At 65.0% G+C, this 105,751-nt stretch carries 87 protein-coding genes, 2 tRNA genes and 1 riboswitch (1 of these 90 only partly in view); of the genes, 43 read left to right on the forward strand and 46 right to left on the reverse strand.

Annotation, left to right across the window (positions count from 1 at the left end):
* Window positions 1-861, reverse strand: the 5' portion of a protein-coding gene (locus E3T39_RS12100; protein ID WP_134515601.1) for a type II secretion system F family protein. It extends 213 nt beyond the left edge of the window; 861 of the gene's 1,074 nt are visible here — the first part of the coding sequence; it begins with the start codon at window positions 859-861; the stop codon falls past the left edge of the window.
* Between the two features lie 42 nt (window positions 862-903).
* Window positions 904-2,070 (reverse strand): TadA family conjugal transfer-associated ATPase, encoded by a 1,167-nt coding sequence (locus E3T39_RS12105; protein WP_134515603.1) that lies wholly within the window; start codon window positions 2,068-2,070, stop codon window positions 904-906.
* Between the two features lie 440 nt (window positions 2,071-2,510).
* Here E3T39_RS12105 and acs point away from each other — a divergent pair, with 440 nt between their 5' ends.
* Both acs and E3T39_RS12115 read left to right on the forward strand, forming a co-directional pair.
* Window positions 2,511-4,484 (forward strand): acetate--CoA ligase, encoded by a 1,974-nt coding sequence (gene acs, locus E3T39_RS12110; RefSeq protein WP_134515605.1) that lies wholly within the window; start codon window positions 2,511-2,513, stop codon window positions 4,482-4,484.
* A gap of 206 nt (window positions 4,485-4,690) precedes the next feature.
* Entirely contained in the window at window positions 4,691-5,911 is a 1,221-nt protein-coding gene (locus tag E3T39_RS12115) for an acyltransferase family protein (protein WP_166784115.1), read from the forward strand.
* 10 nt (window positions 5,912-5,921) lie between these two features.
* On the opposite strand, the gene E3T39_RS12120 is transcribed toward E3T39_RS12115, so the two are convergent.
* Window positions 5,922-6,392, reverse strand: coding sequence for a RidA family protein (locus E3T39_RS12120; RefSeq protein WP_134515609.1), 471 nt, complete (start codon window positions 6,390-6,392; stop codon window positions 5,922-5,924).
* A gap of 2 nt (window positions 6,393-6,394) precedes the next feature.
* Window positions 6,395-6,562, reverse strand: coding sequence for a Sp36 family protein (locus E3T39_RS16175; protein WP_166784116.1), 168 nt, complete (start codon window positions 6,560-6,562; stop codon window positions 6,395-6,397).
* Between the two features lie 71 nt (window positions 6,563-6,633).
* On the opposite strand from E3T39_RS16175, the gene E3T39_RS12125 reads away from it, so the two are divergent.
* From E3T39_RS12125 to E3T39_RS12150, 6 genes are all read left to right on the forward strand, one after another.
* Entirely contained in the window at window positions 6,634-9,240 is a 2,607-nt protein-coding gene (locus E3T39_RS12125) for a transglycosylase domain-containing protein (RefSeq protein WP_241979673.1), read from the forward strand.
* Complete coding sequence (locus E3T39_RS12130) at window positions 9,237-10,229, forward strand: metallophosphoesterase (protein WP_134515613.1); 993 nt, start codon at window positions 9,237-9,239, stop codon at window positions 10,227-10,229. Before E3T39_RS12125 ends, E3T39_RS12130 begins: the two co-directional genes overlap by 4 nt.
* A 63-nt stretch (window positions 10,230-10,292) precedes the next feature.
* A tRNA-Pro gene (locus E3T39_RS12135) sits at window positions 10,293-10,366 on the forward strand.
* Window positions 10,367-10,652: 286 nt separating this feature from the next.
* Window positions 10,653-11,531 (forward strand): hypothetical protein, encoded by an 879-nt coding sequence (locus E3T39_RS12140; protein WP_134515615.1) that lies wholly within the window; start codon window positions 10,653-10,655, stop codon window positions 11,529-11,531.
* Window positions 11,532-11,544: 13 nt separating this feature from the next.
* The gene (locus tag E3T39_RS12145; protein WP_134515617.1) at window positions 11,545-12,672 is read left to right on the forward strand and encodes an acyltransferase family protein; all 1,128 of its coding nucleotides are present in this window, start codon (window positions 11,545-11,547) and stop codon (window positions 12,670-12,672) included.
* A gap of 47 nt (window positions 12,673-12,719) precedes the next feature.
* A complete protein-coding gene (locus tag E3T39_RS12150) occupies window positions 12,720-13,238 on the forward strand; it encodes a YdcF family protein (RefSeq protein WP_134515619.1) in 519 nt (172 codons plus the stop codon).
* On the opposite strand, the gene E3T39_RS16605 is transcribed toward E3T39_RS12150, so the two are convergent.
* Window positions 13,222-13,746, reverse strand: a complete 525-nt coding sequence (locus tag E3T39_RS16605; protein ID WP_134515620.1) for an acyltransferase — start codon at window positions 13,744-13,746, stop codon at window positions 13,222-13,224. The two genes, E3T39_RS12150 and E3T39_RS16605, sit on opposite strands and share 17 nt — an antisense overlap.
* A 212-nt stretch (window positions 13,747-13,958) precedes the next feature.
* Here E3T39_RS16605 and E3T39_RS12160 point away from each other — a divergent pair, with 212 nt between their 5' ends.
* From E3T39_RS12160 to E3T39_RS12195, 8 genes are all read left to right on the forward strand, one after another.
* Window positions 13,959-15,386, forward strand: a complete 1,428-nt coding sequence (locus E3T39_RS12160; protein WP_134515622.1) for a hypothetical protein — start codon at window positions 13,959-13,961, stop codon at window positions 15,384-15,386.
* Between the two features lie 84 nt (window positions 15,387-15,470).
* Window positions 15,471-16,490, forward strand: coding sequence for a glycosyltransferase family protein (locus E3T39_RS12165; protein ID WP_166784117.1), 1,020 nt, complete (start codon window positions 15,471-15,473; stop codon window positions 16,488-16,490).
* Window positions 16,487-19,438: an oligosaccharide flippase family protein gene (locus E3T39_RS16180; RefSeq protein WP_166784118.1), complete on the forward strand. Its 2,952-nt coding sequence runs from the start codon at window positions 16,487-16,489 to the stop codon at window positions 19,436-19,438. The genes E3T39_RS12165 and E3T39_RS16180 overlap by 4 nt, the downstream gene beginning before the upstream one ends.
* A complete protein-coding gene (locus E3T39_RS12175) occupies window positions 19,435-20,667 on the forward strand; it encodes a glycosyltransferase (RefSeq protein WP_134515626.1) in 1,233 nt (410 codons plus the stop codon). The genes E3T39_RS16180 and E3T39_RS12175 overlap by 4 nt, the downstream gene beginning before the upstream one ends.
* The gene (locus E3T39_RS12180; protein WP_134515628.1) at window positions 20,664-21,713 is read left to right on the forward strand and encodes a polysaccharide pyruvyl transferase family protein; all 1,050 of its coding nucleotides are present in this window, start codon (window positions 20,664-20,666) and stop codon (window positions 21,711-21,713) included. The genes E3T39_RS12175 and E3T39_RS12180 overlap by 4 nt, the downstream gene beginning before the upstream one ends.
* A complete protein-coding gene (locus E3T39_RS12185) occupies window positions 21,710-22,714 on the forward strand; it encodes a glycosyltransferase family 2 protein (RefSeq protein ID WP_134515630.1) in 1,005 nt (334 codons plus the stop codon). Before E3T39_RS12180 ends, E3T39_RS12185 begins: the two co-directional genes overlap by 4 nt.
* A 69-nt stretch (window positions 22,715-22,783) precedes the next feature.
* Window positions 22,784-24,289, forward strand: coding sequence for a right-handed parallel beta-helix repeat-containing protein (locus E3T39_RS12190; RefSeq protein ID WP_134515632.1), 1,506 nt, complete (start codon window positions 22,784-22,786; stop codon window positions 24,287-24,289).
* Between the two features lie 56 nt (window positions 24,290-24,345).
* Window positions 24,346-24,762 (forward strand): hypothetical protein, encoded by a 417-nt coding sequence (locus E3T39_RS12195; protein WP_134515634.1) that lies wholly within the window; start codon window positions 24,346-24,348, stop codon window positions 24,760-24,762.
* Here E3T39_RS12195 and E3T39_RS12200 read toward each other — a convergent pair.
* The 7 genes from E3T39_RS12200 to E3T39_RS12230 form a co-directional block, all read right to left on the reverse strand.
* A complete protein-coding gene (locus tag E3T39_RS12200) occupies window positions 24,740-25,921 on the reverse strand; it encodes a glycosyltransferase family 4 protein (protein ID WP_134515636.1) in 1,182 nt (393 codons plus the stop codon). The two genes, E3T39_RS12195 and E3T39_RS12200, sit on opposite strands and share 23 nt — an antisense overlap.
* Window positions 25,918-27,018: a polysaccharide pyruvyl transferase family protein gene (locus tag E3T39_RS12205; RefSeq protein WP_134515638.1), complete on the reverse strand. Its 1,101-nt coding sequence runs from the start codon at window positions 27,016-27,018 to the stop codon at window positions 25,918-25,920. Before E3T39_RS12205 ends, E3T39_RS12200 begins: the two co-directional genes overlap by 4 nt.
* Entirely contained in the window at window positions 27,015-28,001 is a 987-nt protein-coding gene (locus E3T39_RS12210; protein WP_198416123.1) for a glycosyltransferase, read from the reverse strand. Before E3T39_RS12210 ends, E3T39_RS12205 begins: the two co-directional genes overlap by 4 nt.
* Before the next feature lie 70 nt (window positions 28,002-28,071).
* On the reverse strand, window positions 28,072-29,547 hold the full coding sequence (locus tag E3T39_RS12215; RefSeq protein WP_166784119.1) for a tyrosine-protein kinase domain-containing protein: 1,476 nt from the start codon (window positions 29,545-29,547) through the stop codon (window positions 28,072-28,074).
* A 105-nt stretch (window positions 29,548-29,652) separates the two neighbouring features.
* Window positions 29,653-30,570, reverse strand: coding sequence for an alpha/beta hydrolase (locus E3T39_RS12220; RefSeq protein WP_166784120.1), 918 nt, complete (start codon window positions 30,568-30,570; stop codon window positions 29,653-29,655).
* Window positions 30,567-31,613 (reverse strand): acyltransferase family protein, encoded by a 1,047-nt coding sequence (locus tag E3T39_RS12225; protein WP_241979692.1) that lies wholly within the window; start codon window positions 31,611-31,613, stop codon window positions 30,567-30,569. The genes E3T39_RS12220 and E3T39_RS12225 overlap by 4 nt, the downstream gene beginning before the upstream one ends.
* Window positions 31,614-31,845: 232 nt before the next feature.
* The gene (locus E3T39_RS12230; RefSeq protein WP_134515648.1) at window positions 31,846-32,613 is read right to left on the reverse strand and encodes an HAD-IIB family hydrolase; all 768 of its coding nucleotides are present in this window, start codon (window positions 32,611-32,613) and stop codon (window positions 31,846-31,848) included.
* 156 nt (window positions 32,614-32,769) lie between these two features.
* Here E3T39_RS12230 and E3T39_RS12235 point away from each other — a divergent pair, with 156 nt between their 5' ends.
* Window positions 32,770-33,393 carry a flavin reductase family protein gene (locus tag E3T39_RS12235; protein ID WP_134515650.1) on the forward strand — a complete coding sequence of 208 codons (624 nt, stop codon included), beginning with the start codon at window positions 32,770-32,772 and terminating at the stop codon, window positions 33,391-33,393.
* 127 nt (window positions 33,394-33,520) lie between these two features.
* Here the strand turns inward: E3T39_RS12235 and E3T39_RS12240 are convergent, their stop codons facing one another.
* On the reverse strand, window positions 33,521-35,734 hold the full coding sequence (locus tag E3T39_RS12240; RefSeq protein WP_134515652.1) for an acyltransferase family protein: 2,214 nt from the start codon (window positions 35,732-35,734) through the stop codon (window positions 33,521-33,523).
* Window positions 35,735-36,023: 289 nt separating this feature from the next.
* Here E3T39_RS12240 and E3T39_RS12245 point away from each other — a divergent pair, with 289 nt between their 5' ends.
* Window positions 36,024-36,380, forward strand: coding sequence for a TFIIB-type zinc ribbon-containing protein (locus E3T39_RS12245; RefSeq protein WP_134515654.1), 357 nt, complete (start codon window positions 36,024-36,026; stop codon window positions 36,378-36,380).
* An 85-nt stretch (window positions 36,381-36,465) separates the two neighbouring features.
* A complete protein-coding gene (locus tag E3T39_RS12250) occupies window positions 36,466-36,939 on the forward strand; it encodes a hypothetical protein (RefSeq protein WP_134515656.1) in 474 nt (157 codons plus the stop codon).
* 27 nt (window positions 36,940-36,966) lie between these two features.
* Here the strand turns inward: E3T39_RS12250 and E3T39_RS12255 are convergent, their stop codons facing one another.
* The 6 genes from E3T39_RS12255 to E3T39_RS12280 form a co-directional block, all read right to left on the reverse strand.
* A complete protein-coding gene (locus tag E3T39_RS12255; protein WP_134515658.1) occupies window positions 36,967-37,983 on the reverse strand; it encodes a YeiH family protein in 1,017 nt (338 codons plus the stop codon).
* Window positions 37,984-38,193: 210 nt separating this feature from the next.
* Window positions 38,194-39,504: a UDP-glucose dehydrogenase family protein gene (locus E3T39_RS12260; protein ID WP_134515660.1), complete on the reverse strand. Its 1,311-nt coding sequence runs from the start codon at window positions 39,502-39,504 to the stop codon at window positions 38,194-38,196.
* A gap of 158 nt (window positions 39,505-39,662) precedes the next feature.
* The gene (locus tag E3T39_RS12265) at window positions 39,663-40,550 is read right to left on the reverse strand and encodes an aminodeoxychorismate lyase (protein WP_134515662.1); all 888 of its coding nucleotides are present in this window, start codon (window positions 40,548-40,550) and stop codon (window positions 39,663-39,665) included.
* Window positions 40,551-40,608: 58 nt separating this feature from the next.
* Window positions 40,609-41,532 (reverse strand): anti-sigma factor, encoded by a 924-nt coding sequence (locus tag E3T39_RS12270; RefSeq protein ID WP_134515664.1) that lies wholly within the window; start codon window positions 41,530-41,532, stop codon window positions 40,609-40,611.
* Window positions 41,529-42,113 (reverse strand): sigma-70 family RNA polymerase sigma factor, encoded by a 585-nt coding sequence (locus E3T39_RS12275; RefSeq protein WP_241979674.1) that lies wholly within the window; start codon window positions 42,111-42,113, stop codon window positions 41,529-41,531. The genes E3T39_RS12270 and E3T39_RS12275 overlap by 4 nt, the downstream gene beginning before the upstream one ends.
* A gap of 300 nt (window positions 42,114-42,413) precedes the next feature.
* Window positions 42,414-43,043 (reverse strand): DNA-directed RNA polymerase subunit beta, encoded by a 630-nt coding sequence (locus tag E3T39_RS12280; RefSeq protein ID WP_134515668.1) that lies wholly within the window; start codon window positions 43,041-43,043, stop codon window positions 42,414-42,416.
* 102 nt (window positions 43,044-43,145) lie between these two features.
* Between E3T39_RS12280 and E3T39_RS12285 the strand changes: the two genes are divergently transcribed.
* Window positions 43,146-43,218, forward strand: a tRNA-Lys gene (locus E3T39_RS12285).
* Window positions 43,219-43,283: 65 nt separating this feature from the next.
* On the opposite strand, the gene E3T39_RS12290 is transcribed toward E3T39_RS12285, so the two are convergent.
* Window positions 43,284-43,793: a MarR family winged helix-turn-helix transcriptional regulator gene (locus tag E3T39_RS12290; protein WP_166784121.1), complete on the reverse strand. Its 510-nt coding sequence runs from the start codon at window positions 43,791-43,793 to the stop codon at window positions 43,284-43,286.
* 61 nt (window positions 43,794-43,854) lie between these two features.
* On the opposite strand from E3T39_RS12290, the gene E3T39_RS12295 reads away from it, so the two are divergent.
* The 3 genes from E3T39_RS12295 to E3T39_RS12305 are packed head-to-tail and all read left to right on the forward strand — an operon-like array spanning window position 43,855 to window position 47,457.
* Window positions 43,855-44,964: an ABC transporter substrate-binding protein gene (locus E3T39_RS12295; RefSeq protein ID WP_255455929.1), complete on the forward strand. Its 1,110-nt coding sequence runs from the start codon at window positions 43,855-43,857 to the stop codon at window positions 44,962-44,964.
* Between the two features lie 58 nt (window positions 44,965-45,022).
* Window positions 45,023-46,441 carry an APC family permease gene (locus E3T39_RS12300; RefSeq protein WP_241979675.1) on the forward strand — a complete coding sequence of 473 codons (1,419 nt, stop codon included), beginning with the start codon at window positions 45,023-45,025 and terminating at the stop codon, window positions 46,439-46,441.
* 5 nt (window positions 46,442-46,446) lie between these two features.
* Window positions 46,447-47,457 (forward strand): acetamidase/formamidase family protein, encoded by a 1,011-nt coding sequence (locus E3T39_RS12305; protein ID WP_134515674.1) that lies wholly within the window; start codon window positions 46,447-46,449, stop codon window positions 47,455-47,457.
* An 85-nt stretch (window positions 47,458-47,542) separates the two neighbouring features.
* Here the strand turns inward: E3T39_RS12305 and E3T39_RS12310 are convergent, their stop codons facing one another.
* Window positions 47,543-48,139, reverse strand: coding sequence for a pyridoxamine 5'-phosphate oxidase family protein (locus E3T39_RS12310; protein WP_134515676.1), 597 nt, complete (start codon window positions 48,137-48,139; stop codon window positions 47,543-47,545).
* 200 nt (window positions 48,140-48,339) lie between these two features.
* Window positions 48,340-49,626 (reverse strand): DUF445 domain-containing protein, encoded by a 1,287-nt coding sequence (locus E3T39_RS12315; protein WP_134515678.1) that lies wholly within the window; start codon window positions 49,624-49,626, stop codon window positions 48,340-48,342.
* A gap of 215 nt (window positions 49,627-49,841) precedes the next feature.
* Here E3T39_RS12315 and E3T39_RS12320 point away from each other — a divergent pair, with 215 nt between their 5' ends.
* Entirely contained in the window at window positions 49,842-52,061 is a 2,220-nt protein-coding gene (locus E3T39_RS12320) for an HAD-IC family P-type ATPase (RefSeq protein WP_134515680.1), read from the forward strand.
* Between the two features lie 296 nt (window positions 52,062-52,357).
* Here the strand turns inward: E3T39_RS12320 and E3T39_RS12325 are convergent, their stop codons facing one another.
* Complete coding sequence (locus tag E3T39_RS12325) at window positions 52,358-54,268, reverse strand: primary-amine oxidase (protein ID WP_134515682.1); 1,911 nt, start codon at window positions 54,266-54,268, stop codon at window positions 52,358-52,360.
* A 154-nt stretch (window positions 54,269-54,422) separates the two neighbouring features.
* Here E3T39_RS12325 and E3T39_RS12330 point away from each other — a divergent pair, with 154 nt between their 5' ends.
* The 3 genes from E3T39_RS12330 (at window position 54,423) to E3T39_RS12340 (ending at window position 58,131) form a co-directional block, all read left to right on the forward strand.
* Window positions 54,423-55,019 carry a TetR/AcrR family transcriptional regulator gene (locus tag E3T39_RS12330; RefSeq protein WP_134515684.1) on the forward strand — a complete coding sequence of 199 codons (597 nt, stop codon included), beginning with the start codon at window positions 54,423-54,425 and terminating at the stop codon, window positions 55,017-55,019.
* A gap of 269 nt (window positions 55,020-55,288) precedes the next feature.
* Window positions 55,289-56,269, forward strand: coding sequence for an AraC-like ligand-binding domain-containing protein (locus tag E3T39_RS12335; protein WP_134515818.1), 981 nt, complete (start codon window positions 55,289-55,291; stop codon window positions 56,267-56,269).
* 356 nt (window positions 56,270-56,625) lie between these two features.
* Window positions 56,626-58,131, forward strand: a complete 1,506-nt coding sequence (locus E3T39_RS12340; RefSeq protein WP_134515686.1) for an APC family permease — start codon at window positions 56,626-56,628, stop codon at window positions 58,129-58,131.
* Between the two features lie 140 nt (window positions 58,132-58,271).
* On the opposite strand, the gene E3T39_RS12345 is transcribed toward E3T39_RS12340, so the two are convergent.
* Genes E3T39_RS12345 through E3T39_RS12355 form a run of 3 tightly spaced genes read right to left on the reverse strand, consistent with a single transcriptional unit; the run spans window position 58,272 to window position 61,044 of the window.
* On the reverse strand, window positions 58,272-59,192 hold the full coding sequence (locus E3T39_RS12345) for a DMT family transporter (protein WP_134515688.1): 921 nt from the start codon (window positions 59,190-59,192) through the stop codon (window positions 58,272-58,274).
* Window position 59,193: 1 nt separating this feature from the next.
* Window positions 59,194-60,165: an aldose 1-epimerase family protein gene (locus E3T39_RS12350; protein WP_134515690.1), complete on the reverse strand. Its 972-nt coding sequence runs from the start codon at window positions 60,163-60,165 to the stop codon at window positions 59,194-59,196.
* A 9-nt stretch (window positions 60,166-60,174) separates the two neighbouring features.
* Window positions 60,175-61,044 carry a DeoR/GlpR family DNA-binding transcription regulator gene (locus tag E3T39_RS12355; RefSeq protein WP_174845120.1) on the reverse strand — a complete coding sequence of 290 codons (870 nt, stop codon included), beginning with the start codon at window positions 61,042-61,044 and terminating at the stop codon, window positions 60,175-60,177.
* 85 nt (window positions 61,045-61,129) lie between these two features.
* On the opposite strand from E3T39_RS12355, the gene galT reads away from it, so the two are divergent.
* The 3 genes from galT (at window position 61,130) to E3T39_RS12370 (ending at window position 64,272) form a co-directional block, all read left to right on the forward strand.
* Window positions 61,130-62,314, forward strand: coding sequence for a galactose-1-phosphate uridylyltransferase (gene galT, locus E3T39_RS12360; protein WP_134515692.1), 1,185 nt, complete (start codon window positions 61,130-61,132; stop codon window positions 62,312-62,314).
* 38 nt (window positions 62,315-62,352) lie between these two features.
* Window positions 62,353-63,516, forward strand: a complete 1,164-nt coding sequence (gene galK, locus E3T39_RS12365; RefSeq protein ID WP_241979694.1) for a galactokinase — start codon at window positions 62,353-62,355, stop codon at window positions 63,514-63,516.
* Between the two features lie 213 nt (window positions 63,517-63,729).
* Window positions 63,730-64,272 (forward strand): gamma carbonic anhydrase family protein, encoded by a 543-nt coding sequence (locus E3T39_RS12370; protein WP_134515696.1) that lies wholly within the window; start codon window positions 63,730-63,732, stop codon window positions 64,270-64,272.
* Window positions 64,273-64,402: 130 nt separating this feature from the next.
* On the opposite strand, the gene E3T39_RS12375 is transcribed toward E3T39_RS12370, so the two are convergent.
* On the reverse strand, window positions 64,403-65,287 hold the full coding sequence (locus E3T39_RS12375; protein ID WP_134515821.1) for a bifunctional methylenetetrahydrofolate dehydrogenase/methenyltetrahydrofolate cyclohydrolase: 885 nt from the start codon (window positions 65,285-65,287) through the stop codon (window positions 64,403-64,405).
* A gap of 201 nt (window positions 65,288-65,488) precedes the next feature.
* On the reverse strand, window positions 65,489-66,781 hold the full coding sequence (glyA, locus tag E3T39_RS12380) for a serine hydroxymethyltransferase (RefSeq protein ID WP_206751157.1): 1,293 nt from the start codon (window positions 66,779-66,781) through the stop codon (window positions 65,489-65,491).
* Window positions 66,782-66,804: 23 nt separating this feature from the next.
* Window positions 66,805-66,893, reverse strand: a riboswitch (ZMP/ZTP riboswitch).
* 193 nt (window positions 66,894-67,086) lie between these two features.
* Between glyA and E3T39_RS12385 the strand changes: the two genes are divergently transcribed.
* On the forward strand, window positions 67,087-68,259 hold the full coding sequence (locus E3T39_RS12385) for an LLM class flavin-dependent oxidoreductase (RefSeq protein WP_134515698.1): 1,173 nt from the start codon (window positions 67,087-67,089) through the stop codon (window positions 68,257-68,259).
* A 1-nt stretch (window position 68,260) separates the two neighbouring features.
* Window positions 68,261-68,917 carry an FMN reductase gene (locus E3T39_RS12390; protein ID WP_134515700.1) on the forward strand — a complete coding sequence of 219 codons (657 nt, stop codon included), beginning with the start codon at window positions 68,261-68,263 and terminating at the stop codon, window positions 68,915-68,917.
* 84 nt (window positions 68,918-69,001) lie between these two features.
* Here E3T39_RS12390 and mnhG read toward each other — a convergent pair whose 3' ends face one another.
* The 6 genes from mnhG to E3T39_RS12420 are packed head-to-tail and all read right to left on the reverse strand — an operon-like array spanning window position 69,002 to window position 75,337.
* Window positions 69,002-69,334 carry a monovalent cation/H(+) antiporter subunit G gene (gene mnhG / locus E3T39_RS12395; RefSeq protein ID WP_134515702.1) on the reverse strand — a complete coding sequence of 111 codons (333 nt, stop codon included), beginning with the start codon at window positions 69,332-69,334 and terminating at the stop codon, window positions 69,002-69,004.
* Window positions 69,335-69,371: 37 nt separating this feature from the next.
* Complete coding sequence (locus E3T39_RS12400) at window positions 69,372-69,641, reverse strand: MrpF/PhaF family protein (protein ID WP_241979677.1); 270 nt, start codon at window positions 69,639-69,641, stop codon at window positions 69,372-69,374.
* Window positions 69,638-70,261 carry a Na+/H+ antiporter subunit E gene (locus tag E3T39_RS12405; RefSeq protein ID WP_134515704.1) on the reverse strand — a complete coding sequence of 208 codons (624 nt, stop codon included), beginning with the start codon at window positions 70,259-70,261 and terminating at the stop codon, window positions 69,638-69,640. Before E3T39_RS12405 ends, E3T39_RS12400 begins: the two co-directional genes overlap by 4 nt.
* Entirely contained in the window at window positions 70,258-71,865 is a 1,608-nt protein-coding gene (locus E3T39_RS12410) for a Na+/H+ antiporter subunit D (protein ID WP_134515706.1), read from the reverse strand. The genes E3T39_RS12405 and E3T39_RS12410 overlap by 4 nt, the downstream gene beginning before the upstream one ends.
* Window positions 71,862-72,392, reverse strand: a complete 531-nt coding sequence (locus E3T39_RS12415; protein WP_134515708.1) for a sodium:proton antiporter — start codon at window positions 72,390-72,392, stop codon at window positions 71,862-71,864. The genes E3T39_RS12410 and E3T39_RS12415 overlap by 4 nt, the downstream gene beginning before the upstream one ends.
* Window positions 72,389-75,337, reverse strand: coding sequence for a Na+/H+ antiporter subunit A (locus tag E3T39_RS12420; RefSeq protein WP_134515710.1), 2,949 nt, complete (start codon window positions 75,335-75,337; stop codon window positions 72,389-72,391). Before E3T39_RS12420 ends, E3T39_RS12415 begins: the two co-directional genes overlap by 4 nt.
* A gap of 398 nt (window positions 75,338-75,735) precedes the next feature.
* Between E3T39_RS12420 and E3T39_RS12425 the strand changes: the two genes are divergently transcribed.
* Window positions 75,736-77,211 (forward strand): amino acid permease, encoded by a 1,476-nt coding sequence (locus E3T39_RS12425; RefSeq protein ID WP_241979695.1) that lies wholly within the window; start codon window positions 75,736-75,738, stop codon window positions 77,209-77,211.
* Here the strand turns inward: E3T39_RS12425 and E3T39_RS12430 are convergent.
* Entirely contained in the window at window positions 77,208-78,512 is a 1,305-nt protein-coding gene (locus E3T39_RS12430) for an MFS transporter (RefSeq protein WP_134515712.1), read from the reverse strand. The two genes, E3T39_RS12425 and E3T39_RS12430, sit on opposite strands and share 4 nt — an antisense overlap.
* Before the next feature lie 196 nt (window positions 78,513-78,708).
* Between E3T39_RS12430 and purU the strand changes: the two genes are divergently transcribed.
* Window positions 78,709-79,569, forward strand: a complete 861-nt coding sequence (gene purU, locus E3T39_RS12435) for a formyltetrahydrofolate deformylase (protein WP_134515714.1) — start codon at window positions 78,709-78,711, stop codon at window positions 79,567-79,569.
* A gap of 45 nt (window positions 79,570-79,614) precedes the next feature.
* Complete coding sequence (locus E3T39_RS12440) at window positions 79,615-79,971, forward strand: YrdB family protein (RefSeq protein WP_241979678.1); 357 nt, start codon at window positions 79,615-79,617, stop codon at window positions 79,969-79,971.
* 18 nt (window positions 79,972-79,989) lie between these two features.
* On the opposite strand, the gene E3T39_RS12445 is transcribed toward E3T39_RS12440, so the two are convergent.
* The 5 genes from E3T39_RS12445 to E3T39_RS12465 form a co-directional block, all read right to left on the reverse strand.
* Entirely contained in the window at window positions 79,990-81,243 is a 1,254-nt protein-coding gene (locus tag E3T39_RS12445; RefSeq protein ID WP_241979679.1) for an MFS transporter, read from the reverse strand.
* Between the two features lie 132 nt (window positions 81,244-81,375).
* Window positions 81,376-85,074, reverse strand: coding sequence for a S8 family peptidase (locus tag E3T39_RS12450; RefSeq protein WP_241979680.1), 3,699 nt, complete (start codon window positions 85,072-85,074; stop codon window positions 81,376-81,378).
* Window positions 85,075-85,306: 232 nt separating this feature from the next.
* Window positions 85,307-88,987, reverse strand: a complete 3,681-nt coding sequence (locus tag E3T39_RS12455) for a S8 family serine peptidase (RefSeq protein WP_241979681.1) — start codon at window positions 88,985-88,987, stop codon at window positions 85,307-85,309.
* Window positions 88,988-89,156: 169 nt separating this feature from the next.
* The gene (locus E3T39_RS12460) at window positions 89,157-91,106 is read right to left on the reverse strand and encodes a heavy metal translocating P-type ATPase (protein WP_134515716.1); all 1,950 of its coding nucleotides are present in this window, start codon (window positions 91,104-91,106) and stop codon (window positions 89,157-89,159) included.
* Window positions 91,107-91,202: 96 nt separating this feature from the next.
* Entirely contained in the window at window positions 91,203-92,417 is a 1,215-nt protein-coding gene (locus E3T39_RS12465) for an NADP-dependent isocitrate dehydrogenase (protein ID WP_134515718.1), read from the reverse strand.
* Between the two features lie 158 nt (window positions 92,418-92,575).
* Here E3T39_RS12465 and E3T39_RS12470 point away from each other — a divergent pair, with 158 nt between their 5' ends.
* On the forward strand, window positions 92,576-93,028 hold the full coding sequence (locus tag E3T39_RS12470; protein ID WP_134515720.1) for a GNAT family N-acetyltransferase: 453 nt from the start codon (window positions 92,576-92,578) through the stop codon (window positions 93,026-93,028).
* An 18-nt stretch (window positions 93,029-93,046) separates the two neighbouring features.
* Entirely contained in the window at window positions 93,047-93,385 is a 339-nt protein-coding gene (locus E3T39_RS12475) for an MGMT family protein (protein WP_134515722.1), read from the forward strand.
* A gap of 70 nt (window positions 93,386-93,455) precedes the next feature.
* Here the strand turns inward: E3T39_RS12475 and E3T39_RS12480 are convergent, their stop codons facing one another.
* Entirely contained in the window at window positions 93,456-94,472 is a 1,017-nt protein-coding gene (locus E3T39_RS12480) for a LacI family DNA-binding transcriptional regulator (protein WP_134515724.1), read from the reverse strand.
* Window positions 94,473-94,724: 252 nt separating this feature from the next.
* Here E3T39_RS12480 and E3T39_RS12485 point away from each other — a divergent pair, with 252 nt between their 5' ends.
* The 3 genes from E3T39_RS12485 (at window position 94,725) to E3T39_RS12495 (ending at window position 98,565) form a co-directional block, all read left to right on the forward strand.
* Window positions 94,725-95,960, forward strand: a complete 1,236-nt coding sequence (locus E3T39_RS12485; protein WP_134515726.1) for a sugar ABC transporter substrate-binding protein — start codon at window positions 94,725-94,727, stop codon at window positions 95,958-95,960.
* A gap of 92 nt (window positions 95,961-96,052) precedes the next feature.
* On the forward strand, window positions 96,053-97,666 hold the full coding sequence (locus E3T39_RS12490) for an ABC transporter permease subunit (protein WP_134515728.1): 1,614 nt from the start codon (window positions 96,053-96,055) through the stop codon (window positions 97,664-97,666).
* Entirely contained in the window at window positions 97,663-98,565 is a 903-nt protein-coding gene (locus E3T39_RS12495; protein ID WP_134515730.1) for a sugar ABC transporter permease, read from the forward strand. Before E3T39_RS12490 ends, E3T39_RS12495 begins: the two co-directional genes overlap by 4 nt.
* A gap of 45 nt (window positions 98,566-98,610) precedes the next feature.
* On the opposite strand, the gene E3T39_RS12500 is transcribed toward E3T39_RS12495, so the two are convergent.
* Window positions 98,611-100,134: a DUF4389 domain-containing protein gene (locus tag E3T39_RS12500; protein WP_241979682.1), complete on the reverse strand. Its 1,524-nt coding sequence runs from the start codon at window positions 100,132-100,134 to the stop codon at window positions 98,611-98,613.
* 249 nt (window positions 100,135-100,383) lie between these two features.
* Here E3T39_RS12500 and E3T39_RS12505 point away from each other — a divergent pair, with 249 nt between their 5' ends.
* Window positions 100,384-100,746 carry a cupin domain-containing protein gene (locus E3T39_RS12505; RefSeq protein WP_134515732.1) on the forward strand — a complete coding sequence of 121 codons (363 nt, stop codon included), beginning with the start codon at window positions 100,384-100,386 and terminating at the stop codon, window positions 100,744-100,746.
* A 94-nt stretch (window positions 100,747-100,840) separates the two neighbouring features.
* On the opposite strand, the gene E3T39_RS12510 is transcribed toward E3T39_RS12505, so the two are convergent.
* Genes E3T39_RS12510 through E3T39_RS12520 form a run of 3 tightly spaced genes read right to left on the reverse strand, consistent with a single transcriptional unit; the run spans window position 100,841 to window position 103,186 of the window.
* Window positions 100,841-101,161, reverse strand: a complete 321-nt coding sequence (locus E3T39_RS12510; RefSeq protein WP_134515734.1) for a PadR family transcriptional regulator — start codon at window positions 101,159-101,161, stop codon at window positions 100,841-100,843.
* On the reverse strand, window positions 101,158-102,162 hold the full coding sequence (locus tag E3T39_RS12515; RefSeq protein ID WP_241979683.1) for a hypothetical protein: 1,005 nt from the start codon (window positions 102,160-102,162) through the stop codon (window positions 101,158-101,160). Before E3T39_RS12515 ends, E3T39_RS12510 begins: the two co-directional genes overlap by 4 nt.
* A 34-nt stretch (window positions 102,163-102,196) precedes the next feature.
* Window positions 102,197-103,186, reverse strand: a complete 990-nt coding sequence (locus tag E3T39_RS12520; protein ID WP_166784123.1) for a DMT family transporter — start codon at window positions 103,184-103,186, stop codon at window positions 102,197-102,199.
* Between the two features lie 109 nt (window positions 103,187-103,295).
* Between E3T39_RS12520 and E3T39_RS12525 the strand changes: the two genes are divergently transcribed.
* Window positions 103,296-104,186 carry a LysR family transcriptional regulator gene (locus E3T39_RS12525; RefSeq protein ID WP_134515738.1) on the forward strand — a complete coding sequence of 297 codons (891 nt, stop codon included), beginning with the start codon at window positions 103,296-103,298 and terminating at the stop codon, window positions 104,184-104,186.
* A gap of 93 nt (window positions 104,187-104,279) precedes the next feature.
* On the opposite strand, the gene E3T39_RS12530 is transcribed toward E3T39_RS12525, so the two are convergent.
* Entirely contained in the window at window positions 104,280-104,693 is a 414-nt protein-coding gene (locus E3T39_RS12530) for a winged helix-turn-helix transcriptional regulator (RefSeq protein ID WP_134515740.1), read from the reverse strand.
* Between the two features lie 81 nt (window positions 104,694-104,774).
* Between E3T39_RS12530 and E3T39_RS12535 the strand changes: the two genes are divergently transcribed.
* Window positions 104,775-105,593, forward strand: coding sequence for an NAD(P)H-binding protein (locus tag E3T39_RS12535; protein WP_134515742.1), 819 nt, complete (start codon window positions 104,775-104,777; stop codon window positions 105,591-105,593).
* Window positions 105,594-105,751: the final 158 nt, after the last annotated feature.

The following is a 105,751-nucleotide window of genomic DNA, read 5'->3' on the forward strand; positions in this document are numbered from 1 at the left end:
CAAGCCAAGTATCCGGTCGACGGAACCACCATCAGTGCCGGGCGCAATGCCGTACCGCTCGGCGGCCGCGTGCACCAACGCCCGCGAACGGTCGATCGACCCGCCACCGGACATGGCAATTGCCATAAGTTCCAGTCGCAGCCCTGGTGTCAGGTCGGTCGGGCCCGCCCGGCGCACCAGCGCACGGTTCCAGCCTGCTGCGGCGAGCATCAGGAGAGCGCCGCCACCGAGACAGACCAGCCCTGGCACGGTCAAAAACAGGGTGTGCAGGGAATCGAAACCCATCAGGCTGCCGAAGACGACGCCGATCACCGGCAGCACCATCACCAGTCGTGCCGTGGCCCGCGGCGCGGCCAGCGCCACCTCCAGATCGCGCTGTACCTGGGCGAGTTCGCGCAGCGACGCGGCGAGCTCACGCAGGCACCCGGCCAGCGGAGCACCAGCTTGAGTGGCCACCTGCCAGGCCGCGGCGAGTCCGAGCCAGGCGCGCTCGGCTTGTCCCGCCGCGTCGTCGCGGCGCCGCGCAGGCCGCCCAGCGGGCTTCCGCGCGTCGACGATCCCCTGCGGAATCTTCCGGGGCTGCCGGCGCGCCTCAACGGCGATCGCATCGGCCACGCTGTCGCCCCGAGCCGCAGCGCGCGCTGCAGCACGCAGGATAGGCGCTGTGGCCGTGCCAGCGTGATTCGAGTCGGCCGCCCGGAACTTGATCGGTACGGCAACCGGAGCCGCCGCCGCACCGTGCTCCGGCAACAGGTAGCCCCAGGCCGACACCGGGGAAACACCGGCCGACAGCAGCACGGCCAGCCGTTGCGTGACCGACGCGACCTCCTCGATCGGCGGTACCGTGTCAGCCCGGCGCATCGTTGCACGTTCTGCGAATCGTGGATGATCGATCTCGGAGCATCAGATCGCTTCGATCGAGAGACGGTCACGGCCGTCGAGGGTGAATCGGCCGACCGCGTCAAGCCTGCGCACCCCGTCGGTACGTTCCAGGTGCAGCACCAGCCCGATGGCGCTCACCGTCTGCCGAGCCACGGCCGAAGCGCTCATTCCGGCGAGAGAACCGAGCGCCTCCAGTCGAGCCGGAACGTCTTCGAGCGAATTCGCGTGCAGCGTGCCCGCTCCCCCGTCGTGCCCGGTGTTGAGCGCGGCAAGCAGCTCCCGAATCTCCGACCCCCGGCACTCGCCGAGCACGAGGCGATCCGGCCGCATGCGCAGCGCCTCCCGCAGCAACGCCTCCAGGCCGATACGCCCGGCCCCCTCCAGATTGGCCTGCCTGGCCTCGAGGGCCACCACGTGCGGATGCCGAATGCGCAGCTCCGCAACGTCTTCGATCGCGACGATGCGCTCGTCGGCTGGCGCTTCGCCCAAAAGGGCCGCCAACAGCGTCGTCTTTCCACTCCCCGCGGCACCGGTAATGAGCAGGTTTTGGCGGCCGTGCACCGCAGCACGCAGCCGATTTAGCCGGGCAGCGCATGCCTCCCCCGTGCCAAACAGGCCGGCGTCAGCGAGTGCACCGAGGCTCCGGTCGGCAGCGTGCGGCAGCCGAATTGACAGCAATGTTCCCGTGCTCGATACCGGCGGAAGCACGGCGTGCACCCGAATCCCGTCGGCCAACCGTACGTCGACGCACGGGCTCGCCTCATCGATGTGTCGCCCGCCAAGTGCGATCAGGCGCACAGCCAACTCACGCACCTCGGCCTCGCCGAGGTGCCAGGCTGGCACGAAGGCGAGGCCATGTCCGGCGTCGATCCAGAGCCCGGAATCCCCGTTGACAAACAGGTCCGTGGTGTCCGGGGCTGAGGCATAGCTAGCCAGCGGACCCAGCGCGCGCACGTTCAGGCGCTCACTGCCGCCCCCTGCCGAGACTGCTACTGCTGCGCCGGCCTCCGGTCTGGTGCCAGCGACATCCGTTGTCGCCGTGCGATGCCGAGCGGAATTCGCCGGCGGTGCACCTGTCGAACGTGAAGTGTCCGACCGCGCGGCCCAGGGATCGTCCACGGCTGTCGAGGCCGGCACGGCAGCGACCACCACGGCGTAGGACGGAACGGCAACGAAAGGCTGGCCCATGCCTCGACGGTACGGTGAGGCGGCCCCGTGATAGCTCCCCCGGCACATTCCGTGGACAGCCGGTCGGTCGAGGCCGTTGGGGAGGAGCCGCCCCAGCAGATTTTCGCGATCAGGAGCCGTGAATCGCTTAAAAAGAAGGGGCGGCACCTATTGGGGGGAACAGGTGCCGCCTAGCACCGCGCAGATTGGGGGGAACCGTACGCGATGCTGGTCAAAACTTTCGTTCAGACGTGTTTCAGTTTACGCAGACGTGCTCAGATTGCAAGTCCAATGTCCTCTTTTGTGAGGACACTCGGCCGGGGGGTGCAAAATCACCCCGAAACGAGGGTTCATTTCTCAGTTTTTCGTTTGTGTATACAGAGATTGGCCGAGAACCGGTAGGGTTCAGTTGAGCTGGCAATGTCCTGCATGCACGTACCGCAAAGGAGCGAATTACACATATGACGGTTAAAATTGACACCCTCCTGCACGAATCGCGTCGATTCGCGCCCACTGCTGAGTTCGCCGCACAGACGATAGCGACACAAGACCTGTACGCAGTCTCGCAGAAGGATCCGGCAATGTTTTGGGCTGATCAGGCCCGTAATCTGCTGCACTGGCACAAGCCATTCACTAAGACTCTCGACTGGACCAACCCGCCATTCGCGAAGTGGTTCGAAGACGGCGAACTCAACGTCGCGTATAACTGCCTCGACCGTCACGTTCTCGCCGGCAACGGCGACCGCGTCGCTCTGTACTTTGAGGGCGAGCCCGGCGATTCCCGCAGCTACACCTACTCCGAACTGACTACCGAGGTCAAAAAAGCCGCCAACGTACTGCTCGGGCTCGGCGTCACCGCCGGCGACCGTGTGGCCGTCTACCTGCCGATGATCCCAGAGGCCGTCATCTCCATGCTCGCCGTCGCCCGCATCGGCGCCGTGCACTCGGTCATTTTCGGCGGATTCAGCGCCGAGAGCCTGCGCTCCCGCATCGACGACGCCAACGCCGTGCTCGTCATCACGGCCGACGGCGGCTACCGCAAGGGCAAGATCAGCGCCCTCAAGCCGGCCGTCGACGCCGCCCTGCAGACCAACGATTCCTCGGTGAAGAACGTGCTCGTGGTCAAGCGCACCGGCCAAGACGTGCAGTGGAACGATCGCGACATCTGGTGGTCCGATGCCATGGAAACAGCCTCTCCCGAGCACGAGGCGGAGGCCTTCCCGGCCGAGAACCCGCTGTTCATTCTGTATACATCGGGCACGACCGGCGCGCCAAAGGGCATCCTGCACACCAGCGGCGGCTACCTGACCCAGAATGCATTCACCCACCAGAACGTGTTCGACCTCAAGCCCGAAACGGACGTCTACTGGTGCACCGCCGACGTCGGCTGGATCACCGGACACAGCTACGTGGTCTACGGCCCCCTCGCCAACGGCGCGACCCAGGTGCTCTACGAAGGTACCCCCGATTCTCCACACACCGGTCGCTGGTGGGAAATCATCGAGAAGTACAAGGTCTCGATTCTGTATACAGCGCCGACCGCCATTCGTACGTTTATGAAGCTCGGCCGCCAGATTCCTCAAAAGTTCGACCTGTCGAGCCTGCGTGTGCTCGGCTCGGTGGGCGAGCCCATCAACCCGGAAGCGTGGATGTGGTACCGCGAGGTCATCGGCAGCAGCCTGACCCCAATCGTCGACACCTGGTGGCAGACCGAGACCGGATCGATCATGGTTTCGGCCCTCGCGGGGCTCACCGAGACAAAGCCGGGCGCCGCGCAGGTGCCAGTGCCCGGAATCACCATCGACGTACTCGACGACGACGGCGTGCACGTTGGCCATGGAAACGGCGGACTCCTCGTGGTCACCCAGCCCTGGCCGGCGATGCTTCGCGGCATCTGGGGCGACCCGGAGCGCTTCAAGGAGACCTACTGGGACAAGTTCGAGGGCACCATCGGCGCGAAGGACGGACCGCTGTACTTCGCCGGCGACGGCGCTCGGCTCGACCACGACGGTGACATTTGGTTGCTGGGCCGGGTCGACGACGTGATGAACGTTTCGGGCCACCGCCTCTCCACCGCCGAAATCGAGTCATCCCTCGTGGCGCATTCGCTCACGGCTGAAGCTGCCGTGGTTGGTGCCGCCGATGAGACCACCGGTCAGGCGGTCGTCGCGTTCGTGGTGATCAAGTTCAGCCAGGCCGAGATCGCATCGCACGAGGACATCGTCAGTATTCTGCGGGCCCACGTGGCCCAGCAGATCGGTGCGATTGCCCGCCCGCGTGACATCTACATCGTCGACGAGCTGCCGAAGACCCGCTCCGGCAAGATCATGCGCCGCCTGCTGCGCGACGCGGCCGAAGGGCGTGACGTCGGCGACGTGACGACCCTCGCCGACACCATGGTAATGAACACCATCACCGCGCAAATGAAAAAGTAGTCAACCGCTACCTGCACAATCAACGACGGCCGTTTTCCACTCGGGAGGCGGCCGTCGTTCGTCCCCCGGCACCATAACTCCTGTAATGTGACGCCGCGGCAGGTCTGGCCCCTGATTTCAAACGGATGTTCCGAGCGGCCCCCACAAATTGCAGGAATTATGTACGTTCCCGCCCTGAAACCAGCAAGGCGTCCTACTGTGTGGGCATGACCGAAGCAGCGGCACCCCTGCGCGGTCGCCTGGGCCGGCTCGATGCACTGCGCGGGGTGGCCGCCCTCGTCGTTCTGGCGCACCATGTGTCCATGTCCATGCCGGAGATCGCCGCCGCCTACGACTCGAGCGACGGCGTCACGCTGTTTTCCGCCGGATGGTGGGCCACGCTGTCCCCGCTGAAGGTTTTTCTCGCCGGGCCCGAGTTCGTATTGGTGTTCTTTGTGCTGAGCGGCTTCGTGCTCGTGCGTTCCCCTCTGGCCGCCCGCGAGGCCGGGCCACGCTACGACTGGAGCGCCTATTACGTGCGCCGCGTCATCCGTTTGGCGGCACCCGTCGTGGTGTCGGTGGGCCTGGCTGTCGTCTGGATCGTTTTGGTGCCGCGCACGGTTGGCGCAGCGGGCGGGCCGTGGCTGGCCCGGCAGGACACGCCAGACCTGGGCCTCGGCAACCTGCTTCGCGAAGCCAGCATCATCGGCGTAACCCGGCGGCCCGACATCAATCCGCCGTTGTGGTCCTTGGTCTGGGAAATGTGGTTCTCCCTGCTGCTTCCGGTGTTCGTCGCCGTCGCAGCGTTCACCCGCAAACCGGTCAGCGTTCGGATTCGCCGCATTCTGCTCTGGGTCGTACTACTGTGCGCGCTCGCCGGCATCGGCTATGTCACGACGACCCAACCGTTCATGTACCTGCCGCCGTTCGCTCTCGGCGCCCTTCTGGCTGCCAACTATGACGAACTGCAACGCTGCAGCGACCGGCTGGTCGAGAGCGTCAACGGCCGGGCGCTCGGGTGGACGCTGGCCGCGCTCGGCCCATTTCTGCTCGTGGCCTATTGGCTGCTGCGTCCGTTGACCGGCGAAGGGTGGAGTGACTCCACGCTCTCGCTGCGGGTGGCCGGCGCATTTGTGATCGTGGCTACGGTGGCTTTCTGGCCCGCCTCGACGTCGGAACGGGGCCGGGCGCCGCGGACGCGCCGAGCACTGGGCTGGCTCGGGTCCATCAGCTTTAGCCTCTACCTCGTGCACTTTCCCATCGTGGTGGCCTTCGCAGTGCTCGCCGGCCCCGGCCACTGGTGGCTGGGCGCCCTCGTTTCGGTGCCGCTCAGCCTGGTGGTAGCCCAGCTGATGACCCGGTTTGTCGAGCAACCGGCGCAGGTTTATGGCACGCGAGCCGGGGCATCCGTTTCACAGCGGATGTCCCGGCTCGCGAGCCGCCCGTAGTGCGGGTCAGCTACGCGAACGCAACGATGAGCTCGACCTCGACCGGGGCGTCGAGCGGCAGCACCGCAACGCCGACGGCAGAACGGGCGTGGCGGCCGATGTCGCCGAAGATCTCCACGAGCACGTCGGAAGCACCGTTGACGACGGCCGGCTGACCGGTGAACGCGGGGTCGGAGGCGACAAAGCCGGTGACCTTGACTACCTGGGTGATGCGGTCGAGCGACCCGATCACGCTCTTGATGGCGGCGAGGCCGTTGAGCGCGCAGGTGCGGGCATACTCCTGGGCGTCAGCAGCCGGAATGAGGCCGTGGCCGTCGCCGACCTTGCCGGTGGCGGGCAGCGCGCCAGAGACCATGGGCAACTGGCCGGCAGTGTAGACGAAACCGTTGCTGATCACGGCGGGTAGGTACGCGGCGACCGGCGGCACGACGCTCGGCAGGACCAGGCCCAGCTCGGCCAGGCGGGCTTCGATGTGTGACACGATTATGCCTCTTCCTTGGGGGCGAGCGGGCGTTTCAGGTAAGCAACCAGGCCGCCTTCGGGGCCGGTTACGACCTGCACGAGTTCCCACCCGTCAGAGCCCCAGTTGTTCAAAATGGCGGCCGTGTTGTGGATCATCAACGGCGTTGTGAGGTACTCCCAGGCGGGCATGTGACTCCTATTGAGGCGGGCATTCAGATTTGTCGCTTACGCTCAAGTGTATGTCCGCCAAAAATCGAACCGTGAGCGGGGCTCTGGGGGGTTTCCTGGGTCTCGTTGGGATGAGTGTCGTTGCCGGCATTCTCGTGACCGCCGCCGTCGCCCCCGCCGTTGCCCTGTCCGGCATAGCCGCTACGAACACCATCAACGTGTTCGACAGCCTGCCGGAGTACCTTTCCATCGATCGGCTCGCCCAGAAGAGCAACATCTACGCGTCGACCAACAGCGAAGATCCGGTGGGCACCCGCGTGCTTATGGCCTCGTTCTACGAGCAGAACCGGGTCGACGTCGCCTCCGACGCGATCAGCCAGTTCGCCAAGGATGCCGCGATCGCCGGTGAAGACCCGCGCTTCATGGAGCACGGCGGCGTAGACATTCAGTCCAGCTTCAACGGTGCCGTGCAGACCCTCGCGGGCGGTGAAACCCGCGGTGGCTCCTCGATCACCCAGCAGTACGTCAAGAACGTGCTCATTCAAAAGTGCGAGGTGATGACCGACGAAGAGGAAGCCGACGCCTGCTACGACGATGCCACCAAGCCGACCGCCGACCGCAAGCTGCGCGAGATGCGCCTGGCCATCGGCATCGAGAAGAAGTACGAAAAAGAAGACATTCTTCGTGGCTACCTCAACATCGCCGGCTATGGCGGAACGGTCTATGGCATCGAAGCCGCCGCGAGCTACTACTTCAACACCACCGCGCTGGCCTTGACGCTGCCGCAGGCGGCGAGCCTCGTAGCGATTGTGAACAACCCGGTTAAATTTCAGCTCGACCGCCCCGACAGCGAGACCAACGGTGCAGCCAACGGCTACGCCGACAACAAATTTCGGCGCGATTACATTCTTAACGAAATGCTCAAGTACGACAAAATCGCCCAGGCCGACTACGACGCGGCCGTCGCGACGCCGATTGAGCCCGTCATCACCGTTCCGAGCACCGGCTGCCAGACCGCCGGTGATAACGCGTTTTTCTGCGATTATGTGACCAAGATTCTCAAGAACGACGTGACCTTCGGTGCCACCGAAGAGGAACGCATCGACAACTTCACCCGCGGCGGGTTCGACGTTTACACGACGCTCGACCTCGACCTCCAGGCGACCGCGGTTGCCGCCCTGAACGCGAACGTTCCCAAGGTCGTCGACGATTGGAACGTCGGCGGCGTCGTGTCGAGCGTCAAGGTCGGCACCGGAGCCGTTCTCGTGATGACCCAAAACAAGGACTACAGCCAGGATCCAGACGTTACGGCCACGGGTGCCAACTACACGAGCCTCAACTACAACACCGACCACGCCCACGGGGGATCGAACGGGTTCCAACCCGGATCAACCTACAAGGTATTCACGCTGGCCGAGTGGCTCAAGGAAGGCCACGCGCTCACCGAGCGCGTCGACTCCCGCCGCAAGTCCAACTGGGGCAACTTTCAGGACAGCTGCCTCGGCGTGCAAAATTATGATTCCGACACGCCGCCCTTCAACCCCCGAAACGACGGCGGCAGCAGCGAATCGAACCCCAATTATTCCGCCCTCCAATCGACGACCAACTCCATCAACACCGGCTTCATCGGAATGGCCAAGAAGCTCGACCTCTGCGGCATCCGCAAGACCGCGGAGAACTTCGGCGTGCACCGCGCCGACGGCGGCGACCTCGGCCAGAACGCCGCATCGGTGATCGGCACCAACGAGATCGCACCGCTCACGATGGCGGCGGCCTTCGCCGGAATCGCCAACAACGGCATGACCTGCACCCCCATCGCCATCTCCAAGATGATCAGCTCCGATGGTACCGAATTGCCGATTCCGAAGTCGACCTGTACCCAGTCGGTCGAACCCGCAGTGGCTGCTGGCATGCAGTACGCCATGCAAACAGTAATGACTGGCGGAACGGCCCGCCTTTCCAACCGCGATACCTCACCCCGGCTGCCGATGATCGGCAAGACCGGAACCACCGACCTCGCCAAAGACACCTGGATGAGCGGCGCCACAACCCAGGTCGCCACCGTCGTCGGCGTGGTCAACGTCGGCGGCTTGAACTGGAAGAACCAACGCACCCGCAGCGGTCGGTTGTTCGGCAATGATGGCTCCACGGCGCGCCACCGCATTTGGCCGATCGTCATGTCGGCCGCCAACGCGAAGTACGGCGGAGCCGAATTTCCCGAGGCCTCGTCGAGCGTGATCAACGCGGTCGCCGTTCCGGTTCCCGACGTGCGCGGCAAGTCCATGGCCGAAGCCAGGACCACGATCCAGGCAGCCGGCTTCCTGTTTGTTGACGGCGGCGTGACCAGCTCCGAGTTGCCTGCCGGCACCGTGGCCAGCACGGATCCGGCTGGTGGCGCGGCATCCACTCGCGGTGCCACCGTCACGGCCTTCTCGAGTGACGGCACCGGGGTCGTCATTCCCGCCGTGATCGGCAAAAGCGAATCGGATGCCCGCAGCACCCTCACCGGCGCCCCCTACGCTTTCACCGTGGCCAAGACTGAACAGCCAACCACGGACAAGGCGCAGGACGGTAAAGTCCTGGCCATCCAGCCCGGCGAGGGAACGGCCGGCCGGCCCGGCGACGCCGTGACCATCGTCATCGGCAAGTACACGGCACCGACGCCCGCGACCGTGCCCGAAACGAAACCCAAAGAATGACGGCGCTTCGCCGCCTCGGCGACGGCGGCCGACTCGTCGGCACGTCGCTCGCGGCAGCCGGCGCGGTCGGCCTGGCCGCCTTCGCCTGGGGCGCGCTCGTGGAGCGCAACCGATTCACGCTTCGTGAGGTGAGCGTTCCGGTGCTCGCGCCGGGGTCGACATCCATCCGGGTGCTGCACCTGTCCGACCTGCACATGGCTCCCTGGCAGAAGAACAAACAGGAGTGGGTGCGCAGCCTCGCTTCCCTGAAACCCGACCTTGTCGTCGATACCGGCGACAACCTCGGACATGAAGACGGCGTCAGTGGCATCGAGTACGCCCTCGCACCGTTCCGGGGCATTCCCGGTGTGTTCGTCAACGGCTCCAACGACTACATCGGGCCGCAGGTGAAGAACCCGTTCACCTACTTCGGCGGGCCGTCGAGCCGGCGCACCATTCGCCGGGAAGAGCTCGACACCGATGCGCTGCGCCGGGTGTTTGCCGATCTCGGTTGGACCGACATCAACAATGCGGCTGAGGCTCTCGATCTGAATGACACCCACGTGGAGTTCTTCGGTGTCGACGACCCGCACATCGGGCGGGACCGGCTCGACCTGATCACGCGGGCGATCGACGACCTGCGGGCCAACGATCCGCTCGGCGACGACGTTTGGCCCGACCCTGAAGAAGCGGCGGCCCCGCGGTCCACACTCACCGTCGGTGTTGCTCACGCGCCCTACCAGCGGGTGCTGAACTCCTTTGTGAACCATGGCGCCCAACTGATTTTGGCCGGCCACACCCACGGCGGCCAGGTCTGCGTGCCGGGTTTCGGCGCGCTCGTAACCAACTGCGATATTCCACGGCGCCAGGTCAAGGGCTTGAGCCTCTGGAACCATGGCTTGCGCACAGCATTCCTTAACGTTTCGGCCGGTCTCGGAACCTCCATTTACGCGCCCGTACGCTTCGCCTGCCCGCCCGAGGCGACCCTGCTCACCCTCACCTCCGCCTAACTGCCGACTCAATTCGTCGCGGGAGGGTGTGAGCGCCTATACTGATTGAGGCCCACGGGCCATCGGGGTATGGCGCAGCTTGGTAGCGCGCGTCGTTCGGGACGACGAGGTCGCAGGTTCAAATCCTGTTACCCCGACAGTAGCAAGTACAACAAAATCCCCACTCCAATCGAGTGGGGATTTTGTTGTGTAATCGCCTTTCGGCAACGGCGCCCCTCGTTCAACGTCAGGCCCGGTAGGCCACCCGAGCGGTTCGCGACCGTCAACGACGTCGTAGCCAACAGTCTTGGGGCGGTATTCGGCACCGTTCTGGCGCTGATCGTGCTTCGTCTCATTCTGGGGCCGAGCCCCGCACCCCGCCCAACCCAACCTCGATAACTTTCGGGTTGGACCTCGTCGATACTCTCTGCTATCTTCGGCAGCATGGATCGTCGAGGGTTTCTCACTTTGTCAACTGCCGGCGCAGCAACGCTCAGCTTCGGTGCGCTCGGCGCACCCGCCGCGTTCGCTGCCACCGCCCCGAAACTACCGGGAGAGGTGTCGCGTCTCTCCAACGTGCTCACCCAGAAGGGTAGAAAACTCTACGACAACATCGAAGTGGACATCGGCGGCGATCGGGCCCGACTGTTCATTCCGCAGACGATCTCGATGAACTCGGCGACCGGTGTCGGTGCCGTCTGGTTTTACCACGCAGCATCCAGCTCACACAACGCGCTCAACGGCGGCTACAAGTATCCCGGCGAGCTCGTTGTCGATCAGAACAGCATTGCCATCTGCATCAACGCCGGCGGCACCCAGTACACCAACTCCATTGCCACGACGGCCCAGAAGAACGCCTGGACCTACCTAAAAGCGCTATACACCGTGCGCCGCAATTTTCTGCGCGCCACCTCCTTTGGCGGATCGCTCGGCTGTTACACCTACGGCAAGAAGCTCATCCCGTACATTCGCGGCCTGTACATGGTCAACGGTCTCTATGACAACGAGTGGCTCTACGCCTACGACACCAAAAACCAGGCGCACGTCGGAGATGCCTACGGCAACGACCTCACCCTGATCAAGGGAACCAACCCCGCACGCATCAGCGCAACCCCGTGGACCAACAGCCGGGTCAAGGTGCTCGTCTCCGATAATGCCCACCCCGATAACATTGTCGTGCCGAGCAGGAACGGCCTCGCCCTGATCAATAAGATCAAGCCGGTCGCCGCCGATGCCCAAGTGATGTACCACACGCTCGGCCACGAGACGCCGGGCTTTGCCCATACCGACATGATCAAAACCTTCGCCCAGTGGTCGGTCTGATCAGGAGGTACTAGTGGGCAGCGAGATCGACCGCACCAGGGTTGACTGGGTCGACGGTGCGAAGGGTATTGCGATTTTGCTCGTCGCCCTGGCGCACGCGGTGCAGTGGACGGTTCTTTCCGGCCTGGCACCCGAACTGTGGAACAAGATCAACCTCGTCTTCATCGTATTTCGCATGCCGCTGTTCTTCCTCGCCTCCGGCCTGTTCGCCGCGTCGATCATCACACGCACTTGGCCCACTCTCTGGCGCACCCGGCTGAGCCTGCTGGTCTGGGCTCTGCTGCTGTGGACAGTCATCCGCTTTGGGTATTTTTCCCTGCTGCCAAACCCCGCGGGCTTCGACGAGACCAACCCGGTCGATCTGCTGCTCGCCCCGTTGCGGCCCAGCAACGGCCTCTGGTTTCTTTACGCCCTCGCCCTGTTCTTCATTGGCTCAAAACTCATGCGAAAGCACATCGACTGGCGGCTACAAATCGGAGTCGCGACGGTGCTGTCGGTGTTGTTCTTCGCGCGCGCCGACACCGGCAACATCGCCTGGAACGGCATCGGCCGCTACTTCGTGTTCTTTCTGCTCGGCTGCTACCTGCGCGAGTGGATCCTGGCCTTCGTCAACCGGCCCAGCCGCTTCGGCGCCCTCTGGCTCGGCCTCGGTTTCGGCGCGGGCTTCCTCGTGCTGGCCGGCATGATTCTCACCGTCGACGCCCGCGTGCCGTTCATCACCGGCACTCTCGTCGTGGTGAGCCTGTTGGCCCTCGGCGCCGGCCTCCTTGTGGCCCGGTTTCTGGTGGGCTCCCGGGCGTTCAACTGGCTGACCAATGTCGGCCGCAACACCCTGCCGATCTACGTCGTGCACGTTTTGTTTGTGTCCGCCCTGACCAGCCTGCTGCTGCTCGCCCGCGGCCAGACCTGGCTCGACCGCCTTGGCCCGGTACTGCCCATGCTCGTCGCGGGTGGCGCGGTCGCCGCCTCTCTGCTGTTGTGGCGCCTAGTGCGCGACCTGCCGGTGCTTCGCTATGGTTTCGCTGTGCCGGCCTGGTTCTCCGGTCGCGCTTCCGCGGGGGACGTAACGGCAAATGCAGCGGCATCCGTTTCGGCTGAATCGGCAGAATCCCCAGAGCGGATGCTGCCACGCAGCGATTAAGACGAGCGCGCCGGCGACACCGCGCGCTGGTCGTACTCTCCGGCCTGGTGCTGTTGATCGTGGGGCTCCTGGCCATCACTACTCGAACCGTCATGTTTCCCCGCGAGGACCCAGTAGCCTCGGCCGACGCCATCGTCGTTCTCGGAGGACTCGGCAGCGCAGCCGTGGTTGCGAAGGCCGTGGACCTCGCCGAAACCGGATACAGCGAGAGGATCTTCATCTCAGACGCGTTCGGCGGTGACACTCGCCCGGCAAATCTGTGTGCTCGCGCCGTTCCCGTACCTGGCACGACGATTACGGTGGAGTGCTTCGACGCGCACCCGGCGACGACCCGCGGTGAAGCCGAAGCCATTGCTGCGTTCGCGACCGCCCAGGGATGGAATCGGGTGATCGTGGTCACCTCGAGCTACCACGTGAGCCGAGCCCGGGTGCAGATCAGCCGGTGCTACGCCGGTTCCCTCGCCGTGGTCGGCGCCCGGCAGCCGATGGATCCGCTGAAGTGGGCCTACCAATACCTCTACCAGAGCGCCGGTTTCGTCAAGGCATCGATTACGCCGGCTTGTTGACCTGGAACCCCTCGGCGATCGAGTCGACCCGCTGGCGGTACGTCTGGCCGACCATATCAGTCTCGGCCGGCCACGTGGCCAGCCCCGCGTGGAACTCGGGCCAGCCCTTGATCGGCCGGGCCGGAACGCCGGCCACGATGGTGCCGTCCGGCACCGATGCGGTGACCACCGACCCTGCTCCGACCACGCACCGGTCCCCGATTCGAACGCCCGGCAGCACGGTGACGCCGGCGCCGATGAAGACGTCGGAGCCTACCCGAATCGGAGCAAACCGGTAGCGGCGGCCGCGCTCATCCCGGTAGAGCCAGCCGGATCCGTCATGGGTGATGAACGTCACGCCGGAGCTGATCGTCACTCGGTCACCGACCGAGATGAGCCACGGCTCCGTCGTGATGATGTCGGAGAGGATGCGGCATCCGGCACCGATCTGCACGCCCAAGGCACGCATTGCGTAAACCCGGCCCCGGGTGCTTCGTCGAAATCTGTAGGTCAGGCGGGAAAATTTCACCGGAAACTCCACTTCCTTGATGGTTCAGGCTTTCAGCGATCCGCCTAAAGTAGCGGTTTTCGAGCGAACGTGCTGGCGCTGAGGAAAAATCACGTGTTATTGTTGCGCCTGATCGCAAATCAAAGCTGCGGCCAGATCTTGTTTACCCACTGCACGACCACCATTTCCTGCACCACCACCATTCCCTGCACGACCTCCCCCGAAGGCGGCCGATGTTCGATTCCACCATGCTGCGCCTGCGCCGCACGCCGATCATTCTCGTCGCGTTTGCTGCGCTGTTCGTGATCGTGGCCAGTCTGGTGCTGCCACGCTTCGTCACCGAGCTTGGCATTATCGTGCTTCCGCTGACCCTGCTGGCTTTCGTCGCCGTGGTGACGCTGTTCCTGCTGCCGGCGCACATCCTGCCGGCCGTTGCGCTGGCAACTTTTGCGCTCATTCCGGCCCGAATTCTTCCACAGGACGGACCGATCGGCGCCCTGCCACTGACCACCATGATCATCGTGGTCTGGGCCGTGCGTCGACTACTCACCGGCACAGCAGACCGGCAGTCCACCGCTGCACCGGCCCCTTTTCGTTCAGCCACCCGCTACTTCGCCCTGCTGTTCCTGGCCTGGTCACTGTTCGCGCTCGTGCGCAGCACCGACGTGCAGGCGAGCCTCGGGTGGATCATCAGCTTCAGCGCCGGAGCATTGCTCCCGCTCGCCATCGCCACCGCCACCCGGGAAGCCCACTGGATTCGACAGGTCTGGCTCGTCCTTGGTGCCACGCTCGGGGCATACGCGCTGATCGAGGGCGCACTGCGCGCCAATCCGGTCTGGGGCACCCTGTTCAGCGCGCTCGGCCTCAGCGACAGCCAGCACTGGTCGGTGTATCGCGCGACCGCGTCGTTCGGGCATCCGCTCTTCGCCGGCTTGTTCCTTGCTGTGGCCTGCGCCCTCGCCATCGGCGTGTGGCTGCGGGAGAATTCGAAGCCGGCCCTCCTCGCCGCCGTGTTCAGCGGGCTCGGGCTCGTCGCCACCGTCTCGCGCGGCGCCATCCTCTCTGCGGCCATCGCCATCGCCTTCGCCTACGCGGTGTCGCTCGTGCTGCGCGGCGACAAACGATGGGGCAAGCTCACCCTGCTCGCGGTGCTGATGGTCGTCGCGGTGGTCGGGCTGTTCCAGTTCGACGCTTTCACTGCGCGCAACAACTCGCTCGAAGCCGAGCTGTCTTCGCAGGCTCGTGACCTCGGCGTCTGGGTGTCGATCCAGGCGGCGAACTTCACCGGCTGGATCGGGTCGGGTCCGGGCACCTCTGGCATCACCGGGCGCCTGTTCGACGACGTGACCATCGAGAACTCGCTACTGCAACTGCTCATCAGCATCGGCCTGCCCGGAGTGGCGCTGTTCCTTCTCACGATCGGTTCGGCCATCGCTCACGCGCTATCCCGCCGGGCGGTCGGCGCTGCGGCCGCCCTGGTGGCCTACACGGTGTGCATCGCCGGTTTCAACGCGATCGACGCCCTGCGCCCGATGCACCTACTGCTGGGATGCCTCCTTCTTCTGGCCTTGAATCCGACGCGAGCGGACGCCGCTCCCCCGCTTGAGCCCCGCAGAGGCCGGGAGTCGCTCCGCCCCAAACGGGGGTATGCGCGGCTCTAACGCGTTCGCAACTCGCACGCTACGCTAAACCGACAGATTCTCAGTTTCGCCGGTCGTTTTCACCGGCCCGTGAGGGATATGGGCGTGATGAATACAGGCACGACACGCATCACCGTGTTGCAATCCTTGAGCCCGCCCGACGGCACCACGCGGTACGTCAACCAGGTGGTCGAGGGCGCGCCCGACGCGGTGACCATGCGCTTCTTCACCTGGCGCACCGCGCTGCTCGGTCGCTACGACGTTCTGCACGTGCACTGGCCCGAGCTACTCATTCGCGCGCCGCGCCCTTTAAAGGCACGGCTGCGGCGCGGCGCGCTGTACGCTCTGCTGCTGCGAGCCCGGCTGCAGCACATTCCCATTGTGCGAACCATGCACAACCTGGCCCCGCACGAAGCAGGCGCGGGTGCCGAAACCCGCGCCCTCGACGCACTCGACGCTCGTACGGCCCTGGTCATCCGCCTGAACCCGACCACGCCGGTGGAGCCCGAATCCCGGGCGGTCACCATTCTGCACGGCCACTATCGTGACCGCTTCAACGACATGCCGCGGCCCGATTCGGTCAGCGGGCGCATCCTCTATTTTGGGCTCATACGCCCGTACAAGGGCATCGAGACCCTTCTGCAGGTGTTTCGGGCGCTGCCGGGACCGGACCTGACGCTCCGCGTTGTGGGGCGGCCGTCGAGCGGGCTCGGCGAGATCATCACGGCCGAAACCGCGCAGGATGCGCGCATCAGCTCGGTGCTGCGCTTCGTCTCCGACGAAGAACTGGTGGTCGAAGTCGGCGGGTGCGAGCTGGTCGTGCTGCCCTACCGTGAAATGCATAATTCGGGGGTACTGCTCGTGACCCTGTCACTCGATCGACCGGTGCTCGTGCCGTCGACGCCGTCGAACCAGGCCCTGGCCGACGAGGTCGGGCCCGACTGGATCTACCTCTACGACGGCGAGCTCACTCCGGAGATTTTGCGCGGCACCCTCGAGCGGATGCGAGCCGCCGGCTCCCGCCCGCGCCCGCGGCTCGACGATCGGGACTGGAACACGCTCGGCCTGCAGAGTTATAGAACTTACCTGCGGGCCCTGGAGCTGGCCGGGCGGGGCATCCGGTGACCGCGACGCTACCGCCCGATGCTCCCGAAACGCCTGAATTACCCGACAAGCCACGGTCCACGGCCGGCCTGGGCCGCACCGCCGGGCGCGGCGCGTCGACAACCCTGGTCGGCCAGCTCATCCGCATCGGCGTGCAGCTCGGCGGCATCGTCGTGCTTGGCCGGCTGCTCGACCCGAGCGACTACGGGCTGGTCGCCTCGGTCGCCGCGATCATCGGCGTCGGCGAGGTGCTGCGTAACTTCGGGCTGTCGTCGGCCGCCATTCAGGCGCGCGACCTGAGCCGGCACCAAAAAGACAACCTGTTCTGGATTAACAGCCTGATCGGGCTCGCGCTCATGCTGCTTGCGATGCTGTGCAGCCCGCTCATCGCTACCCTGTACGGCGACGACCGGCTCGTGCTGCTCACCCAGGTGCTCGCGGCCACCTTTCTACTCAACGGCCTCGCCACCCAGTTTCGTGCAGACCTGAACCGCAATTTTCACTTCAAGGCCCTCGCCGGGTCGGAGATCGGAGCCCAGATCGGCGGCCTCGCCATCGGCATCGTGATGGCGCTGAACGGTTTCGGCTATTGGGCCCTCGCTGGGCAGCAGATCAGCCAGGGCATTCTGACCATCATCATCCTCGTTCCGATCACCCGCTGGTTTCCCGGCTGGTACCATCGCGCCGCGCCCATCCGGCACCTGATCATGTTCGGGTCGAACCTGGCCGGCACCCAGCTGCTCGGCTACGCCAGCCGCAACACGGACTCGATCGTAATCGGCGCGACCCTCGGTGCTGGGCCGCTCGGTCTGTACAACCGGGCCTTCCAGCTGCTGCTGCTGCCGCTCAACCAGATCAACGGTCCGTCCACCCGGGTGGCCCTGCCGGTGCTGGCTCGATTGCAGGATGACCCGCCCAAGTATGACCGGTTCATTCTGCTGGGGCAGACCATCATGCTGCACGCGGTCACAATCGTTCTCGCTTTTTCCTGCGCCCAGGCCCTGCCGATCATCAGCATCGCGCTCGGCAGCAATTGGCTCGACTCCGCCCCGATTTTTCAGATTCTCGCCATTGCCGGGTTTTTCGAGGCGGCCGCCTACGCGACCTACTGGGTGTTCCTGTCGAAGGGCGTCACCAAGCAGAACCTGTATTTCGCCCTCTCCACCCGGCCGCTGCTGGTGGTGTTCGTGCTGGTCGGCTCACTCTGGGGTGTTTACGGCGTCGCCGCCGGGTATTCGATCGGCGTCGCGCTGATCTGGCCGATCGGTCTGTTGTGGATCAGCCGGGTCACGACTGCGCCGGCGCGCGCCATGTTCCTGGCCGGCGTACGCGCCATTCTCGGCTATGGCTTCGCGACCGGTATCAGCTGGTCCGCCGTGCAGTGGATTCCGATCGACCTGCCATTGGCTCGCGTCGCCCTCGGCGGGGTCGCTCTGCTCGCTGCGATCGGCCTGGTCATGCTGGTCTGGCCGACCTTTCGCCAGGATGTGCGCTCGATCGCCCAGGCCCGCAACTTTCTGTGCGCAGCGAAGTCGTCGAAAGAGAGCAATGTCGGCGCGACCTTTGACACCGACCAGCTGACGCCCACCCACACCCCCGCCCGTACCCGAAAAGCGGGGCGCACACGCTTGCGCATCACCCGCCGGCTGGACCGGGTGTTGCACGGCCTGGCCGCGGCATCCACTATGCCCTTCCTGGGCGATCGTGCTGCTCTGAAACGTGCGACCAACCGGCTGCGCCCGTTCGATGCGCGAAGTGAGCGCGCTCACGTGCTCGTCGCCCCGCCCGGCGAGGGCAATATCGGCGACCAGGCCATGGTCGAAGCCTTTCTCGAAAACGTGGAGGGACCGGTGCAGGTACTCGTACGGCGGTCGACCGACGTGCAGATTCCGTCGCAGCACGCCTGGCGGGCGCAACTCCTGCCGATTCCGCACCTGATCTACGGAAAGGGGCGGGTGCACCGGCAGGCCATGGCAATGCTGGCTCCCGTGCTCGCCGGCGCCCGGTCACTGAGCGTGATCGGCGCGGATATTATGGACGGCGCGTACAGCGTGCGTGCCTCCGCCCGGCGAGCGGATGTTGCGAGCCTGGCGCGCAGCGTCGGCGTCGAAGCGCGCATCCTCGGCTTCAGCTGGAACGGCCACGCCAACGTGGGGGTGCGCCGGTCGCTTGCCCGGGCTGGCCGAATGGGAACGCGGTTACAACTTCGTGACCCCGTCTCCAGCGAGCGCGCCCGCGCCGATCGATTCGATACCGTGATCGACGTCGCCGATGCCGTCTTCGCAGCCCGCACCAGCTCCGACCTCGCCGTAACGGAATATCTCGGAGCCACGCCCGCCCGCTATGCCGTCGTAAACGCTAGCGCGCTGGTCGGCCGCAGTTTCGACCAGACCAGGGAGTACGCCCGGATCGTGACGGCGCTGCTGGAGGCGGGGCTTCAGGTGGTACTTCTGCCGCACGTCGTGCGCACCAGCGGCGACGACGCGGCCGCCTGCCGGGCTGTGTTCGATCGTTGGACTGAGACTGACCGTCTGGCACAGGCAGACCGGATGACCAATTCCCGGGTCGTTCTGGTGAACCGGTTGCTCACCCCGGCCGAAGTGCGCGGGTTGTGCGCCGGCGCCGAAATCGTACTCACTGGGCGCATGCACCTCGCCGTGCAGGCCATGTTTCACGGGGTGCCTGCCGTTGCGCTGTCCACCCAGGGCAAGGTCGCGGGCATGATGCGACTCTTCAACACGCAGGAACTGTGCGTCGAGCCGGGCGTTGGCCTCGCCGAACGCATGATTCCGGTCGCGCTCGCTGTGCTGGCCGATCGGCAGCGCTATCGCGACCGCCTGGCCGAGCGACTGCCAGAGGTACGTCGCCTGGCCGCTCTGAACTTCTCGGGGCTGCCGAGTGCCACGCATTCCCATCCCCCTACCCTCACGGCCCCGAGCCCGACCTCCCACAGACAAGGCCCCGCATGACACTCTCCTCGCAGACCCCGCCCGACTATGCGCGCGGGCAGCCCTCGCTCCGCCGTATCCTCTTCGTCATTCCGTCCCTGCACGGCGGTGGGGCAGAATTTGTGGCCCGCACCTGGATGGGCTGGCTCGCCGACCAGGGCTACGAGGTGGCAGTCGTGCTCACCTCCGGCGAGGTGAAGCCGGAGTACCTACCCGATGGTGTCGCGTCATCCTCACTGTCCGGGCAGCGCGGCCACCTACAGAAAGCCACCGCGCTTCGGCGCCGCCTGCTCGACTGGCAGCCCGACGTGGCGATATCGCTGCAGGCTCACCCAAACCTGGTGCTGCTGACCGCTGCCCGCTTGATGCCAGCACGCCTGCGCCCCCGCGTCCTTGTGAGTGAACGCAACCTGGTGTCGCTCGGGCTGCCCGGATCGAATCTTGCCCACCGGGTGAAAATCTGGTTTGCCAAGCGCCTGTATCCGTGGGCCGACCACGTGATCGCCATTTCGCATCCGGTCGCCGCTGAGATGATTGCGGCTTTCGGAGTGCGCGGTGACCGCATCACCGTCGTCGCCAACCCGGCAACGGCGAAACTACGCGGCACCCGGCGCGGGCAAAGCACGACGGGGGCGCATGTCCAGGTCGCGGGTGACGACGGCACGGAACTGGTCGAGCCGGGGGGAACCACGATCGTGGCGCGATCCGAACGCCGCCCAGGATCGGCCAACGGCATACAGATCGTGCTGGCCTGCCGGCTCGTGGCGCAAAAGCGGCCGCTGCTCGCCATCGCGGCCGCCGCCGAGCTCGCCCGTCGCGGTGTCGTCGTCGAGGTCGTCTCGTTCGGCGGCGGTCCGCTGCTCGACGACGTACAGGCCGCGGCCCGGCAGGAAAACGTGACCTTTCACCATCGCGGCTGGGTCGAAAATTGGTTCGACCACTGCGGCGATAACTCGGTGGCACTGCTCACCTCGAGCCGGGAGGGCTTCGGCAACGTGCTCGTTGAAGCGGCCGCGGCCGGCTATCCCTCGGTCGCCGTTTCGGGGGCACTCGGGGTAGCGGATGCGATTGTGCCCGGCATCACGGGCGAACTGGCGCTGTCAGCGCATCCGGCGGACCTTGCCGACGCCATTCTGCGGGCTGTAGACCTCCCGCTCGAGCACATCGAACCCTGGCTGGCTCGTTTTTCGGAGGAAGCGAGCGGCGGCGACCTGGAACGAGTCTTGCTTCGGGTCGTGGAACGCGCATGAGAATCTTCGCTTCGGCTATGGGCCAGATCGATAACGTCGGCGATACCGTACTGCGACGGGCCTTTCTCGATGCGCTTCGTGGCGCCGGAGAACTGCAGGTTTTCGTCGGGGACCGATCGGATTTCTACCTCAGCGGGCTCGGCCTGCACGATGAAGACCGGGTGTACCGCACCAGCGCAGAATGGCGACGCGAGATTTCGCGATCGACTCTGCGGGAGGCATCCGTTTACGCCTTCAACGCTGGTGAAATGGAATTGCAGCGCGCTTATGCTCTGCGCTATCTGCGTCTCGCGCCCCACCTCGCGCTCAACCGGCTGCGCGGCGGGCACGCCGTACACGCCGGGTTCGGCGTGCGGCAGAAGACGGGCTGGCGCATTCCGGTGGCGGCGACACTGCGCCTGTGCGACCTCGTGGCCTGGCGTGACACCTACAGCCGCGGCACGATGGGCCTGGGCCGCATCGCTCCCGACTGGGCCTTCGCTACGGGGGCAGCAGATGCCGATCTGCTCGCGTCAACCGCTGCTCGCCCGCTGCTGGCCGTGTCGGTGCGCTACAACGGGCGGCGCCCCGACGACGCCTGGCTGGCGGCACTGCGCGACCTGGCCGACACCCTCGAACTCGAGATCGTAACGGTGTCCCAGATCGAACGAGACGGGCCGCTCGCCGAGGAACTGGCCGTCAAGCTCGGCGGCACGGCCCTGGTCTGGGACGGTCCAGACCATCTCGCTCAGGAGCAGAAACTACGGGGGGTCTATCAGCGGTCACTGCTCGTGGTGAGCGACCGGCTGCACGCTGCCGTGATCGGCCTGAGCGAGGGCGCGCTGCCGCTCGTGATCGCCGATGCTGGCCTGTCGAAGGCGGCTCGCACCCTCGACGCGGTCGGCATCAAGGGCGCCACGATCGGCTGGACGTTACCCGACCCCGCGGCACTCGAGCGCCGGGCTCGCGACGTGATCAGCCGCCGGGAGCCGATTCTGCACCACGTCGTCGAGGCGCGCGCTTCCCTACGGGAGCTGACCCGCTCCATCAAAAAGCTCACCGCATGACCGGGGTGCACGTGGCGGGCTCGCCGGTTGTCAGCGTCATCGTGCCGGCCTACAACGCCGCCGAGTTTCTGGAGAGCGCCATCGAACGGCTCCTGGGCCAGACCATCGACGATTTCGAGATCATCGTTGTCGACGACGGCTCAACGGACACGACGCCCACGATTGGCACACGGGCGGCGTCGGCGCACGCCGACGTTCGTTTCTTTCGCCAGGAGCAGAACGGCGGTGTCGCGCGGGCGAGGGCGCGTGCGGTGGCCGAGAGTCGGGGCGAGTTTCTGTGGTTCGTCGATTGTGACGACGATTGGGCTGACTCTGCGCTGGAGAAGCTCGTGGCGGCGGCCAGGTCTACGGGCGCCGACGTGATCGTCTGCGGTGCGGCGTATGTCTACCCCGGCCAGCGCCGCCCATTGCTTGCGCCCCTTCTGAACGATCCGATCACCGGCGCGGAGGCTTTTGTCCTGCTGCTCGACGGCGAGCTGACCGGGCACCTCTGGAACAAGTTGTTCCGCCGTTCCCTCATGCGCGAGATCGAGTTCACCCCGACCCGGGTGCATTCCGACCTGGCCATGGTGGCCCAACTGCTCGCCGCGGCCGATCACGTGGCGTCCATCAGCGACTCGCTCTATTCCTATGTTGTGCGCGGTGGGTCGATCATCCGCTCGGGGTCGCGCCGGGCCGAGTCTCTCCTGCTGGTGGAGCAGGCCGTCACGAGCGCGGCTATCACCCTGGATACCCGCATCATCGGTTCGAACTCCTTCGGCTACTTTCGGCTGCGCTACGTGCTGCTCTCCGGGCTGAAGGACGCGCTGACCGGCCCGTATGATGCCGAGGAGCGGGACGAGATCGTCTCCGAACTGCGCTCCCGCCTGACCTGGCGCCTCGTATCGCTAGCCGCGCGCCGTCGTGATTGGAAACGGCTGGCGTTGGCGGGCACGGCAAAGCTGAGCATTCCACTGCACCGTCGGGTGCTGCGTCTCGCCGCCGAACAGGGCACCGCGTGAGCTGCCTCGATTTGTAAGCCCAGAATTTCCCCGTTCGTCCGCGACCCCGACTCTCCGGAGGACCCTACCGTGCCCCTTCTGCGAAACCGCCACCCCCGCAAACCCCTTTCCCGCACACCCGCCCGCCGCGCCATGTTCGGCGTTGCCACCTTCACTGCCGTCACCGTCGCCGTTCTCGCGTCGCTGACCATCCCAAGCCCGGGCCGTGAGGCCACCGCAGCACCCGCACGCACAGTCATTGACAGTTCCTCGGCGAAGATCAGCTACACCGGCTCCTGGCGCAGCACGCGCAACGCCGCCGACCGCGGCGGATCCGTAAGATTACTGTCCAGTGCGGGCAGCGCGTCGATGACGTTCAAGGGAACCAGCGTCGCCTTCATGACACGCACCACGAAAAGCTCGGGAACGAGCACCGTCTCAATCGATGACAAAGTCGTCGCCACTGTGGACGGCTACTCGCCGAAAACTAAGCACAGGAAGACAGCCTTCAGCACGACGAGCCTGTCGGGCGGCACCCACACCATCAAGATCAGCCGCACCGGTAAGAGAGACGCTCGCTCGAGCGGCACGAACAGCATCGTCGACGCGTTCGTCGTGAACGGCGCGACCATCCCAGCACCCGCGCCCGCGCCATCGCCGACCGTGCACCGCTACGCCGACTGCCCCGCTGCCACGACGACGGTGCACACCGTCGACGAGCTTAATGCGGCCGTCAAAGGTGCCCGCCCCGGCACCGTCATCAGGATGGCCCCCGGAACCTATCGAGGCCAGATCAAAATGCACGCCAACGGAACCGCCGTCGACCCGATCTGGGTCTGCGGCCCGCGCGACGCCGTGATCAACGTCGGGAGCATCCAAAACAACCACGGCATCCAGATCAAGAATTCCTCCAATCTGGTGATCGCCGGCATGACCGTCACCAACAGCCTCAAAGGCATCAGCGTGATCGGCGGCACGAACGTGACGATCGCCGACACCCGCATCGACAACATCGGCTACGAGGGCATTCACCTGCGCGCCTTCACGACCGACAGCACCGTGGTCGGCAATATCATCTCAAACACCGGAATGCGCAACGCGCCCTTCGGCGAGGGTATCTACATCGGTACGTCCGAAAACAATTGGTGCGACCAGACCAATTGCCGGCCCGACCGAACCGACGGCACTCTCGTGCTTGGCAATCACATCAGCCTCACCGGGGCCCAGCCAATCGAAGTCAAAGAGGGCACTTCGGACGGCATCGTTCGCGACAATGTGATCGACGGAGCCAACGGCATGAGCGCCGCCAAAGAGTGGATCAAGGTCAAAGGCAACAACTGGATGATCTATGGCAACACGGGCTCCGACAGCCCCCTGCACGGCTTCGCGGTCAACGGAAGCGTGGCCGGCTGGGGTCTCCACAACACCTTCACCGACAACTCAGGTGCGGTAAACGCCGGTGGTTACGCCTTCTTCATCCACGAGAAGGGCAGCAAGGGCTCCAGCGACACCGAGGTGTCGTGTTCCAACGCGGTTACCCACGCCGGGGAAGGATTGACCAACATCGCCTGCACTCCGCAGCAGCGCAGACGATAACAGACGAAGTGATCACGGCAGCACGACCGCCAGACACGGACGTACCCACCCTGTCCATGAACATCCGGAAGGTCCTCAATGCCGTTCCCCCGCATTTCACGACGCGCCTCCATCGCGGCCGTCGCTATCGCCGCGTTGGTTCCCCTGACCGCCGTCATGCCCGGCGGTGTCGCGCCCAGACCAGCTGCCAGCCCGATAAGACTGACCGCACGTTGCTCATGGGCAACGACTGGAGCATCTACAACAATCAGGGCAAGAACAGCACCATGCACGGCTTCGCGGTCAACGGAAGTGTCGCCGGCTGGGGCCTCCGCAACATCTTCTACGGCAACAGCGCGCCGGTCGGCGCCGCCGGCTACGGCTTCTTCATCCACGAGCAGGGAACCAAGGGCACCAGCGGCACCAAGGTCTACTGCTCGAACAACGTGACGCCTGCCGGGTCCGGGTTCTCTAGCCAGGCCGGTATCTCCTAGCAACACGGTCTGATCGTCGGTCGAGCGCAGCCTTCCAGCTGCGCTCGACCAGTGGAAAGACAGCGGCCGCCGAATAGGCAGTCTCAAAGGCGGATCTGGCCAGATCCGCCTTTTTTGCGCGCCAGGCGGCATCCGTCATCGCGTGCCGCAGCGCTGCTTCGAGCGAGTTGGCGTCGCCGGGTTCCACGATCACCCCCACACCGTTGGCGAGCACGGCCGGCACGCCGCCGACCCGCGTCGCCACCACACAGTTTCTGCGAGCCATGGCTTCTAAAATGAACATCGGCATCGCCTCGTCGCGTGAGGGCAACACGGCGATCGCCGAACGCTCGAGCAACTTCATCAGTGCCTCATGGCTGAGCGCCCCCACGAATTCGCCGCGCACCAGCGGTACGGCAGGCTGGTCGACGATGGGGCCGGCAATCACCAGTTTCCAGAGCGGATGCTCGGGCGCGAGCCGCTGCCACGCCGCCACGAGCACGTCGACGCCCTTGCGGGTGCTGACCGCACCGCCGAAAACCACCAGCGGTTCGATGTCGCGGCGCACGCCGTCGGCGACGGCGTTCGGCACGAGCACGACCCGCTCCCCCGGCACAAACTCGGCGGCCGCGTCGCGCGATTCGGCCGACAGGGTCAGCACCACGTCGGCCGCGCGCAGGACGCTCCCGACCAAACCTGGACGTTTCTCGGCGAAGTCGGTAAAAGAACTTCCGTGCAGCTGCACTACCGTGCCAAACCCGCGCGCGTGGGCGAGGGCGAGCAGCGCTCCTTCACGCACGAAGGAGCCACCCTGCGACAGGTGCGCGATCACGACGGTGCGCTCGGGGCTGGCCAGGCGCAACACCTTCCAGAATGCGGATAGCGCGAGCAAGGCTGCCCGCGCCCCGCCACTGCCGTCGCGGGAGGAAACCATACGCAGGTCGAAATCGGTGAAGGAATGTGCCAGATAGCCGTTGACGACCTGACTCATACCGCCGGCGACCTCGCCGCTGCGCCCGATGTGCACCGCGGTCAGCCGTTGGGCCGGCGACACCGGAACAATCGGAACAAGGGTCGGCCCTGTCGTGGAGGCTGTGCGGGAGGCTGCGGCTGATGGCGGCACGATGGTGATCGGTTCCGTCTCGATCGGCTCGGTGTCGCCCGCTTCGGCGAGGCTCACCGCGCGGTCTCGCTGGTTAGCACCTGGTCAAGCAGGCGACGCACGTTGTGTAATTCGTCCTGCGCCTCGGCCAGGCCGGTCAGGATGGCCACTCGGCGGCCGAGCAGGTTCTGCAGTCCTGCAGCGATCTGCGGAGCCGTCAAGCCCGCGCTGACAATGCTCACGTCGTGCAGTCCGGCTGCAGCGAAATGCCGGGCAATCTTGTCTGACCTGGCGTCGACGAGGAGCGCCGCCGGAACTGCCCCCTCGGTGAGGGCGCCAATGAGCACGTGCAGGCGGTCGCTGACGGCGAGCGCCGCCCGCTGATACAAGGCACGCAGTCGCTGCTCCTGCTCGTCGTGGCCGGTGCCGTTCCAGCGCAGCGACTGTCCACCGAGGTCGGCGGCCAGCTGGCCACACTTGTTGTCATCGCGCAGGACCTGGGTGACACACCAGATTTGCAGGCCGTTGTCGGCCGCGACGGCGCGCACCCCGGCGAGCCAGGCGGCGCTCGGGTACCCGACGTCGGAGCGCATCGACACCACAAGCACGTCGCGGCACGCCGTGCCGCTGGGATCGGCACCGCTGCTCGCAGCTGCGAAGGCAAGGTCGGGCATAATGCTGCCCCGCCCTAGATACCCGGCCGTGGCAGCGTCCCGCCACAACGACACGTTCGACAGCGCGATCGACGGTCCCATCAGCGCACGCGGCAGCGGCGCGAAGTTGCGGCTGCCCACGCCGACCCGGGCGACGCGGCCGTGCCGGGCACGCACGAGTGCGAGCACCGGCAGCATGGCGAGGTGCTCTTTCATGCCGACCAGGGTCAGTTGAATCTCGCCGGGTTTGAAGACGTACGAGGCCTGGCCGCGGGCCGCGCTGCGAAGCGCCGCCGCGTACCAGCGCCAAAACGAACGGTACTGCACGTCGTCCGGTGTGAGCCCGAGCCCCTCGGCATACCCGTCGGGTGCCTCGCCGACATAGATGTGCAGCGGGCCGCTCTCCCGTAACCAGTCGAGCAATTGGCGACGCAGCAGAATATCGCCGATGTTGTCATATTGGCCGCGGGCGGGGACAAAAATTTCGCGAAGCATCCGCTCGGCAGGCGCCGTCTGACTCATCGGTCGCTGGGCAGCGGAATGCGCACACCGGTGTCGATGGCACGGCCGGCAGCGAAGCGGATGACGTCAGCCGTCAGGTCAGGCGAGTCAACGGCCCTGGCGACACCGAGGTATTCGGCGAGCTCCGCGATCTGCATCTGGTGGTCATCAACGTGTTCGCCGCGGTGCTTGCGCCGGGTCACGATCACCGGGAAAATGCCCAGCTCGAGCAGCCCCATAAAGGTGCCGACACCGGCGTGGGTGATCACGACGTCAGAGTTCAAGGCGGTGGCGACGAACTGCGCGGTCGGCATCATCTGGTGCACCTGTCCGGGGAGATCGGTGCGGTCGGTGGTGAATCCGAGCTGCCAGACGGTGCGCTCGTCGGCCAGGCCACTCGCAAGCACGGCATCGACGAGGGAATCGAATCGGTACCCCTCGATGGTACCGAGTGTCACGAACAGGCTGGGGCGTTCCGGCGCGGGCCGGATCAACGAATGGTAAGTGGACAGCACGCTCGGGTGCGTTCGCCAGCGGTTGGTCGCCCAGGCCGGATGCTGGGTGCGCACGCTGACCAAGTGGCTGGCGGCGAGCACCCGCCCGCTGAGTGATGGCCCCTCGACACGGGAGACGCTCTCGATGTACAGGCTCGGCACGCCGCTGATCGCGGCCTGCGGCAGCGCCGCAACGGCGAGACCGGCGCCGGTACTCACAGCCCCATCAAAAGTTTCGTGCTTGAGCACCCGGCGAACGATGCCGGCCGCGCGCATCATGCCGAGATAATCGCGGGGACGCACGTAGGGCACATGGATGCGACGCTGGCCGGTTAGGAGCGACCGGCTCTGCACGGAATCAAAGGTGACCCAGAGTGAGTTGGGCGAGGCACCGAGCCCCGGTGCCAGCCGCACCAACTGGGCCAGGTGCCCGCCGGTGGAGGCGACGAGCAGAAGCTTTCGTTGCGGGGCGGGCGAGGAATCGATCGGGTAAGACGAGTGCACGGACACTGAGGCTCCCTTCGGGTTAGGCCCTTGCAGGACTACTTCGAACATGCCCAAACACAATGGAACGCTGGGCCTACCAGGTGACGCGGGTGGCGGTGACTGATGGGGCAGACTCGCTGTCGGACGGGGCCGAACGACTCGAGTCGTTCTGGTCCGCGTCGATCGCTGGGGTGGCGCGGCGTGCCGGGAGGGAGGAGGCCGCGAAGCCGCCGTCACGCACGAGGGCATCGGGACCGCGGGTGGGAACCATGGCCAGCACTACGCCGAGGGGCGTCGTGCCGACAGCTTCCAGGGCGTCGAAGGCAGCCAGCAGTTCGGGCTCGCGCACCCGGTTGGCACCGACGACGAGAATGGTGCCGCCGGTCCAGCGGCTGAGCACGGCTGCGTCCGTCACCGCAAGCACCGACGGCGCGTCGAGGAGCACGTAGTCGTAGCTGCTGCTCAGCACATCGAGCACCGTGCCCATGGCCGTCGATCCGAGCAGTTCGCTCGGGTTAGTGGGAATCTTGCCCGACGACAGTACGGTGAGCGGATGCTGCGCCCCCCACGATTGCAGGGATTCCTTGAGTTGCACGTCGCCGCGGAGCACATCGGTCAGTCCACGATCGGCGTCGAGTCCGAGGTAGTCGGCCAGCCGGGGCGTGCGCAGGTCGGCGTCGATGACGGCGACGGTCGCGCCGCTCTCGGCCAGCACGATGGCGAGATTCACGAGCGTGGTGGTCTTTCCCTCGCCCGAAACGGAGGAGGTCACAACGAGGCTGCGGCGGCCGGTGTCGGCGTCGGCGAACTCGAGGTTGGTGCGCAGTACCCGGAACGCCTCGGCTCGGGCGGTGGACGCGCCGTCGGGTGAGATGATCGCGTTTGCGCGGGCTTCGAGCGGGATACCGCCGAGCACGGGAACGACGGTCAGTCGCTCGATGTCGTCGCGGTTGTAGATGCGACGGTCAAGCAGCCCAAGGATGAGCGCGGTGACCAGTCCGACCAGGAGACCGATAAGCAGCCCGACGGCGAGGTTGAGGTAGAGCTGAGGCAGCGCGGGGTTGTCGGGGGCGACCGCGGGGTCGAGCACGCCTACTGTCACGGGGCTAGCACCCCCATCAGACGGCTTTTCCAGCTGATTGATGACAACATCGGTGAAACTCTCCGACACGGCCTGCGCGAGTTGCTGAGCGGCATCCGCTGTGGAGGCGAGAGCTCTGAGTTCAATAACGGCCGAGCCCGGCTGGGTTGTCGCCGTGATCCGCTCGGCCAGGTCAACCGCGCTCTCATTGAGTCCGAGGCTCGCGATCACCGGGTCGAGCACGCGGGGGCTCGTGGCGACATCGAGGTAGTATGGCAGCTTTTGCACTACGAAGTTATTGCCCTGGACCAGGTCGCCGGGAGTCGACCCGTTTTGAATCTGTGCGGCGACGAATACGCGGGTGGAAGCCTCGTACTGCACTGGAGTGAGCAGCGCGGCGGCTGCTCCACCAACCAGGCCGAGCAGGGCGAAAGCCACAATGAGAATCCATCGCTTTCGGAGTATTCGAACCAGTCGTTTCAATTCCATGAGCACTTCTCCCCGCATATTCGTCGCGTCGTGCTTCGGGTGCACGACGACAGGACCCTATGTTGGCATAAAAATCCTCACTTATGGACCGTCGGTGTTGCGGATTTATTCCGTCGGTCGTGTGGAGTTCACTAAATTGTCGACCAGGAACTGACGAATGCTCGCTCGAGTGGCCTCGTCGAGGAGCTCCAAGGCGTGTCTTTTACCGGGTTTCACGTCCAGAGTGACGGGCACACCGACCTTTTTGAGCGCTAACACCATGGCTTTGCCCTGTTCCACGGGAACCAGTTCTTTTTCTGAAATGGCGATGTAGAATGCCGGGTCGGTCTTGTCGACGGCGTACAACGGCGACGACTCGCGGGAATTCGGACAGTCGGTGAAGTCGGAGCAGCCGAGGTATTGCAGAATGGAGGTGATCGCCGTTTTTGACGGGTCGCCAAGCAGGAGCCCGTTTTCGGTGAGGTCAACCGCCGGAGACATCGCCACGACCACCGCGACCCGATCCCCGCTGGTGCGGCTGCCGGTGCCGTTGGTGCCGATCGAGGAGGCGATGATCGCGCCGGCTGAGCTGCCGAACAACCCGATACGTTCGGGGTCGATGCCGAATTGCGCGACCTGGGCGCTCTCCCGCAGCCACGCGAGCGCGTCGGTGACATCGTTCACCTGTGCCGGGTAGGCGAATCGCGGCGCCAGGCGGTAGTCCACCGAGAAGGCGGCTATGCCCCCGTCGGCCAGTTCCGAGCAGAGCGCGGTCATTCCGCCGAAATCTTTGGTGCCACTGTCGAAGCCTCCTCCGTGAACGAGGATCATCGCCGCGGTGGGAGCTTTCTTACTCTTGGGCAGGCAGGCGTTCAGCAGCAACTTCTGACCGCGAGCCGTGCCGTACTGCAGGTCGTTCTGCAGCACGACCGAGTCGCTGTGCGCACGCGCAGCGGGAATGGGGGCGGGGGCGGCGCATCCGCTCAGCACAAGACCAACAGCGAGCAGACCAACGAAGGCCGCGAGCTGACGGAATTTTTTCACAACAGGTCTCCTTTCAAAGGAGCCCGATGGGAGACCGACTTGGTCTGGCGTTTGCGGAACGGACTGACCCAGAGGAACGAGAACCGACGCAGGAGTTTGGCGAGGTAGAGCGAGGCAACGAGCACGATGGCAGCGAGCAGGAACGGCAGGGCATTCCCGGCACGTTCGAGCCAGGGCGAGCCGGCCAACGGTGCCAGCAGTGCGAGGGAGCTGGCCACGAGAAAGAGGTGCAGTAGATAGATTTGAAAACTGTATTGGCCGAGCGTGCTCATGAAGTTCAGCCATCTCACTCGAACCAGCAGGGTGGCCAGGGTGACGCCCATCGCGACGGCAACCACGCTTTCGAGCAGGATTAGCCCCGGAACGCGGGAGAGATGCAGCGCCACGAGCAGTACGGCGAGGCCGATATATGCAGCGACAAGCACAATCGCGTGCCAGACGCGCACACGGGCGGCCAGGCGATAAATAGTGTTGGGAAAATAGACGGCGGTGATGAAAAAGATAAAATTGGCGGCGACACGGTCCCAGCCGACATTGTCGAGGTCCAGCACTCCCGGCGTCGTCGAAAGTATTGCGACGACGCCGGCGAGAAGGAGTTGCAGCTTGATTGGCAGCTTACGGAGAAGCCAGGCGAGCAGCGTGAAGATGGCCAGAGCCCAAATGAACCAGTAGCTACTAGTGGGCCAGACCGGCAGCAGGACAATGTTGAGCAGGTCGGTCGGGGACCGCTCGGCGCCACGCAGGTGCGGCACGACGAGGTAGAACACGACCCGGATGACAGACCAGAGCAAGTACAAATACACGAGCACGAGCAGACGCCGACGCCAGAGGTCCTTCAGATTCCAGGTGAGCATGCGCCGCGCGGTGAGTCCGGCAATGAAGAAGAACACCGGCATGGGAAAATAGCTCAGCAGGAGCCGCAATCGTGGGGTACTGCCGGCCAGGCCAAGGTCGTTGAGGAACAACGACGAGTGGTAGAGCACAACGAGAATAATCGCCGCGCCCTTGGCGAAGTTGATCCACTCGCGGTTCTCGGTCTGCATCTCTTTCACAAACGAAATGTACACGAGAAAAACTCAGGTTGGTATCGCAGCCTATTCTTACGGCGCGAAATTTTCTGGTGGCGGAGTGCACTTTGCACGGTAAAGCTTCCTGACACCGACTTCGGGAGCGGTGTGCACACCGTAGGCCCGTCTCGCATTCGGCGGAAATAGGGGCCCAGCCCAGTCAGCCTCGAGCTGGGGGTAAAAACACTGTGGCGGCGGCCACCGGCGGTCAGACGGTGACGTAGCGCGGAACCAGGTCCTCAAGCAGGGCAGCAGTGTCGGGCCAGCCTTCGACGGCGATGCATTCGACACCGAGAACCTTGACCGGGTAATCGTTACCGTTCTCATCGAGGCGGTCGCCGACAAACAGCATGTCGTCAAGATCGACACCGGTCAGGGTGGCTAGGCGCTTCATTCCGTAGGCCTTGTCGATGCCCTGCCGGGTGATGTCAACGGATGTCGACCCGCCGGAGCGCACCTCGAGGTCGGGCAACAGTGCCTGTACGCCGCTCCGAAGGGCATTCTTCTTCTCGCCGGTCGGGTCCCAGGCGATTTTGGAGGCAATCGGGGCCGCCTGGCCGAGCGCGGAGAAAGTGATCTGCGAGCCGCGATCTTCGAGGATGGGACCCCAGGGGTCGCTTTCCCAGAAGCCGAGGTCGCGAGCGGTCTGCTCAACGGCTTCGAGTGCGCGAGTTTTCTGGTCGTCACTGAGGTTCTCTGCGTACACCTGGGTCCAACCCTGCGAGTCACTGCGGTAGTACTGGGTGCCGCAGGTCGGCATGAGGTGCAGCCGGGCGAGTTTCTCCGGGCTGATCTCGGGCAGATTGTCGATGATCTGCGCCTGAAATTGCGCGAACTGGCCGCCGGAGATAACGCAGACCTCGGTGACGCCGAGCAGCTTGACGAGCAGGTCGATCATGATCGGATCGAGCGCGGCCTTGGACGGCGCGAGCGTATCGTCGAGGTCGAAGGCCACCAGGCGGGGAAGAATAGGCATCAGGCCACTCTATCGGCGCGGGCGGCCGGGAGCTTCTGCCGGGCGTGTGGACGTCGAATTCGGGTTGGTCGCGTCGGCGGATGTCCGCACGCCGCGATAGCGGCCGGCGGCGTCGCCAATGGCGCGAATGGCGGCGCGGATTGTTAGCCTAAGCGGGTGCGTACTGACTTTGACCCCCGGAATCTGCCGCGTCGCGATTTCTACCGCCTGCTGAACTCACTCGTGGTGCCGCGGCCAATCGCGTGGGTGTCGAGTCGGTCCGCGGCGGGTGTCGACAATCTCGCGCCGCATTCATTCTTCACCGTGGCATCTGTTTCGCCGGCCATCGTTCAGTTCACCTCGGTGGGGGTGAAGGACACCGTGCGCAATATTCTGGCGACCGGAGATTTCGTGGTGAATTTCACGCCGGAGTCGCTGTTCGAAGAAGTCAACGCGACCGGCACTGACTTCGGGCCAACGGAGAGCGAGTTCGATCGCGCCGGGCTCACCAGGGAGCCGAGTGTGACCGTGGCCGCCATGCGGGTCGCCGAGTCCCCGGCGGCGATCGAGTGCCGCCTGCATTCCACGCTGGAGATGGGCGATTGCACGCTCGTGTTTGGCGAGGTCACGCACATCGCGGTGTCGTCGGCGGTGCTGGACGGGGAACATCCGCTCGTTGAGAAGCTGCGCCCGTTGTCACGCCTAGGCCTCGACGAATGGGGAACCATCGGCGAGGTCAAGGCGATCCGGCGAATCCGTGCGAGCGACTGGCCCCGCGAATTTCGGCCGAGAGAGCACTGATCATTTCGCCCGAACCGCATGATCGCGCCCGGTTCAGCTGGCCACTGCGCCGGTTATCGGGGCGCACACCCCAACCGGGCACGGCAACAGCCCGCGCCACGGCGAGCGGATGCGCCGTTCGCGCCGGCTAGGCGCCAGGCGGAAACAGTGCTTCGGCGAGCAGCGGACCGAGCTGGGCGCTCGCCTCGCGTACGAAGTGCTGTCCGTCGAAAAACACCGGCGTGTTGTCGATGAACGCCGGGCAAGTCTCGTCGACGCAGAGCCACGGAACGATGTCCACGTACTGGGCGAAGTCACCGAATTGCTCGATCGCGCCCCGCTCGCTCGCGATCACCTTCTGGTAGAGGCTCGACGGGCTGTAGGCGCAGTCGCCGGGGGCGCTCGTGAGGGTTTTGCACTCGGCGAACGGGGTGCTGGCCGGCGGCGGCGAGAGCACAGCGACATGGTCGGTCGACGCCTGCAACGCCGTGAGCGTGTCGGCGGTCGCGGTCTGCCACTCGGTGAGGGCTGCGGCTCCTTCGTTGCCGCTGGCGAGGCGCACGATGGATCCAGCCAGGCTCGACATGATGACGAGGTCGGGCGAGAGTCGAGCGACCTCCGTGTAGACCCAGGCATGGTGGTCGTCGCATTTGGCGGCCGACGCGTCGGAGGCGCTCTTGGCGGCGACCGAAATGTTCACGGCCGGGCAGGAGAACATGGTCAGGGACCGCACGTTGTAGCCGAGCGGTTCGAGGGCGGAGCGAATCGCGGGCATGTAGCTGATCGCCATGGAATCGCCGAGAAGCACCGCCGTTTTGGTCGCCGCCGGGTCGCCGTAGAGACAGCCGGCGGCGTTCTTCTCGCTGACCGAAAGACAGCCGTCGTCGACCCATTCCAGGGCGCCGGAGCTGTCACCGAGCACGTCGAATGCCGGGGTGGTATTGGGCCACGCCGTTGAGGCGAGAGCCGCAGCGATGGTGGCCTGCCGAGTGGCCAGCAGGGTGGCTGGCTCGGTGGTCGTCTCCACGCCCAAGTCGGCTCCAGCTCCGACCGGGGCTGGGTTCACCGACGGGCCTGACGGCGTGCCGCACCTCAGCCCGAGGAACGAGACCGAGACGAGAACGAGAGCCACCACTACGAGGGCACCGACCCAGGCCTGGGCCGGGGTGATTCCGGTGCGATGCTGGGGGAAAGGACGGCGCATCTGTTCTCGCCTTCGGGTTAGGGAGCTTTCGAGCCAGAGTGAGTGACGAATGGGGTCTTCAACGTAGTGGAAGGAGAACGCCGAGAGGGCGACCATGAGCAGCACGGCGAGCGGCAGGTAGAGCGGCGAATCGGTGGCGAAAACGGTCGCGAGCAGGATCACGACCGGAAAGTGCCAGAGATAGAGGGAGTAGGAGATCTTGCCGACATAGCGACTCACGGGGTTGGTCAGGGGGAACAACAGCCGCTGCTCAGGCTGCCCGATGCCTGCGGCGATCACGAGGGCAGCTCCCGCGACGGGCAGCAGGGCCCAGGGCGCTGGAAACGGTGAATCGCGGCTGATCAGTACGAGGCTGGCGACGATGAGGGCGAGGCCGAGCCAGGCGATCGGGGGGCGCACGCGTCGAGGCAGCTTCGCTAGGCGGGGCGCGGCGGCGGCCACGAATGCGCCGATTCCGAGCTCCCAGGCGCGGGCTCCGGTGGAGAAGTAGGCGATAGCGGGGCTAGTCGAGGTTTCGAAAAAACTCCAGGCCAGAAAGGCGAGGGTGATGGCGCCAGTGGTCGCTGCGACGAGCGTGATGATGGCCCGTGCGCTCAGCGTGCGGCGGCCAGCCAGGGCGAAGGTGACGATAAGCAGGAACGGCCAGACGAAGTAGAACTGTTCTTCCACCGCGAGCGACCAGTAGTGCTGAAGAGGGGAAACGGCGTTGGTGGCCTGCAGGTAATCGGTGCCGACCGCGGCGAAGTGCCAGTTGGCTACGAACAGTGCCGAGGAGATTCCATCCCACAGGGTGCTGAGGGCGCGGGCGCTCGGAAGCAGCAGGAATCCGACCGCCACGGTGACGACCAGCACGAGCAGTGAGACCGGCAGGATGCGCCGGATGCGCCGGCGATAGAAATCGACCAGGGAGATGCGGCCGGTGCGTGCATGTTCCTTGAGCAGGAGGCTCGTGATCAGAAACCCGGAGATCACGAAGAAGATGTCGACACCGATGAATCCGCCCGATGGCCAGCCGAACAGGTGGTCGAAAATGACCACGACCACGGCAACCGCGCGTAGGCCTTCGATGTCGCCGCGGAAGGTGCGGGTGGCGGATTTGCCGCCAGAGGGTCGGTCGGGTGCGCGCTTGCGCCGCTCCGCTGTGGACTGAACGGACATGTATAGCCTCCGACTCGGGTTTCGGAACTGGTACGCATGCGGCCCGACTTTCGGGCACGCCCTGCGATTATGACGTAATCTCAACTACCGGGGCAAACGCGCCGATATAGTTTTACTGCCCCGGACGAAAACTCGCCCCAAAGGCTGCGCCGCCGCAACGAGTCCCGCCGATGAACGTCCCCGGCGTGCCGCGCTGGGTGCCGTTCCGCTCGTGCACTCCCATCGGCTCTCAGCAACAGCCGGTGTTCACTGTTTAGGGTTGAAGACCGACCTGTCTTGGAGGACTCCTATGAAGTGCCCAACCGACTCCGCCACCCTCGTGATGAGCGAACGAAGCGGCGTAGAAATTGACTACTGCCCGGAATGCCGCGGAGTCTGGCTCGACCGCGGTGAGCTTGACAAGATCATTGATCGTGCCGAAAAGGAATTCGCGGCTGCGGCGCCCGCTCCGGCTGCCAACGCTGCACCGGTGATTGTCGCTGTACCCCAGCAACAGCAGTATCCGGATGCTCGCACTCGGGCCCCGCAGTATGGCGAGCGCAACGACGACCGCGACCGCGGGTACGACCGGGATCGCGACCGTGATCATCGGGACGGTTATCGCCCGAAGAAGAAGGAAAGCTGGCTCGGAGACCTTTTCGGCTAGGCCAAGAAGACTCGGAGTTAATCATGGCGTGGAGTGATACCACTCAACCACGTGCACACGGCTCGGCGAGCGTGGTTGGCGCAGCATGACCCCAACATTTGCGTTCACGCTCGCCGGGGCATCCGCTCTCATCTTTCTGGCACGGCTAGTGATGCCCCGGCTCCCCCTGGCCAAGCACGCGGTCAGGCTGTCGGTGGTCGACACCGTCCTGCTCGTGGGCGGCGTTGGTGGTCTGGCCTTCCATTGCGCCGCCATGTTTTATCGGCCTATTTTCGACGGGACGCCCTTTGGGCCTCTGGTGGATATGGTCAACGACATGAATGTTGCGAGCATCATTCTGTACGTTGTTCCGGCGGTGCTGGTTCTGATCGGCGTGCGCAGGCAGCATTGGGTGTCACTGGCGGTTCTGGCGCTGGCCTTGCTCTTCGTCGGAGTCACCATGTACGCGGGGAGCCCGCTGAACGTGCATCTTGGCGCCATCTTTGTCGCTGTTGTCGCTCTCGTGAGTCAGATTGCGCTCTTGGCCATAGCGCCGTGGCGACGGGCAGCGAGACCGTAGCGGGCGCGAGCACGCCGGGCTCCCCGGTCAGGACAGGTGCACGGCCCCAAGGGCGAGCGCTGCAATCAGTACCCACGACAGCAGCCCGACAGCGAGCGGCCGACCACCCGTGCGCATGAGCGTAACGAGGTTGACGGCCGTGCCGAGGGCAAAGAGTGCCATCGCCAGCAGCCCGGTCTGAACAACCTCGGCGGCAACCAGCACTGGCTCTGGCAGGGGAATCAGCGTGCGCACCAACATCGCCACGATGAAGCCAGCGACGAAAAGCGGAACGATCGGTGGGCGCTTCGCCAAGCCTTTCCGAGCATCAGGGCTCCCGGCAGTGGCCATGAGGGCGGCATCCGCTGGCCGGTGACGTTCCACGATCGACGCAACCGCGACGATCGGGGCGAGCATGAGCACCCGAGTGAGTTTAACGACGAGGGCCACGGCGAGCGCGGATGATCCGGCGATTTGCGCGGTCGCCACGACCTGACCGACATCGTGCACACCGGCACCGACCCAGTGACCGAATTGCAGTGCGCTCAAGCCGAGCGGATGCCACAGCAACGGCAACACGGCGATGGCGAGGGTTCCGCACAGGGTCACCAACGCGATCGGGGTGGCCGTCTCTTCGTCTTTGGCCTTGACGACGCCGCTCATGGCGCCGATCGCCGAGGCGCCGCAGATGCTGAATCCGGTGGCAATGAGCAGGGGTTGATGCCCGGGCAGGCCGAACCAACGACCGAGGCCGAGAGTGCCGACGAAGGTAAGAAGCACGATTGCGACGGTGGTGGCAATCGTCACCCAGCCGAGCGCCGCAATGTCGACGAGGCTGAGCTTGAGACCGAGCAGCACGATTCCCAGCTGCATAAGTGGTTTGGCGGCGACGGACAGGCCGGCCGCGAGAGCCCCGGCGAGCGCCGGGCGTGCTGCGGGGAGCTGGCCGACGACGATTCCGAGCACAACGGCCATGGTAAGGAGAGGAACGGCCGGTGCGACGGTGTGCACGCCCCAGGCCGAGGCGGCGGCGAGGGCCGCCACGAGTATTCCCCGAAGCCACATTCAGACAAGTCTAGGCGGGCGCCCAGTGATTCTCGGGCTCCTCCCCTGTTCTGGGCCCGGGCCCGGAACCTCGCGCGGCATCCCGAAATGCCCGGGCCCAGGTTCTGACCGTGGGCCCAGGTTATAGGCTGGGCCCACGGTCATAAGGTGGGCCCAGCCACGGGCACCCTGTTCATAAGGTGTGCAGAAATAGGCGGGGACGGGACCGCGCTACGGGCGACCGAGGCCGTGGTAGGTCCAGCCGGCAGCACGCCAGGCCTCAGGGTCGAGAGCGTTGCGGCCGTCGACCACAGTCTTCGTTTTCACGAGCGCACCGGCCCACACCGGATCGAGATGCCTAAACTCGGGCCACTCGGTGACGAGCACGACGGCATCGGCCCCCCGCAGGGTGTCCTCGAGAGATTCTGAATACTCCAACTGCGGATGCCGCGCCCGTGAGTTCTCGATGGCCTGCGGGTCGGTCGCCACGACGTCGGCCCCCAGTCCGCGCAACTGCACGGCCACGTCGAGCGCCGGCGAGTCACGCACGTCGTCGGAGTGCGGCTTAAAACTGAGGCCGAGCACCGCGACCTTGGCGTTGTAGACGGAGTCGCCGAGCGCCCCGACGGTGAGATCGACCACACGTTGGCGACGACGCAGGTTGATCTTGTCGATCTCCTTGAGGAAGGCCACGGATTCGCCGCGCCCCAACTCTTCGGCGCGCGCGGTGAAGGCGCGAATATCTTTGGGCAGGCAGCCGCCGCCGAAACCGACGCCGGCACCCAAGAAGCGACGACCGATGCGGCCGTCGTAGCCGATGGCATCCGCCAGCTGCGTCACATCGGCGCCGGTGACCTCGGCGATCTCGGCCATGGCATTGATGAAGCTGATCTTGGTCGCGAGAAACGCATTTGCGGCGACTTTGACGAGCTCGGCGGTGGCGTAGTCGGTTATGACGAGGGGGGTGTCGGCGGCGAGTGCTGTGGCGTAGATCTCGTTGAGGAGCTCCGTGGCGTGCTCGCCCAGTGAACCGGGGGCGACCCCGTAGACCAGTCGGTCGGGGCTGATGGTGTCCTGCACGGCGAATCCCTCGCGCAGAAACTCGGGGTTCCACGCCAGCGACGCGCCGCTGCCGGCTTCGATGAGGCCCGCGAGGCGCGCGGCGGTTCCTACCGGCACCGTGCTCTTGCCTACGACGAGATCGCCGTCGGACAGGTGCGGAATGAGCGATTCGATCGAGGCATCCACGTAGCGCAGGTCGGCACTGTAACCGCCGGGCTTCTGCGGGGTCCCGACGGCGATGAAGTGCACCCGAGAGCCAGCGGCATCCGCTATGTCGGTGCTGAAACGCAGCCGGCCACTGTTCATGGCCGACGTGAGAACCTCGGGAAGTCCGGGTTCGAAGAAGGGGGGCTTGCCGATGGCGAGTTGGGCGATCTTGGCGGCGTCGACGTCGATTCCAACGACATCGTGTCCCAGTTCGGCCATCGCCGACGCGTGCACGGCACCCAGGTAGCCGCATCCAATGACAGAAATTCTCATTTATTCCTCTCGGTCATCCCAGAGCCTACTGGGCGCGCAGGGCCAGCGTCCGCTCGCGCTCGCACGTGACGCCGGTAGATTTCGCGACACGCCGTGATTCGGGGACAAAATGGCCGGCGAGTCGCACCTTTACCGGCGTTACATACCCGCGGATGCCGCTACGTTGTACGCGCCAGCAGGTACTTGTTCAGGGTCTCCGTGAGCGTTTGATCGGCCGGAAACGGCTCGCCGTCGAGGGCGACAACGGATACGGCCAGGCGCACGCTGGAGACGAGCCAGGCGGCATCCGCTTGGCGAAGTTCCTCGACCGTGACGTCGCGGTATTCAACGACCATGCCCTGCGTGCGTAGGTAGTCGAACATGCTCTGCTGAGTGGTACCGTGCAGAATGGCGCCGCTCGGTGCGGGCGTGACGTACTCGCCGTTGATCCGCAACACAACGCTTGAGGTTGGGCCTTCCATTACGAAGCCGTCGGTGGTGAGAAAGATGGTGTCGTCGGCGCCACGACGGCGGGCCTCGCGAAGAGCCGCCATGTTCACCGCATAGCTGAGGGTTTTCGCACCCATCAGCAGCCAGGGAGCTTTCTCGGCGACCCCGCGCGGGTAGCCGCGGTCGAGCGTGATAACCCGCACGCCGTTACCGCGCACGACGCTGAAGTCCGCCGCCGCGACCGCGTGCAGCCAGGCGGTCGGCGCCGGGCCGTGCTCGACGCCGCGACTGAGCACAAATTTGAGAGCGATCTCACCCCGCTGCGGAATGCGCTCGACTGCATAGGCGATCGCGGCACGCCACTGCTCGGCGTTCGGCAGCGGCAGCTCGCAGATGCGTGCGGAGTTGCGCAGCCGGCTGATGTGCGGCCCCACCTCCTGGGGGTGGCCGTTGACGACGGCGAGGGTCTCGAAGATGCCGTCCCCGCGCTGGGTGCTGAGCTCCCCCACGCGCAGTGCCGGGGCAGACGAATCCATCTCGTGGAACGTATCGGCAAAATCCTGCTGCAGCGAGTCAGCGGGCACGGGGTCAATCAGCAGCGTGAAGGGCAGTCTCATGCCCTGAGCCTAGTTGGGCATCCGCTCACGGCACGCACAGGCGGATGCTGCCGACACGCTAGCTCTGGAAGGCGAGGATTGGATCGGTCGTCGGCTGGTCGGATCCGCCGCTGGGCTCAACCGTTAGGCCGACTTGGTCGCCGGCATGCATCGTGCCGTCGAGTACGCGCCAGGCTGTGCTGTCGCCGCTCGAGTCAAAGGTTCCAGCCGAAGCCGCGCCCTCGCCATTGATGTACCAAAGTTGGTAGTCCTGGTCGCTCGGCAGCACCGGCAAGTTGTCGACGAGCACCGCGGAGATTCCGAGCTTGTTCGACCAGACCAGAGTGGCTTCCTGGCCGTCGGCGGTTGTCGTGGCGGCGCGCTGAGAATCGTTGGCCGCGTTGATCTGGGCAAGCCCGGAGGCCTGCTGCGACGCGAACTGGTTGGTGTTGAGCGTTTGGCCGAGGAAGGTTCCACCGACGAACAGCGCAACCGCAGCAGCGGCGGCCAGCATAATCTGCGCCGGGCGTTGAAACCACCGGGCCTGGGCACGTTCGGTCGCCGGCGCTGAGCGGTGCCGGCTGTTGGCTGCACCGTTTCTTGAGCGGATGTCCGCGACGGCCGACGGCGCGTCGGCAGACAGACCCTTGGCGGTCGCCGGAGGCGTGCCGAGCACGCCGGGTGTGGTCGGAGCCGCGGTCGTCGCGACAGCGGAGGCTGCGGCATCCGCTGGGTCTGGGCCAGCGACGCGCGGCAGGGGGGGAAGTTGCGGGGTCGACGCGAGCAGGGACATGAGGTTGGCCTTGACCGCGGCCGAGGGCTGCACGGGTGCCACAGCGAGGCCGAGGGCCACAGCGGTGTCGTTCAACTCGGCAGCCTCGATGCGCGCCCGCTCGGATTCGGCGAGGTGCGCTTCGAAAGTGGCCGTGTCGTCAGCGTCGAGGGCGTGCAGGGCGTACGCGCCGGCAAGATCGGCGGGGTGCTGCTCGGTACGGCTACTCATGATGCCACGCCCAATTCGTCGCGCAGGCGGATCAGCCCGTCGCGGAGCCGCGTTTTCACGGTGCCCAAAGGAATGTGGAGCATGTCGGCGACCTCGCTGTGACTGAACCCGCCGTAGTACGCGAGGCTGACAGCCTGACGCTGCAGCTGTGTCAATCGAGTCATCGCCTTCTCCACCCTTTCATGTTCGATTCGTACTTCAACGGTTTCGGCTACGTGATCGTAGGCAACGGCCAGGTCACGGATTCCGATTTTGGTATCGCGGTCACGTCCGGCCTGCGATGACCGGATTCGGTCGACCGCTCGGCGGTGTGCCATGGTGAGGATCCAGGTGCTCGCACCACCACGCGTTGGTTCGTAACGTGCGGCCGACTGCCAGATCTCCAGAAAAATCTCCTGGGTCACTTCCTCCGACTGCGCGTGGTCGACAAGCAGACGCTTGACCAGGCCAAGCACCCTCGGGGCGATCTGGTCATATAGTTCTCCGAAGGCCGATTGGTCGCCGTGGGCTACTCGAGCAAGCAGCTCCTCCTTGGTGGCAGGTGCTGGCGGCGCGAGGTCTCCGGCGGAATCAACAGTCATGAGATCTAGCATGTCAGGTCTCGTCCCGTTCCATGACTAGGGTTCGGTGCGAAGTACCCATTGGATTGGTCGATAGGAGAAATCGTCCGCAAGAAAAGCGGATGCCTTCGGCCAGATTCGCGTCGCCGCGGCCGGAATGCAGAAGGTCGGGCCGCAGAGCACCTCTCGGCGCGAGGCCGCTCGAAGCGGCGAATAATGGAACCCGGGATTACTGCGGCCCGACCAGCTTCCAGTGTATTCGAACGGGGCGGTCGGCGTCGAATGTTCGCCGCTGGCGCACAGGGAATATGCCGTGCGGGGCTATTCGAGCAAGTCGCGGCGCCAGAGACGCGCACAGGCCGCGAACTCGGCGGCGGTCGTGGAGAAGCGCAACGCACGAGTGGTCAGCTCCGAGGAGCGGTGCGGCTCGGTCAGTTCGAAATCGTCGGCGATGCTCGTGGCCCCGACCGCCGTGACCCGGCAATACGCGGCGCCGCGGTCCAGCGCTACCGCGAAGTCTCCGGTGAACAGTCCGCGCAGAATCTCATCCGCGAGAGTCATGATCTCGGCCGGACCGGTGGGCACGGCGGCGCCCGCGACCAGCGGATCGATCGTTGCTGCGGCATCCGTTCCTCGTTGGTAGAGGTAGGCGCAACCTTCGGGATCCTGCCGAATCAGCATGCGGATGAGGTAAATGCGCCACAGCGCACCCGGCAGGCTACGCGGTGTGGCCCGCGACCACAGTTCGGCGACCGCGTCGATGCCGTTTTCATCGGTGTAGGCGACGAGGCGCTCGACCGTCTCGGGGTCGGGGTCGCTGCGCACGCGGTTCAGCAGGGCTTGCGCGGTCTCGTGGGCGACCCGGCTGATAGCGGCGGGATCGTCGCCACCCTGAAATGCCTCGAATTTGTTCGCGGAGAACAGGGTGGGCTTGTGGAAGTTGTCTGCCATGGCGGTTCTCCTCGTTTCGGTGCGCGCTCGGGTGGCGTTTTTTGTTGCCCTCCACGCTACCGAGAAAAGCTGAGCGTGAATCCAAGGTAGATTAGAACCCACGGGCCTCTAGCTCAGTTGGTAGAGCAAAGGACTTTTAATCCTTGGGTCGTCGGTTCGAGCCCGACGGGGCCCACAATGATCGCGCAGGTCGCTGACGAAGATGCGCACCGAACCCTTTGAATTCGGTGCGCATCTTCGTCAGCGAGGCCGGTCGTGCCGAGGTCGCAGATCCAAGTTTGAACCTGCGCCGCCTAGTGAGCGCGCCGCAGATTCGGTGGCTTCGAGCAAGGCCTGTGCAGCATCTGCACCGAGCCTCTGCTGAAGAGTTCGTTCCCAGGCCGCGACGATTTCACGAATGCGCACGAGTTTATGACGACCCCGGTCGGAGACATGCACTGTGATTCGTCTGCGATCGGTGACGGTCGGCAAGCGATAGGCACAAGCCGTGTCTTCGAGTGCGTCCACCGTTCGGCTCAGGCTTGCATTCGCCATACCCGATGCCTCCGCCAGCTCTCCCATCGTCGGCGAGTCGAGCCTCTCTAAGATCTCCAAAATTCGCCACTGATCGGGAGTAGAGCCTTCTTCCGATAGAGCAATCGTCAACCCGAGCGCTAAACGTCGTTCGAGGTCGGACAGCGTCCAGACCAACTCCGCCAGTGGGGCCGCGAATTCTGACCCGGGGCCAGCACCGTGCGAGTCCTCGGCCATTCCACTCCTCGGCGGGTACATGCGATGGGACTGGTTATTTGTCAGGCGTAATAATGGTCCTATGACGCCACCGGTCAGCATATTACTCCCGAGCGAAGTTCTGCTGAGCGGCCCCGCTCCACACGCGCTTCGACTAGGGCTGCTCGCGCCGCTGTCAGGTTTACTGGGCGTGGCTGGCCCGGCAATCATCAATTGCGCCATCCTGGCCGGGGAGGAAATCGCTCGAGCCACCGAGACGGTCCTGGAACTCGTCTTAGTCGATGCCGGCGGAATGCCAGAGACCGTTGCGCGCGAAGTCGACCTCCTGGTCGGAGCAGGGCTGGTCAATGGCCTGGTCGGAACCCACACGTCCAATGTTCGAGTGGCCGTGGAAGCGCGAGTGGCCGATCGAGTGCCCTACGTTTTCACTCCGCCGCACGACTTCAGCCGGGCCAGCGCCGGGAGCGTCTTTCTCGGCAGCGACCCCAAGGAACATCTGCGCCAGCCGATCGCCTGGTTGGCCAGAAATCGACGGATAACGCGATGGGCGCTCATTGGTAGTGACTATGTTTGGCCGCGTCAAGTACACCGAGCGGCGACTACGGTGCTGCGGGAGCTCGGGCAGCGCATCGTGCTGGATCGACTCGTGCCGATGGGCCAGGTAGATACCGCCGAACTCGTGGCGGCCACTCGGCATGCAGGCGCCGACGCGATCCTGGTCTCGCTGGTTGGGCGCGATGGTATCGAATTTCATCGTGGAGTCACCGAGCTGGATGCCGGCCAGTCCTTCTTAAGGTTGTGCACCGCCCTGGACGAAAATTGTCTGATCGCGGTCGGCGGCGACTCAAGTGGTGAACTGTATTCCGCGATGCCCACCTTCCTGCAGCAGGGTGATGATCGACACCTGCGGTTGCTGGAATCTTACGTCGCACGCTTCGGGCTCACGGCACCCCTTCCTGGTTCCTACGCCGAGGGATGCTACGACGGCGTGCATGTGCTGGCCGCCCTGTGCCTGAGTGGCCTGCTCGCAACCAACTCGGCCGCCAGCGCTGCCGAACAATTATTCGCCGCCAGCACGGGCATTCCTCGCGATGGTTCGGAGCTGGGATTCGACCTCTCTCGCCACCCGATGCGCTTGGCGCGTGCCAATGACACCGATCTGGAGATTGTCGGGATGCCCAGCGGGGTGTAGCCTGATGAAAATTTCCACTCGGAAACAATGACGTCTGTCGACGACGATTGGACCACGCGTGAGCACCACGACCAACCCTGGTGGCACGGCCACTTCCGGTATTGAACAATTTGGTTACAAGCAGGAGTTGAAGAGAACGCTGACGTTCAGCGACCTCATCATCTACGGCCTGATTTTCATGGTACCTATCGCACCGTTCGCCATCTTCGGCGGTGTCTTCCACGATTCGGGCGGGATGCCGCCGGTCGCGTACATCATCGCGTTGATCGCCATGATGTTCTCGGCCAATTCGTACTCGCAAATGGCCCAGGCCTTCCCGATGGCCGGATCCGTTTACACCTACGCCGGTCGCGGAATCAACCGCCCCGTCGGCTTCATCGCCGGTTGGATGATTCTGCTCGACTACATCCTCATTCCGACCCTGCTGTATTTTGTCGCTGCCATCGCGATGAACGGAATCATCAGCCAGATCCCGATTTGGCTGTGGCTGATTCTCTTCGTTGCCCTGAACACGGTGATCAACTACCTGGGCATCCACCTTGCCGCCGTCGTGATCCGCGTCATGCTGGTGCTCGAACTTTTGGTGCTCGCCATCTTTCTGGTTGTTGGCCTTGTCGCCGTTTCACAGGGCAAGGGCCAGGGATTCAGCCTCGACGCGTTCTACAATGCGGAAACATTTTCCCTCCCACTGCTCTTTGGTGCCGCTTCCATCGCTGTGTTGTCGTTCCTCGGCTTCGACGGAATCTCCACCCTGGCCGAAGAAAACAGCGGCAGCAGCAAATCTCTCGGTCGCTCCATGATCGCCGCGCTCTGCCTGCTGGGCGTTTTGTTCATCGCCCAGACCTGGGTAGCGTCGATGCTGGTGGAAGACCCAGCAGCCCTCATCGCCAACGGTGACCCGGCGGGAGTGGCCTTCTACGAGGCGGCCGCTGTCGCTGGCGGACCGTTCATGTATATCCTGACCGCAGCCTCAACGGCCATCGCTTGGGGTTTTGCCAATGCACTCGTCGCTCAGGCATCGACGTCCCGCCTGCTGTACGCGATGGCGCGCGACCGTCAGCTGCCTAAATTCCTCGCCAAGGTGAGCGAGAAGCACAGCGTACCGGTCAACGCAACATTTCTGGTCGCCGCGATTTCCCTCATCCTGGGACTGTTCCTGACCGTTCTGCCGGACGGACTCGGTGCCATCGCCGCTCTGGTCAACTTCGGCGCTTTGACGGCATTCCTGCTGCTGAATGTGTCGGTCGTGTGGTGGTTCATCGTGAGGCAGAAATCCCGGCGTTGGTTCGTGCACCTGGTTTTCCCGGTGCTGGGATTCGTGGTTCTCTCGTTCGTGCTCTATAACGCCCGAGTATCCGCCCAGATCCTCGGCGTGGCCTGGCTGATCCTGGGGATTGTGGTCGCGGCTGTACTCTACAAATCGGGTCGCATGACCAACCCTGTCCCCGTCGAGTCTGCACAGACGGAGGTACGGTAGCTCTCATGGCAGTTCACCAGCTCACTCCGCTCCCCGAACAGTATTCCTATGTGTTCGGGGAGCGTGCTCCCCTACTGAGCGTGCGACCCGGCGACATCATCGAGGTCAGCACGGAGGACTGCTTTGGCGGACGGGTAACGAATCCGCAGGACGTTCCCAGCCAAATCGTGCCGTTCAACGAACTCAATCCTGTCTCCGGTCCGATCGAGGTGGTCGGTGCGGAACCCGGTGATCTGCTGGCCGTACATTTCGTTTCCATCGTCCCGGCGCGCCAATACGCCATCTCAAGCACTTTCCCCCTCTTTGGTGCGCTCTCCGCCACGCATGAGACGGCGATGCTGCACGAGCCGCTCGAGGAGCGGGTGTGGTTTTACGACATCGATTTGGATGCCTGGACGGCTACTTTTCGCGCAAAAAACTCGGACTACGCGCTGGCTCTCCCGCTCGATCCCATGCATGGAACGGTGGGTGTTGCACCGGCAGGCGGTGAGGTTCGGTTGGTTGTGACGCCCTCCACCCACGGCGGCAACATGGACACACCGGAAGCGCGAGCCGGAACAACTCTCTATCTTCCGGTCAATGTCGCTGGGGCGATGCTTTCGCTCGGAGATGGTCACGCGCGTCAGGGCGAGGGCGAGGTGTGTGGCACCGGGCTGGAATCGGCGATGAACTCGGTTATCGCCCTCGACCTGATCAAGGGCGGCGCCTCGGCGTGGCCCCGGCTCGAGAACGATGAGTTCATCATGAGCACGGGGTCAGCGCGCCCACTGGAGGACGCCTTCCGGATCAGCCAAAAAGATCTCGTGAGCTGGGCATCCGATCTCACCGGTCTCGACACTCTCGATGCGTACCAGCTCGTCAGCCAAATGGGACTCGCGCCGGCCGCAAACGTGTGCGATCCCAACTACACGATGGTGGCGAAACTGCCCAAGTGGACTCTGAAGGACGCACAGGCCTACGGCGGAGTCCACTCTCGATTGCGCGCCGCGGCCGCGGAATATACAGCGGCACAATAGCCCTGCACTTGCCAGTGATAAGGGGCCGGCGCCGCTCTCACAATCCGCAAAACCGCCACCACACGGAGGCTACGAAGCAGAGGTTTTAGAGTTCGTAGCGGTGGCGAATGTGGTGGCGATCGGCGCTGGCCTGCCAGAATTCGATCTCGGTCGGGTGCAGGGCGTACAACTGCCACTGGGGATTCTCGTGACCGTCTGCCCCTGGGCGTTCAGCCCAGGCGAGAGCGGATGCCGCAGCGTCGAGCGTTGTCACCGCACCGACGAGACGCACCTGCCGACCCACCTGGGGCCAGTAGAAGTTCATGGCTGCCCGGGGGTTGCCGTTGAGTTCCTCGCCCTTGCGGGAGGTGCACATACTCGCGAAGTGCCAGGCGGCGGGCTGCGGCGGGAGTGCATCGGCTTCGGTAGCGGCGCTGGGAGCAGAACCGGACGACGCTGCGGCCGGGCCAGGAGCGGCCTGGATGTCTTTCAGGATGAGCATGCGCGACGAGATGACCCCGTGGACCGTGGCCGTCGCGAGGCTGAAGGCGTGCGGCTGCGGCACGCCAGCTGCGAGCGCATGCTCGAACCACTGCAGAAAGAGCGCCACGGGATCAGCCGGGGTCCGCGTCAAGTCGAAGAAAGGGAGGTGGTCCGGAAAATCCGGAAGGGCGCGCAGTCGGTGACGCAACGATTCACTCACGGGGCGAGCCTAATGCCTTCTGCTTTCTTCGCGGTGAGCTACGTCGCGACATCGACGCGGCCGAGCCGGGTGCCGGCCCAGGCGGTCAGTGCGTTTCGTGAATTTGGCGCCCTTCGAAAGCCGCTGAAAATTGAGTCTGCTCCGAATGAGGATCCCTGAATACCACGCCGCGAATTTCAGCTGATTCGCAGTCTTGCTGCTCAAATCAGCGCGGCGACCGCGTGCGCGAGGGTGAAGATGGCCAGCCCGGCGAGGGCACCGACCACGGTTCCGTTGATGCGAATGAACTGCAGGTCGCGGCCCACCTGCAGTTCGATCTTCGCGGCCGTCTCTGCGGCCGGCCAGCGCTCCACGGTTTCGGTGATCACCCCGGCGATCTCGTGGCGATAGTTGGAGATGACGTGACTGGCGGTGTCGGCAAGCCAGCGGTCGATGCGGGAGCCGAGCGCGGCATCCGTTGTGAGACGGTCGCCGATGTCGTGCAGGGTCGAGCGGATGCCCACCAGCAGCGCGCTGGCCGGGTCGTCGAGCGCCTGCGTGAGGGAGGCTTTGATGGCCTCCCAAGTATCGCCGGCGAACTCGCGCAGCTTGGCATTATCGAGAACCTCGGCCTTGAGATTTTCGACGCGGTTGATCATGGCCTGCTCATATTGCAGGTCGTGCATAACCTCGCTCAGATAGTCGTCCAGTGCCTTTCGCACGGGATGCTGCCGGTCGCGGCGGGCGGACGCCACAAAAGCGAGTACCTCACGGTAGGCCTTGTCGTCGACGAGCTTGTCGACGAATCCGGGCAGCCAGGTGGGCAATCGCTGCGACACCACGCGGCCGAACGCTTCGGGGTGGTCGCGCAGCCAGCCATCGGCGCGGTCGAGCAGCAGGTCGACGGCCGCGTGCTGCTGCCCGCTCGTGACCAGCCGTTCCCCCACCCGACCGAGGCTTGGGCCCCACTCTGGTTGGATCAGGTGTTCGCGCGCGACGGATTCGATGAGGTTTTTGATGGCGTCATCACCGAGCAGATTGAGCACGCCCTGGCCGGCGACAGCGAGCTCGTCGGTGAGCCTTTCAACGTTCTTGTCGTCGCTCAGCCAGTCGCCGAGGCGGCGGGCTGGTTTTACCGATTCGAGTTTGCCGCGGATGACCGACTCGGAGAGAAAATTGGTCTCGACGAACTCGCCGAGGCTCGCGCCGATCTCGTCCTTGCGGTTGGCGATGATGTTGGTATGCGGAATGCGCAGGCCCATCGGGTAACGAAACAGGGCGGTCACGGCGAACCAGTCGGCGATCGCGCCGACCATGCCGCCCTCCGCGGCGGCGCGCACGTATTCGAGCCAGGGGTAGCGGTCTTGCAGGGCGAACGAAACCGTGAAGATGATGGCCATGAGGGCCAGCAGGCCGGCCGCGAGTCGCTTCATGCGGGTGAGCGCGGTGCGGCGGGCGGTGTCGTTCAGGGATTCGGCGGGGGGTGCCGTGGATATGCTCTGCGCCATGACTTAAGCCTGCCCGATTGCGCGGCAGAGTGGTGCTCATTCATGCGCGTTCCGCGCGAATGCGATACGTGGGGTGCACGCTATTGACGGGCTTCGCCCACGCGGCAACGAGCGCTGCAGCGGCAAAGGTGCTCATCGGCACCGAAACCAACACCTTTGTATACCCTTAGGGGGTATGCTTCAAGAGTAGTTACAGATTCGAATCGAGGAATGACATGACACGGCCCAACTCGAACCACGGCCCGCACGGCAGCACGGCTCACCTAGAGCCCGACCACACGACCATGGACCACGGCACCATGAACCACGGCACTATGAATCACGGCGGGCACGACGGGCACGACGATCATGTCGGGCAGTTCCGGCGTTTGTTCTGGACCATGCTCGTCATCGCGGTGCCCGTTGTGGCATTCAGCCACATGTTCGGGTCGCTCGTCGGGTATGCACTTCCGGGCATCGCTGGCGTGGCCTGGATCTCCCCCGTACTCGGAACGGTCATGTATGTCTGGGGCGGCCGACCTTTCCTCACCGGAGCGGTGTCCGAGCTGAAGTCCCGCAAGCCCGGAATGATGCTGCTGATCGCCTTGGCGATCACGGTCGCCTTTCTCGCCTCCTGGGGCGCGAGCCTCGGCCTCATCGACGCCGAGCTCGATTTCTGGTGGGAACTCGCGCTGTTGATCGTGATCATGCTGCTCGGCCACTGGATCGAAATGCGCTCGCTGGCGCAGACATCCACTGCACTGGAATCGCTCGCTGCGCTCCTGCCCGATGAGGCCGAGCGGGTCGAGGGCGATGGCCTCGTTAGCGAGCACAATGTCGTGGTCTCACCGAGCGACCTGGTGCTCGGCGACCTCGTCGTGGTGCGGCCGGGCGGGCGGGTGCCGGCCGACGGACAGATTACCGAGGGCACGGCCGACGTCGACGAATCGATGATCACCGGCGAATCACGGCCGGTACGGCGCTCGCGCGGCGACCAGGTGGTGGCCGGTACGGTCGCGACCGATTCGGCTCTGCGGGTGCGCGTGAGCGCCGTCGGCGATGACACCGCGCTGGCTGGAATCCAGCGGCTCGTTACCGAGGCGCAGAACTCATCGTCGCGGGCGCAGCGCATCGCCGACAAGGCCGCCGGCTGGCTGTTCTGGTTCGCGCTGGGCTCCGGCGCCCTGACCGCGATCGTCTGGACGCTGCTCGGCCAGCCGCAGGACGCCGTCGTGCGCACGATCACCGTGCTCGTGATCGCCTGCCCGCACGCCCTCGGGCTGGCGATTCCACTCGTGGTATCGATCGCCACCGAACGCGCAGCGAAGGGCGGTGTGCTGATCAAGGATCGCCTCGCCCTCGAGAGCATGCGCCAGGTCACCTCGGTATTGTTCGACAAGACCGGCACGCTCACCAGGGGCGAGCCGACGGTCAGTCACGTGGCCGTCGCAAGCAGCCAGGCGGATGCCGCGGCGAGCGCCGCCGGCGCCCCTCAGGCTGACTCCGCTCCGGGTTCGGCTTCGGCTGGGGCTGGAGCTCCCGCTGCGGCTTCGGCCGCGGCCCCGCTCACTGCGGACGAGGTACTTGCCTGGGCGGCCGCGGTGGAAGGTGACAGTGAGCATCCGCTTGCCCGCGCCATTGTGACAGCCGCGCGCAACCGCGGACTGACCGTGCCACGGGCGAGCGAATTTCAGACTGCGGCGGCGGTCGGCGTGACCGCCCTGGTCGACGGGCACAGCGTGAGCGTCGGCGGGCCGAGCATGCTCGACGAACACGGGGCGGCGCCGCAGGCCGAGACCGTGGCGTGGCAGAGCCAGGGCGCGATCATCCTGCACGTGCTGCGCGACGGTGAGGTCGTCGGTGCGATCGGCCTCGCCGATGAAATCCGCGAGGAGTCGCGGCAGGCGGTGGATGCCCTGCACCGACGGGGCATCGAGGTTGTCATGATCACCGGCGACGCCCAGGCCGTGGCCGAGTCGGTCGCAGCCGAGCTCGGCATCGACCGGGTGTTCGCGAACGTGCATCCGGAGGACAAGGCGCGCAAAGTAGCCGAGCTGCAGCGCGAGGGCCGCCGCGTGGCAATGGTCGGCGACGGAGTGAACGACGCCCCGGCGCTCGCGCAGGCCGATGTCGGCATTGCGATCGGCGCCGGGACCGACGTGGCGATCGCGTCGGCGGGGGTCATTCTCGCGAGCGACGATCCGCGGTCGGTGCTCTCGGTGATCGAGTTGTCGCGGGCAAGCTACCGCAAGATGAGGCAGAATCTCTGGTGGGCGGCCGGGTACAACCTGCTGTCGGTTCCGCTCGCCGCGGGTGTGCTCGCGCCGATCGGCTTCGTGCTCCCGATGGAGATCGGTGCCCTGCTCATGTCGGTGTCGACCGTGGTCGTCGCCCTGAACGCGCAGCTGCTGCGCCGCCTCGATCTGCGCCCGGAGGCGAGTGTGCGCGAGCCGTAGGCCGCGCCGAAGCCAGGAGCCCTGCGCTCGCGTCACCGACCCGTGAGTTTCATTTACCGACCCGTGAGTCGTGCGCCCATTTAAACGATTCAGCGCCCCGAAAGTCACGGCTCGCCGAACGCTGCGGGCGAAAACTCACGGCTCGGCGATCTCGCGCGCGAGCGGTTGCTTCACGCGCATTGCCGCGGCATCCGCTCGCCGGGCCCACCTTATGTCCGCGGGCCCAGTTTATAAACTGGGCCCGTGGACGGGGCCCGGGCCCCGTCCACGGTGGGCGGACTGGGCCCGAGGAGGGGTCAGTGGCAGTGCCCACCGGATGCCGGCGGCACGTTCGCCGGCACGTCTAACACCGGGCTCCGGTCGAAGAAGCCGTCGGGGCGTAGCTTGAAACCCACGGTGTCGACCGGCATGATCGGCCAGTCTTCGACCCGCGGAAAGTGGGTGAGGCCGAAGGTGTGCCAGAGCACGATGTCCTCGCCATCAATCGCACGATCGGCCGCAATGTAGGCCGGCAGCCCGGCGCCACCGGAGTGCTGGTTGACGAAGTCGCCGGTGGGGTACCGTTCGTCCTCGGCGAAGCGGGTGACCCAGAGCCCCTTGGTGGCAAACGTCGCGCGCTGGGCCACCGACGACAAAGGGTCGGCGAGTAGCATGGGCAGCCCCTGCGGGTGGAGCTTGTAGGCGACTGGTTCGCCGAGCCGGTTGAGGGAATTGGGGTTGGAAACGTGCCAGGTGCGGCCGATGGCGGCATCCGCTTGTCTGACGCCCTCGGATTCGGTGGCGAGCAACGTGCGCTGGCGGGTGAAGGCGTTGCCGCGTTCGTTTCCTGGGCCCATCGGAACGCGCACGACGTCTTCCTCTTCGACCCGGTTGGTGTCGCCGTCAAGGGCCATGTCAAGCCGGGCGCTGAACAGGTGCTGGTGAAACGGGGCGCCGAGTCCGGGGGCGATTTCGGAGGCGTATGGATAGCCCTTGCCTGCGTAGGCGCTCGTAAACACGACACCGGTGGCCTTCGCCTCGAATTCGATGGTGCCGTCGAGGTAGAGATACCAGTAGAAGCCGTAGTCGTAGTTGCCGACGGTGGTGAAGAAGCTGATGACGAAGCGACGATTGCGGCGGGTGTACTCGATGCCGCTCCAGAGGTCGCTGTGCTTGGCGAGGATGCTCCAGTCCTCCTCGTGCATGCAGATGCCATTGCGGATCTCACGCGGGTTGCCGAAGCCGTCGGTGATCACCGGGCTCAGGTAGGTGATCTCGCCGAGGCAGTCGCAGCCGAGTTCGAGCGAGTTCGCGTACTGGCCGACGAGGTATTCTCCGGTGTCGAAGTAGTTCTGCCAGGACCGCACCGGGGCCGGATCGCCGTAGGGCACGACCATCTCGGCGATAGACGCGCGACGAATGATCGACCGCGTCTTACCGCCGTCGCGAAAGCCGATGTTGTGCAGCACAACGCCCTCGCGCACGTCGAAGCCAACGTCGAGGCTCCATTTCTCCCACTCAATGTGGTTGCCGCCGGTGACGCTGAAGCTCACGCCCTCTGGCTGGGTGATGCTGATCGGTTTGAGCGTTTCACGCAGCGGTCCGGTGAGGGTGGGATCGGTGTAGTTGCCGTGTTCGGCCGGAATGGGCACGACGCCGAAGTCGAGTACCTGGTCGACGGTCTTCGCGACGATATCGACGTAGGCGACGAGACCGTCGATCGGGTGTGCCCAGGCGCTGTCCTCTGGAAAGTTCTGCACGAAGGCCAGGCCGCGCAGAATGCGGTGGCCCTTCTCGTTCGGGTACTCGAACACACCGGCCGAGAGGGGCGCGACGCGCACGTTGGCCACGTCGAGTCCGCGGGCAGCGAGGGCGGCGAGCCAGCGGGCATCCGTTGTGAGAAGCTCTTCGACGGCGCCGAACTCTTCTTCGAGCACGGGCAGTTCACCGGTGAGCGCGGTGTCGAGGGTGACGCGCGACTCGACCTCGCCGTGGGTAACAGAAACGGTCACGTCGGTGGGGGCCGCCCCGGAGACATCGTGCAGAAAGACGCGGAAGCGGCGGTTGGTTTCGTTGCGGCCGGCACTTCGTGGCGGATCGAGCAGGCCGAGATACGCCACCCGGATGCTGTCACCGAACAGTCCGGCATCGGCCAAAATCGTGCGCACGTGGTGCAGTTCTTCCGCGGTGGGCAGCGCGAAGGCGGTCACAGTGTCGGCGGTAAGCATTGCTTCTCTTTTCCGGAATCGGCCAGTGGTCACGGCAGTGTGTCCCCGGGGATTTATTTCCTATGGTTGTAGAATATAAAGCCTCAGCGTGCTGCTGGCAAGTGTTTCGAGAATCTTTCTGACAAGCTGAGGCTTCACCAGCAGAAGAGGTTTTATGCCGAAAGTCGTCGATCACGACCAGCGTCGGGTCGAGCTGGTTAATGCCACCTGGCGCATCATCGCCCGGCACGGTATCGAGGGCGCGACACTGCGTGAGATCGCAACCGAGGCCGGCTTTGCCAACGGAGCACTCAAACCGTACTTTGGCACCAAGGACGACCTGCTGACCTTTGCCTTCGGCTACGTTTTCAGCCAGACCAATCTGCGCATTGAGCGCTCGACCGCCGGCCTGACCGGGCTGGCCGCCGTGCGAGCCTATTGCCACGAGATTTTGCCGCTCGACGAGACGCGAGTGAGCGAGGCGCGCATCGTGATTCCGTTCTGGCAGAAGGCGCTCAGCAGCGCCGCGAAAGCGCAACTGCACGACGAGTCGATGCTGCAGTGGCGGCGCGCGCTCCTCGCGCACGTGGCCGAGGCCCGCGCGGCCGGGGAGGTGCACACTGCCATCACCGACGCGGATGTCGTGGGTCACCTCATGAACGTCGTGCTCGGCACGCAAATCACCGCCGCGCTCTCCCCCGATGAGCACGCGCCAGAGGACCTCGTGACCCAGCTGGACGGCTACCTTCGGCTGCTCGCCACCGGGGACTAACGCACGTCCGACTCGCGCACCCGGCAGGCCAGCAGCACGAGCATCTTCGAGGCGCGCGACAAGCGCCAGCCGCGAATGCAGAAGCACGGGGTAAACGCGCTCAGCATCAATCTTTTTTCGCCGAGTGTCGAAAAAAAGAATGACATCGAGCGCCCGCGGGACTACATTGGCTCCAGACGACCATTGATCGACCCATTGGGGGCAGATCCGGTCGCAGCGTTGGACCGGCGAAGGAGCTGCTCGTGACGATGTCCGTTGTGAACGGGGCGATGAGCCCCACGATCGCGCCACACGGCCTCGCACCAACCAGGACTACGCCGTCTGACAGCGTGCAGTGCGCCGTCGCCGATTCGTTCACGCAGTGGCGCAGGCTCGTGTCGCAGTCTTTCGTACCGCTTGAGGTGCGTAGTGAGTCCCGCACGTTTCACGGCACCCTGCGCTCGCGCGTGCTCGACGAGCTCTCAATCGTCGAGGTTACCGCCAACGGACACCAGGTGATCCGCACTCCATCGCTGATCGCGGCATCCACTCGGCAGTATTTCAAGCTGAATTTGCAGCTGACCGGCACCGGCCTGCTAGTGCAGGACAACCGCGAGGCCACCTTGCGCCCGGGCGACCTGGCCGTCTACGACACGAACCGGCCATACACACTCGAGTTCGACCAGGACTTTCGCACCCTCGTACTCATGTTTCCGCACGACTTGCTCGACCTTCCCGCCGATTCGATCGGCCAGCTCACCGCCGTGCGGCTGCCGGGCGACGCTGGACTGGGCCGGCTGATCAGCCCGTTCATGGTGCAGCTCGCCGAGAACCTCGACGTGCTCTCCGGCGCGAGCGGACACCGCCTCGCTTACAACGCCGTCGATCTCATTGCGACCATGTTCGAGAGTGAACTGAATCTGCGCCGCGACCCGGAGGCGGGCACGCATGGCAACCTGCTCGGTCGCATCCGCTCCTATGTGGACGGGCATCTCGGCGACCCGGAACTGTGCCCGGCGAGTATCGCCGCCGCCCACTTCATCTCGACCAGACACTTACACAATGTGTTCCACGAGGCCGACAGCACCGTGGCGAGCTGGATCCGCACCCGGCGCCTCGAGCACTGCCGCCGCGACCTGCGCGATCCCATTCTCGAAGATCGTTCGGTTGGCACCATCGCCGCTCGCTGGGGCTTCGTCGATGCCGCACACTTCAGCCGCATCTTTCGCACGGCCTTCAGCGAGACGCCGAGCGCCTACCGCCGCGCCTGAGCCGGTTCGCCGAAGCAGCACCCGGTTAGCCGAAGCAGCACCCGGTTAGTCGAAGCAGCACCCGGTTAGTCGAAGCGGCACTGTGGAGCTCGCCACCCGTGACATCGTTCGAGACTGCGGCGCCGCTCCAAGGCGCCTCGCAGTACGACCCGACGCCGCAACTCGACGGGCGTCAGCCTCCGTTCGCCCCGTGCAACCAGAGCACTGCGCAATTCGACAACTGCGGTGCCGCAAATGGCAAACCGTTTAGCGCGGAGATTGCCACGCTGTGTAGACAGACCGTCAAATGAATGCCGCAGCATCCGCGCGCCGGCGCAGCCTCACGCACCCGACCTCTTACTCAACGAGGAGTAGCCATGACCCAGACCAAACCCAATTCGATGACAGCACCGGAAACGGCCCTGCACAAGGGCCGACTCGGCGTTCTCGGGATCGTCTTCTTCGTGGTCGCGGCCGCGGCCCCCCTCGTCGGTATGACCGGCGCAGTGCCCGTGGCGATCGTACTCGGCAACGGCGCCGCTGCTCCGGGGGCCTACGTCGTCGTCGGCCTCACCCTGCTCGTGTTCAGCGTCGGCTACGCCGCGATGAGCCAACGTGTCACCAACGCTGGCGCCTTCTTCGCGTACATCGGCCGCGGCCTGGGCCGGCATCTCGGAACCGCCTCGGCGTTCGTGTCGATCCTCGCCTACCTCGCCATCCAGCTGGCCATCTACGGATTCTTCGGAGCCCTCATGGCCGGCCAGGTGGGCGTGCTTCCGTGGTGGGTCTGGTCGCTGCTGTCCTGGGGCGTCGTGACGCTGCTCTCCCTGCTCAGCGTCGACGTGGGTGCCAAAGTACTCGGCGTGCTGATGCTGCTCGAACTGACCGCACTGGTGGTCACGGCGGTCGCTATCCTGCTCGACGGCGGTCCGGAGGGCATCAACTTCTGGGCCTCATTCAACCCCGCCGACATCGTCGCCGGCGGACTGGCCGGCTCGGCCGGCATTGCGTTCGCGTTCGCGTTCGCCTCCTTCATCGGCTTCGAGGCCACCGCCATCTACGGCGAAGAGTCCAAGGACCCAAAGTCCGTCGTGCCACGAGCTACCTATCTCGCTGTGGTGGTCATTACCGTGCTGTTCGGTTTGACCGCGTTCGCCATGGTCACCGGTATGGGAGCGTCCACCGTGGTCGAGAAGACCGCCCTGCTGTCGACCGTCGCGGGCATTCCACTCGCCGACCCGGCAGCCGTGCTGTTCGCGCTGGCTACCCAGTACGTCGGACCATGGATGGCTACTGTCATGAGCATCCTCGTGCTGTCGAGCCTGTTCGCCGGACTCCTGGCCTTTCAAAACGCGGCGAGTCGTTACCTTTTTGCACTCGGACGCGGCGGCGCGCTGCCCAAGCCGCTCAGCACGGTCAACGGCCGCGGAGCTCCGAGCACGGCGTCGATCGCTACGTCGGTGATCACCGGCATCGTGCTCGTCGCGTTCGCGGTGTTCCAACTCGACCCGGTGCTCAATCTCTTTTACTGGTTCAGCGGCCTCTCGGTCATCGCCATCGTACTGATCGAAATTCTGGTCAGCATCGCCATAATCGCCTATTTTCAACGCAACAAGGGCACCGAGAATATCTTCCAAACGATCATCGCCCCGGTGCTGGCCACGATCGGCCTGCTGCTCGGAGAATACCTGCTGATGAGCCACTTCGGCCTGCTCGCCGGCACCGTGGCCGACGGTGTCGACCCGACCATCACCACCTGGGGGCTCAGCACGATCGGCTGGGTGCTCGTGGCCCTCCCCTTCCTTCTCCTGCTCGGGGGCTACATCTTCTCCCGGCTGCAGAACCACGAGAATGACGACCTCGTGCGCGACGTGCTCTCGTAGGGTGCGGCATCCGCTTGAAAAGTGATTCGAGTGAGCTCGCGTCACCGACCCGTGAGTCTTGCGCCCATTTGTGCGATTCAGCGCCCCGAAACTCACGGCTCGGCGAAGGGGCGCGTCGACCGGACCACCCCAACGGATTTTCACCCCACGTTCAAACGGTGGCTCGCTTCGATGCGCTGGCCCCAGAACGTTCCCGCGATGATCAGCACGGCACCGACTGCCCCGATGAAGCCGAGGGCTTCGCTGCCAAGCGACACCCCCACGAGCACCGCCCAGATCGGTTCGGTGCCCATGAGCAGGCTGGCCCTGGCCGCCGAGGTGCGGCGGATCGCCCACATCTGCGCCAGAAATGCGAAGACGCTGCAGGCCAAACCAAGGTAGAGCACGCCGATCCATGCAGCCAAGTCGAAGGTCGAGATCGCCGTGACGAGGCCGTGAATGTCGAAAGTGGTGAAGACGACCGCCCCGACGAGCGCCTGCAGCAGGGTTAGGGTAATGGTGCTGTCACTCTGCCCACGGGTGAGATGACCCATCATCGTCACGTGCAGGGAGCGCACGAGCGCCGCCGCGAGAATGAGCAGGTCGCCCACATTCGGCTGCGCAAACCCGTTGTCGGAGACGAGCAGGGCGACCCCGATAACGGCGAGCACCGCGGCCACGAAGAATGGGCGCGGCAGCCACCGGCGGGCCGCGACCGACTCAAGCACCGGAGTGACAATGATGGTGAGACTGATGATGAGGCCCGCGTTCGTGGCCGACGTGAATGCCACACCCTGGGTCTCAAGCCAGAGGATGCTCGCCTGGGTCACCCCGAGCAACACGCCGACCCCGAGCGCACGCCGCGACGGCAGCCGTTCGCGCCGCATCACCCAGACGATTAGCAGGGCGAGCGCCGCGACCAGAAAGCGCAGCGCGAGCACGGCCGAAACACTCGCCTGCTCGGTGAGCACCTTCGCACTGAGGTAGCTTCCACCCCAGACCAAAGCCACGAGCAGCAACACGAGATCGACGCGATAGCGCCCGAGGTGCGGCAGCATGCGGTGCGTCAGGGTTGTGGTCATCCTAAGGCTGGCTTTGCGGCTCGAACCCGGCGTGACGGATGCCCCAGCGCACGATCCACTCCTCCCCCGGTTGCAGCCAGTGCAGGCCAGCGCCGGAGTTGAAGGCATCGGCGGGTGCCGTCATCGGTTCGATCGCGATCGCCTGGCCGCGAAGCGGCTCTAAACCGGCGCTCCGCACGGGAAAAACGCGCGGCGTGAAAACCTGTACGTAGCGCATATTCTCGTCGCCCCACAGGGTGACGCTGCGGCCATCCGCTGCGGTGAGGGTGTGTTCGCCGGGCGCGCCCGAGCCTGGACGGGCGAGGCCCACCCCGCCGAAGCCATCATCGAGGTCGAGCTCGCCGACCGCGACACCCCCGCGCAGGTCGAACCGGGTGCCGTCGACGGGGGTTTCGCCGGTCGGGTTGAGGCGGTCGTCTACGTCGATGTGGGTTGCGGCATCCACTCGCACCATGAGATCGCCGGTCGGTAGGTCGCCGATTTTTAGATACGGATGCGCCCCCACAGCTACCGGCGCCGCCTCGGTACCGACGTTGGTCAACCGGTGGGTGACGTTCAGACCGGTGGGAGTGAGGGTATAGCTCACCTCGGTGGTGAGGTGAAACGGGTAGCCGGACTGCGGAAAGACAGTCGCGGCGAGCGTTACCGCGTCGCTCTGCCTGGACACCTCACGGTAGGCAGTGAAGCGGAGCAGCCCGTGGATGGCGTTGTGGCGGGCCGGCTCGGTGAGCGCGAGCTGGCGGGTGATCCCGTTCTGCGTCCATTTGCCGTCGCGAATACGATTGGGCCACGGCACGAGCACGATTCCCGCCGCCATCGGCGGTTGTGATGCCTCGGGAAAGGTTTCGATCAGGTCTATGCCATTCACCGAATATTCCCGCAGGCCAGCCGCTACCTCGGTCACGACGGCTCGGGCCATTCCTTTTGCTGTCTCCACAGTCAGGTCGTATTGGATTCCGGTTGGTGCGCGCATCCGTTTAGCCTAGGGCCGGTCTGGCGCACTCGGCGCGGTTTCCGGAAGTAAGACGGTCAGCCCGACCTCACGCAGTGAATCCAGCATCACCGGATCAGCGCCAGCATCGGTAATGAGGGTGTGGACGGCGCTCAGCGGGCCTACCCGACCGAGATGCACCTGACCCAGCTTGGATCGGTCGGCCACGACGACCACCCGCTCCGCCGCTGTGAGCATGAGCGCTTTGATTCCGGCCTCCGGCAGGTTGATGTTGGTGACACCGCCGGCGATATCGACGCCATTACAGCCGATGAAAACCAGATCGGCGTGAACCTGGCTGAGCACCAGCCCGGCGAGCGGCTCGACCAACGAATGCTGCAGCGGGCGCAGCGACCCTCCCGTTACGATCACGGTGAACCGTGGGATGGCCTGTTCCAGTTCCAGGGCGATGCTGAGCCCATTGGTGATGATGACAACGTCATGCAGGTCGTCCCGAGCGACCAATGCTCGGGCAACAGCGTGGGTCGTGGTGCCCACGTCAAGAATCACGCTCTGCCCATTTTGCACAAGCCCCGCCGCGATCTGGGCAATTTGTTGCTTGGGAATAATAGAGGCTTCCAGAGCTTCCTCGAACGAGTGCTCACGTTCGGCGCGAAAATTCGAACCATCGCCGGGGGAATGTGCCGGCACCGCTCCGCCGTGCACGCGCCGTACAGCGCCCTGAAATTCAAGGGCGTCAAGGTCGGCCCTGGCCGTCACTCCGGAAATGTTGAAGGCGCTCCGCAACTCGCTCACCCGCACGAAGCCGCGTTCGTTTACCAGGCGCTGTGCTTGCTCTCGGCGGACAAGAGCGGGAAGCGAATCGGGTATCGGGCTGCGCGTCGGTTCGGTCGCGGTCATCACACCAGTATCACTTAGTTTGTTTTGCTTATCAATACGCAATTAGATGGTTTCGGATACACAAATTTGCTATCGTGACAGTGCCATGACGAATCCAGACATCCACCGCCCGCCCTTTGTCGCCGATGAGAAGATCGTGCGCCAGTCCAGCACCCTCGCCGACGGTCGTGACCTGGTGTATTTTGACGACCCCGACACCGCGCTGTCGCCGAATCGGGCTCCCGACCTACGTGAACCGGCCGCCCGGGCGATCACCGCGACAATGCGGCAAGACCCACTAACCGGGGAATGGGTCTCCATTGCCGCCAATCGCCAAGACCGGGTGTTCCTGCCGCCCGCCAACCTCGACCCGCTCGCGCCACAATCCCCCGGCAATGCCTCGGAGATTCCGAGCAACTACGACGTGGCCGTCTTCGAGAATAAGTCCCCGTCATTTGGTCCTCTCCTGGCGGATGCCGCCACCCCGGTTGATCTGGCCGACCTCGACCGCATCGGCATCGGTCGTACCCGCACATCCGTTGGCCGCTGCGAGGTGGTGTGCTTTAGTCCCGAGAACGAGGGATCCTTTGCCAGCCTGTCGGTCGTTCGAGCCCGAACCGTCATTGAAGCCTGGGCAGAACGCACCCACGTACTGTCGCAGTTGCCGGGCGTTGAACAAGTATTCCCGTTTGAGAATAGAGGTGAACAGATCGGGGTTACCCTGCGGCATCCGCACGGCCAGATCTACTCCTACCCATATGTCACCCCCAGAACCCAGCGTTTGGTCGACTCGCTCGAACGCTATGGGCCAACCCTCTTCGCCGATATTCTGGCGAGCGAACAGGCCAGCGACCGGATGATTCTCCGCGGCGAACACTGGACCGCCTTCGTTCCCTTTGCCGCGCGCTGGCCGATCGAAGTGCACATGCTTCCGCACCGCCAGGTACCGGACTTTGCCGGAACCACCCTCGCCGAACGCGATGAACTGGCCGTGTTGTATCGTCGGCTGCTGCGCGGCATCGACGCGATCTACTCGACCCCGACTCCCTATATTGCCGCGTGGCACCAGGCGCCGGTCCGGGTGCATCGGACGGACATCCGTTTGATGCTGCAGCTGACCAGCCCGCGACGCGCCGAGGACAAGCTCAAGTTTCTCGCCGGATCGGAGGCTGCCATGGGCGCCTGGATCGGCGATGTCACGCCAGAGGATGCTGCCGCCACGATTCGCGCGGCCGTCGCGCGCGCCGCCGAGGCGGACTCCGCCACCGTTGTTTCGGGGACACACTCGTGACCGCCCGGAATACTGACGGCGCCGGCGTCGTCAGTGCGTTGGATCGCACGGCCCAGGTTGGCTTCCAGAGTCACTTCCATCGATCGGCGACGGGCCTGTGGTCGGCGCCCGGCCGGGTCAACCTGATCGGTGAGCACACCGACTACAACGACGGCTTCGTACTGCCGCTCGCCATCGATCGGCGCACGGTCGTTGCGCTCGCGTCCAGAACCGACCGAGTCGTTCGCGTGGCGAGTTCCTTCGCGGCCGAGACCGTTGAGGTTTCCCTCGACGAGCTGGTTCCCGAGAACCTCGTCGGCTGGTCAGCGTACCCGCTCGGCGTGGCCTGGGCACTCGGACAGTTCGGAGCAGACCTCGCCGTCGTGCCCGGATTCGAGGTCTATATCGACTCCGACGTGCCGGTGGGAGCCGGGCTGTCGTCGTCAGCCGCGCTCGAAAGCGCCGTCGCGGTGGCCCTCAACGACGTGTGGGGTCTGGATCTCGACCGCGCGACGCTGGCCCGCGTTGGCCAGCTCGCCGAAAACCGTGTCGTCGGCGCCCCGACCGGCATCATGGACCAATCGGCATCGCTCCTCGGCCAGGCCGACGCTGCGGTATTTCTGGACTGCCGAAGCCTCGCAGCTGAGGTCATCCCGCTCGGACTCCACCCGGCAGGCCTCGAGCTACTCATCATCGATACCCGGGTCAGCCACTCGCACGCGACGGGCGGGTACGCCGCCCGCCGAAAGTCGTGCGAGGCCGGCGCCCGCGCTTTGGGCGTGCCGGCACTGCGCGATCTCAGCCTGGACGATCTCACCCGAGCCCAGGCGATGCTCGACGACGAAACTTTTCGCCGAGTGCGTCACATCGTGACCGAGAACCAACGCGTGCTCGACACCGTGCAGACCCTGCGATCGAGCGGATGCACGGCGATCGGGCCGCTGTTGGATGCCTCGCACCGGTCGATGCGGGACGACTTCGAGATTTCAGCTCCCGAATTGGACGTGGCCGTCGACACCGCCCGTCGTGCAGGTGCCATCGGCGCGCGCATGACCGGCGGCGGCTTCGGTGGCGCGGCCATCGCCCTGACTCCTACCGATCGAGTGCCGGCCGTGAAGGCCGCCGTGATGGCCGCCTTCGCCGAACGAGGCTTTGCAACACCCGACCTATTCGTGGTGCACGCTGCCGATGGAGCAGCCCGCGACGGTGGCGTGCGCCCCTGAGCCCGATCAACCTCGCAGACACCGACGCCTCCTTCCCGGTCTCGGATACGAGCTGCTCGCCGCCGAAGACATTGGGGATATGGTCGTGATTCCCGCTGGACTGACCCGGGTCGTGCACCGACGTCGTTCGTTCTCGACCGACAACGCGCTCGAGCGGGAACCCGGGGCCCAGCCCGCATGGCCCCGGGGAGCCGCTCGGCTAGGCTGACGCGTATGACTGCTGACAGCGCTGCCCGAATCATCGTTCTGCCGAACATTCCGGCCCCGAGCATCGCCGAGACGGCGTTCGTCGCGCCCGGCGCCATCATCGTCGGCAATGTCACCCTCGCCGACCAGGCCAGCGTCTGGTACAACTCCGTGCTGCGCGCCGAGCTCGAGCCGATCACGATCGGGGCCGGCTCGAACCTGCAGGACAACGTCTCCTGCCACGTCGACACCGATTTTCCGCTCACCCTCGGCACCGGAGTGTCGGTCGGGCACGGCGCCGTGCTGCACGGCTGCACGATTGAAGACAACGTGCTCGTCGGCATGGCCGCGACCATTCTGAACGGCGCCGTCATCGGCACCGGGTCCCTCGTGGCTGCCGGAGCCGTCGTGCTCGGCGGAACCGTCGTGCCGCCCGGCTCGCTCGTAGCCGGTGTCCCCGCCAAGGTCCGACGCCCGCTGACCGACGACGAGATCGCCAGCATCCGTCACAACGCCGAGAACTATCTCGAGCACACCGAGCTGCACCGCGCCGCCCTCACCCAGCGGTAGCTGCGGTTGGAGGCCGAGCATCCGTTGTGCCGGTAAATTTGCGACGCGCCGGGCCAGTTGTGCTGAGGTGACGGCGTGTCGCCAAATTTACCGGCGTTAGCTACCGCCGACTGAACCGCCGGCCGAGGCGCTACGCCAGCAGGGACTGTTCGGCGGCCTTGACCACGTTGGAGAGCAGCATGGCGCGGGTCATCGGACCGACGCCGCGCGGGTTGGGCGAGAGGTGCCCAGCGACCGATGCAACGTCGGGGTGGACGTCGCCGGTCAGCCGGCCCTTGCCCGTGGTCGGGTCCTGCACCCGGGTGATTCCCACATCGAGCACGGCGGCGCCCGGCTTGATCCAATCGGCCTGGATCAGGTGCGGCACGCCAACGGCGGCCACGACGATGTCGGCGCGGCGTACCTCTCCGGCCAGGTCGACCGTGCGCGAGTGGGTCAGGGTAACCGTCGCGTCGAGGCCCTTACGGGTGAACAACAGGCCGAGCGGACGACCGACGGTGAGGCCACGTCCGACCACGACGACATTCTTGCCCACGATCGGCACATCGTAGCGGCGCAGCAGCTCGACGATGCCGGCCGGGGTGCAGGGCAGCGGGGAGCGCAGCTCGCCCTCGATGCCGAGTACGAGGCGCCCGAGGTTGGTCGGGTGCAGGCCGTCGGCATCCTTCGCCGGGTCGATGAGTTCGAGCATCGCGTTCTCGTTGTGGCCGACCGGAAGCGGCAGCTGGATGATGTAGCCGGTCACCTCGCGGCTGTTGTTGAGATCCTTGATGGCGGCGCGCACGTCGGCGCTGGTCGCCGAGCCGGGCAGGTCGATGCGCAGCGATTCGATGCCGACCTCGGCGCAGTCGCGGTGCTTGCCCGCGACGTAGGTCTCGGAGCCCGGGTCATTGCCAACGAGCAGGGTGGCCAGGCCGGGTACCACGCCGTGCGAGCGCAGAGCAGCGATGCGGCCCCGCAGCTCAGCCTTGATGTCGGACGCGGTCTTGACCCCGTCGAGTGTGATTGCCGTCATCATGGTTCCCTACTGTTGTCGATCGGTTCAGTTCAGTTCGCTTGGACGGGGCCCGGGCCCCGTCCGCGGGCCCAGGCTATAACCTGGGCCCCGGGATCGGGCCCGGGCCCCGTCCAATGGTGATGGCTGGGGACGGGCGCGGGGCAGGCGCGAGCGGATGCCGCCGGCCGGTCCGGCCAAAGGCATCCGCTCGCGAGAAAGCTACTGCTGCAGGCCGGCGTACAGCGGGAAGGCCTGCGTCAGCACGCCGACGCGGGCGCGGAGGGCGGCAATGTCGGCGCCGGGCTTGAGGGCCTCGGCGATGACATCGGCGACCTCGGTGAACTCGGCGTCACCGAACCCGCGGGTGGCCAGGGCCGGCGTGCCGATGCGAAGCCCGGAAGTGACCATCGGCGGGCGCGGGTCGAAGGGAACGGAGTTGCGGTTCACGGTGATGCCAACCTCGTGCAGGGCATCTTCAGCCTGCTGGCCGTTGATCTCGGAGTGGCGCAGGTCGGCGAGCACGAGGTGCACGTCGGTGCCGCCGGTGAGCACGTCGATGCCGTGCGCACGCGAGTCGTCAGCGGTGAGGCGGTCGGCGAGGATGCTGGCACCGCGCAGGGTGCGCTCCTGGCGTTCCTTGAACTCGGGCTCGGCGGCGAGCTTGAACGCGGTGGCCTTGGCGGCGATCACGTGCATGAGCGGCCCGCCCTGCTGGCCGGGGAACACGTTGGAGTTGAGCTTCTTGGCCAGGGCCATATCGCGCGACAGAATGAAGCCAGAGCGCGGACCGGCGAGGGTCTTGTGCACCGTGCTCGACACGACGTCGGCGTAAGGCACGGGCGAGGGGTGCAGGCCGGCAGCGACGAGACCGGCGAAGTGCGCCATATCGACCCAGAGCAGCGCGCCGACCTCGTCGGCGATGGCGCGGAAGGCTTCGAAGTCGAGGTGACGCGGGTAGGCAGACCAGCCGGCGATGATGACCTTCGGCTTGCTCTCGAGCGCCTTGTCGCGCACGACGTCCATGTCGACGCGGAACGTTTCCGGGTCGACACCGTAGGCGACCGGGTTGTACAGCTTGCCGGAGAAGTTCAGTTTCATGCCGTGGGTGAGGTGGCCGCCGTGGGCCAGCTCGAGGCCGAGGATGGTATCGCCGGGCGTGGCGATGGCGGAGAGCACGGCAGCGTTGGCGGTGGCACCGGAGTGCGGCTGCACGTTTGCGTAGGCGGCACCGAACAGGCTCTTCGCCCGGTCGATGGCAAGCTGCTCAGCGACATCGACGTACTCGCAGCCGCCGTAGTAGCGGCGCCCCGGGTAGCCCTCTGCGTACTTGTTGGTGAGCACAGAGCCCTGCGACTGCAGCACGGCGCGCGGAACGAAGTTCTCGCTCGCGATCATTTCGAGGTAGTCGCGCTGGCGGCCGAGCTCCTGCTCGAGCACGGCGGCGATCTCGGGGTCAACGACCGAGAGCGGTTCGTTGAAGGTTGACGTCAAAGCGGTGGCGGAATCAGGCACGGAGTTCTCCTTATATATATGGATGTTGCGGCCCAGGCGTGCGGCCACTAACCGTGTCAGTCGCTCCCCGATGGTGACCCATCTTCGTGCTACGCCAGTTGCGACTCGGCCAGCATATCAGCGGATGCTGTCGGTCCAAACATCCGCCCGCGCCTCGTGGCACCCTTTCGCGATCGGGGCACTCCCAGCTACGGGTGCCCCGATCAATACGAGGTGCCGAGAATCCCCAGTGGCCGGGAATAGCGGCGGGCGGGTGGCCGTTGTCATCGATATACATGCAGACGCATTGAAATTTGGAGGATGGCATGCAGTTCGGAATCTTCACGGTCGGGGACAGCACCACCGATCCCACCACGGGCGACACCCCCACCGAGAACGCCCGGATCAAGGCCATGCTCACCATTGCGCAGAAGGTCGAGGAGGTGGGCCTCGACGTCTTCGCGACCGGCGAGCACCACAACCCGCCGTTCGTTCCGTCGTCGCCGACGACCATGCTCGGCTACATCGCGGCGAAAACCCAACGGATCATCCTCTCCACCGCGACGACGCTGATCACAACGAGCGACCCGGTGAAGATCGCCGAGGACTTCGCCATGCTTCAGCACGTCGCCGACGGCCGCGTAGACCTGACGCTCGGCCGCGGAAACACCGGCCCCGTCTACCCGTGGTTCGGAAAGGACATCCGTGAGGGCATCCCGCTGGCCCTGGAGAACTACGCCCTGCTCCGCCGGCTGTGGCGCGAGGATTTCGTCGACTGGGAAGGACAGTTCCGCACCCCCCTGCAGGGGTTCCAGTCCACCCCGCGGCCGCTCGACGGTGTGCCGCCCTTTGTCTGGCACGGCAGCATCCGCAGCCCCGAAATCGCCGAGCAAGCCGCGTACTACGGCGACGGATTTTTCTCGAACCACATCTTCTGGCCAGCCTCGCACACCGCGAAGATGGTGCAGTTCTATCGTCAACGCTTCGAGCACTACGGCCACGGCACCGCCGCACAGGCCATCGTCGGACTCGGCGGCCAGGTGTTCATGAGCAAGAACTCCCAGGACGCCAAACGTAGGTTCCGCCCTTACTTCGACAATGCCCCGGTCTATGGCAATGGCCCGAGCATGGAGGACTTCACCTCGCAGACCCCGCTCACGGTGGGCAGTCCGCAGGAAGTCATCGATCGCACCCTCGGCTTTCGGGACTACGTCGGTGACTACCAGCGCCAGCTCTGGCTGATGGACCATGCCGGCTTGCCGCTGAAGACCGTACTCGAGCAGCTCGACCTGCTCGGCGAAGAGGTCGTGCCCGTGCTTCGCAAGGAGTTCGCGAAGAACCGCCCGGCCGACGTGCCAGAGGCTCCCACCCACGAGTCCCTGGTGATCGCCGCCGCCGGCGCCACCCGGGTGACGGATGCCACCACCGCGGTGATCCACGAAGACCTCGACACCGCCGCCGCAATCGCTCCCGCCGGTGCCGGCAAGACGGGAGCCTGAGTTGGCCGAGCGTACCCTGGCGGTCGTGTCTGCAGGCCTCAGCCAGCCGTCATCCACTCGTCTGCTCGCCGATAAACTCGCCACCGCCACCGTGGTGCGTCTCCGGGACGAGGGTGTCACGACCCGGGTGGTGACCTTCGAATTGCGCGACTACGCGCAGGACGTGATGAACAACATGCTCACCGGGTTCGCCAGCCCGCGCCTGGAAACGATGATCGAGGCCGTCACGACGGCCGACGGCCTGATCGCCGTCACTCCGATTTTCACGACCAGCTTCAGTGGCCTGTTCAAGTCGTTCTTCGATGTGATCGACAATCGGTCCCTCACCGACCAGCCGGTACTGATCGGTGCGACCGCCGGCACGGCCAGACACTCGCTGGCCCTCGACTACGCGCTGCGCCCGATGTTCACCTACCTGCACGCTGTCGTGGTGCCCACTTCGGTGTTCGCCGCTTCGGAGGACTGGGGCAGCGGCGCTGGCGGTCTCGACAGCCGCCTGGCTACCCTGCCGGCCCGCATTGAACGCGCCGCCGGCGAACTTGCCGCCCTGGTCGCCTCCTCCGACCGTTCCACCCGCGTGCCCGACCCGTTCGAGCTGCCCGCCGGCTTCAACCCATCCGGCTTCGGCCCGTCCGGCGGACCTCCGGCTCGACAGTAGGGCTCGCGGCACTCGTTGCGGAACCGGGCACCCCGAGGTAGGGGCGCCGTCATCCCTACTCAGTGCCGCGAGCAATGGCGCCGGTCAGCGGTCCTTCAGCTCGTCGACGATGAGCAGGTCGGGCCGCAGGTGCTCGGTCTCGTAGGCGGCCCGGCCCACGAGGTGCGCGGCCATTGGCGCTGTCAGGGCCTGGAAGACGACGATCGCGACAACGAGGGTCACCGTGCCGACGGAGAAATTGTTGATCGCGACGTCTGCTGTCACGGCCATGAGACCGAAGATCTGCGGCTTGGTCGCCGCGTGCAGGCGCGACAGAACGTCGGGAAAGCGGATGAGTCCGATTCCAGCGGCGAGGCACATGGCCCCGCCGGCGAGCACGAGAATCGCCGTGAGCACATCGTGCAGCACCGCGCTCATTGGCGCACCCCGCGTCGGGTCGGGTGCAGCACGGCGCTCATGCGCTGTCCCGGCCGGGCAGAAAGCGGGCGACGCTCAGTGACCCGAGCACCGCGAACAGGGCCAGCACGAGCAGCACCGGCAGGGTGTCGGTGTGCCGGTTCAAAGCCATCTCGGCGCCGAGGGCGCAGATAATGGTCGCTACGAGCACGTCAGAGGCGATGACCCGGTCGAGCACACTCGGGCCGATGATGATGCGGTAAACGCAGAGCAGGGCACCAATCCCGAACATCAGCGAAGCGACCACGGCCACAATCTGCAACATCATGGGGTTCCCTTTCCTGGTTCGGATCCCGCGCCGCGGCGAGCGCTGGGCCGACGAGCGCTGGGCCGGTTTACGGGCAGCACCCCGCGCATCCGCTCGACGTCTTCGCGTGAGCCGAAACCGCGCACAATACGCCGCTCGGTGTCGAGTACCTGCCGCCGAAAACTCTCGATGTCAGCGGCGCTGTGCAGGTTGAGCACGTGCAGATACAAAATAGAAGATTCCCGGTCGATGTCCACCACGATCGAGCCGGGCACGATCGACGTGGCAACGGCGGTCCAGGTGAGAATGAGGTCGCTGCGGGTGTGCAGCCGAATCGCCAGAATTGCGTTCGACGTGACCAGCCGAGGCTTGACGGCCAGCCAGGACACGTCGATCGACGCCCGCACGATATCCAGAATGAGGCGCACGAAGAAAACGACGGTGTGCAGCGGATGCAACCGCCCACTCAGTTGCACCGGCACCAGGTAGAACACCACGGTCACCACGATGCCCACGACGAACGCGACCAGCAGGTTGAGCCAGGAGAACTCGCCCCAGAGCAGCATCCACAACACGATCAGGGCGATCAGCGGTGGAATCTGATTGCCGACGGCTGCGAGGCGTTCGCGTGGCGTGGTCATTTCGCGCCGCCCTCGAAGTTGGTGCCCACGTTGCTGTTTTCGATCGCTCCGGTACCGCTTGGAAACACGGCGTCGATGTAGGTGGACGGCGAGCTGATGTTGCCCGCGGCCCGGGTGGTCAGCTCGAAGATGGGCCCGGCAAACACTGTGAGGCCGAGGGCCAGCACCAGCATGGAGGTAGTCGCGCCGATCATGAGCGGGGAGATCGTCTTTTTCAGCACGATTCCCTCGTCCTGTGGGTCTTCTACAAGCGACGCCGACATTGACGCGGTGTAATCCTTGATCTGCTGTTTCGGCCGCCAGAACGCCATGTTCCAGGCCCTGGCCAGGGCATACAGGGTGAGCAGCGAGGTGAGCGCACCGACCCCGATCAGCACGTAGATGATCGGGTCGCCGACGATCGTGCCGGCCTGAAACAGGGCGATCTTGCCGAGAAAGCCCGAGAACGGCGGAATACCACCGAGGTTGAGGGCACCCAGAAAGAACAGTATGGCCACCAGCGGCGACGATCCCAGCAGCCCGCCGAGGCGCGACAGCGACGTGGTGCCGCCGACCCGGTCGATGAGGCCGGCAGCTAGAAACAGGGTCGTCTGCACAACGATGTGGTGCACGACGTAGAAGATGGTCGCGGCGATGGCGAGCGGCGTGCCGATCGCAATGCCGAACAGCATGTAGCCGATGTGGCTGACCAGCGTGAACGACAGCAGCCGTTTAATGTCCGCCTGGGCTAGCGCTCCTAGAATGCCCACGAGCAGGGTTAGCCCGGCCACGATCATGAGCGGCATAGAGAACTGGTTGTCCGGAAAGAACAGCGTCTGGGTGCGCAGAATCGCGTAGATACCGACCTTGGTCAGCAGCCCGGCGAAGACCGCGGTGACCGGCGCCGGCGCGGTCGGATAGGAGTCCGGCAGCCAGAACGACATCGGGAACACGGCCGCTTTCACGCCGAAGGCGATCAGCAACAACAGCCCGAGGATCAGCTGGATATCGGCGGGGAGGTCGGGCATCCGCTCGGCAATCAAGGCGAGGGTGACCGTGCCGGTGGCGCCATAGATGAGGGCGATCGCACTGAGGAACAGCAGGGACGACACCAGGCTCACGACGATATAGGTGATGCCCACCCGAATGCGGGCGCCGGTGCCGCCGAGGGTCAGCAACACATAACTGGCCGAGAGCAGCATCTCAAAACCGACGTACATCGAGAACAGGTCACCGGCCACGAAGGCGTTGAACAGTCCGGCGGCCAGCACGAGATAGGTGGGGTGAAAAATCGACACCGGCGTTTCGGTGTCGCCGTCGACGACGCCCTGGCCCACCGCGAACAGCAGCACTCCGAGCAGCATGAGCGCTGAGATGAGCAGCATGATCGCCGAGAGCCGGTCGACGACGAGCACGATGCCCCACGGTGCCTCCCAGCCGCCGACCTGCACCACGGCGGGGCCAGTCCGGTCGACCAATACAAGCAATACCGCGCTCATCACCGTGGCGGCGGCGAGGCTCAGCACGCTGACCAGTACCTGCAGGCGGCGGCGCCGGCCGAGCATCAGCGCTGCGGCAGCACCGAGCAGCGGCAGGCACACGATGAGGGGAACCATGGCGGTCATCGCGCGTCCCCCCGGTCAGAAGCGGATGCAGCGGCCCGGCTGGCAGCATCCTTTTTGTTGGAGACGGTGTCTTCGTCGCTCGTGGCGCCGTCACCGCGCTCGAACTCGTCGAGGGATTCGGCAATCGCGTCGTCATCGTCGGACGAGGAGAGGAAGGTGGTGTCGGCCTCGTCGGCACTCTCGGTGGCGTGTTCGTCGGTGAGGGTATCGCCCTCGTCGCCGAGCTGGGCCAGCCACCAGGACCGGTAGATGAGGGCGAGCAGCAGCGCGGTGATGCCGAAGTTGATCACGATCGCGGTGAGCATGAGCACCTGCGGAATCGGATCGACCATGTCCTCAACGCTCGTACCGGTAACGATGGGTGAACTGCCCGGGCGCCCGCTCATGATGAAGATGAGCAGGTTGGTGGCGTTGCCGACCAGCAGGAAGCCGATCAGCACCCGGGTGAGGCTGCGTTCGAGCATCACGTAGACGCCGGCCGCGTACATGACGGCCATCACGATGACGAGGGTGAGGGAGGCGCTCATCGGGTGACCTCCTCAGGAGTCGTTGAGGCGCCCTCGGGAGCGGTGTCCGGCCGCGGCCCGATCTCGTCATTCTCACTCTGCCGATCGATCTCGCTGCCGAGGCTGCGCAGAATGTCGTAGGTCAGGCCGACGACGACGAGGTAGACACCGATATCGAAGATGGTCGACGTGCCGAACGACAGGTCGCCAAGCACGGGAACAGTCGCCGTGAAGTAGGCCGATTCGAGCGGAACGCCGTCGAAGAACAGCGAGACGACGGCCATGCCCACGGCGAGAATGACGCCGAGGCCGAGAAGCTTGCCCGGGTCGATCGGGGCGGCTTCGCTGAGCTCGTAGCGTCCGCCGGCGAGATACCGGGCCACGAGCGCCAGGCCCGCCAGTAGTCCCCCAGCAAATCCGCCGCCGGGCAGGTTGTGGCCGGCGAAAAGCAGGTAGATCGACACGATCATGGCCGGGTGGAAGAGCAGCCGCACGAGCACTTCGATGAGAATTGACCGGCTGCGCGGATCATTCTTGCGCCCGGCGAGAATGAACGCCTGCCGGGTGACGGCGTGGCCCTCGCTCGAAAGTTCAGGGTCGGCGACGACTCGGCGACGGTTGGCCGCCGAACGCAGGCTGCGGGATTCCTTCAGGCGCGGCACGACGGCATTGCGACCCGAGACGAACAGCAGGCTCGCGACGCCGGTCGCAACGACAATGAGCACGGACACCTCGCCCATGGTGTCCCAGGCGCGTATGTCGACGAGCATCACGTTGACGATGTTGTCGCCGTGACCGTCTTCGACCGACAGTCGGGGCAGGGCGCCGGCGATGCTCGCGAAGTCCCTGGCGCCGAGCGCGATGAAACCGATCGTGCCCATGACCAGGCCCACGAGGCTGCCGATCAGCAGGCGTCGCTTGGGGCGCACCGGTTTGTTGTGCTGGGCAATGTTTGCGGGCAGGCGGCGCAGTACGAGCACGAAAATTACGAGGGTGATCGATTCCACCAGCGCCTGGGTGAGGGCGAGGTCGGGCGCGCCGTGAAAAGCGAACAGGGCGACGAGGCCGTAACCGGTGACACCGGCAAGGATCACGGCGGTCATCCGCTGCCCGACCCGCGCCGCCATGACCGCGCAGATGGCCATGATCAGTGCGATGAGCACCTGGCCGGGGTAGTCCCACCACACGATTGTGTCGGGCCAGGTGCGGTTCACGAAGGCCGCGAAGCCGAGGGCGAGCACGAAAACGGTGAGGATGGTTCCGAGGTATTGCGGGAGCCCGCCACGCTGGGCAAAGTGGGTGACCCGGGCTGCAAGACGGTCAACGCCGCGAATTGCCTTTCCATAGCCGCGGCCGGCATCGATGTAGTCAGGAACCTTGGCCTGCAGCCGCAATACTCCGCGGCGAGCGCGGAACATGAGCACTCCGAGCAAAAGGACAACCGCGCTGAGGTACAGGGCCGGTTCCAGCCCATGCCAGAGCGCCAGATGGTACGGCGCTTCGGTCAGGCTGCCGGCGCCCGGCACGGTATCGGCGTAGGGGGTGAGCAGTGGATCGAGCACCGAGGCGAACAGGCCGAGGCCGATCGTCGCCACCGTGAGCACACCGGGGGCGAGAAGCGTGTCCCACGGGCTCGCGTGCAGTACTGTGGCGGGCTGCTGCTTGCGCGTTCCGAAAGCGCCCCAGAAGAAACGGATGCTGTAGGCCACCGTGAGAACGGATCCGACGGCCGTGCCGATCAGCGCAACATAACCCCAGCCGGAACCGCCAACACCGGCGTCGAGCAGTGAGGTGAACACGGCCTCCTTGGCGACGAAACCAAATAGCGGCGGAAGCCCTGCCATCGACGCGACCGCCACGAGCGCGATGACGGCGAGCGCCGGGGCGCTGCGCCCGACAGCACTCAGTTTGCGCCAATCCCGGGTGCCGGCCCGGTGGTCGATGACCCCGACGACGAGAAAGAGCGTCGCCTTGTACAGTGCGTGCGCGAGGAGCAGGGCGGCGCCGGCGAGCGCGGTGTCGCGGGTGTTGAACCCGATCGCGATCATGAGAAAGCCGAGCTGGCTGACCGTGCCGTAGGCGAGCAGCAACTTGAGGTCATACTGGCGCAGGGCCCGCCAGGCCCCGACCACCATGGTCCACACACCGAGGGTGACGAGAACCGGCAGCCAACCGTCACTGTCGGCATAGCCGGGGGCCAGGCGGGCGACGATATAGATGCCGGCCTTGACCATGGCGGCGGCGTGCAGGTAGGCACTGACCGGGGTCGGAGCGGCCATCGCGGCGGGCAGCCAGAAGTGGAACGGCACGAGTGCACTCTTGGAAAGCGCCCCGACCAAAATGAGCAGGATGGCCCAGGTGCCCATCTGGGTGGTCACCGGGTTGGCCACGATGTACGCGAGGCTCGTGGTGCCGGAGGCGACCGAGATCATCACGACGCCGACCAGCATCACCAGGCCGCCGAAGGTCGTCACGATCAGGGCCTGCAGGGCGGCGCCACGACTCTCGCGTTTGTGCGTGTAATGCCCGATCAAAAGATAGGAGAGCACGCTCGTGATCTCCCAGAACATGAACATGATCACCAGGTCGTCGGCGGTGACCAGCCCGTACATGGTTCCAGCAAAGGCGAGTAAGAGCGCGGCGAAACGGCCGAGATTTGGCTCGTCATCGGTGAAGTAGCGCGCACAGTAAACCAGTACGAGGGCGCCGATTCCCGTGACGACGAGGGCGAGCAACCAAGCCAGGGTGTCGACCCGAAAGGAGAGGCTGATGCCGAGCTGCGGAATCCACGGGATCGACTGGGTTACGGCCCCGCCCGTTGTGACCGTGGCCGTCTGGGTGACCGTGTAGGCGAAGGTACCGGCTGGCAGCAGGGCGATCAGGTAGAAGACGCGCCTACCCAGATGCCGGGTCAGCCACGGTGTGAGTACCGACAAGACCACGAAAGCGAGGAGGAATGGAACCATGAGTCCTCCAGGCTTGTCAGGTCGGGCTTGTCAGGTCGGGCTGTGAAAATCCAGTCTACCCACCGGCAGGTGCCCTACACGGGGGGATCCACCAATGCGTGCCAGCCGCGGCGGTGCGGTCAGGGCCACAGAGTAAGGTTGCGCTATCCCCCGGCCGACGCCTCCCGCCGCCAGAAGCGCGCGGGTGTGTAGTTTCCGGCCACTTCCCGCGCCACTGTCTGACTGTTCTTTGAGTCTGAAGAACTGCCGCCAGCGACCGGCCAGCGAAATCGAGCACCCCTGTGAGCCCCACCCGCGGCCAGAATCCCTCCTCCAGTCCCGCACCGGGTGCCTCGTCGTCTGAGCCGCACGGACATCACGACCACGCGAATCCGCCCGGGGAGACCCCCTTCGAACACATCGAAGACGCCCTGAGCGTGCACGAAGATGACGCGCTGCACAAGGGACTTAAATCTCGCCACGTGCAGATGATTGCGATCGGCGGCGCGATCGGCACCGGGCTGTTCCTCGGTGCTGGCGGACGCCTGGCCAGCGCAGGCCCCGCCCTGGTATTCGTCTACGCAGTCTGCGGTTTCTTCGCCTTTCTCATTCTTCGGGCGCTCGGTGAACTCGTACTGCACCGTCCGAGTTCCGGCTCCTTCGTGTCGTACGCACGCGAATTCTTCGGCGAGAAGACGGCATTCGTGACCGGCTGGCTGTACTGGCTGAACTGGGCTATGACAGCCATCGTTGATGTGACAGCGGTTGCCCTGTATATGAACTTCTTCGCCACCTACTGGGCACCGTTCGGCTCGGTGCCGCAGTGGCTGTATGCCCTCGCGGCCCTCAGCCTGGTCATGTTCCTCAACCTGCTGTCGGTCAAGGTGTTCGGTGAGATGGAATTCTGGTTCGCTCTCATCAAGGTGCTCGCGATCGTGGCGTTCCTGATCGTCGGGACCTGGATGGTTATTTTCGGCACGCCGCTGGACGGCGCCACGGCCGGGTTTACGCTGATCGGCGAAAACGGGGGCTGGCTGCCCAACGGGCTGATCGCATCCGTATTGGTCGTACAGGGCGTCGTCTTTGCCTATGCCTCGATCGAGCTGGTCGGAACAACGGCGGGCGAGACGAAGAACCCCGAGAAGGTGATGCCCAAGGCGATCAATACGGTCATCATTCGCATCGCGGTGTTCTACGTTGGCTCGATCCTGCTGCTCTCGCTGCTTTTGCCATACACGGCCTACAAGGCGGGCGAGAGCCCGTTCGTCACCTTCTTCGCCACGATCGGAGTCGCCGGCGTCGACGTGATCATGAACCTCGTCGTGCTCACGGCGGCGCTGTCCTCGCTCAATGCGGGCCTATATTCCACCGGCCGCATACTTCGGTCGATGTCACTCGCCGGTTCGGCGCCGCGCTTCGCGGGCAAGATCAGCCGCAACGGGGTGCCGTTCGGCGGCATCCTGTTGACCGGGGTCGTGACGCTGCTCGGCGTCGGACTCAACGCCATCGTGCCCGACGATGCCTTCGAGATTGTGCTCAACATGGCTGCGATCGGCATCGTGAGCGCCTGGGGCATGATCGTGCTGTGCCAGCTTCGACTGCAAGCCTGGGCCAAACGGGGCATTCTGGTGCGCCCGGTGTTCCGCATGCCTTGGGCGCCATACTCCGGCTACGTGACACTCGTCTTCCTGGTCGGGGTACTCGTATTGATGGCATTCGACTGGCCGGTCGGCACGCTCACGATCAGCTCACTCGTGCTCATCATTCCGGGACTGATGATCGGCTGGTACGCCTGCCGCGGCCGCATTCTCGAGATTGCGGCGGCCCGCGAGGGCTTCACCGGCCACGTGCCGGTGGTCGCCAATCGTCCGTTATCCGATCGACCCCGCCCCTAGCCGTTCGCTTTCTCTGAGCGTTGCGCCGCTCGATGGTCAGTCGCGGCGGCAGGCGTCATGCGGTCGGTGATGATCACGAGCAGGAGCGCCACGACCAGCACCCCGACGTAGACGATCGGCACCAGCTCGATTCCAACGTTGTCGATCAGCACCGCGCCGAGCAGTGCGCCACCGCCGATACCAGCGTTGAACGCGGTGGTGTAGAAGGCGCTTGCGGTGTCGCGGATCTGCGGCGATGCGGCGTGCAGCATCCGGGTTTGCAGCAGCGGGGGCAGCATACCGAAAGTCATGCCCCAGAGCACGAACGCGACGATCGCGACGGGCAGGGTCGCCGTGAACATGGCGAGCAGGCTCACGCTGACGGCGCTCGCGGCGAGGCCCAGAACCAGGCCGAGGCTCGGTCGGGGTCCGAAAACCGTACCGACGAGCAGCAGTCCGACAGCGCCGGCCACGCCGTAGACGAAGAGCAGCGGGGCCAGGAGCACGGGGTCGACGCCAAGCCCATCGAGCAGGAACGGCGTGATGTACGTGTAGAAACTGTAGTGGCCGATCATTGTGATGCCGGTGATGCTGCAGATCAGGGCCACCGCCGGCACTGTCGCGTCCCGAAGGTTTTTTGTCACCGGTTTGGTCGTGTCAGCGGATGCCGATGCGCCCGTCGAGTGCCGCGCCACCGGTGGCAAAAACTTCCAGACCAGCACCGCACCAACGAGCATCAGGGCGGCGAGCACGACGAAGGAGAGGCGCCAGCCGAGCAAATGCCCGCCCGCGGTGCCGAGCGGCACCCCGAAAACGAAGGCCAGCGTGCCGCCCGCAACCGTTATGGAAACCGCGCGACCGATCTGCGCTTTCGGCACGAGGTGGGCAGCGTAGGCGCCGACAACCGACCAGAACAAGCCGTGCGCGACGCCGCCGAGCACTCGGGCGGCGACGACGAACTCGTAGGTCGGAGCGACGGCGGTGAGGATATTGCTCACCGCGAAGATGATGAGCACGACGATGATCAGGCCATGGCGCGGAAAGCGACGGGTCCAGATGGCGACCGGGGCGCTCGTGAGCACGACCGTGAAGGCGAACCACGAGACGAGAAGCCCGATTTGCGACTGGGCGACGCCCAGACTGCGGCTCATTTCGGGGAGCAGGCCCGTCGGCAGCATTTCGCTCGTGACCGAAAGAAATACGGCGGCGGACAGGGTGATCAGCCCGGCCCAGGGAAACCGCGGTTCGGTCGCGCGGGAGCGGGCGGAAGGCACGGCGGGGATCGACCCGGTGGGCAGAAAAATATTGGCTGTATTGGTCATGTCTGCATTCGTGCTGAGAGTCGAAGCTGACCGGTGGGACCATTCACACCGAGGTCAAAGCCACTCGACTGCGCGCCGACGTGCGCGCCCGGGGCCGGCTTGTTCAGTACGGCCAACAAGTAGTCTACCCAAACGCGGTGCGGCGGCAAGGTAGTCGGGCCACGGCATCCGCCAGGCCGCCCGGTATTCTGAGGCAATGACTTCTTCCACCCCGCATCACTGGGTTATCACGCTGGTCTGTGCCGATCAGCCGGGCATCGTGCACGCAGTCAGCGGCGCGATCGTGCAGGCGCAGGGCAATATCTCAGAGAGCCAGCAGTTCTCCAGCGATGACACCGGGCGGTTCTTCATGCGCCTGCAGGTGCAGTCGCCGGCGACCCGACCCGAGCTCGAGGCGGCGCTCGCGCCCGTTATCGCACGCTATGCCATGGAGTCGATCATCGATGTCGTCGGACGCCCCCTGCGCACGCTCGTGCTCGCCTCGTCGGCCGGCCATTGCGTGAACGACCTGCTGTTTCGGCAGCGCGGTGGCCAGCTGCCGGTCGAGATTCCGCTCGTGCTGAGCAATCACGGCACGCTGCGCGATCTGGTCGGGTTTTACGGGGTTCCCTTCGAGTCGTTGCCAATAACGGATGCCGCCAGCAAGGCCGCTTTCGAGGTGCGCGTTCTCGAGGCGGTCGACGAACTCGATATCGAACTCGTCGTACTCGCCCGCTACATGCAGATTCTGTCGCCGGAGCTGTGCGCGAGGCTCAACGGTCGGGCGATCAACATTCACCACTCGTTCCTACCGGGGTTCAAGGGTGCCAACCCGTACCGCCAGGCGCACGCACGGGGCGTGAAGCTCATTGGGGCGACGGCGCACTTCGTGACCGGCAACCTCGACGAGGGGCCGATCATCGAACAGAACGTGGTGCGGGTGGACCACTCGCGCACACCATCCGAGCTCGTCTCGATCGGCCAAGACGAAGAGAGCCGCACGCTCACGCAGGCGGTGAAGTGGTTCGCAGAGAACCGGGTGCTGCTCGACGGGGCTCGCACGATCATCTTCAAGTAGCAGCGCGCTTTCGCGGGCCCCCGAGCGCATCGCTAAGCTTGACGGGTGACAGATACGCGCGAACTGCCGAAAATTGGCCCCAATGACATGCTCAGGTTCGTGCTCGAACTCTTCGCCTTCATCAGCCTCGGACTCTGGGGCTTCATCGCCTGGCCACTCCCCTGGCCCGGCATCCTGTTCGGCCTCGCCACCCCGGCTTTCGCGATTCTGGTCTGGGCCCTGTTCCGGTCCCCGCAGGCCGTGTTCCGCCTCGATCCGTTCGGTAAAGCACTCATCGAGATCGCGATATTCGGTTCGGCCGCGATCGCCTGGTGGGATCTCGGCTTCCCCATCATCACCATCATCTTCGGCGTCGTCGCCACGGTTAGCGGCGTCATTTCGGGTCGCAAAGAACTCCGCTGACCCGTCCGCTAAAGCGACTCAGGCAGCAACGCGCCGTTCCGACGGCATCCGCAGCGCGTAGGCGGCGGCGAGGACCAGGAAGATCCCGCCGACCGCGAACCCGGCCGAGAACGAGAAGGTGTCGACGAGCAAACCCGCGACGAGCGGACCGACGATGGCACCGGCATCCGCACACATAGAGAACACCGATACGGGGCGGCCGCCGCGGGCTCCAGCGGCATCGCCCACGGCTGCGGCCGGTGCGGTGCCCATGAACGCGGCCGCGACTCCGTAGACGCAGAGCAGGGTGCCGAGAACCCAGATATTCGGTGAGAACGAGATGGCCACAATCGCGAGTCCGGCGACAGCGAACGCCCCGATGATGGCCGGTCTTCGCCCGACAGTGTCGACAAAGCGGGCGGCCGGCGCGAGGGCGAGCGCCTGGGCCACGGCGGCGGCGGCGAGGGCAATGCCGGTCCACGAGCTCGTTCCGCCGAGAACCACGACGACGAACAGGGGAATGAGGGTGGTGCGCACCCCGAGCGAGGTCCAGCCCTGGGCAAAGTTGGCAATGCAGGCCGCGCGAAAGCGCTCATCGCGCAACACCGTGCGAAAGGGTGTGCGATCGGCGGATGCGTCGGCTCCGGCCAGCGCGCCGCCTCGCCCGCCCGAGCGCAACATAAACAGCCCGACCAGGCCAGCCACGGTGAGGGTACCAGCGTAGAAGAAGAAGGGCGCGGTCAGGGAAATCGTGGCGAGCAGACTGCCGATCGCCGGGCCGGCCATGCCGCCGATAAGAAATCCGCCCTGATAGAAACCGATCGCGCGGGCCCGCCGGCCCGGCTCGGCGGTGCGCAGCAGCAGCGTCATCGCCGACACCGAGAACATGGCTGAGCCGATACCGCCCGCACCGCGCAGCAGCAGTAGTTGCAGATAGCTGTCTGCGGCGCCGACCAGCCCACTGGAGAGGGCGACGATTCCGATGCCGATTGCCAGCACGGTGCGCTCCCCCGCCCAGTCGATCAAGCGCCCGCAGACCGGACTGAACACAAAACGCATGAGCGCGAACGCCGAGACAACGGCCCCGACCTCGAGGTTGCCCACCCCGAAACTCTGCACATAAACCGGAAGCACCGGAACGACAACGCCGAACCCCACCATCACGAAGAAGGCGATGACGCCGAGCACGATCACATCGCGATTCAAACGGGGCTTCGGGCTCGAGCCCGAGGCAGCCGACCCTGGTACAGCGGATGCCCTGGGCCGCCCCCGCATCCATCCCGACAATCGCATCCGTCCAGCCTAAGCTGCCGCGCGCGGGCCCACCTTATGAACACGGGCCCAGTTTCTAAACTGGGCCCGTGGACGGGGCCCAGGCCCCGTCCAGAGAGAGACAGGGCCTGGGTTGCGGGCGAGCGCGCGCGGCTACCGCGCGATCAGCAGGGAACGCGCCGGGCTCGTCGCTGCGGCGACCGCGTCGTTGCCGGCGTAGTGCCCGACCACCTTGTACAGGCCACGACTGAGCTTCGGCAGCGTGACGCGGCCGTGCCCGTTCGCGTCGAGCGCCACGGTGAACCGGCGCTGGTCGACTGTTACTGTCGCCGTGTCGCCGACCTCACCCTTGCTGGTGACCGTGACGGACACGGTGACCCGGCTGGAGAAGAAGACGGCCCGGTGGTTGATACTCACCGCGATCTTCGCGGCATACTTCACAACGACCCCGGCCGACGTCGCCGTGGCACTCGGCCCGCCCGATACCGTGGCGGTCACCACCACGGTCAATGTGGTTCCGGCGAGCGCGGTGGTCGATGTGAAGCTCGCCGAGGTTGCACCGGCAATGTCGACGCCATCGCTCTGCCACTGGTAGCCAAAGGCGAGGCCCTCGGTGTTCCACTGGCCGGGATCAGCAGTCAACACCGACCCGATCTCTGCCGTACCCGACACGCTGGGCGCCACCGTGTTCACCGGGGCGTCCGTTTCACCGCCTTCGCTGGCCGCTACGGTGAGGATCGTCGACGCGGCGCTGTCGCCATAGTCGACCACACCGAGGTACGGCGTGTTCGGTACCAGTCCGGCCCAGCTCAGCGTGTACGTGATCGGAACGCCCTGCGGTCCTTGGATCGCCGGAGGGGTTGCTGTGAACCCATGGCTGGGCTCTCCCGACGAGACCGAGAAGGTGTTCACATCGAACGCGGTGGAACCGGAAAACACGTCCACGATAACCTGGTAAAAACCGGCCTCGGGGGCGTCCAGGTCAACGTGCTCGTCAGCGGAACCGGTAGCCGACTGCCAGCCAGCCACGGGTTCGCCACCGGCGCCGTCGAGCAGCAGCACGAACAGGTCGAGGTCGGTTGAATCATCGACGGCGTTCAGATCGAACCGGGCCAGCCGACCTTCCTGAATTTCCACCTCGTAGGTGAACTGATCGCCGGTCGTGCCCGCATCGGTGTGCGGGGCGAAGGGGTCGTCGGCGTTGTTCTGATGCATTCCGTTGGCCAGCCCGCTGAGGTTCAGCGCCACCGGCTCTGACCCGCCCGGGTCCACGGTGACGTCTACCGAACCTTCCCGGCCGGCTCCAGCCACCTCGGGCGGGGCGACAACGGTAACCGGACGAACGGCGATCGGGCTGTGCACCACGTCGAAGAAGTCGCCAGGGTCACCCGAACCACGATTGCCGAAGCCCCAGTCCAGCGAGCCGGTCGCGTACACGTCGAGCGGGGCATCCGTTCGAGTGAACGTCACCGTGTAACGCTGCTTCTCGCCGACCGCAGCGAACGTCATCTCGGCCGGCGAAACGACAGCGTTGATGCCGGGAATCTCGATCGGGATGGCCGTGTAGGTACCCACTCGTACGGCGGTCACCGTGCGGGTGATCGTCTCCGTTGCGGTCAGCTCTCCGATCTGAATCGACGGCAGGTTCAGGTTGCTCGCGTCGATCGGCTCCACACCGGCATCGAACCCGATCCCCTGCAGGTAGGCCAGCCAGTCGGCCGGTCCGCTCTGGTAGACCAGTCCCGGAGAGTCGAAGGACGAGGGATTGACCTGCCCGGCACCCTGCGCGAACGGGTCGGTCACCCGGTCACCGTTGGCGTCAACCGTGTCCTTCGCGGTCGTCATCATGACCGATTTAATCTCGGACGGGGTCGCGAGCGGCCGAAAGCCCAGAATGAGCGCGGCGAGACCGGCGATGTGCGGGCTGGCCATGGAGGTGCCCGACAGAAACTGGAACGTCGGCTCGGCCCCGGCCGCATTGGGTCCGTCGGCCAGGATGCTGACACCGGGTGCGGCGATATCGGGCTTGAGCAGGTCACCGCCGTCGGCGGTCACCGGTCCACGAGAGGAGAACCCGGCCACCTGGGGCACCGGGGTCTGCGTGGCGGTGGTGTTTTCGGGCGCGAACGTGACCGTCGCGCCATCCGTCGCCGCGTATGCGAAGACCGGGTCGAAGGCGTTTGCGTCCAGGTGGATGCTCGGCACCGAGTGATCGTCGGTGGCGACGTCGGCCGGCGTGCGGTTGACCAGCAGCATGCCGCTGCCGCCGGCCCGCAACACCTCGGCCGACTTTGCCACTCGGTCGTAAACGCCGCGTTGGCAGAAGACGATCCCGCCGGCCACCTTGGCCGGGTCGAGGGAATCCGGCGCACAGAGCAGTGCGTCGGCCGCGTCGAAGCCGTCCACCGATACGAGGTCGGCCCGCACCAGGTCGCCGGAGAGCGGGGTGGCTCCGGGAGTGCGGTCAACGGTGATCGAGGCGCCCGCGTATTGCGAGCCGTCCCCGAGGGTGGCGGTGGCCTCGTACGAGGGGATCGTGCTCGCGGCGACCGTGGTGATCCACGGTGATGCGTGGTCGAGGGTGGACGCCGTGGGTCCGGCATTACCTGCGGAAGCGGCCACGAAGATGCCAGCTGCTGCCGCGCCGAGGAAGGCCTGGTCGGTGGGTGAGAACGTAGTCTGGGCCGGACCGCCACCGAGCGAATAGTTGATGACATCCACGCCGTCGGAGATGGCCTGGTCGATGGCACGCAGAATATCGGTGTCCGCGCACCCGTCATCGGTCGTGACCGAGTTGTCGGGGCCCGACCAGCACACCTTGTAGGCGGCGATCTTGGCGGCCGGGGCCACGCCCGAAATAACGCCGAAGTCGACGCCGTTCAGATTCGCGGCAACGTCGACGTTTCCGCCGGCGGTGCTCGCGGTGTGCGAACCGTGGCCGTCACCATCGCGCGGGGATACGTATTCACCCGTTGACGCGTCGCCGATCTGGTCGGCGCCGAATCCGTCGAGAAAGTAACGCGCGCCAATCACCTTGGTGCTGCAGGCATCCGCTGTGAACTGTTCACCGGTCTGGCAGGTGCCGGTGAAGGTGGTCCCGTCGGCTTTATTCATGGTGATCGTGTCACCGTCGAGCCACGGCTCATCACCCGGCGTCGTGCCGAGCGATGATCCGGCGAAGGAGGGGTTTTCCGGGGCGATACCGGTGTCGAGCACGCCGATCACCACGCCCTTGCCAGCCTCACTGGATCCGCCCAGCTTGGACCACAGTCCGGTCGGCCCGCTCAGCCGCAAAAAGTCGGTCGACGACTCGGCGGTCACGTGACGGAGAGCGTCGGGGACGACCGACACCACGTTCTTCTTGATAGCGAGGGCTGCCGCCTGCTTGCCGGTCAACTCCGCGGCGAATCCGTTCACCGCGAGCGCGTAGGAATACGCCACGGTGGCGTCAACGGATGCTGCCACCTCATTCTGCAGGCGGGTGAGATAGTCCTTGTAGGTCTCGGCCGAGCGGCTTTGCGCGTCGAGCTTAGCTCCGGCGCCCGGCATGGTGGCCGAGAAGCCGTTGACACCGCCCTGATACAAGGCGACAGCCTCGTCGCTGAGGGTCACGATGTAACGTCCGGCGGTGAAGTCCATGCGTTGTCCGCCAGGAGAGGCGATGCTGCCATAGAGGCCGGTCGCAGCCGGGGCAGCGCCAGCGGGAACGGTGCCACCGACGAGTACTGAAGCGCCCACCAGGGCGACGGTGACGGTGGCCGCGATTGTGGCGCGGCGACGCGTACGGAATGTCGACGCCGGGTTCAGCGCTGAATCCGGCGCAGGCATCGTGCGCCTGAAGAAAGAACTCACGTTGGTGTCCAATCTAATAAGGGTGCGAGGTGGTCTCGTTCCACGGCGGAAACGGTTCGCTGCTCCGATGCGCGGGACAGTTCGCTGGTGACCGTAGCGCGCTGACCGCCCCGCGGATAGGGGTATTCCACAGGTACGTCTGGCAGCGATCCGCGCCGGCGTGCACGCAGACGCGCGCCGCAGCATCCGCTTCAAAACGGATGCTGCGGCGCGCGCCTGGCGCTCGGCCCGGCTACCGCACGGTCAGCGTGCGTGGCTTGCTCGTCGCCGCAGCCACGAGGTCGCTACCGGCATACTGCGCGGTCGCCGTGTAGATGCCGCGGTCCAGGTCGGTCAGGGAGAGCGATCCCCGGCCGTTCTGATCGAGGGTTATGTCGTAGCTCCGGTCATCGACCAGAACCTGCACTGTCCCGAGCTGGGCTCGGCTTGGGGCGTCGGTCTGCACCGACACCTCGATCCTCACACCCGTCGAGTGCGGCGTGGCCCTCGAATCGACCGCGAGGTCAACCGCGGCGCCGTACTTGACGACGACCCCGGCCGAGGTGGCCGTGCCCGCCGGCAGCCCGTCGGCCCGCGCCGTCACGACCACGGTAAGCGTCGTGCCGCCGAGCGACTTGGTCGGCTTGTAGTCGGCCTTGGTGGCCTTCATGACGTCGCGACCATCGGCCTGCCATTGGAACGTGTACTCCACGCCGGCGACATCCCACATACCGGGGTTGGCGGTCAACGTCTGGCCCACCACCGCGGTGCCCTCGATCGACGGCACGACCGTGTTCACGGGCGCCTTCGGTTCGGGCGCTGGGCCGCTGGCGATGGACACCACCGTCGATACCGTGGTGTCGCCGTAGCCGACCAGCCCGAGATACCCGGTCTCGGGCATTAGGCCAGACCAGGACAGCGAGTACGTTGCCTCAACTCCCTGCTGGCCGGCAATGACCGGCGGGTCGGCCACGAGCGACCCCTCGCCGGCGCCGGCGAGCACCGCATAGGTGTTCACGTCGAACGCCGTCGTTCCGCTGTAGACCGACGCGATCACCTGGTAGAAGCCAGCCTGCGGAGAGATCAGGTCGATCCGCTCGTCGGCCGATCCGGTCGCGGACTGCCAGCCGGCAACCGGATCCCCGCCGTTGCCATTTAGCCGGTAGACGATCAGGTCAAGGTCGGCGGTTTGATCGAGCGCGTCGAGGTCGAACCGGGCGAGCTGGGTGCCAGCTGGCACCTCGACCTGGTAGCGGAATTCGTCGCCGGCGGTGCCGGTGCCGCTGGTCGGACTCGACGGGTCGGCGGGGTCGCTCTGGTGCAGCCCGGCCGCGAGGCCGATCAGGTTGAGCGCCACGTCCCCGGTGGCTCCCGGTGTGATGGACACGTCGACCGAACCATCAACCCCGGTGCCGTCCGCGGTGGCGGGGGCTACGAGGGTCACCGGCTGAATGGCGACGGGAGTGTGCACGAGCGTGCCCGAGTCACTCACCCAGTTGAGTGAGCCGGTCGAGAACGTGTCGAGCGGGGCATCCGTTCGGGTGAAGGTCACGGTATAACTGGCCGATTCACCCGCGGCACCAAAACTCAGGGTGCTGGGCGAGACGACCGCGTCGATGCCAGGAACGCTCACCGGCTGGGCGGTGAAGGTGCCAGCTTCGGTGCTCGTGACGGTGCGAGTGATGGTTTCCGGCGCGGTCAGTGAGCCGATCGCGATGGAGGCCAGGTTGAGGTTGCTCGGGTCCACCGGGTCGGCACCGACGTCATAACCGATGCCTTGAATGTAGGAGTACCAGTCGGCGGTACCGTTCAGGTAGAGCAAGCCTGGTTCGAACATTCGCGTCGGGTCGACGTGTCCGGCCCCCTGAGTGAACGGGTCGGTGATGGTGACACCCTCGGCGTCGACGGTATCGTAGGCGCTCGTCATCAGGGCCGATTTGATCTCACCCGGGGTCGCGAGCGGGCGTTCGCCCAGGTACAGCGCAGCCAGTCCGGCGATCTGCGGGCTCGACATCGACGTGCCCGAGAGAAACTGCCAGCTTGGCTCCCCACCAGCAGCGTTGGGGCCGTCGGCGAGAATGGCCACGCCCGGCGCGGTCACGTCGGGCTTGAGAATGTCACTGCCGTCGGCAAGAACCGGTCCACGCGACGAGAACCCGGCCACCTGCGGTGTCGGCGGCGTGTAACTGGTCGTATTCCCATCCGTGAATATAACGGATGCCCCGGCGCTGCCCGCATAGGAATAGGTAGCCGCCCAGTACGGGGCGTCCAGGTGAATTGTGGGCACGGTGTGCTCGTCGGTATCGACCGAGCCCGGATTTCTGTTTACGAGGAGCATTCCAATGCCGCCGGCTCGCAGGACTTCAGCGGACTTTGAGACCCGGTCATAGATCCCGCGCTCGCAGAACACGATGGTTCCGGCGACCAGATCGGCGTCGAGCGAACCCGGGCCGCAGAGCAGAGCGTCGGCCGGGTCGTGGCCGGTAACAGCCACGAGGTCACCGCGCACAAGGGTGCCAGCCAGCGGTGTGGCGCCAGCTGTTCGGTCGACCGAGATTGATCCGCCAGCGTAGGCCGTGCCGTCGCCAAAGGTGGCAGTGGCCTCATAGCCGGGAATGGTGCTCGCCGCGACCGTGGTGATCCACGGGGCGGCATTGTCGAGGGTGGACGCGCCGGGACCGGAGTTGCCGGCCGAGGCGGCCACGAAGATACCGGCTGCCGCTGCGCCGAGGAAGGCCTGGTCGGTCGGGGAGACCGTGGTGTCGGCTGCTCCGCCGCCGATCGAATAGTTGAGCACGTCGACGTTATCGGCGACGGCCTGATCGATGCCGGCCAGCAGGTCGGAGGTAGCGCAGCCATCGTCGGTCGACACCGCCGGGTCGGGGCCGGACCAGCACACCTTGTAGGCGGCGATTTTGGCCGCCGGGGCGACGCCGGAGATGAGACCGTAGTCGAGGCCGCTGATGGTCGCTGTCACGTCGTGGTTTCCGCCAGCGGTACTCGCGGTGTGCGATCCATGACCATCGCCGTCGCGCGGCGAAAGGTATTCGCCGGTGCCTGCGGTGCCGATACGGTCGGCGCCGAAGCCGGTCACGAAGTAGCGTGCACCGACCACCTTGGTGCTGCAGTCAGTTGCGTCAAACTGCACGCCGGTCACGCACTCACCCGTGAAGACAGTGCCGTCGCTCTTGGTCATGGTGATCGTGTCACCGTCGAGCCATGGCTCGTCTCCGGGCGCACTACCGAGCACGTCGCCGGCGAAGGAGGGGTTCTCCGGAGCAAGACCGGTATCGATCACGCCGATAACGACGCCCTCCCCCGCAGTGTCTGCGCCGCCGGTCTTCGCCCAGACACCACCGTCCCCGGAGAGACCGAGGAAATCAGTTGATGAGGTAGCCGTTATGTGCTTGAGTTCGTCCGGAGTGATGGCCACGACGTCTTTCTCGGCCGAGAGCGCTGCGGCCTGCGCGGCGGAGAGGTCGGCGGCGAACCCGTTCAGGGCGAGAGTATACGAATAGTCGATCGTGGCATCGACGGATGCCGCCACCTGCTTCTGCTTCCCGCCCAGGTAATGGGAATAGCTCGCCGAGGCGCGACTGTGCGGATCGAGGCGGGCACCGGCATCCGGTGTGGTCGGAGCGAACCCGTCGACCCCGCCGTTATAGGTGGCGACGGCATCGTCAGCCAGGGTCACGATGTAGCGGCCATCGGTGAAGTCGGTGACCGACTGGCCGGCACCGATAGCGCCGGCCAGCCCGGGGGCCATGGGTACTGCGGTGGCTCCGGTCACACCGACGAGGGCGCCGGCAGCGACCATGGTCGTGGTCACGCCGAGCGCAATCACCCTGAGCCCCTGCTGCAGGGGAAGGGTTTGGCGGGGAACGATATTCGGGCTTTCGGGCGAAAGTGTGGTTCGCCTGAAGAGTGATCTCACGTGCGTGTCCAATCCGATCGGAGTGCGCTAGCCGCTTTGCCCCAGTTCGGGGTACGGCGTGATCGTGAACGTATCGCACGGCCCATGGCCCCGTACAGTGTGCAGATTGCTCGGTAACACGATCGTTACCTTGGCTTGTGCACAATCTTGGTTGGCGAGATCTCTCGTTTCAGACCGGTCTGTCTACCACTGGGCGTACCGGTCTGTCTGCATTTCCAATCGCTTCTGACGGCGCTGGCACCGTGCCGACGGCCGCGCCGCGCGCCGCTGCAGCATCTCGGCGTCCACCGATCGCGCGCAACGCATTCAGAATGGTCACAAGGTCGACGACCTCCTGGCTGATGGCTCCGGCAGTCGCCGGAATCACCCCGAATGCAGCGACGATCATGAGCACGACGCTCAGAATGATTCCGAGCCAGATGCTCTGCAGCGCCACCCGCACGGTGTCCTTGCCGATACGCACGGCGCGCACGGTGCGCGAGATATCGTCGAGCAGAATGACCACGTCAGCCGATTCACTCGCCGCCGTCGAACCCTTCGCCCCCATCGCAATGCCCACATCGGCCACCGCGAGCACGGGAGCATCATTGACGCCGTCGCCCACCATGATCACCGGCCGCCCGGTCAGCGCCCGAACCGCCTCGACCTTGTCGCTCGGCAGGCAGTCAGCTCGCACGTGCACGATTCCCACTTGCCTGGCGACGTGCTGGGCGGTGGCGCGCGCATCGCCGGTGAGCATGAGGTTGTCTCGTACTCCGAGGCGGGCGAGATCAGCGATCGTCTGGCCCGCGTTGTCCCGCACTCGGTCGCTTGCGACAATGCTGCCGGCAAACCGGCCGTCGACGGCGATGTACATGGCCAGCTCGCCGCCGGCGAGGTGCGTGGCCGTCGCATCCGCTGTGCCATCGTTGATGAAGGATAATTTACCGACCCGCACCACTCCGGCCCCGAATCGGGCCTCCACGCCGAAGGTCGCGGCCTCGCTCGCCGAGTCCGCCGTGTGCAGAGCGAGTCCGCGCACCTGCGCGGCCTCAAGAACGGATGCCGCCAGCACGTGGCTCGAATATTGCTCGGCCGAAGCCGCGAGGGTCAACAGCTCGTCGGCAGTGAATCCTGGCTCGGGGCGCACCTCGCTGATCGCGGGCGTACCGTAGGTGAGCGTTCCAGTCTTGTCGAAGACAACCGTCCGGGCGCGGGAGAGCGCTTCGAGTACACCGGCGCCCTTCACGATGATTCCGTTCCGAGCGGCGCGACTCATGCCGCCCATAAACGCGACCGGGGCGGCGAGTAACAGCGGGCACGGTGTCGCCACAACGAGCACCTCGGCGAACCGCACCGGATCGCCGGACAACGCCCAGGCGAAACCGGCCAGGGCAAGCGACCCCACGGTGAACGGCACGGCGTACCGGTCAGCGAGGCGCACCACGGGGGCCTTGCTCGTCGATGCCTCCTCGACCAGGGCAATTATGTGCTGGTACTGGCTGTTCGCGGCGGTCGACGTAGCGACCATCGTGGCTGCGATTTGTCCGTTGATGGACCCGCTGAGCACTCTATCTCCGACGATACGCTCGACCGGGAGGCTCTCGCCGGTGAGCGAAGACTCGTCAAACGCGGCGTTTTCGCTCTGCAACCGACCATCGACCGGCACGATTTCGGCGGGACGCACGAGCAGCAGGTCGCCCACGACAACTGCGGTGGCCGGCACGTCGGTGACTCCGCTCGCGGCCCCACCGGAGGCCGGGTTGAGGCGATGCGCGATTTGCGGAGCACGCTTCAGCAGCGCGTCGAGTTCTCGCGCAGCCCGCCCCGCGGCAAAGTCCTCGAGGGCCGCTCCACCCGAAAGCATGAGCACGATGAGCAGGGTCGCCACGTATTCGCCCACGAGAACAGTCGCCACGATCGCGACGATCGCGAGCAGGTCGACGCCGAAGGCGCCCCGGAACAGCTGGCGCACCATCCCGATGAATTCCAGCAGGGCGATGACGAGACCGTAGCCGCTGAACAGCCACTGCACGGCGAGCGTCGCGCCGAAGGCCCAGAACACCAGACCGAGGAGCGCGACCATAAGCGTCACTGCCACCGTCGGATACCTCAACGCGAAAACCGGGATGCGGGTCATGGACTGAGTCTGGCCCGTGCGCGCTCGGTCCGCCACGGGTACGAACGAAGGACCCCGACCAAGTAACGGTCGAGGTCCTTCGTTTGGCTGCTAGTGCTACGCCAAGCGGGTCTGCAGATTCTCGGCGAGCGAGGCGAGGAACTCCTCGGTGGTCTGGTAACCCTGGTCCGGGCCGACCAGGAGTGCGAGGTCCTTGGTCATCTTGCCGCTTTCGACGGTCTTGATGACGACGTCCTCAAGGGTCAACGCGAACTCGGCCAGGGCCGCGTTGTTGTCAAGCTTTGCGCGGTGCGAAAGGCCGCGGGTCCAGGCGTAGATCGATGCGATCGGGTTGGTCGAGGTGGGCTTGCCGAGCTGGTGCTGACGGTAGTGACGGGTCACGGTACCGTGAGCGGCTTCGGCTTCGACGATCTTGCCGTCTGGGGTGGAGAGCACGCTGGTCATGAGGCCGAGCGAGCCGAAACCCTGGGCGACGGTGTCGGACTGAACGTCGCCGTCGTAGTTCTTGCAGGCCCAGAGGTAGCCGCCCTCCCACTTCATGGCCGAGGCGACCATGTCGTCGATCAGCCGGTGCTCGTAGGTGAGGCCGGCCGCTTCGTAGGCGGTCTTGAATTCGGCGTCGAAGATGTCCTGGAAGATGTCCTTGAAGCGACCGTCGTAGGCCTTGAGGATGGTGTTCTTGGTCGAGAGAAAGACCGGCACGTTGCGCTCGAGGCCGTAGGCCAGGGTGGCGCGGGCGAAGTCGGTAATCGACGAGTCGAGGTTGTACATGCCCATGGCGACGCCGTCGCCGGGAGCCTCGAACACCTCGAACGTCGACGGCTCACTGCCGTCTTGCGGGGTGAAGGTCATGCTGAGCGTGCCCTTGCCCTTGAAACGAAAGTTGGTGGCCTTGTACTGGTCGCCGTAGGCGTGTCGGCTGATGATGATCGGCTTGTTCCAGCCCGGAACGAGACGCGGAATGTTGGAGATGACGATCGGCTCGCGAAAGATGGTGCCGCCGAGGATGTTGCGAATGGTGCCGTTCGGCGAGAGCCACATCTTCTTGAGGCCGAACTCTTCTACCCGCGCTTCGTCGGGCGTGATAGTCGCGCACTTCACACCGACGCCATGCTTCTGGATGGCGTGGGCCGCGTCGATCGTGATCTGGTCGTTGGTCTCGTCGCGCTTCTGAATGGAGAGGTCGTAGTACTCGAGATCAATATCGAGGTACGGGTGAATAAGCGTTTCCTTGATGGCGTGCCAGATGATGCGGGTCATCTCGTCGCCATCGAGCTCGACAACTGTTCCCTCAACCTTGATCTTCGACAAAAATTTCTCCTCTTTATTCCGTGTGGCCGTCACGACCATCGACAAGCCTACTAGAAACCCGCAACTATCTTGACATCGAGATAAATTCGTCAGTGAACAGCCGGTGTCCCAGCGTTGCTCGACTACCGGCGACCCCGAGCGCACGTTAGCCTGATCACATGGGTGAGCTGACGCTGGAAGAATTATCCGCACGTAACATCGTTGCGGCCAACAACCTGAGCCTGAAGCCGGGCCAGGAACAATTCATTGCGCCGGTCTCGTATTCGGTCGCCGCCTCGGTGATCAACCCGGCCACCTCGTGGCAGCGCGTGGTGCTCCTCGACGGTGTCGTCGCTGGTTTCATCCACGGAAACTTCGACCCCGGCTCCGAGCACGAAGAATTTCGCGCCTGTATCTGGCGCATCAACGTCAACGCTGAAACCCAGGGGAAGGGCGTCGGTAAGTTCGCTGCAGAAGCCCTCGCGACCGAAGCTCGAGACCGCGGCTTCGAGCACGTCAATGTCATCTGGGAGCCCGGCGCCGATGGCCCGGAGGCTTTCTTTCACCGTCTGGGCTTTGTCGACGTCGGCGAGACCCAGTACGGCGAGGTCATTGGTTCGCTGAAGCTCTGAGCCGCGTTCAGTCTGCGCATGACTACACCGGAGCCTGACGACTTCGTGTCGCGGGTGCTCGGTGTGGTTGAGTCCATCCCGGCGGGTCGCGTGATGACCTACGGTGGAGTGGCGGCGGAGCTCGGCTCCCACGCCGCCCGTGCCGTCGGCCAGGTCATGGCTCGTTACGGCTCTGATGTGGCGTGGTGGCGGGTGGTTCGCGCTGGCGGGCATCCGCCCATCGGGCATGAGGCCCAGGCGCTGCCGCATTACCAGACAGAGCGCACCCCGCTGCTTTGCCCGGTCAAGGATCGGGCGACACCGGATGCCGCCTACCGCGTCGACTACGCTGCTGCCCGCTGGACGCCGCGCACGTAATGCACAAGGCGCAGTCGACTGCACCGCCGCCCGTCGAATAATTGCGGCGAGAGCGGAATTGCCGGGCAGGTCACACCATCGGGCGTGCCGTGCTGCCCCGCACGATGAGCTCGAACGGCATGTTGATGTTGAGCCCGGTGCGCGACTCCGGGTGCGGTCGGAGTTCTTGCATGAGCACCTCAACAGCTTTCTCGCCCTGCTGTTGCGGAAACTGGGCGACGGTGCTGAGCCCGAAAAAATCCGCCAGTTCATGGTCGTCGACGCCAATCACCGATACGTCCCCTGGCACGACGAGCCCAAGGTCGCGTGCGGCCAGAATGCTGCCGATGGCCATTTCGTCGGAGGCGGCAAAGATAGCCGTCGGGCGTTCGTGCGGCCGACCGAGCAGCTGCTTGGCTGCCTGATAGCCGCCGGCCGTGGTGAAATCGGCCGGACGAAAGTCATCGCGGCGCGCCACAATTCCCGCTGCCGCGAGGGCTGCCTCGTAGCCGAAGCGCCGGTTGGTCGGCAGGTTGAAGTCCAGATCGAACGCCTTGTCACCACCGATGTGCGCGATGCGGGTATGGCCGAGTGCAATGAGATGCTCCGTCGCGAGACGGGCGACGGCGAGGTCGTCGACGGTGAGCGTGCGAACGCCGGCGAGCGGACCTCCGACGCCCACGAGGGGCTTATCCAAAGCGTGCAACCGGGCCACCTCGTTTTCGGATAGTTCGAGCGAAACCGCAATGACAGCATCCACTCGCTGGCGGAGCAGGAAGTGTTCGAAGACGCTGCGGCGAGCCTCGAGTCCGCCGGTGAGGTTGTAGAGAGTGAGGTCGTACCCGTGGCGCTGCAGCGCTTGTTGGGCACCTTCGACGACACTCGCGAAAAACCAGTGATTCAGGAACGGCACGACCACGCCGATGTTCTTCATGCGCCCGGATGCCAGGCTGGAGGCGTTCGACGACACGACATATCCCAGCTGGGCAGCGGATGCCTCGACGCGCAGGCGTGTGGCCGGCGACACATGATGACCACCACTGAGCGCCCGTGACACGGTGGCCGTCGACACTCCGGCGTGACGAGCGACGTCCGCGATATTGATCATGAAGTCCCCAAACGTGCCGCCCCTCGTTGGTGGCGCAGTCGACATGCTACACATTTTTGTGACCCTGCAAGCGATTGCAGAATAAATCGCCCCAGATTCGAGGGATGGCAAGTTTGTTGTCATTTTGTGACCTAAGTGTCGCCATTTTGCATTAGCCTCGACGCAGGCTCATCGTGCAATCGCTTGCAGCATGAGCCGGTAATGGCCGGTCTGCACCGCTGCAGGCACAATTTTGCGAAAGGCTCCACACCAATGACGGTGAATACCAAGAACCTGCTCCGAGTCGGCGCTCTCGCGGTCGTCGCATCTCTGGCCCTGGCCGGATGCTCCCCCGCGTCGTCCGAGAACACCAACAGTGATAACGCGTCTGCCAACACCCTGACCGTGTGGGTTGACGCCGAACGAGTCGAGGCCCTGAAACCCGCCGCGGCCGCGTACACCGAAAAAACCGGTGTCGACGTCGATCTCGTTTCGAAAGACAACGCCACTCTCAAGGACGACTTCATTCAGCAGGTACCGACTGGCAAGGGTCCCGACATCACCATGGGCGCCCACGACTGGCTCGGCGAACTGGTCACCAACGGCGTCGTCAGCCCGATCGAGCTCGGCGACAAGGCCGACGATTTCCTCCCCGTCGCCATCACGGCGTCCACCTACGACGGCCAGGTGTACGAATTGCCCTATGCCGTCGAGAACCTCGCCCTGCTGCGCAACGCGGACCTGGTCCCCGAGGCGGCCAGCTCCTATGAAGACATGATTGCCAAGGGCACGGCCGCAGGGGTGACCTACCCGTTCCTCGTTGAGCAGGGCGTTGACGGTAACCCGTACCACCTGTACCCCTTCGAAACCTCCTTCGGCGCTCCGGTCTTCGGCACCGACGCTTCCGGCGGTTACGACGCCACGAAGCTGGAGATCGGCAATGCCGGGGGCGAGGCCTTCGCGAGCTGGCTCGCCAGCCAGGGCAAAAACGGTACCGGGGTGTTCAACACCGAGATCACCGGTGACATCGCCAAGACCGCATTCACCTCCGGCGACGCAGCCTTCTGGCTGACCGGTCCGTGGAACGTCAGCGCTGCGCTCGACGCCGGCATCAATCTCGCCGTCGATCCGATCGCCGCTCCGTCAACGGGTACTGCGGCTCCCTTTGCCGGCGTCAAGGGGTTCTTCATTAGCGAGCAGAGCGCGAACAAGGTCGCCGCCAACGACTTTCTGGTCAACTACATGGCTACCGAAGAGGTGCAGACCGCATTGTTCGAGTCTGGAAAGGTGCTTCCCGCGCTGAAGGCATCCGTTGAAGCTGCCTCGAGCGATCCCGTGGTTGCCGGCTTCGCTGCCGTCGGCGCGGAGGCCGTACCGATGCCCGCCATCCCTGCCATGGGCCAGGTCTGGCAGTTCTGGGGCATCGCCCAGGCCGCCGTCATCAACGGCGAAGACCCGACCGTCACGTGGCAGAAGCTGGCCGCCGACGTGCAGGGCGCTATCGGCTAGAAAGCGTACGTTCCCGCGCCACCCCAATGGCCTGTGGCCGCCCATCCGGCGACCACAGGCCAGACAACCGTTCACCGTTTGAAAGCAGAACTATGCGCACCGATGACACCGACGCCAGCACAACGAAACCGTCGAAGCGTCACCAGCGCGCCGCGATGTTGGCCGAGGCGGCGTCCGGCGGTCTCAAAACCATCCTGATCAAAATCGTGCTCCTCGGCATCGTGGACGCGATCGCCCTCTATGCGCTGTTCATCCTGTTCCTACAGCAGCAGTGGCTCATCTTCGGGCTCGTGGCCGCGGTCACTCTGGTCGTCAACTGGATCTATTTCACCCCCGGCAAGCTACCGGCCAAGTACCTCACCCCCGGCGTTATCTTTCTCGTCGTGTTTCAGGTCTTCGTGGTCGGTTACACGGCCTACATCGGCTTCACCAACTACAGCACCGGGCACAACAGCGACAAGGCGCAGGCCATCTCGGCACTCATGAGCAGCGCCCAGGAGCGCGTGCCCGACTCCCCCACCTACGCGGTGAGCGTGCTCGACCAATTCGGCACCCTGAGCTTTCTGGTCACCGACCCCGACGGTGAGGTCAGCCTCGGTTCGGCCGACACCCCGCTGTCCCCCGTCAACAACGCCACCATCGACGGCGGCGAGGGTGTCGGTCTCACCGGCTACACGACCCTCAGCTTTCAGGACATCCTGTCGCGCACCACCGAAATCACGGCCCTGACGGTGCCGTTCTCCGACGATCCGAACGACGGCGCCCTGCGCACCAACGACGGGAGTAGCGCATACCTCTATCTCTCCTCCCTCGTCTACGACGAACAGGCCGACACGATGACGGATACCGCAAGCGGCACTGTCTTCTCCGACACCGGTAACGGCGCGTTCATTTCCGCAGCCGGCGAGGAGATACTGCCAGGCTGGCGCATCAACGTGGGATTCGACAACTTCGCCCGCGCGTTCACCGAGGAAGGCATCCGTACCCCGCTGATCAGCGTGACCCTGTGGACCATCACCTTCGCCACGCTGTCGGTCGCCACCACGTTCTTCCTCGGGCTCTTCCTCGCGATCGTCTTCAACGACATGCGCATGAAGGGCCGCAAATTCTATCGTGTGGCCATGATCTTGCCGTACGCATTTCCCGCGTTTTTGTCCGCGTTGGTCTGGGCGGGAATGCTCAGTGAAAGCTTCGGCTTTGTCAATCAGGTTCTGCTCGGCGGCGCCGAGATTCCGTGGCTGACCAACGAGTGGTTGGCCAAGATCAGCGTTCTCGTGGTGAATCTGTGGCTTGGCTTCCCGTATATGTTCCTGGTCTGCACCGGGGCACTGCAATCCATTCCGGCAGAGCTCGAAGAGGCGGCAACGGTCGACGGCGCCAAGCCCTGGGCGGTGTTCCGGCTGATCAAGCTGCCACTTCTGCTCGTCTCCGTCGCGCCCCTGCTCATTGCGTCGTTCGCCTATAATTTCAATAATTTCAATCTCATTTACATGCTCACCGGTGGCGGGCCGCGCGATGCCGCGGCCGATGTGAACGTCGGGGCCACCGACATCCTGATCTCGATGGTTTACAAGGTGGCGTTCACCGGTCAAGCGCGCGATTACGGACTCGCCAGCGCGTTTTCGATCATTATCTTCGTTCTGGTTGCGGTTATCTCCGTGGTCGCATTCCGCAAGACCAAGGCACTCGAGGAGTTGAACCGATGACGTCTGTCGACGGGGTCACGCGGGTAATCCCGCTCAAACGTCCGTTCAATATTCGGCGCTGGTTTGCTCGCACCGGCTGGCGTCATCTGGTGGGCATCGTCATGGTCGTGTTCTCCGGCTTTCCGCTGCTGTACGTGCTGTCGGCGTCGCTCAATCCGCAGGGCACGCTTACCGGGTCGAACGCCCTGTTCTCCCGGGTCGGCTTCGAGGCGTACGCGCGCATGCTCAATTCGCCGGACGCGCCGTTCGCGCAGTGGTTTGGTAACACCATCCTCATCGCCGGCACTACGTCCATTCTCACCGTGTTTCTCGGCGCCCTCGCGGCATATTCTTTTTCGCGCATGCGTTTTATCGGGCGACGCGCTGGGCTGCTCACCCTCGTGCTCGTGCAGATGTTTCCGCAGTTGCTCGCCGTCGTCGCGCTCTTCCTGGTGATGAGCACGATCGGTGATCTGTTCCCGGCAATCGGGCTGAACACGCAGATTGGCCTGATCATGGTCTACCTCGGCGGGGCGCTCGGCGTGAATACCTATCTCATGTACGGCTTCTTCAATACGATTCCCGCCTCGATCGACGAGGCGGCGAAGATTGACGGCGCGAGCCACGCGCGCATCTTCTTCACGATCATTTTGCGGCTGGTGGCCCCGATTCTGGCCGTGGTGGGGCTGCTCTCGTTCATCGCGACGACGAACGATTTCGTGGTCGCCAGCGTGCTGCTAATCGACCCGGACAAGCAGACCCTCGCCGTTGGACTGTACCGGCTGGTGTCCAACCCGAACTACGCCGACTGGAGTGCCTTCTCGGCTGGCGCAGTGCTGGCCGCCCTGCCGGTGATGGCGTTATTCCTCTACCTGCAGAAGTACATCGTGGGCGGCCTCACCGCTGGGTCAGACAAGTAGCGAACGGCCGGTCCAACCCCGGTAAGTTGAACGGCCCGGCACAATCTACGGGGTCGACCCGGCGGACAAGGCAGCGCCGGTTTCGGCGGCCGGCTCAGTCGGACCCTGATCCAGTCGGAACGGCGGGTATTCGTCGCGCAGCAGCGCCGTGTACGTCACGACACGAAACACCCAGCGGTTGACCCCCATGATGACGTTGAACAGCGGCCGCTGATACCGGCCGGTGAACAGCAGGATGACCCCGGCGACCACGACGAGAATACCCAGGAGCGACACTCCGTCGGTTCCGCCAGCGTCGGGTCCGCCGTCGCCGCCCCAAGGGTAGGCCCAGGCCGTCCCGCCGCCAACGAGCACAGTCAGCAACACCAGGTGCGGAATGGCGAGCAGCCAACTCTTCACGAGCACGAGGCCGCGCGACAGGCGCTCCGGGTACTCGACGTCGAAGTCGGCCGGGTAGTCGGTACGCGCGAGCGTGAACGGCGGGTACCGGTCGGTACCGAGGGCTGAATAGGCGTAGAACGACACGCGCCAGCTCCACCGCAGCACTCCCACGTTGAAGTGAAAGATCGAACGCGGGTAGCGACCGGTGAACAGAATCGCAAACGCCGCCACCACCGTCGTGACCAGGAATGCGAACCACAGGCCGGCGAGCAGCACGAAGTGCGGAACGGCCAACAGCCATTTGATCAGCCACAGCCCACGTGAGAGCACCGGGTCGAGGTGCCCGGTCAGCGCTGCCGGATACACGGGTTTGACCGAGTCAGCAGCGACCAAAACGGATGCCGGCAGCGCGGTCGCCGCCAGGGCAACCGGCTGCGAGGCGACAGGGCCCGTCGCATCCACTCGGCCAAAGGCGGGCGGCTGCAGGGGTGCGCCGGCATCACCCCGCGCACCGGGCGCGCGCGGCGTCGGCGTGAGCCTTCGCCCGAGACCGATGGCACCGAACACGACGAGAAGAACACCGAGCAGAAAGAGGATGCCACCCCCCAGGAGGAGCCCAACGCTTATCGGCCCCAGCAGGTCGGTGTGTACGCCGGCTGCGAGGTTCACCGCGATTCCGGAGCTGGCGTCAGCATTCATCACCACGACGGACCAGTCGCCCGCGGCGGGTTTCCAGATGATCTCCTGAGTACCGGTGCCCGCGGCAGATTCGGCCCAGAAAGTCTGGTCGGCGGGAGCTGCGGGCGTTTGGGTGCCGGGAACGTCGAGGTAGTCGACCCGAAACGGTGACGTTTGCACCTCACGCAGTTCGCTGTGGTTCACGTCGGCGAGGTAGGCATCAACGTCGGCGCGTGGTGCGATGCCGATGAACACGTCCTGGTCGGTTGCGACATTGCTCGCTTGCAGGCGCAGTGTGGCAAGGTCGAATCCGACTCCGGTCGGCACTTTGAAGTCCCTGCCGACGTCAAAATTCGGCGACGTGATCGCGGAGGAATCGGCCGTGAAGGTCTCGGTCTGCGACGTGAAGTATCCGTCGTTCCCCTGTGCCGCTGTGGCGACGGCGAGCGCCATTCCCCCGGACAGCATGCCAGCACCGACCAGGCCCAGTACCGTGCCCAGAACGAGCATGATGATCGGTCCCGTTCGTGTCCCTGACCGCACGGGAGGTGGAGTTGTCGGCGGTGAATCGGAAGGGGGCAGCGCGGGTCGGGTAGGCGGGTTCATGTTACTCATCGTCTGGCGGCCTTTCTAAAACGTGCATGCCAAGGGACGGAAAGTCCGACACCAGCATGCCCCACCTCCGCACGCCTGACCAGTGACCAAAGACCCGACTGTGGTTTGCTGTGCAGGCCGTCGGCGCGGTGCTACCGTGCTGACATGCAGAGCGATCCGGTCGTCACCAACCCGCAGTTCTATCGGGTGATCTTTGAAAACGAGCGGGTGCGGGTGCTCGAGTACCTCGACCGGTCCGGTGACGAAACAACGCCGCATCGGCATCCGGACAGCGTTATGTTCACCCTCACGGCGTTCACCCGGCGGCTGAACACCGGCGGTCGATTCGTCGACCTCGAGCTGCCGGAGGGCGTGGCCCGGTGGCTCCCCGCGCAGGAGCATTCCGGTGCGAACATCGGAGAAACGGCCACGCATACCATTTTCGTGGAACTCAAGGAACCTGCCCCGAATCCGCTCGTCCCCGGCTCCCCCGAGCCCCTCGGTCCCCTCAGTTCCCTACCCGATTGAGCTGGCCGACTCGACTGTAGGAAGGGGGAACGGAACTCGCTGCACATCTCGAGTTGGAGCGCCTGGCCCAGGTCAGAGTTCGGGATATTGCGGCTCAATCCGCGCGGCCCACGGCTTCCACTGCGTCTATGAACGCGAACCATTGACCGCGCAACCCTTCCCTCTGCGCACGCCCGGCGGCCGTCAGCTCATAGACCTTACGCGCGGGACCAGACTCGCTCTGCTCCCACCGTGCGACGATCGCTCCCTCATCCTCGAGGCGCACGAGCGCGGGGTAAAGTTGCGCGCCCTTAATAGGCTGGAGTCCCGCCGAGGCGAGAGACTGAGATATGCCGTATCCGTGCCGCGGTGCGACCGAAAGCACGTTGAGAATGAGCATCGGCACTGAGGCGCGTTGCCAAGCAGCGGTGCTCATTGCTCCTTCACCCACGGTCGATGGCTCCAGCCCACGACAGGGGTAGCGACGGAACCAAGTAGGAGAATGACCACCACCGGGGTTGTCAGAGCTCCCCAGCTCTGCGTCGTGACAACAAGTGCGGCGATAGCGAGCGGTGAGCCTGTGCCAGCGAGGGTCGATAGCCACCAGCGGCGTGAACGAGAGGTTCGATTCGCGTCGGCAAGTTCACGAGCCAGCACGAGTGGGTGACCGAATTCCTCGTAGGCCGACTCGCCTCTGGCTCCCAGAGCTTGCTGGATCTCGGCGACATGGCCCCGGGCGGTGGCTGCCGGTACGAGTCGCGCTCGCAGACCGCCCCGTAGGCGTCGCAGCCAGTCGGTATCGTCCCAGCTCGTGCGCAGGACCTGCTGTGGCATCCGACTCGCCAACACCAGCGTGACTAAGCCCGGGAAAAGTAGCCCGAGACCTAGGACGGGCACGGGCACGTCGCTGGCCGCGATGTACTCGTTGCCCACGGCAACTGCCGAGGCGATGCCCGCAACGGCGACGATGCCCGCTGTCATGAGCGCACCGGTCATCGCTACGGATCGGCCAGCAGAGAAGAGTGCTCGACCGACGGCCCAGCCCACGAAAACAACCACGACGCTGACGGCGGCCAACAGGTGCGCGATGCTGATGTCAGCAGACCAGCCATTGCGAAGGGCTATGAGTAGCACCGAGACGACACCGATGCCGAGCAAGGTGCCGCCGGCGTCCTTCAGTGCCGGCCGCAGACCACCGCCTTCGGAAGTCCGGATCGCTTCACCAGCGGTCGCGAGCTCTGTGACATCTTCTGCCGCGAGCCTGTTGGCGTCACCGAAGAGCTCAGCCGCCGGCAAATCGGCTTCGCAGACCGCGTTGAGCAACTCGCGCTCGCGCTCTTGGAGGGCGATGGTCGGCACATGCTTGCCCACCATCGACGCCCGATAGCGCGCTACCCACGCTTGGTCCGTCGCTGGCCACGTCTTTTTTTCTGCCATGATTCGTAGTGTCCTAACTAGATCGAAAATATATCTAGATACAACCACACGAATCACGTCGCATGCAACACGTGTGGCCGTGGTGTATTTGCGAGTTCACGAGTGCGCCACGGGAGTGGCAAGGCGGTCGGAGTCGTCCTTGTCCGACCAGGATGGCGATGATGATGACTATTCCGCCGACGATTTGATTCCAGACGATCGCCTCCCCAAGGATCAGTGTTCCGAGGATGATGCCGGTGATCGGGGTGAGGTAGGTGACTGTGGAGGCGCTGGTGGCGCCCCAGGCATTGATGACGTTGGTGTACCACACGTAGGCGATACCGGTTCCGACACCACCCAGAACGACCACGCTCACGACGATACCGGGAGTGAGTGAGACGCGACTCATACCAATAAACGGCGTGAGCAGCAGGATTATTGCCGCTCCCGCTCCGATCTGCGAGGCGGAGACGGTGATCGCGTCGTAGTCGTACTTACGCAGGAATCTTCGTGTGTAGGTGAAGCCGAGGCCGTAGCAGGTTGTCCCACCCACGCAGGCCAGCTGCGCCCAAAAGAACATGCCGTTGGCGGTGTCAGCAATGGTGTCCCATGGGGCCGCGACCACGATGACGCCGCCCGCGGCAACAAACATGCCTGCCACCTTTACCTTGGTGAGTCGTTCATCAGGAAGGATCGCCAGCGCTACGAGCATCGTGGCGATCGGGGTGGTTGCGTTGTAGATGCTCGACAGCCCCGACGGCAGGTACTGGGCGGCCCAGGAGAACAGAAGGAATGGGGCGACGCACATGATCGCTCCGATCGCGGTCAGATGGCTCCACACTCGGATGCCGCGGGGCCAACGTCGCCGTGTGACGAGCATGATCATGGCGAGTACGACAGCCCCGAAGAAAAGTCGGCCGAGTACGACCTGGGCGGTGGAAAGACCGTCCACGGCGATCTTAATAAAGAGAAAGCTCGCCCCCCACACCGCCGCGGCCCCCAGAAATTGGGCACCGAGGGCGACTCCCCGTCTGTCCAGTGGCACCGAACGCCTATTGAATTCCATGTTTCCCCTTCGTCCTGTCCAGTCTCAGCTAGGCTCGCAGGATGAATCAAATGCATTTGACTCATCACATCATGAGTCAAGTTGATCTATGTCTGTGACGTTGCGGCAGATGGAGGTTCTCGTTGCAGTGGTGGATGAGGGCAGTTTTGGGGCAGCCGCCGACTCCTTGCAGATGAGCCAGTCGGCCGTCTCGCATTCGCTCGCCACGCTGGAGTCAGCGGCGGGCGCACCTCTCGTCACCCGAACTCCGACAATCCTGTCGACAGATCTGGGTGAGGCGATTCTTGCCCATGCCCGCCGGGTTCTTGCCAGCGCGCGAGCGCTCGATGCAACCATCCTCGGCCATCGCGGCGCGGTAGCTGTGGGCACCATCCGCCTCGCGGCTGGTGTAACGGCGTCTCATCGCCTTGTCCCCGAACTCCTCATCCGATGGCGTGCGGAACTTCCCGGACTTGACGTGCGTCTGTTCGAGGGCAGTGACGACGAACTTGAAGCTTGGCTCGAGTCCGGAGCGGTAGATGCTGCTGTCCTGGTCGACCCTGACCCGCCGGCTCATGGCGCTGTGATTCTCGCCCACGACGACTTCCGTGCAGTCCTGCGTTCCGACCATCCGCTCGCCCAGGAGGCACGCATCAACCTCGCCGACCTCGCCGAGGACCCCCTGCTCACCTCGACCAGCGGTTGTGAACCTCAGATCACCACGCTGCACGCCATGGCCGGATCCAATTACGCACCAGCACAAAGGGTGCACGAAACCAGCACTCTATTAGGCATGATCGCGGCTGGACTCGGAGTGGCGATCATGCCAGCGCTGGCACTGACAATGCTCCCCGAAAACCTCGTAATGATCGAGCTCGAACAATACCTTGAACGCACCCTCGTCTTTACTGGACCCGCGGAGCGTCCATGGCATCCGAGCGTTGAACGCATGCGCGATATCGCGAAAAGCCCCGCGGCAATTCTTTCAATCGTGCCTTAGGAAGGCTTCAGGGCCGTTGGTGCTCTTCGCGCTGGCCCTAGTGTTGTTAACGTCGGCGCACGCTGAACTCGTGTCCCGCGGAAGGTTTCACTTCTAGCGGATCGCATGGTCGGGGTGTTGAGCGTCATAGTCAGCTCGTGAATGTGCAATGACTTCGCGGTGTTCGAGTGACCAGTCGGCGAGTTGTTTGACGAGGTGGGTCAGGCTGGCGCCGAGGACTGTCAGCTCGTAGGTGACTTGGGCCGGGACTGTGGGGTACACGGTTCGGGTAACGAGGCCGTCGCGTTCGAGCCTGCGTACGGTGAGGGTCAGCATCCGTTGCGAGATTCCGTCGATGCTTCGTTGCAATTCGCGGAAGCGGCGGATACCCGATGCAAGTTCGACAATGACGAGGACGGACCATTTATCGCCCACCCGGGTCAGTACGTCACGGATTCCGCAGTCCGGGTGCTCGTCCAGGCCGCAGGGATCGAGGGAGGCGGTTACCTGAATGTGACTGTCTGACACCAAAGTGCCTCCTTGTGGAGTGCCGGTAAGTTACCGATGATGAGTCTAGTTACTATTCAGAACCACCGAGGGGACTTGCACATGATTTTGGTTACCGGAGCGTCCGGCCAGTTGGGCCGTGCCATCGTCGAGCGACTGGCCGGCGAGAACCAGCCTGTTATCGCGGGCACACGACGACCAGTCGAGGGCAGCGAACAACGACGCGTCAACTTCGACGAACCCGGTTCTTTAGACTTCACCGGTTTTACCACGGTCGTAGTGGTCTCCGCTGGGTATGCCGAAGATGACGTCGTGATTGCTCGGCATGAGAACGTCGTGGCTGCTGCAGAACGCGACGGAGTGCAGCACCTGATCTACACCAGCATCGCCACGGACGGGGATCATTTGGGCTTCGCGCTCGCGCATCGCTGGACTGAACAGCGAATACAGGGCAGTACTTTGCGGTGGACTATTTTGCGCAATGGTCTCTATGCCGAGCTTTTCGGGTCGCTGCTCGCACCGACCGACGGCGTTGTCACAGCGCCGTTTGGAACCGGCTCTGTGGCTGTAGTGACTCGCGCAGATTTGGCCGAGGCGGCGGCCATCGTGGCAGCCGCACCCGAGCGCCATATCAATCGTGTGTACGACTTGGTCGGGTCGAATACGATCAGTGCCGGCCAGATCGCCGAGGAGGCCGGCTTACTTTACCGCCCAGCTTCTCTCGGCAGTCGCCGCGCTGCTCTGGACGAGAGCGGGCTGCTGCCCTTCCAGCCTGCAATGCTACTTTCGATCTACTCGAGCGCGGCACACGGTTTTCTTTCACGCACGACTACCGACCTGGGCGATCTCCTCGGCCGCCGGCCGACTGTTCCCGGACCAACCGTTCGGCGCGTTCTGGAAAAACAACAGGTTGCTGCCTGATCTCCTGCGTGTCCCAGTCACGGTTCCGTAGCGGTTCAATCGGCCGTGAAAACATTTTTTTGGGTATTTTTTGGTGGGTTTTGGCGATTTAGCGCTTATAAGCATGATTTTTCCTCGGGAATGTCGGTGGTCGGGTGTTGGGTTGAATCATGAACAAC

It is taken from the genome of Cryobacterium suzukii (assembly GCF_004403185.1).
Classification (GTDB): Bacteria; Actinomycetota; Actinomycetes; order Actinomycetales; family Microbacteriaceae; genus Cryobacterium; species Cryobacterium suzukii.

Excerpts from the sequence above, each read along its gene's own strand:
- E3T39_RS12505 (WP_134515732.1), top strand. The coding sequence starts at position 100,384 with ATGCAGAGCGATCCGGTCGTCACCAACCCGCAGTTCTATCGGGTGATC.
- E3T39_RS12305 (WP_134515674.1), top strand. The coding sequence starts at position 46,447 with ATGGCAGTTCACCAGCTCACTCCGCTCCCCGAACAGTATTCCTATGTG.
- E3T39_RS12490 (WP_134515728.1), top strand. The coding sequence starts at position 96,053 with ATGCGCACCGATGACACCGACGCCAGCACAACGAAACCGTCGAAGCGT.
- galT (WP_134515692.1), top strand. The coding sequence starts at position 61,130 with ATGACGAATCCAGACATCCACCGCCCGCCCTTTGTCGCCGATGAGAAG.
- E3T39_RS12370 (WP_134515696.1), top strand. The coding sequence starts at position 63,730 with ATGACTGCTGACAGCGCTGCCCGAATCATCGTTCTGCCGAACATTCCG.
- E3T39_RS12180 (WP_134515628.1), top strand. The coding sequence starts at position 20,664 with ATGAGAATCTTCGCTTCGGCTATGGGCCAGATCGATAACGTCGGCGAT.
- E3T39_RS12245 (WP_134515654.1), top strand. The coding sequence starts at position 36,024 with ATGAAGTGCCCAACCGACTCCGCCACCCTCGTGATGAGCGAACGAAGC.
- E3T39_RS12195 (WP_134515634.1), top strand. The coding sequence starts at position 24,346 with ATGAACATCCGGAAGGTCCTCAATGCCGTTCCCCCGCATTTCACGACG.
- E3T39_RS12420 (WP_134515710.1), bottom strand. The coding sequence starts at position 75,337 with ATGGTTCCATTCCTCCTCGCTTTCGTGGTCTTGTCGGTACTCACACCG.
- E3T39_RS12475 (WP_134515722.1), top strand. The coding sequence starts at position 93,047 with ATGACTACACCGGAGCCTGACGACTTCGTGTCGCGGGTGCTCGGTGTG.
- E3T39_RS12325 (WP_134515682.1), bottom strand. The coding sequence starts at position 54,268 with ATGCTTACCGCCGACACTGTGACCGCCTTCGCGCTGCCCACCGCGGAA.
- E3T39_RS12330 (WP_134515684.1), top strand. The coding sequence starts at position 54,423 with ATGCCGAAAGTCGTCGATCACGACCAGCGTCGGGTCGAGCTGGTTAAT.
- E3T39_RS12400 (WP_241979677.1), bottom strand. The coding sequence starts at position 69,641 with ATGATGTTGCAGATTGTGGCCGTGGTCGCTTCGCTGATGTTCGGGATT.
- E3T39_RS12485 (WP_134515726.1), top strand. The coding sequence starts at position 94,725 with ATGACGGTGAATACCAAGAACCTGCTCCGAGTCGGCGCTCTCGCGGTC.
- E3T39_RS12340 (WP_134515686.1), top strand. The coding sequence starts at position 56,626 with ATGACCCAGACCAAACCCAATTCGATGACAGCACCGGAAACGGCCCTG.
- E3T39_RS12160 (WP_134515622.1), top strand. The coding sequence starts at position 13,959 with ATGTTCGATTCCACCATGCTGCGCCTGCGCCGCACGCCGATCATTCTC.
- E3T39_RS12355 (WP_174845120.1), bottom strand. The coding sequence starts at position 61,044 with ATGACCGCGACCGAACCGACGCGCAGCCCGATACCCGATTCGCTTCCC.
- E3T39_RS12460 (WP_134515716.1), bottom strand. The coding sequence starts at position 91,106 with ATGACCCGCATCCCGGTTTTCGCGTTGAGGTATCCGACGGTGGCAGTG.
- E3T39_RS12510 (WP_134515734.1), bottom strand. The coding sequence starts at position 101,161 with ATGAGCACCGCTGCTTGGCAACGCGCCTCAGTGCCGATGCTCATTCTC.
- E3T39_RS12375 (WP_134515821.1), bottom strand. The coding sequence starts at position 65,287 with ATGACGGCAATCACACTCGACGGGGTCAAGACCGCGTCCGACATCAAG.
- E3T39_RS12480 (WP_134515724.1), bottom strand. The coding sequence starts at position 94,472 with ATGATCAATATCGCGGACGTCGCTCGTCACGCCGGAGTGTCGACGGCC.
- E3T39_RS12185 (WP_134515630.1), top strand. The coding sequence starts at position 21,710 with ATGACCGGGGTGCACGTGGCGGGCTCGCCGGTTGTCAGCGTCATCGTG.
- E3T39_RS12255 (WP_134515658.1), bottom strand. The coding sequence starts at position 37,983 with ATGTGGCTTCGGGGAATACTCGTGGCGGCCCTCGCCGCCGCCTCGGCC.
- E3T39_RS12320 (WP_134515680.1), top strand. The coding sequence starts at position 49,842 with ATGACACGGCCCAACTCGAACCACGGCCCGCACGGCAGCACGGCTCAC.
- E3T39_RS12260 (WP_134515660.1), bottom strand. The coding sequence starts at position 39,504 with ATGAGAATTTCTGTCATTGGATGCGGCTACCTGGGTGCCGTGCACGCG.
- E3T39_RS12130 (WP_134515613.1), top strand. The coding sequence starts at position 9,237 with ATGACGGCGCTTCGCCGCCTCGGCGACGGCGGCCGACTCGTCGGCACG.
- E3T39_RS12350 (WP_134515690.1), bottom strand. The coding sequence starts at position 60,165 with ATGCGCGCACCAACCGGAATCCAATACGACCTGACTGTGGAGACAGCA.
- E3T39_RS12215 (WP_166784119.1), bottom strand. The coding sequence starts at position 29,547 with ATGGAATTGAAACGACTGGTTCGAATACTCCGAAAGCGATGGATTCTC.
- E3T39_RS12240 (WP_134515652.1), bottom strand. The coding sequence starts at position 35,734 with ATGTCCGTTCAGTCCACAGCGGAGCGGCGCAAGCGCGCACCCGACCGA.
- E3T39_RS12410 (WP_134515706.1), bottom strand. The coding sequence starts at position 71,865 with ATGACCGCCATGGTTCCCCTCATCGTGTGCCTGCCGCTGCTCGGTGCT.
- E3T39_RS12430 (WP_134515712.1), bottom strand. The coding sequence starts at position 78,512 with ATGACCAATACAGCCAATATTTTTCTGCCCACCGGGTCGATCCCCGCC.
- E3T39_RS12265 (WP_134515662.1), bottom strand. The coding sequence starts at position 40,550 with ATGAGACTGCCCTTCACGCTGCTGATTGACCCCGTGCCCGCTGACTCG.
- E3T39_RS12175 (WP_134515626.1), top strand. The coding sequence starts at position 19,435 with ATGACACTCTCCTCGCAGACCCCGCCCGACTATGCGCGCGGGCAGCCC.
- E3T39_RS12115 (WP_166784115.1), top strand. The coding sequence starts at position 4,691 with ATGACCGAAGCAGCGGCACCCCTGCGCGGTCGCCTGGGCCGGCTCGAT.
- acs (WP_134515605.1), top strand. The coding sequence starts at position 2,511 with ATGACGGTTAAAATTGACACCCTCCTGCACGAATCGCGTCGATTCGCG.
- E3T39_RS12230 (WP_134515648.1), bottom strand. The coding sequence starts at position 32,613 with ATGCCTATTCTTCCCCGCCTGGTGGCCTTCGACCTCGACGATACGCTC.
- E3T39_RS12270 (WP_134515664.1), bottom strand. The coding sequence starts at position 41,532 with ATGAGTAGCCGTACCGAGCAGCACCCCGCCGATCTTGCCGGCGCGTAC.
- E3T39_RS12415 (WP_134515708.1), bottom strand. The coding sequence starts at position 72,392 with ATGAGCGCCTCCCTCACCCTCGTCATCGTGATGGCCGTCATGTACGCG.
- E3T39_RS12495 (WP_134515730.1), top strand. The coding sequence starts at position 97,663 with ATGACGTCTGTCGACGGGGTCACGCGGGTAATCCCGCTCAAACGTCCG.
- mnhG (WP_134515702.1), bottom strand. The coding sequence starts at position 69,334 with ATGAGCGCGGTGCTGCACGATGTGCTCACGGCGATTCTCGTGCTCGCC.
- E3T39_RS12345 (WP_134515688.1), bottom strand. The coding sequence starts at position 59,192 with ATGACCACAACCCTGACGCACCGCATGCTGCCGCACCTCGGGCGCTAT.
- E3T39_RS16175 (WP_166784116.1), bottom strand. The coding sequence starts at position 6,562 with ATGCCCGCCTGGGAGTACCTCACAACGCCGTTGATGATCCACAACACG.
- E3T39_RS12500 (WP_241979682.1), bottom strand. The coding sequence starts at position 100,134 with ATGCTCGTTCTGGGCACGGTACTGGGCCTGGTCGGTGCTGGCATGCTG.
- E3T39_RS12525 (WP_134515738.1), top strand. The coding sequence starts at position 103,296 with ATGTCTGTGACGTTGCGGCAGATGGAGGTTCTCGTTGCAGTGGTGGAT.
- E3T39_RS12515 (WP_241979683.1), bottom strand. The coding sequence starts at position 102,162 with ATGGCAGAAAAAAAGACGTGGCCAGCGACGGACCAAGCGTGGGTAGCG.
- E3T39_RS12385 (WP_134515698.1), top strand. The coding sequence starts at position 67,087 with ATGCAGTTCGGAATCTTCACGGTCGGGGACAGCACCACCGATCCCACC.
- E3T39_RS12275 (WP_241979674.1), bottom strand. The coding sequence starts at position 42,113 with ATGACTGTTGATTCCGCCGGAGACCTCGCGCCGCCAGCACCTGCCACC.
- E3T39_RS12290 (WP_166784121.1), bottom strand. The coding sequence starts at position 43,793 with ATGGCCGAGGACTCGCACGGTGCTGGCCCCGGGTCAGAATTCGCGGCC.
- E3T39_RS12335 (WP_134515818.1), top strand. The coding sequence starts at position 55,289 with ATGAGCCCCACGATCGCGCCACACGGCCTCGCACCAACCAGGACTACG.
- E3T39_RS12535 (WP_134515742.1), top strand. The coding sequence starts at position 104,775 with ATGATTTTGGTTACCGGAGCGTCCGGCCAGTTGGGCCGTGCCATCGTC.
- E3T39_RS12445 (WP_241979679.1), bottom strand. The coding sequence starts at position 81,243 with ATGCGATTGTCGGGATGGATGCGGGGGCGGCCCAGGGCATCCGCTGTA.
- E3T39_RS12205 (WP_134515638.1), bottom strand. The coding sequence starts at position 27,018 with ATGAGTCAGACGGCGCCTGCCGAGCGGATGCTTCGCGAAATTTTTGTC.
- E3T39_RS12225 (WP_241979692.1), bottom strand. The coding sequence starts at position 31,613 with ATGCAGACCGAGAACCGCGAGTGGATCAACTTCGCCAAGGGCGCGGCG.
- purU (WP_134515714.1), top strand. The coding sequence starts at position 78,709 with ATGACTTCTTCCACCCCGCATCACTGGGTTATCACGCTGGTCTGTGCC.
- E3T39_RS12105 (WP_134515603.1), bottom strand. The coding sequence starts at position 2,070 with ATGGGCCAGCCTTTCGTTGCCGTTCCGTCCTACGCCGTGGTGGTCGCT.
- E3T39_RS12470 (WP_134515720.1), top strand. The coding sequence starts at position 92,576 with ATGGGTGAGCTGACGCTGGAAGAATTATCCGCACGTAACATCGTTGCG.
- E3T39_RS12280 (WP_134515668.1), bottom strand. The coding sequence starts at position 43,043 with ATGGCAGACAACTTCCACAAGCCCACCCTGTTCTCCGCGAACAAATTC.
- E3T39_RS12250 (WP_134515656.1), top strand. The coding sequence starts at position 36,466 with ATGACCCCAACATTTGCGTTCACGCTCGCCGGGGCATCCGCTCTCATC.
- E3T39_RS12405 (WP_134515704.1), bottom strand. The coding sequence starts at position 70,261 with ATGACCACGCCACGCGAACGCCTCGCAGCCGTCGGCAATCAGATTCCA.
- E3T39_RS12140 (WP_134515615.1), top strand. The coding sequence starts at position 10,653 with ATGGATCGTCGAGGGTTTCTCACTTTGTCAACTGCCGGCGCAGCAACG.
- E3T39_RS12315 (WP_134515678.1), bottom strand. The coding sequence starts at position 49,626 with ATGGCGCAGAGCATATCCACGGCACCCCCCGCCGAATCCCTGAACGAC.
- E3T39_RS12295 (WP_255455929.1), top strand. The coding sequence starts at position 43,855 with ATGACGCCACCGGTCAGCATATTACTCCCGAGCGAAGTTCTGCTGAGC.